The organism is Leifsonia sp. TF02-11, from assembly GCF_017565305.1.
GTDB lineage: Bacteria > Actinomycetota > Actinomycetes > Actinomycetales > Microbacteriaceae > Leifsonia.
In genome coordinates this window covers 110,250-221,140 of sequence record NZ_JAGEKP010000005.1, presented here as the reverse complement: position 1 = coordinate 221,140, position 110,891 = coordinate 110,250, and the positions used below count along the sequence as shown (strand labels likewise).

The 110,891-nt window shown below is 70.1% G+C and carries 117 protein-coding genes and 2 tRNA genes (1 of these 119 only partly in view); 61 read left to right on the top strand and 58 right to left on the bottom strand.

Annotated elements, in window-relative coordinates; translation table 11 throughout:
• The 4 genes from JNB50_RS09635 to JNB50_RS09620 all read left to right on the top strand — a co-directional run.
• On the top strand, window positions 1–756 hold the 3' portion of the coding sequence (locus JNB50_RS09635) for a hypothetical protein (protein ID WP_208039901.1). 645 nt of this gene lie to the left of the window's left edge; 756 of the gene's 1,401 nt are visible here — the last part of the coding sequence; its start codon lies beyond the left edge, outside the window; it ends in the stop codon at window positions 754–756.
• 108 nt (window positions 757–864) lie between these two features.
• Entirely contained in the window at window positions 865–2,184 is a 1,320-nt protein-coding gene (locus JNB50_RS09630; protein ID WP_208039900.1) for a peptidoglycan-binding protein, read from the top strand.
• A 44-nt stretch (window positions 2,185–2,228) separates the two neighbouring features.
• Window positions 2,229–2,921: an ABC transporter ATP-binding protein gene (locus JNB50_RS09625; RefSeq protein ID WP_243768264.1), complete on the top strand. Its 693-nt coding sequence runs from the start codon at window positions 2,229–2,231 to the stop codon at window positions 2,919–2,921.
• The gene (locus tag JNB50_RS09620) at window positions 2,905–4,155 is read left to right on the top strand and encodes an ABC transporter permease (RefSeq protein ID WP_208039898.1); all 1,251 of its coding nucleotides are present in this window, start codon (window positions 2,905–2,907) and stop codon (window positions 4,153–4,155) included. Before JNB50_RS09625 ends, JNB50_RS09620 begins: the two co-directional genes overlap by 17 nt.
• Before the next feature lie 25 nt (window positions 4,156–4,180).
• Here JNB50_RS09620 and JNB50_RS09615 read toward each other — a convergent pair whose 3' ends face one another.
• Window positions 4,181–4,561, bottom strand: coding sequence for a DUF3054 domain-containing protein (locus JNB50_RS09615; protein ID WP_208039897.1), 381 nt, complete (start codon window positions 4,559–4,561; stop codon window positions 4,181–4,183).
• A gap of 140 nt (window positions 4,562–4,701) precedes the next feature.
• Between JNB50_RS09615 and JNB50_RS09610 the strand changes: the two genes are divergently transcribed.
• From JNB50_RS09610 to JNB50_RS09595, 4 genes are all read left to right on the top strand, one after another.
• Window positions 4,702–7,581, top strand: coding sequence for an aminotransferase (locus JNB50_RS09610; RefSeq protein ID WP_208039896.1), 2,880 nt, complete (start codon window positions 4,702–4,704; stop codon window positions 7,579–7,581).
• 141 nt (window positions 7,582–7,722) lie between these two features.
• The gene (locus JNB50_RS09605; protein ID WP_208039895.1) at window positions 7,723–7,932 is read left to right on the top strand and encodes a heavy-metal-associated domain-containing protein; all 210 of its coding nucleotides are present in this window, start codon (window positions 7,723–7,725) and stop codon (window positions 7,930–7,932) included.
• A 58-nt stretch (window positions 7,933–7,990) separates the two neighbouring features.
• Window positions 7,991–10,297 (top strand): cation-translocating P-type ATPase, encoded by a 2,307-nt coding sequence (locus JNB50_RS09600; protein WP_208039894.1) that lies wholly within the window; start codon window positions 7,991–7,993, stop codon window positions 10,295–10,297.
• On the top strand, window positions 10,294–12,465 hold the full coding sequence (locus JNB50_RS09595; RefSeq protein WP_374222258.1) for a heavy metal translocating P-type ATPase: 2,172 nt from the start codon (window positions 10,294–10,296) through the stop codon (window positions 12,463–12,465). The genes JNB50_RS09600 and JNB50_RS09595 overlap by 4 nt, the downstream gene beginning before the upstream one ends.
• A gap of 94 nt (window positions 12,466–12,559) precedes the next feature.
• Here the strand turns inward: JNB50_RS09595 and JNB50_RS09590 are convergent, their stop codons facing one another.
• Window positions 12,560–13,450: a LysR family transcriptional regulator ArgP gene (locus JNB50_RS09590; protein WP_208039893.1), complete on the bottom strand. Its 891-nt coding sequence runs from the start codon at window positions 13,448–13,450 to the stop codon at window positions 12,560–12,562.
• Window positions 13,451–13,521: 71 nt separating this feature from the next.
• Between JNB50_RS09590 and JNB50_RS09585 the strand changes: the two genes are divergently transcribed.
• On the top strand, window positions 13,522–14,121 hold the full coding sequence (locus tag JNB50_RS09585; RefSeq protein WP_208039892.1) for a LysE/ArgO family amino acid transporter: 600 nt from the start codon (window positions 13,522–13,524) through the stop codon (window positions 14,119–14,121).
• A 25-nt stretch (window positions 14,122–14,146) separates the two neighbouring features.
• Here JNB50_RS09585 and JNB50_RS09580 read toward each other — a convergent pair whose 3' ends face one another.
• The 10 genes from JNB50_RS09580 to galU form a co-directional block, all read right to left on the bottom strand.
• A complete protein-coding gene (locus JNB50_RS09580) occupies window positions 14,147–15,124 on the bottom strand; it encodes a carbohydrate ABC transporter permease (protein ID WP_243768263.1) in 978 nt (325 codons plus the stop codon).
• On the bottom strand, window positions 15,121–16,071 hold the full coding sequence (locus JNB50_RS09575; protein ID WP_208039890.1) for a carbohydrate ABC transporter permease: 951 nt from the start codon (window positions 16,069–16,071) through the stop codon (window positions 15,121–15,123). Before JNB50_RS09575 ends, JNB50_RS09580 begins: the two co-directional genes overlap by 4 nt.
• An 85-nt stretch (window positions 16,072–16,156) precedes the next feature.
• Complete coding sequence (locus JNB50_RS09570) at window positions 16,157–17,551, bottom strand: extracellular solute-binding protein (RefSeq protein WP_307794668.1); 1,395 nt, start codon at window positions 17,549–17,551, stop codon at window positions 16,157–16,159.
• Window positions 17,552–17,603: 52 nt separating this feature from the next.
• Complete coding sequence (locus JNB50_RS09565) at window positions 17,604–19,370, bottom strand: glycoside hydrolase family 13 protein (protein WP_374222257.1); 1,767 nt, start codon at window positions 19,368–19,370, stop codon at window positions 17,604–17,606.
• Between the two features lie 273 nt (window positions 19,371–19,643).
• On the bottom strand, window positions 19,644–20,654 hold the full coding sequence (locus JNB50_RS09560; RefSeq protein ID WP_208039887.1) for a LacI family DNA-binding transcriptional regulator: 1,011 nt from the start codon (window positions 20,652–20,654) through the stop codon (window positions 19,644–19,646).
• Between the two features lie 121 nt (window positions 20,655–20,775).
• A complete protein-coding gene (locus JNB50_RS09555; RefSeq protein WP_208039886.1) occupies window positions 20,776–23,724 on the bottom strand; it encodes a BNR-4 repeat-containing protein in 2,949 nt (982 codons plus the stop codon).
• Between the two features lie 201 nt (window positions 23,725–23,925).
• Window positions 23,926–24,001: transfer RNA gene (locus JNB50_RS09550), tRNA-Ala, on the bottom strand.
• Window positions 24,002–24,058: 57 nt separating this feature from the next.
• Window positions 24,059–25,147 (bottom strand): hypothetical protein, encoded by a 1,089-nt coding sequence (locus JNB50_RS09545; protein WP_208039885.1) that lies wholly within the window; start codon window positions 25,145–25,147, stop codon window positions 24,059–24,061.
• Between the two features lie 91 nt (window positions 25,148–25,238).
• Window positions 25,239–25,901 (bottom strand): GNAT family N-acetyltransferase, encoded by a 663-nt coding sequence (locus tag JNB50_RS09540; protein WP_208039884.1) that lies wholly within the window; start codon window positions 25,899–25,901, stop codon window positions 25,239–25,241.
• 57 nt (window positions 25,902–25,958) lie between these two features.
• Window positions 25,959–26,906 carry a UTP--glucose-1-phosphate uridylyltransferase GalU gene (galU, locus tag JNB50_RS09535; RefSeq protein ID WP_208039883.1) on the bottom strand — a complete coding sequence of 316 codons (948 nt, stop codon included), beginning with the start codon at window positions 26,904–26,906 and terminating at the stop codon, window positions 25,959–25,961.
• A 58-nt stretch (window positions 26,907–26,964) separates the two neighbouring features.
• On the opposite strand from galU, the gene JNB50_RS09530 reads away from it, so the two are divergent.
• Genes JNB50_RS09530 through mscL form a run of 3 tightly spaced genes read left to right on the top strand, consistent with a single transcriptional unit; the run spans window position 26,965 to window position 28,421 of the window.
• Window positions 26,965–27,549: a 5-formyltetrahydrofolate cyclo-ligase gene (locus JNB50_RS09530; RefSeq protein WP_208039882.1), complete on the top strand. Its 585-nt coding sequence runs from the start codon at window positions 26,965–26,967 to the stop codon at window positions 27,547–27,549.
• A gap of 37 nt (window positions 27,550–27,586) precedes the next feature.
• Window positions 27,587–27,934, top strand: a complete 348-nt coding sequence (locus JNB50_RS09525) for an FmdB family zinc ribbon protein (protein ID WP_208039881.1) — start codon at window positions 27,587–27,589, stop codon at window positions 27,932–27,934.
• A 43-nt stretch (window positions 27,935–27,977) separates the two neighbouring features.
• Window positions 27,978–28,421, top strand: coding sequence for a large conductance mechanosensitive channel protein MscL (gene mscL, locus JNB50_RS09520; protein ID WP_208039880.1), 444 nt, complete (start codon window positions 27,978–27,980; stop codon window positions 28,419–28,421).
• Window positions 28,422–28,429: 8 nt separating this feature from the next.
• Here mscL and JNB50_RS09515 read toward each other — a convergent pair whose 3' ends face one another.
• The 6 genes from JNB50_RS09515 to JNB50_RS09490 all read right to left on the bottom strand — a co-directional run bounded on the left by JNB50_RS09515 (window position 28,430) and on the right by JNB50_RS09490 (window position 34,978).
• Complete coding sequence (locus JNB50_RS09515; RefSeq protein WP_208039949.1) at window positions 28,430–28,792, bottom strand: type II toxin-antitoxin system PemK/MazF family toxin; 363 nt, start codon at window positions 28,790–28,792, stop codon at window positions 28,430–28,432.
• A complete protein-coding gene (locus JNB50_RS09510; protein ID WP_208039879.1) occupies window positions 28,789–29,013 on the bottom strand; it encodes an antitoxin in 225 nt (74 codons plus the stop codon). The genes JNB50_RS09515 and JNB50_RS09510 overlap by 4 nt, the downstream gene beginning before the upstream one ends.
• A gap of 43 nt (window positions 29,014–29,056) precedes the next feature.
• Window positions 29,057–29,230, bottom strand: a complete 174-nt coding sequence (locus JNB50_RS09505; RefSeq protein WP_208039878.1) for a hypothetical protein — start codon at window positions 29,228–29,230, stop codon at window positions 29,057–29,059.
• 17 nt (window positions 29,231–29,247) lie between these two features.
• Complete coding sequence (locus JNB50_RS09500) at window positions 29,248–32,970, bottom strand: AAA family ATPase (protein WP_243768262.1); 3,723 nt, start codon at window positions 32,968–32,970, stop codon at window positions 29,248–29,250.
• Between the two features lie 92 nt (window positions 32,971–33,062).
• Complete coding sequence (locus JNB50_RS09495) at window positions 33,063–34,361, bottom strand: MFS transporter (protein ID WP_208039876.1); 1,299 nt, start codon at window positions 34,359–34,361, stop codon at window positions 33,063–33,065.
• The gene (locus tag JNB50_RS09490) at window positions 34,358–34,978 is read right to left on the bottom strand and encodes a winged helix-turn-helix domain-containing protein (RefSeq protein WP_208039875.1); all 621 of its coding nucleotides are present in this window, start codon (window positions 34,976–34,978) and stop codon (window positions 34,358–34,360) included. The genes JNB50_RS09495 and JNB50_RS09490 overlap by 4 nt, the downstream gene beginning before the upstream one ends.
• Window positions 34,979–35,071: 93 nt before the next feature.
• On the opposite strand from JNB50_RS09490, the gene JNB50_RS09485 reads away from it, so the two are divergent.
• The 5 genes from JNB50_RS09485 to JNB50_RS09465 all read left to right on the top strand — a co-directional run bounded on the left by JNB50_RS09485 (window position 35,072) and on the right by JNB50_RS09465 (window position 40,130).
• On the top strand, window positions 35,072–36,517 hold the full coding sequence (locus tag JNB50_RS09485; protein ID WP_208039874.1) for an MFS transporter: 1,446 nt from the start codon (window positions 35,072–35,074) through the stop codon (window positions 36,515–36,517).
• A 116-nt stretch (window positions 36,518–36,633) separates the two neighbouring features.
• The gene (locus tag JNB50_RS09480) at window positions 36,634–37,404 is read left to right on the top strand and encodes a FadR/GntR family transcriptional regulator (RefSeq protein ID WP_208039873.1); all 771 of its coding nucleotides are present in this window, start codon (window positions 36,634–36,636) and stop codon (window positions 37,402–37,404) included.
• A 10-nt stretch (window positions 37,405–37,414) separates the two neighbouring features.
• The gene (locus JNB50_RS09475) at window positions 37,415–38,674 is read left to right on the top strand and encodes an alpha-hydroxy acid oxidase (RefSeq protein ID WP_208039872.1); all 1,260 of its coding nucleotides are present in this window, start codon (window positions 37,415–37,417) and stop codon (window positions 38,672–38,674) included.
• 100 nt (window positions 38,675–38,774) lie between these two features.
• Complete coding sequence (locus JNB50_RS09470; protein WP_243768261.1) at window positions 38,775–39,683, top strand: thioredoxin domain-containing protein; 909 nt, start codon at window positions 38,775–38,777, stop codon at window positions 39,681–39,683.
• A gap of 120 nt (window positions 39,684–39,803) precedes the next feature.
• Complete coding sequence (locus JNB50_RS09465) at window positions 39,804–40,130, top strand: hypothetical protein (RefSeq protein WP_208039871.1); 327 nt, start codon at window positions 39,804–39,806, stop codon at window positions 40,128–40,130.
• Window positions 40,131–40,894: 764 nt separating this feature from the next.
• Here JNB50_RS09465 and JNB50_RS09460 read toward each other — a convergent pair.
• Window positions 40,895–41,485 (bottom strand): TetR/AcrR family transcriptional regulator, encoded by a 591-nt coding sequence (locus JNB50_RS09460; protein WP_208039870.1) that lies wholly within the window; start codon window positions 41,483–41,485, stop codon window positions 40,895–40,897.
• A gap of 155 nt (window positions 41,486–41,640) precedes the next feature.
• Between JNB50_RS09460 and JNB50_RS09455 the strand changes: the two genes are divergently transcribed.
• Genes JNB50_RS09455 through JNB50_RS09445 form a run of 3 tightly spaced genes read left to right on the top strand, consistent with a single transcriptional unit; the run spans window position 41,641 to window position 43,435 of the window.
• Window positions 41,641–42,237, top strand: a complete 597-nt coding sequence (locus JNB50_RS09455) for a DUF6230 family protein (protein WP_208039869.1) — start codon at window positions 41,641–41,643, stop codon at window positions 42,235–42,237.
• Window positions 42,228–42,710, top strand: coding sequence for a DUF6114 domain-containing protein (locus JNB50_RS09450; RefSeq protein ID WP_243768260.1), 483 nt, complete (start codon window positions 42,228–42,230; stop codon window positions 42,708–42,710). The genes JNB50_RS09455 and JNB50_RS09450 overlap by 10 nt, the downstream gene beginning before the upstream one ends.
• Window positions 42,707–43,435, top strand: a complete 729-nt coding sequence (locus tag JNB50_RS09445; protein ID WP_208039868.1) for a hypothetical protein — start codon at window positions 42,707–42,709, stop codon at window positions 43,433–43,435. Before JNB50_RS09450 ends, JNB50_RS09445 begins: the two co-directional genes overlap by 4 nt.
• 95 nt (window positions 43,436–43,530) lie before the next feature.
• Here JNB50_RS09445 and JNB50_RS09440 read toward each other — a convergent pair whose 3' ends face one another.
• Complete coding sequence (locus JNB50_RS09440; protein ID WP_208039867.1) at window positions 43,531–44,130, bottom strand: DUF1992 domain-containing protein; 600 nt, start codon at window positions 44,128–44,130, stop codon at window positions 43,531–43,533.
• A gap of 240 nt (window positions 44,131–44,370) precedes the next feature.
• On the bottom strand, window positions 44,371–44,577 hold the full coding sequence (locus JNB50_RS09435; protein ID WP_208039866.1) for a cold-shock protein: 207 nt from the start codon (window positions 44,575–44,577) through the stop codon (window positions 44,371–44,373).
• Window positions 44,578–44,663: 86 nt separating this feature from the next.
• Here JNB50_RS09435 and JNB50_RS09430 point away from each other — a divergent pair, with 86 nt between their 5' ends.
• Window positions 44,664–44,915, top strand: coding sequence for a helix-turn-helix domain-containing protein (locus tag JNB50_RS09430; protein WP_208039865.1), 252 nt, complete (start codon window positions 44,664–44,666; stop codon window positions 44,913–44,915).
• Between the two features lie 32 nt (window positions 44,916–44,947).
• On the opposite strand, the gene JNB50_RS25495 is transcribed toward JNB50_RS09430, so the two are convergent.
• On the bottom strand, window positions 44,948–45,079 hold the full coding sequence (locus tag JNB50_RS25495; RefSeq protein WP_279554123.1) for a hypothetical protein: 132 nt from the start codon (window positions 45,077–45,079) through the stop codon (window positions 44,948–44,950).
• A 278-nt stretch (window positions 45,080–45,357) separates the two neighbouring features.
• Between JNB50_RS25495 and JNB50_RS09425 the strand changes: the two genes are divergently transcribed.
• Window positions 45,358–45,750: a hypothetical protein gene (locus tag JNB50_RS09425; protein WP_208039864.1), complete on the top strand. Its 393-nt coding sequence runs from the start codon at window positions 45,358–45,360 to the stop codon at window positions 45,748–45,750.
• Between the two features lie 15 nt (window positions 45,751–45,765).
• Here JNB50_RS09425 and JNB50_RS09420 read toward each other — a convergent pair whose 3' ends face one another.
• The 3 genes from JNB50_RS09420 to JNB50_RS09410 form a co-directional block, all read right to left on the bottom strand.
• On the bottom strand, window positions 45,766–46,107 hold the full coding sequence (locus JNB50_RS09420) for a YciI family protein (RefSeq protein WP_208039863.1): 342 nt from the start codon (window positions 46,105–46,107) through the stop codon (window positions 45,766–45,768).
• A 121-nt stretch (window positions 46,108–46,228) separates the two neighbouring features.
• A complete protein-coding gene (locus JNB50_RS09415; protein WP_208039862.1) occupies window positions 46,229–46,954 on the bottom strand; it encodes an SDR family NAD(P)-dependent oxidoreductase in 726 nt (241 codons plus the stop codon).
• 78 nt (window positions 46,955–47,032) lie between these two features.
• Window positions 47,033–47,641 (bottom strand): hypothetical protein, encoded by a 609-nt coding sequence (locus JNB50_RS09410; RefSeq protein WP_208039861.1) that lies wholly within the window; start codon window positions 47,639–47,641, stop codon window positions 47,033–47,035.
• 229 nt (window positions 47,642–47,870) lie between these two features.
• Here JNB50_RS09410 and JNB50_RS09405 point away from each other — a divergent pair, with 229 nt between their 5' ends.
• Window positions 47,871–48,656, top strand: coding sequence for a hypothetical protein (locus JNB50_RS09405; protein ID WP_208039860.1), 786 nt, complete (start codon window positions 47,871–47,873; stop codon window positions 48,654–48,656).
• A gap of 21 nt (window positions 48,657–48,677) precedes the next feature.
• Here JNB50_RS09405 and JNB50_RS09400 read toward each other — a convergent pair whose 3' ends face one another.
• Both JNB50_RS09400 and JNB50_RS09395 read right to left on the bottom strand, forming a co-directional pair.
• Window positions 48,678–50,159, bottom strand: coding sequence for an FAD-dependent monooxygenase (locus JNB50_RS09400; protein WP_208039859.1), 1,482 nt, complete (start codon window positions 50,157–50,159; stop codon window positions 48,678–48,680).
• 317 nt (window positions 50,160–50,476) lie between these two features.
• On the bottom strand, window positions 50,477–51,637 hold the full coding sequence (locus JNB50_RS09395; RefSeq protein ID WP_208039858.1) for a S1C family serine protease: 1,161 nt from the start codon (window positions 51,635–51,637) through the stop codon (window positions 50,477–50,479).
• Window positions 51,638–51,795: 158 nt separating this feature from the next.
• Between JNB50_RS09395 and JNB50_RS09390 the strand changes: the two genes are divergently transcribed.
• From JNB50_RS09390 to JNB50_RS09375, 4 genes are all read left to right on the top strand, one after another.
• A complete protein-coding gene (locus JNB50_RS09390) occupies window positions 51,796–52,665 on the top strand; it encodes an alpha/beta fold hydrolase (protein ID WP_208039857.1) in 870 nt (289 codons plus the stop codon).
• A 113-nt stretch (window positions 52,666–52,778) separates the two neighbouring features.
• Complete coding sequence (dinB, locus tag JNB50_RS09385; RefSeq protein ID WP_208039856.1) at window positions 52,779–53,975, top strand: DNA polymerase IV; 1,197 nt, start codon at window positions 52,779–52,781, stop codon at window positions 53,973–53,975.
• Window positions 53,976–54,014: 39 nt separating this feature from the next.
• A complete protein-coding gene (locus JNB50_RS09380) occupies window positions 54,015–54,515 on the top strand; it encodes a histidine phosphatase family protein (RefSeq protein WP_208039855.1) in 501 nt (166 codons plus the stop codon).
• Window positions 54,516–54,547: 32 nt separating this feature from the next.
• A complete protein-coding gene (locus JNB50_RS09375) occupies window positions 54,548–54,886 on the top strand; it encodes a hypothetical protein (protein WP_208039854.1) in 339 nt (112 codons plus the stop codon).
• 9 nt (window positions 54,887–54,895) lie between these two features.
• Here the strand turns inward: JNB50_RS09375 and JNB50_RS09370 are convergent, their stop codons facing one another.
• Window positions 54,896–55,123 carry an RNA-binding S4 domain-containing protein gene (locus tag JNB50_RS09370; RefSeq protein WP_208039853.1) on the bottom strand — a complete coding sequence of 76 codons (228 nt, stop codon included), beginning with the start codon at window positions 55,121–55,123 and terminating at the stop codon, window positions 54,896–54,898.
• A gap of 59 nt (window positions 55,124–55,182) precedes the next feature.
• Here JNB50_RS09370 and JNB50_RS09365 point away from each other — a divergent pair, with 59 nt between their 5' ends.
• Window positions 55,183–55,770, top strand: a complete 588-nt coding sequence (locus JNB50_RS09365; RefSeq protein WP_208039852.1) for a dihydrofolate reductase family protein — start codon at window positions 55,183–55,185, stop codon at window positions 55,768–55,770.
• 17 nt (window positions 55,771–55,787) lie between these two features.
• Here the strand turns inward: JNB50_RS09365 and JNB50_RS09360 are convergent, their stop codons facing one another.
• Entirely contained in the window at window positions 55,788–56,402 is a 615-nt protein-coding gene (locus tag JNB50_RS09360) for a TetR/AcrR family transcriptional regulator (protein ID WP_208039851.1), read from the bottom strand.
• A gap of 80 nt (window positions 56,403–56,482) precedes the next feature.
• Between JNB50_RS09360 and JNB50_RS09355 the strand changes: the two genes are divergently transcribed.
• A complete protein-coding gene (locus JNB50_RS09355; protein ID WP_208039850.1) occupies window positions 56,483–56,935 on the top strand; it encodes an SRPBCC domain-containing protein in 453 nt (150 codons plus the stop codon).
• Window positions 56,936–56,949: 14 nt separating this feature from the next.
• Here the strand turns inward: JNB50_RS09355 and JNB50_RS09350 are convergent, their stop codons facing one another.
• On the bottom strand, window positions 56,950–57,624 hold the full coding sequence (locus tag JNB50_RS09350) for a winged helix-turn-helix transcriptional regulator (protein ID WP_208039849.1): 675 nt from the start codon (window positions 57,622–57,624) through the stop codon (window positions 56,950–56,952).
• 101 nt (window positions 57,625–57,725) lie between these two features.
• On the opposite strand from JNB50_RS09350, the gene JNB50_RS09345 reads away from it, so the two are divergent.
• The 3 genes from JNB50_RS09345 to JNB50_RS09335 all read left to right on the top strand — a co-directional run bounded on the left by JNB50_RS09345 (window position 57,726) and on the right by JNB50_RS09335 (window position 60,429).
• Window positions 57,726–59,246, top strand: coding sequence for a DHA2 family efflux MFS transporter permease subunit (locus JNB50_RS09345; protein ID WP_208039848.1), 1,521 nt, complete (start codon window positions 57,726–57,728; stop codon window positions 59,244–59,246).
• 31 nt (window positions 59,247–59,277) lie between these two features.
• Window positions 59,278–59,874, top strand: coding sequence for a dihydrofolate reductase family protein (locus JNB50_RS09340; protein ID WP_208039847.1), 597 nt, complete (start codon window positions 59,278–59,280; stop codon window positions 59,872–59,874).
• Window positions 59,875–59,946: 72 nt separating this feature from the next.
• Entirely contained in the window at window positions 59,947–60,429 is a 483-nt protein-coding gene (locus JNB50_RS09335) for a GNAT family N-acetyltransferase (RefSeq protein ID WP_208039846.1), read from the top strand.
• Between the two features lie 52 nt (window positions 60,430–60,481).
• Here JNB50_RS09335 and JNB50_RS09330 read toward each other — a convergent pair whose 3' ends face one another.
• From JNB50_RS09330 to JNB50_RS09320, 3 genes are read right to left on the bottom strand one after another with little or no spacing between them, the layout of a single operon-like run.
• Complete coding sequence (locus tag JNB50_RS09330; protein ID WP_208039845.1) at window positions 60,482–61,090, bottom strand: response regulator transcription factor; 609 nt, start codon at window positions 61,088–61,090, stop codon at window positions 60,482–60,484.
• The gene (locus JNB50_RS09325) at window positions 61,087–62,892 is read right to left on the bottom strand and encodes a sensor histidine kinase (RefSeq protein WP_208039844.1); all 1,806 of its coding nucleotides are present in this window, start codon (window positions 62,890–62,892) and stop codon (window positions 61,087–61,089) included. The genes JNB50_RS09330 and JNB50_RS09325 overlap by 4 nt, the downstream gene beginning before the upstream one ends.
• A 46-nt stretch (window positions 62,893–62,938) precedes the next feature.
• Window positions 62,939–63,652, bottom strand: a complete 714-nt coding sequence (locus JNB50_RS09320) for a hypothetical protein (RefSeq protein ID WP_208039843.1) — start codon at window positions 63,650–63,652, stop codon at window positions 62,939–62,941.
• 181 nt (window positions 63,653–63,833) lie between these two features.
• Here JNB50_RS09320 and JNB50_RS09315 point away from each other — a divergent pair, with 181 nt between their 5' ends.
• Window positions 63,834–65,321 carry an NAD(P)/FAD-dependent oxidoreductase gene (locus JNB50_RS09315; protein WP_208039842.1) on the top strand — a complete coding sequence of 496 codons (1,488 nt, stop codon included), beginning with the start codon at window positions 63,834–63,836 and terminating at the stop codon, window positions 65,319–65,321.
• Window positions 65,322–65,333: 12 nt separating this feature from the next.
• Window positions 65,334–66,269 (top strand): hypothetical protein, encoded by a 936-nt coding sequence (locus JNB50_RS09310; protein WP_208039841.1) that lies wholly within the window; start codon window positions 65,334–65,336, stop codon window positions 66,267–66,269.
• A 57-nt stretch (window positions 66,270–66,326) separates the two neighbouring features.
• Here JNB50_RS09310 and JNB50_RS09305 read toward each other — a convergent pair whose 3' ends face one another.
• Both JNB50_RS09305 and JNB50_RS09300 read right to left on the bottom strand, forming a co-directional pair.
• Window positions 66,327–66,947: a response regulator transcription factor gene (locus JNB50_RS09305; protein ID WP_208039840.1), complete on the bottom strand. Its 621-nt coding sequence runs from the start codon at window positions 66,945–66,947 to the stop codon at window positions 66,327–66,329.
• Window positions 66,948–66,949: 2 nt separating this feature from the next.
• Window positions 66,950–68,710, bottom strand: a complete 1,761-nt coding sequence (locus JNB50_RS09300; protein ID WP_208039839.1) for a sensor histidine kinase — start codon at window positions 68,708–68,710, stop codon at window positions 66,950–66,952.
• 325 nt (window positions 68,711–69,035) lie between these two features.
• On the opposite strand from JNB50_RS09300, the gene JNB50_RS09295 reads away from it, so the two are divergent.
• The 3 genes from JNB50_RS09295 to JNB50_RS09285 all read left to right on the top strand — a co-directional run bounded on the left by JNB50_RS09295 (window position 69,036) and on the right by JNB50_RS09285 (window position 70,970).
• A complete protein-coding gene (locus JNB50_RS09295; protein ID WP_208039838.1) occupies window positions 69,036–69,488 on the top strand; it encodes a hypothetical protein in 453 nt (150 codons plus the stop codon).
• Window positions 69,489–69,762: 274 nt separating this feature from the next.
• On the top strand, window positions 69,763–70,656 hold the full coding sequence (locus JNB50_RS09290) for a hypothetical protein (protein WP_208039837.1): 894 nt from the start codon (window positions 69,763–69,765) through the stop codon (window positions 70,654–70,656).
• A gap of 56 nt (window positions 70,657–70,712) precedes the next feature.
• The gene (locus tag JNB50_RS09285) at window positions 70,713–70,970 is read left to right on the top strand and encodes a hypothetical protein (RefSeq protein WP_208039836.1); all 258 of its coding nucleotides are present in this window, start codon (window positions 70,713–70,715) and stop codon (window positions 70,968–70,970) included.
• Window positions 70,971–71,041: 71 nt separating this feature from the next.
• On the opposite strand, the gene JNB50_RS09280 is transcribed toward JNB50_RS09285, so the two are convergent.
• A tRNA-Arg gene (locus JNB50_RS09280) sits at window positions 71,042–71,113 on the bottom strand.
• Window positions 71,114–71,155: 42 nt separating this feature from the next.
• Window positions 71,156–71,653, bottom strand: coding sequence for an HNH endonuclease (locus JNB50_RS09275; RefSeq protein WP_208039835.1), 498 nt, complete (start codon window positions 71,651–71,653; stop codon window positions 71,156–71,158).
• A 74-nt stretch (window positions 71,654–71,727) separates the two neighbouring features.
• Between JNB50_RS09275 and JNB50_RS09270 the strand changes: the two genes are divergently transcribed.
• Window positions 71,728–71,871, top strand: a complete 144-nt coding sequence (locus JNB50_RS09270) for a hypothetical protein (RefSeq protein WP_208039834.1) — start codon at window positions 71,728–71,730, stop codon at window positions 71,869–71,871.
• A gap of 155 nt (window positions 71,872–72,026) precedes the next feature.
• On the opposite strand, the gene JNB50_RS25490 is transcribed toward JNB50_RS09270, so the two are convergent.
• A complete protein-coding gene (locus JNB50_RS25490) occupies window positions 72,027–72,821 on the bottom strand; it encodes a C40 family peptidase (RefSeq protein WP_208039833.1) in 795 nt (264 codons plus the stop codon).
• Window positions 72,822–73,168: 347 nt separating this feature from the next.
• Window positions 73,169–73,858, bottom strand: a complete 690-nt coding sequence (locus tag JNB50_RS09260; RefSeq protein WP_208039832.1) for a metal-dependent transcriptional regulator — start codon at window positions 73,856–73,858, stop codon at window positions 73,169–73,171.
• A gap of 132 nt (window positions 73,859–73,990) precedes the next feature.
• Here JNB50_RS09260 and serC point away from each other — a divergent pair, with 132 nt between their 5' ends.
• Together serC and JNB50_RS09250 are read left to right on the top strand one after the other, a co-directional pair.
• Window positions 73,991–75,106, top strand: a complete 1,116-nt coding sequence (gene serC / locus JNB50_RS09255) for a phosphoserine transaminase (RefSeq protein ID WP_208039831.1) — start codon at window positions 73,991–73,993, stop codon at window positions 75,104–75,106.
• 13 nt (window positions 75,107–75,119) lie between these two features.
• Window positions 75,120–75,365: a DUF2530 domain-containing protein gene (locus JNB50_RS09250; RefSeq protein WP_208039830.1), complete on the top strand. Its 246-nt coding sequence runs from the start codon at window positions 75,120–75,122 to the stop codon at window positions 75,363–75,365.
• Here JNB50_RS09250 and JNB50_RS09245 read toward each other — a convergent pair.
• Both JNB50_RS09245 and JNB50_RS09240 read right to left on the bottom strand, forming a co-directional pair.
• Window positions 75,315–76,208, bottom strand: a complete 894-nt coding sequence (locus JNB50_RS09245; protein WP_208039829.1) for a DUF3027 domain-containing protein — start codon at window positions 76,206–76,208, stop codon at window positions 75,315–75,317. The genes JNB50_RS09250 and JNB50_RS09245 overlap by 51 nt on opposite strands.
• The gene (locus JNB50_RS09240) at window positions 76,201–76,581 is read right to left on the bottom strand and encodes a cold-shock protein (RefSeq protein ID WP_055914617.1); all 381 of its coding nucleotides are present in this window, start codon (window positions 76,579–76,581) and stop codon (window positions 76,201–76,203) included. Before JNB50_RS09240 ends, JNB50_RS09245 begins: the two co-directional genes overlap by 8 nt.
• A gap of 56 nt (window positions 76,582–76,637) precedes the next feature.
• Between JNB50_RS09240 and JNB50_RS09235 the strand changes: the two genes are divergently transcribed.
• From JNB50_RS09235 to JNB50_RS09225, 3 genes are read left to right on the top strand one after another with little or no spacing between them, the layout of a single operon-like run.
• Window positions 76,638–76,964, top strand: a complete 327-nt coding sequence (locus JNB50_RS09235) for a hypothetical protein (RefSeq protein ID WP_243768257.1) — start codon at window positions 76,638–76,640, stop codon at window positions 76,962–76,964.
• Between the two features lie 22 nt (window positions 76,965–76,986).
• Window positions 76,987–78,849 (top strand): helicase-associated domain-containing protein, encoded by a 1,863-nt coding sequence (locus JNB50_RS09230; RefSeq protein ID WP_208039828.1) that lies wholly within the window; start codon window positions 76,987–76,989, stop codon window positions 78,847–78,849.
• 6 nt (window positions 78,850–78,855) lie between these two features.
• Entirely contained in the window at window positions 78,856–80,499 is a 1,644-nt protein-coding gene (locus JNB50_RS09225; protein ID WP_208039827.1) for a DNA repair helicase XPB, read from the top strand.
• Between the two features lie 14 nt (window positions 80,500–80,513).
• Here JNB50_RS09225 and JNB50_RS09220 read toward each other — a convergent pair whose 3' ends face one another.
• From JNB50_RS09220 to JNB50_RS09205, 4 genes are read right to left on the bottom strand one after another with little or no spacing between them, the layout of a single operon-like run.
• Window positions 80,514–81,386, bottom strand: coding sequence for an aminoglycoside phosphotransferase family protein (locus JNB50_RS09220; protein ID WP_307794665.1), 873 nt, complete (start codon window positions 81,384–81,386; stop codon window positions 80,514–80,516).
• Window positions 81,383–82,138, bottom strand: a complete 756-nt coding sequence (locus JNB50_RS09215) for a pyrimidine reductase family protein (protein ID WP_208039826.1) — start codon at window positions 82,136–82,138, stop codon at window positions 81,383–81,385. Before JNB50_RS09215 ends, JNB50_RS09220 begins: the two co-directional genes overlap by 4 nt.
• Window positions 82,131–83,027 (bottom strand): dihydropteroate synthase, encoded by an 897-nt coding sequence (gene folP, locus JNB50_RS09210; protein ID WP_208039946.1) that lies wholly within the window; start codon window positions 83,025–83,027, stop codon window positions 82,131–82,133. The genes JNB50_RS09215 and folP overlap by 8 nt, the downstream gene beginning before the upstream one ends.
• Before the next feature lie 22 nt (window positions 83,028–83,049).
• Window positions 83,050–84,270 (bottom strand): NAD(P)/FAD-dependent oxidoreductase, encoded by a 1,221-nt coding sequence (locus JNB50_RS09205; RefSeq protein WP_208039825.1) that lies wholly within the window; start codon window positions 84,268–84,270, stop codon window positions 83,050–83,052.
• 145 nt (window positions 84,271–84,415) lie between these two features.
• Between JNB50_RS09205 and JNB50_RS09200 the strand changes: the two genes are divergently transcribed.
• Together JNB50_RS09200 and JNB50_RS09195 are read left to right on the top strand one after the other, a co-directional pair.
• Window positions 84,416–85,108, top strand: coding sequence for a response regulator transcription factor (locus JNB50_RS09200; protein ID WP_179605211.1), 693 nt, complete (start codon window positions 84,416–84,418; stop codon window positions 85,106–85,108).
• A 50-nt stretch (window positions 85,109–85,158) separates the two neighbouring features.
• Window positions 85,159–86,877 carry a HAMP domain-containing sensor histidine kinase gene (locus tag JNB50_RS09195; protein WP_208039824.1) on the top strand — a complete coding sequence of 573 codons (1,719 nt, stop codon included), beginning with the start codon at window positions 85,159–85,161 and terminating at the stop codon, window positions 86,875–86,877.
• A gap of 35 nt (window positions 86,878–86,912) precedes the next feature.
• On the opposite strand, the gene JNB50_RS09190 is transcribed toward JNB50_RS09195, so the two are convergent.
• From JNB50_RS09190 to JNB50_RS09165, 6 genes are all read right to left on the bottom strand, one after another.
• Window positions 86,913–87,662 (bottom strand): SDR family NAD(P)-dependent oxidoreductase, encoded by a 750-nt coding sequence (locus tag JNB50_RS09190; protein WP_208039823.1) that lies wholly within the window; start codon window positions 87,660–87,662, stop codon window positions 86,913–86,915.
• A 10-nt stretch (window positions 87,663–87,672) separates the two neighbouring features.
• On the bottom strand, window positions 87,673–88,809 hold the full coding sequence (locus JNB50_RS09185; protein WP_208039822.1) for a hypothetical protein: 1,137 nt from the start codon (window positions 88,807–88,809) through the stop codon (window positions 87,673–87,675).
• A gap of 89 nt (window positions 88,810–88,898) precedes the next feature.
• Window positions 88,899–90,518: a chaperonin GroEL gene (gene groL / locus JNB50_RS09180; RefSeq protein ID WP_208039821.1), complete on the bottom strand. Its 1,620-nt coding sequence runs from the start codon at window positions 90,516–90,518 to the stop codon at window positions 88,899–88,901.
• Between the two features lie 194 nt (window positions 90,519–90,712).
• Window positions 90,713–90,916, bottom strand: a complete 204-nt coding sequence (locus JNB50_RS09175) for a cold-shock protein (RefSeq protein ID WP_055914585.1) — start codon at window positions 90,914–90,916, stop codon at window positions 90,713–90,715.
• Window positions 90,917–91,096: 180 nt separating this feature from the next.
• Window positions 91,097–91,645 (bottom strand): LytR C-terminal domain-containing protein, encoded by a 549-nt coding sequence (locus JNB50_RS09170; RefSeq protein WP_208039820.1) that lies wholly within the window; start codon window positions 91,643–91,645, stop codon window positions 91,097–91,099.
• Window positions 91,646–91,668: 23 nt separating this feature from the next.
• Window positions 91,669–91,968 (bottom strand): DUF3263 domain-containing protein, encoded by a 300-nt coding sequence (locus JNB50_RS09165; RefSeq protein ID WP_208039819.1) that lies wholly within the window; start codon window positions 91,966–91,968, stop codon window positions 91,669–91,671.
• Window positions 91,969–92,139: 171 nt separating this feature from the next.
• On the opposite strand from JNB50_RS09165, the gene msrB reads away from it, so the two are divergent.
• Complete coding sequence (gene msrB / locus JNB50_RS09160; RefSeq protein ID WP_208039818.1) at window positions 92,140–92,574, top strand: peptide-methionine (R)-S-oxide reductase MsrB; 435 nt, start codon at window positions 92,140–92,142, stop codon at window positions 92,572–92,574.
• Window positions 92,571–93,152: a nitroreductase family protein gene (locus JNB50_RS09155; protein WP_208039817.1), complete on the top strand. Its 582-nt coding sequence runs from the start codon at window positions 92,571–92,573 to the stop codon at window positions 93,150–93,152. Before msrB ends, JNB50_RS09155 begins: the two co-directional genes overlap by 4 nt.
• A gap of 4 nt (window positions 93,153–93,156) precedes the next feature.
• Here JNB50_RS09155 and JNB50_RS25740 read toward each other — a convergent pair whose 3' ends face one another.
• The 5 genes from JNB50_RS25740 to pdhA form a co-directional block, all read right to left on the bottom strand.
• Window positions 93,157–94,107, bottom strand: a complete 951-nt coding sequence (locus JNB50_RS25740) for a DMT family transporter (protein WP_208039816.1) — start codon at window positions 94,105–94,107, stop codon at window positions 93,157–93,159.
• Window positions 94,108–94,168: 61 nt separating this feature from the next.
• Window positions 94,169–94,321 (bottom strand): hypothetical protein, encoded by a 153-nt coding sequence (locus JNB50_RS09145; protein WP_208039815.1) that lies wholly within the window; start codon window positions 94,319–94,321, stop codon window positions 94,169–94,171.
• Window positions 94,318–95,658 carry a dihydrolipoamide acetyltransferase family protein gene (locus JNB50_RS09140; RefSeq protein ID WP_208039814.1) on the bottom strand — a complete coding sequence of 447 codons (1,341 nt, stop codon included), beginning with the start codon at window positions 95,656–95,658 and terminating at the stop codon, window positions 94,318–94,320. Before JNB50_RS09140 ends, JNB50_RS09145 begins: the two co-directional genes overlap by 4 nt.
• The gene (locus tag JNB50_RS09135; RefSeq protein WP_208039945.1) at window positions 95,655–96,626 is read right to left on the bottom strand and encodes an alpha-ketoacid dehydrogenase subunit beta; all 972 of its coding nucleotides are present in this window, start codon (window positions 96,624–96,626) and stop codon (window positions 95,655–95,657) included. Before JNB50_RS09135 ends, JNB50_RS09140 begins: the two co-directional genes overlap by 4 nt.
• Before the next feature lie 146 nt (window positions 96,627–96,772).
• Window positions 96,773–97,897 carry a pyruvate dehydrogenase (acetyl-transferring) E1 component subunit alpha gene (pdhA, locus tag JNB50_RS09130; protein WP_208039813.1) on the bottom strand — a complete coding sequence of 375 codons (1,125 nt, stop codon included), beginning with the start codon at window positions 97,895–97,897 and terminating at the stop codon, window positions 96,773–96,775.
• 127 nt (window positions 97,898–98,024) lie between these two features.
• On the opposite strand from pdhA, the gene JNB50_RS09125 reads away from it, so the two are divergent.
• The 7 genes from JNB50_RS09125 (at window position 98,025) to JNB50_RS09100 (ending at window position 103,033) form a co-directional block, all read left to right on the top strand.
• On the top strand, window positions 98,025–98,453 hold the full coding sequence (locus JNB50_RS09125; RefSeq protein WP_208039812.1) for an Lrp/AsnC family transcriptional regulator: 429 nt from the start codon (window positions 98,025–98,027) through the stop codon (window positions 98,451–98,453).
• Between the two features lie 111 nt (window positions 98,454–98,564).
• Window positions 98,565–98,696, top strand: coding sequence for a hypothetical protein (locus JNB50_RS25475; RefSeq protein ID WP_279554093.1), 132 nt, complete (start codon window positions 98,565–98,567; stop codon window positions 98,694–98,696).
• On the top strand, window positions 98,693–98,932 hold the full coding sequence (locus tag JNB50_RS09120; protein ID WP_208039811.1) for a hypothetical protein: 240 nt from the start codon (window positions 98,693–98,695) through the stop codon (window positions 98,930–98,932). Before JNB50_RS25475 ends, JNB50_RS09120 begins: the two co-directional genes overlap by 4 nt.
• Complete coding sequence (locus JNB50_RS09115; RefSeq protein WP_208039810.1) at window positions 98,929–100,125, top strand: low temperature requirement protein A; 1,197 nt, start codon at window positions 98,929–98,931, stop codon at window positions 100,123–100,125. The genes JNB50_RS09120 and JNB50_RS09115 overlap by 4 nt, the downstream gene beginning before the upstream one ends.
• A 40-nt stretch (window positions 100,126–100,165) precedes the next feature.
• Window positions 100,166–101,350, top strand: coding sequence for an acetyl-CoA C-acyltransferase (locus JNB50_RS09110; RefSeq protein ID WP_208039809.1), 1,185 nt, complete (start codon window positions 100,166–100,168; stop codon window positions 101,348–101,350).
• 37 nt (window positions 101,351–101,387) lie between these two features.
• Entirely contained in the window at window positions 101,388–102,128 is a 741-nt protein-coding gene (locus JNB50_RS09105; RefSeq protein WP_208039808.1) for an enoyl-CoA hydratase/isomerase family protein, read from the top strand.
• Window positions 102,125–103,033, top strand: coding sequence for a 3-hydroxyacyl-CoA dehydrogenase family protein (locus JNB50_RS09100; protein WP_208039807.1), 909 nt, complete (start codon window positions 102,125–102,127; stop codon window positions 103,031–103,033). The genes JNB50_RS09105 and JNB50_RS09100 overlap by 4 nt, the downstream gene beginning before the upstream one ends.
• On the opposite strand, the gene JNB50_RS09095 is transcribed toward JNB50_RS09100, so the two are convergent.
• Complete coding sequence (locus tag JNB50_RS09095) at window positions 103,005–103,409, bottom strand: PaaI family thioesterase (RefSeq protein WP_208039806.1); 405 nt, start codon at window positions 103,407–103,409, stop codon at window positions 103,005–103,007. The genes JNB50_RS09100 and JNB50_RS09095 overlap by 29 nt on opposite strands.
• Window positions 103,410–103,457: 48 nt before the next feature.
• Between JNB50_RS09095 and paaZ the strand changes: the two genes are divergently transcribed.
• Entirely contained in the window at window positions 103,458–105,509 is a 2,052-nt protein-coding gene (gene paaZ / locus JNB50_RS09090) for a phenylacetic acid degradation bifunctional protein PaaZ (RefSeq protein WP_208039805.1), read from the top strand.
• 75 nt (window positions 105,510–105,584) lie between these two features.
• Here paaZ and JNB50_RS09085 read toward each other — a convergent pair whose 3' ends face one another.
• The gene (locus tag JNB50_RS09085) at window positions 105,585–106,187 is read right to left on the bottom strand and encodes a TetR/AcrR family transcriptional regulator (RefSeq protein WP_208039804.1); all 603 of its coding nucleotides are present in this window, start codon (window positions 106,185–106,187) and stop codon (window positions 105,585–105,587) included.
• An 80-nt stretch (window positions 106,188–106,267) separates the two neighbouring features.
• Here JNB50_RS09085 and paaA point away from each other — a divergent pair, with 80 nt between their 5' ends.
• From paaA to JNB50_RS09055, 6 genes are read left to right on the top strand one after another with little or no spacing between them, the layout of a single operon-like run.
• Window positions 106,268–107,245, top strand: a complete 978-nt coding sequence (gene paaA, locus JNB50_RS09080) for a 1,2-phenylacetyl-CoA epoxidase subunit PaaA (RefSeq protein WP_208039803.1) — start codon at window positions 106,268–106,270, stop codon at window positions 107,243–107,245.
• Window positions 107,242–107,535 (top strand): 1,2-phenylacetyl-CoA epoxidase subunit PaaB, encoded by a 294-nt coding sequence (gene paaB, locus JNB50_RS09075; protein WP_208039802.1) that lies wholly within the window; start codon window positions 107,242–107,244, stop codon window positions 107,533–107,535. Before paaA ends, paaB begins: the two co-directional genes overlap by 4 nt.
• A complete protein-coding gene (paaC, locus tag JNB50_RS09070; RefSeq protein WP_208039801.1) occupies window positions 107,532–108,401 on the top strand; it encodes a 1,2-phenylacetyl-CoA epoxidase subunit PaaC in 870 nt (289 codons plus the stop codon). Before paaB ends, paaC begins: the two co-directional genes overlap by 4 nt.
• Complete coding sequence (gene paaD, locus JNB50_RS09065; protein WP_208039944.1) at window positions 108,395–108,880, top strand: 1,2-phenylacetyl-CoA epoxidase subunit PaaD; 486 nt, start codon at window positions 108,395–108,397, stop codon at window positions 108,878–108,880. The genes paaC and paaD overlap by 7 nt, the downstream gene beginning before the upstream one ends.
• A gap of 10 nt (window positions 108,881–108,890) precedes the next feature.
• Window positions 108,891–109,979: a 1,2-phenylacetyl-CoA epoxidase subunit PaaE gene (gene paaE / locus JNB50_RS09060; RefSeq protein WP_208039800.1), complete on the top strand. Its 1,089-nt coding sequence runs from the start codon at window positions 108,891–108,893 to the stop codon at window positions 109,977–109,979.
• 9 nt (window positions 109,980–109,988) lie between these two features.
• A complete protein-coding gene (locus JNB50_RS09055; protein WP_208039799.1) occupies window positions 109,989–110,759 on the top strand; it encodes an enoyl-CoA hydratase/isomerase family protein in 771 nt (256 codons plus the stop codon).
• Window positions 110,760–110,891 lie beyond the last annotated feature (132 nt).

Genomic DNA, 110,891 nt, shown 5'->3' with positions numbered 1-110,891 from the left:
TCCGAGGTGATCGTGTCTGACGTCGCGACGTATGCGCGATTTGATCGCGTCCTGGCCTCCCTCGAGTACTATGCAGGGCTCATCAGCGCACGGGCAGCCACCGCGGACGGACTCGTCGCAGTACTTCTGACGGGCGCTTCGATCGGAGCCTGCTCCGTGGCGTATCGCATCCACGCACTCCGCAGGAATACTGCCGGCATCCTCGTCTGCGGCTTCGGGATGATCGCTCCGCTCGTGATCCTGGTCGGTTCCGTGCTGTTGGGAACCCAGGCGAGCAGATACCTGGCGGCTCTGTTCTTCGCGCCGGTGGCCGGTCTCATAGTGATCCTCCGCATGCGGCTGCGCAGCACCGGCGTCCATCGGTTGGTCCGAGCGTTGGGCGTACTCGCCGCGATCTCGGCGGCGTTCCTCGCCGCGTGCCGGCTCAACCACATCTCGAGAACGCTGGATCCTGATCTGCGGTGCGTTATTGACTGGATCGAATCTGCAGAAGGCACCGGAGCTGGACAGTTCTGGACGGTTCGCTCCGCCAAAGCCTATCTCGACGAGCCGAACCGATTACTTCAAGTGGACCAGACCATGAGTCCGTATCGATGGCTCATCAACCAAGCAGATTTCGAGGACCGGAAAGTGTCCTTCCTGATCACAGGGCCGAATGATGCGGGGTTCGAACCCGTCGACGAGCATGCGAGAAAGGAATGCGGTGCGTTCACCATCCACACAGGAGTATCCGCATCACTGCGCGGGAGCGGTTGAGTGAAGCGCACATCATGGGGCCGGGCCGGACGACGCGACGCGGCACCCGACGGCGAGGACGGACCCCTCGGAACCAGCGCGAGTCGGATGATCCGTCGCCAACGTATCATGCTCATCATTGCTGGTGGCGCAACATTACTTTCGATCTCAGGTCTGATCGGTTCGCTCGCGATCAAGTCTCCCGGGCAGGCAGCGGCCGATCGATCGTCGGTACCGCCATCCACTCTGACAACCACCGTGGAGAAGGACGTGCTCCAGAGCACCGTCACGATCCGTGGCCGCGTGCTGTCGATGAAGAGCGTTCCGGTTCGCCCAGCATTCCCGTCGTCCGGAGCGTCTGCGATCGTCACAGGATTGCCTCACGGTGTCGGTTCGGCAGTGTCATCCGGAGATGTCGTCGCGCAGGTCTCCGGGCGCCCGGTGATACTGCTCTCGGGCGACACACCCGCTTATCGAGACATGCTCCCCGGCGGCCGCGGAGACGATATCCGACAACTTCAATCGGCACTCGCCGCCATCGGGTATCTTCCGGTCGCTGCCGCGGATGGGGTCTTCGGTTTCCAGACCAAGACGGCCCTCGCAGCGCTCTACCGCGACCGCGGGTTCGAGGCCGCCACGACGGCGAACACGGATTCCGCCGGCCCGGATCCGCTCCAAGCAGCGAACGACGAGCTTGTTGCCGCGCAGCGACGGCTCGCGCAACACCAGCTCGCACTCGACGCTGCTCCCGCTGACTCGGCGCGCGCCGAGATCGTTCAACAGATCGAGTTCGACGCGGAGGACATCGCTCGGGCAACAGAGAAGCGCCGGAGCGTCGAGGAAACTACCGGTGTTCGACTCCCTCTGGGTGAAGTCATCTTCATTCCGGGCGGGCAGGGCGTCGTCAGCACCGTCTCGGCATCGATCGGTGACGATCTCGCCAGCACCGAAACCGTGCTCCTGACCATCGACATCGGCAATCTCGCGGTATATTCCACGGTTCCGCCGGGAAGCCATTCAGCCATCTCCCCAGGGCAGACCGTCACGATCTCAGACGACGTCCATCGGCTTTCAGCCTCCGGAGAGGTCACAGAACTCAAGCCATTCGCGAAAGGTGCGGACTCGGCTGCGACGTCCGCGGGCGACTCGGCAAACACGCCCGACGGGTACCCGATGACGGTGACGCCGGTCGAACCGCTGGATCCGAGTTGGTCAGGGCGAGCCGTCCGGGTCACCGTGATCACGGCTGCGACTCCCGCGCCTGTGTTGATCGTCCCCACCGCGGCGATTCGTTCCACGAGTCGCGGCGAGACGGTCGTGATCGTCGTGCGGGGCGGAAGACGCGTGGAAATCGCGGTCACGACGGGCGCTTCAGATGAGGGTCGACTCGAAGTTCGACCGAGAACCGACGGCACACTCGCTGAAGGAGACAAGGTCGTCACGGGATGATCGGGGAATCGTGCGGCCCCACGACCGCTCGTCCCATCGTGGACATGAACGGCGTCACCCGCACATTCGCCGGGCCTCCTCCCGAACGAGTCCTCTCAGAGATTTCTCTCCAGATCGCATCCGGCGACTACGTCGCCGTGCTTGGAAGCTCCGGCGCGGGAAAGTCAACCTTGCTCAATATCCTGGGGCTCTTGGATCGCCCGACAGCGGGGACGTACTGCTTCGAGGGGATCGAGACGACAGAACTCTCCGAGACGGCGCGGACCGCGCTCCGAGGCAGACACATCGGCTTTGTGTTTCAGGACTTCCACTTGCTCGCACAGCGCAGCGCAGCAGAGAATGTCGCCCTCGGGCGTCTCTACTCGGATCCGTCCGCGACGAGTCGCATGAGCGCAGCCCGCGACATGTTGGAGCGAGTCGGCCTCTCTCACCGTGCCGACTCGCTTCCCTCGACCATGTCCGGAGGCGAACGGCAACGTGTCGCGATCGCCCGAGCTTTGGTAGAACGCCCGCGACTTCTGCTCTGCGACGAACCGACCGGAAATCTCGACCCTTCGACAGCCGACCAGATCCTGTCACTCTTCGATGAACTGAACGAATGGGGAGTTGCGATCATGGTCATCACGCACGACTCCTCGACGGCAGCTCGGGCTCGACGACGCCTTCGCCTCAGCGACGGAAGACTCGACAACGGCCCTCGTGGCGCGGAGGGGATACGCGATGGCCGAAGCGCATGATTCCGCTCCAGAACCTCCAGCCCCCACCCGACCGACCCGAATCGCTTTTCCCGATCTGATACGCGAGGCGTTCGCGACGATGTCGGCCCGGCCGCGACGAACCATCACGAATTCGATCGGAACCGTGGTCGGCGTTGGCGCATTCGTCGCTGTGATCGGGCTCACGACGACCGCCTCCGGCCAGATCTCAGCCGTGTTCTCCGAGACCAAGGCATCGCAGGTCGTGATCAGCGATGCCGGTGCCACCTCGGCCAGCCCGACCGTCTATAGCTTCCCTCGTGATGCCGACGGGATCATCGACGCTCTCAACGGCGTCATCGCAGCAGGACGCACCTGGCCGATTCCGGGGGGAGACATCGCGATCGAGCCGAGCCTCGATCCCGGAGCAGTTTCGGTCGTCTCGCCGGTCCACGCGGCATCGGCAGGATATCTTCGGGCGCTCGAGCCGACCATGGAGGCGGGCGTTCTGACGGACGAATTTCACGATCTCCATGCGCAACGGGTAGCGGTTGTGGGAAAGGGGGCAGCCCGTGCCCTGGGAATCACCTCCGTCGCCGATTCACCGACGATCTACATCCGAGGCAGCGGCTACACAGTGATCGGAGTCCTCGGAGATGTTCGCCGTGACGCGGGCGCCCTGAATCGCGTGTTCGTTCCTGCTTCGACGGCACTCGACGCATACGGCGAGCCCGATGACCATTCGCCGGCGACGATGCTGATCAGGACGCACCTCGGATCTGCCGTTCAGGTCTCACGTGAAGCGCCACGTGCGCTCCGACCCGACCGACCGGAGGTCATGCGCGCCACCCCACCTCCCGAGGTGTTCACGATCGAATCCCACGTTTCCGACTCGTTGTCGTCTGTCTTCTTCGCGATCGCGGTCGTGATCCTCGTGATCAGCGGGATCGGCATCGCGAACACGACGTTGGTCGCTGTTTACGAAAGACTGCCGGAGCTGGGTCTCCGGCGTTCACTTGGCGCACGTCCCTTCGACATCGCCACACAGATCATGACGGAAACGGCCCTCCTCGGATCGATCGGCGGTCTCGTCGGCACCTCAGTCGGTGTGTCCATGACGATCGCCGTGGCACTTGCACAGTCGTGGACGGCCATCCTCGACCCGGCAGTGACACTACTGGCACCCCTCATCGGCACTGTCGTAGGCGCCGCTGCGGGGCTAGTACCTGCAATTCGAGCGGCCCGGATTCAACCGGTCGCAGCCCTGCGTCGCTGATACGTTGACGAGCCGCGGTGCGGACCTATGCCCGCCGCACCGCGCGCCGCCGCACGAACGGGATCGCGACGATCCGCCAGCCGACCAGGAACACTCCGAGCACCACGAAGGCCACGGCGATGAAAGCGGGCTCGACGGCCTGGTCGGCGGAGGTGCGGATCAGCATGCCGAGTGCGACGGTCATCAGCCACACCGGTACGCCCGGCCAGATCAGCGCGAGCGGGCGGCGCCACGCCCAGGTCACCAGCCAGCCGGCGACCAGGCCGATGAAGAACGGCCAGTAGGTGGTGAAGACGCCGGCGACCGTTGCGGCCTCACCGTGACTGCGCCGGCCGATCAGCACGAACACGAGGACGAGCACGGCGTCGATCACGAACGCCACGACCGCTGTCCTCCACGATTTCACCCGTCGATGCTACGGCGCTGCTGCCGTGCGTTCGCTGGATGCGAGCCCGGTGTCCGCTTCAATAGACTGGCGGCGTCCAGCCCACCGACGATTCGACGGCCGCCGACCAGCGCCGCGCGTCCGCACGCCGAGGAGCATCCGTGCCGAACTCCGACTTCCTCACCCAGCCTTCGCTGCCCCGTCCGGAGGTCGGTCCCGACGACGCGGCCGCCGTCGCCGAACAGGTGTTCGGGCTGTCGGGCCGCATCGCCGAGCTCGGCAGCAACCAGGATCGTAACTTCCTCATCGACACCGGCACCGAGAGGTTCGTCCTCAAGGTCGCGAACCCGGTCTTCTCGATCGACGAGCTCCACGCCCAGAACGCCGCGCTCGAACGTCTCGCCGGAATCGACGTGCGCATCCCCACCGTCGTCCCGGCGCTCGACGGCGCCGAAGTGGTGGCGGTCGAGGTGCGCGGTCGCACCCTGAACGCGCGCGTCCTCAGCTTCCTCGACGGCGACCCGCTGACCGAGGTCGCGCGTCCCAGCCGCGAGCAGCTGCGCACGCTCGGGCGCCTCTCCGGCCGCATCGCCGCCGGGCTGTCCGGGCTGCGCCACGCCGGCCTCACCCGAACGACCCAGTGGGACGCGCGGATCAGCGGCGACGTGGTCGAGCTGCTCGCCGACCACGTGCCGCAGCTGGCCAAGCGGCTCGCCGTGCAGCAGGCGGCGGAGCGCGCGCTCTCCGCGCTCGCGCCGCTGCGGAACCGGCTGCGCGTGCAGGCGGTGCACGGCGACGTCACCGACGACAACATCGTGCTCGGCGACGACGGTCCCGGCGTCATCGACTTCGGCGACGTCGCCGACGGCTGGCTCGTCGCCGAGCTGGCGGCGACCGTGGCGAGTGCGCTCCACCACGTTCCGGACGACCCGCTCGCCGTGCTCGACGTCATCGAGGCGTTCCATGAGGAGTCGCCGCTCGACGATGTGGACCTGGCCGCACTCTGGCCGCTCGTGGTGCTGCGCGGCGCAGTGCTCGTCGTGAGCGGGGAGCAGCAGGTCGCCCTCGACGGCGACAACGCGTACGCCGATGAGAACCGCGCCCACGAGTGGGTCGCCTTCGACGTCGCGCGCCGCCTCCCCGCGGCCGAGGTGGAGGCCGTCGTGCGGGCCCGACTCGCGACGGCCGGGCACCAGGAGGAGGCAGCGCCCGCGCTCGGTCGCCTGGTCGCGATCGACAGCGCCCACGAGAACCTGGCCGACCTGTCGGTGACGGGCCACGTTCTGGACGCCGGCCGCTGGACCCGTCCCGACGCCGAAGACGAGGTCCTCGGCGCGATCTGCCGGGCACACGGACACGCGCTCACCCGCTACGGCGAAGCGCGCCTCAGCCGCGCGGTGCTCGACCGTTCGGAGGCGTCGGCCACCATTGCTCTCGGCGTGACCCTCGACGCGCCGTCCGGTCTGGTCGTGCACGCGCCGTTCGCCGGCGAGCTGCGGCTCACCGACGGCTCCTGGCTGCTGCACGGCGACGGCATCGACCTCTGGCTCGGCGGCCTGTCCCGGCCGCTGACCACGGCCTCCGTCGAACGCGGGGAGGCGATCGGGAGCGCGGTGCGACTGAACGCCCAGCTGAGCCGGATCCCGGGGCGCCGGCCTCCCGCGCTCGTCACTCCGGCGCTGGCCGCCGCGGCCTGGGCGGAGGTCTCTCCCGACCCGTCGGCACTCTTCGGCATCGACCTCGCCGTGCAGGACCCGGACGCGGCCGCCGCCCTCTCGCGCCGTGACGCGTCGTTCGCCCGCGTGCAGGAGCACTACTTCGCCGAGCCTCCCCTCATCGAGCGCGGCTGGCGCCACCACCTGTTCGACACGCGCGCCCAGAGCTACCTCGACATGGTCAACAACGTGACCCAGATCGGGCACGCGCACCCCCGCCTCGTCGACGCCGTCCGCGACCAGTGGGCACGGCTGAACACGAACTCACGCTTCCACTACGAGGAGCTCTCGCGGTTCACCGAGCGGCTCGCGGAGGTCGCCCCGGACGGCCTGGACACAGTGTTCCTCGTCAACAGCGGCAGCGAGGCCGTCGACCTCGCGCTCCGGCTGGCGCAGGTCCACACGGCGCGGCGCACCATCCTCGCCGTGACGGAGGCCTACCACGGCTGGACCGCCGGCGCCGATGCGGTCTCGTCCTCGCTCGGCGACAACCCGCGCGCGCTCGAGACCCGGCCGGACTGGGTGGAGCTGATCGCCTCGCCCAACGTCTTCCACGGCCGCCACCGCGGTGCCGACTCCGCCCCGGCCTACCTCGCCGAGCTGGACGAGCAGCTCGCCCGCCTCGACGCCGCGGGCACCGGGATCGCCGGCTTCATCGCCGAGCCGGTCTTCGGCAACGCGGGAGGTCTCATGCTCCCCGACGGCTACCTGGCCGGCGTCTACGAGCGGGTGCGCGCCCGCGGCGGCGTGTGCATCGCCGACGAGGTGCAGGTCGGCTACGGGCGGCTGGGCCACTACTTCTGGGGATCGACGCAGCAGGGCGTCGTGCCCGACGTGATCACCATCGCCAAGGCGATGGGCAACGGGCACCCGCTCGGCGCGGTCATCACCCGGCGGGAGATCGCCGAGTCGTTCGCGGCGGAGGGCAGCTTCTTCTCGTCCGCCGGCGGCAGCCCGGTCAGCTCGGTCGTCGGTCTGACGGTGCTCGACGTGATGCGCGACGAGGGCCTCCAGCAGAACGCCGCGACGGTCGGCGACCATCTCGCAGCGCGACTCCGGGCGCTGGGCCAGCGGCATCCGCTCGTGGGAGCGGTGCACGGTCTCGGGCTCTACCTCGGGGTCGAGCTGGTCCGCGACCGCGAGACGCTGGAGCCGGCCACCGCGGAGGCGGCCCTGATCTGCGAGCGCATGCTGCAGGAGGGCGCCATCGTGCAGCCGACCGGCGACGGCAAGAACGTGCTGAAGATCAAACCGCCGCTGTGCATCACGCGGGAGAGCGCCGACCGGTTCGTCGATGCGCTCGACCTGGTGCTCGCGACGATCTGACCACGTCGTCGTCCGTGCGAGCCATCGCTCGCGCACTATCCGCACGGCTTGACTAGTACCCCTGGTGGGTATATCGTCGTAGCGTTCCTAATACCCCCTCTGGGTATGCGAACTCCCGATCGACAGCCGAAGGAGCGAGACATGACGACCACGACATTCCAGGTGGACGGGATGACCTGCGCGCACTGCGAGCGCGCTGTGACCGAAGAAGTGACCGCGATCGCCGGGGTGACCGGCATCGAGGTCTCAGCCGCCACCGGCGTGCTCACTATCGAGTCGGCCTCCGCGGTCGACGACGCACTCGTGCTCGCCGCGGTCGAAGAGGCCGGGTACAGCGCCGTCCGCGCCTGAACCGACCGCACCGGCGACGCCCACCACCGCCCGCACCGCCCCGACCGGAGGAGCCCCCATGTCCACGACCGACGCCGCACGCCCGCAGCCCCGCTTGGAGCTGGCGATCGGCGGGATGACGTGCGCCTCCTGCGCCGCCCGGGTGGAGAAGAAGCTCAACCGGCTGGAGGGTGTCGAGGCGACCGTGAACTACGCGACGGAGAAGGCCACGGTGTTCGCGCCGATCGGTTACGACCCCGCGCTCCTGGTCGCGCAGGTCGAGAGCGCGGGCTACACCGCCGAGCTGCCGACGCCGCCGACGCCGGGCCGCGCCGAGTCAGCCGGCGCCGGGCACACCGGCGACCACGAGCTCGCGGCGCTGCGCACCCGGTTGATCGTGAGCGCGGCCCTCGGCCTCCCCGTCGTGCTGCTGTCGATGATCCCCGCACTGCAGTTCCCCGGATGGCAGTGGGTCGCCCTGGTGCTGGCGACGCCCGTCGTCGCCTGGGGAGCCTGGCCGTTCCACCGGGCCGCCGCCGTCAACCTGCGGCACGGGGCCGCCACCATGGACACGCTGGTCTCGCTCGGAGTCTCTGCGGCATTCGTGTGGTCGGTCTACGCCCTGCTCTTCGGCGGCGCGGCGGCGCACGGGATGTCGGGCGCCGACCTGTATCTGGAGGTGGCCGCGGGCGTGACGGTGTTCGTCCTCGCCGGGCGGTACCTCGAGAAGCGGTCCAAGCGACAGGCCGGTGCCGCGTTGCGCGCGCTGCTCGAGTCCGGGGCGAAGGAGGCCTCCGTGCTTCGGCCCGCTCCCGGCTCCGACGACCTTCGCGAGGTGCGCATCCCCGTCGATCGGATGGTCGTCGGCGACGTGTTCGTCGTGCGACCCGGTGAGCGCATCGCCACCGACGGCATCGTGACCGAGGGCACGAGCGCGGTCGACGCCGCCATGCTGACCGGCGAGTCCGTCCCGGTGGAGGTCGCGCCCGGCGCCGCGGTCGCCGGCGGTACGATCAACGCCGGCGGCCGGCTCGTGGTGCGTGCGACGCGGGTCGGGGCCGAGACCACACTCGCGCAGATCGCCCGCCTGGTCGAGGACGCGCAGTCCGGCAAGGCCGCTGCCCAGCGACTCGCCGACCGCATCAGCGCCGTCTTCGTGCCGGTCGTCATCGGCATCGCCGTCGTGACGCTGATCGCCTGGCTGCTGCTCGGCTTCCCGGCAGAGGCGGCATTCACCGCCGCGGTGGCGGTCCTCATCATCGCCTGCCCGTGCGCGCTGGGGCTGGCGACGCCGACGGCTTTGCTGGTCGGCACCGGCCGGGGAGCGCAGCTCGGTATCCTCATCACTGGTCCGGAGGTGCTGGAGGCCACCCGGCGGGTGGACACCATCCTGCTGGACAAGACCGGGACGGTCACCACCGGTCGGATGGCCCTGGTCGGCATCACGGGCGACAGCGACGAACCCGGCGGAGACGACGAGACTGCGACCGCCGAGGCCCTGCGCCGCGCAGGCGCGGTGGAGGACGCCTCCGAGCACCCGATCGCCCGCGCGATCGCCGACGCCGCGAAGCGAGAGGGTGCGCTGCCCCCGGTCACCGGCTTCCGGTCGGACGGCGGACTGGGCGTCACGGGGACCGTCGACGGCGAGCGCGTCGTTGTCGGCCGCGCAGCATTCGTGACGGCGGCGGGGATGCCGCTCGGCGCAGGCCTCCAGCGGGCCGTCGCCGAGGCGGAGTCGTCGGGCAGGACGGCCGTCGTCGTCGGCTGGGGCGACCGTGCCCGTGCCGTGCTCGCGGTGGCCGACACGGTCGCGCCGCGCAGCGCGGAGGCCGTGAGGAGACTGCGCCGACTCGGGCTGGACCCGGTGCTCCTGACCGGCGACAACGAGACCGTCGCACGGCGGGTGGCGCAGGAGGTCGGCATCGACACGGCCATTGCCGGCGTGCTGCCGGAGGAGAAGGCGGAGGTCGTCCGCAGACTGCAGGCCGAAGGGCGCCGGGTGGCGATGGTCGGCGACGGGGTCAACGACGCGGCGGCGCTCGCCTCCGCCGATCTGGGCATCGCCATGGGCACGGGCACCGACGCCGCGATCCAGGCCGCCGACCTCACCCTGGTGCACGGCGATCTCACGGCCGCGGCCGACGCGATCCGGCTCTCCCGGCGTACGCTGGCGACCATCCACGGAAACCTGTTCTGGGCATTCGCCTACAACCTGGCGGCGCTGCCGCTGGCGGCGTTCGGGCTGTTGAACCCGATGATCGCCGGGGCCGCGATGGCGTTCTCCAGCGTCTTCGTCGTCAGCAATAGCCTCCGGCTGCGGTCGTTCCGGCCGCTCGCCGCCACGGGCAGCACCGCACACGCAACCGAGGAACGGAGGACGGCATGACCGGGCACACGGAGCACGGCGAGGTGTCGAGCACCGAGGTGGAAACCGCCGGGGCAGCCGCTGCCGGGCACGAGCACGACGGAATGCACGCTGCCGGGGGCGACGGCGATCCGCACGCCCGGCACGACAACAGCGGCCACGACCACGACCACGACGACCACAGCGCACACGGCGAAGGCCACAGCGGCCACGATCACAGCGGGCACGCCGGCCACGGCGACCACGTCGCCGCCTTCCGCCGGCTGTTCTGGATCATGCTCGTCGTCGCGGTCCCCGTCGTGCTCTTCTCCCCGATGTTCGCGATGATCCTCGGCTACCGGCTCCCGGATGCCGCGTGGCTGACGTGGGTCTCCCCCGTCCTCGGCACGGTGATGTTCGTGTGGGGCGGCCGGCCGTTCCTGACCGGAGCCGTCTCCGAGCTGCGCGCCCGCAAACCCGGGATGATGCTGCTGATCGCGCTGGCGATCACCGTGGCGTTCGTCGCCTCGTGGGGCGCCACCCTCGGCCTGCTCGACCACCAGCTCGACTTCTGGTGGGAGCTCGCCCTCCTGATCGTCATCATGCTGCTCGGCCATTGGATCGAGATGCGGTCGCTGGCACAGACCACGTCCGCCCTCGACTCCCTCGCCGCGCTTCTGCCCGACGAGGCGGAGAAAGTGGACGGCGAGGGCACCGTCACGGTCTCCCCCGCCGAGCTGGCGGTCGGCGACATCGTCCTGGTGCGGCCGGGCGGTCGTGTCCCCGCCGACGGACGGGTCGTCTCCGGCAGTGCGCACGTGGACGAGTCGATGATCACCGGCGAGTCGCGGCCGGTGCGCCGCTCCGACGGCGACCCCGTCGTCGCGGGGACCGTCGCCACCGACTCCGCCCTGCGCGTGCAGGTGACCGCCGTGGGCGACGACACCGCCCTCGCCGGGATCCGTCGCCTGGTGGCCGACGCTCAGAACTCGTCGTCCCGCGCGCAGCGGATCGCCGACCGCGCGGCCGGCTGGCTGTTCTGGTTCGCGCTCGGCTCCGCCGCCGTCACCGCGGTGGTCTGGACGGCCGTCGGTCACCCGGACGACGCCGTCGTCCGCGCTATCACCGTGCTCGTGATCGCCTGCCCGCATGCGCTCGGGCTCGCCATCCCGCTCGTCGTCTCGATCGCGACCGAGCGCGCCGCCCGCGGGGGCGTCCTGGTGAAGGACCGGCTCGCGCTGGAGACCATGCGCACCGTGGACACCGTGCTGTTCGACAAGACCGGGACGCTCACCAAGGGTGAGCCCACCGTCACCGCGGTGGACGCGGACGGCGACGACGATCGCGTCCTCGCGCTCGCAGCGGCGGCCGAGGCGGACTCCGAGCACCCCCTCGCTCGGGCGATCGTCGCGAGCGCCGCCACCCGCTCGCTTCCCGTTCCCGCAGCCACCGACTTCACGTCGTCTCCGGCCGTCGGGGTCGCCGCGACCGTCGACGGACACCGGGTGGAGGTCGGCGGCCCCGGGCTCCTCGCGTCGCACGGCGTGCCGGAGCGCGCGATTGCAGACACCTGGCGTGCCGAGGGCGCCATCATCCTGCACGTGCTCGTCGACGGAAAGGCCGTCGGAGCCCTCCGCCTCGCCGACGACGTCCGCGAGGAATCCCGCCAGGCGGTCTCCGCGCTCCAGCACCTCGGCATCCAGGTCGTCATGATCACCGGCGACGCGGAGGCCGTGGCCGCCGATGTCGCGGCTCAGCTCGGGATCAAACGCTTCTACGCCGGCGTGCGCCCGGAGGACAAGGCGGCGTCCGTCGCCGAGCTCCAGTCGGAGGGCCGGACGGTCGCGATGGTCGGCGACGGCGTCAACGACGCTCCCGCCCTCGCCCGCGCGAACGTCGGGATCGCGATCGGTGCGGGAACGGACGTGGCGATCGCCTCCGCCGGCGTCATCCTGGCCAGCGACGACCCGCGCTCGGTGCTCTCGGTCATCCGGCTCTCGCGGGCGAGCTACCGCAAGATGAAGCAGAACCTGTGGTGGGCGGCCGGCTACAACCTGCTGTCGGTGCCGCTGGCGGCCGGCGTGCTCGCACCGATCGGGTTCGTGCTGCCGATGTCCGTCGGAGCCATCCTGATGTCGCTCTCGACCATCGTGGTCGCCCTCAACGCGCAGCTCCTGCGCCGCCTCGACCTCCGCCCCGAGACCCTCTGAGAACCGCCGAGGGGCGCGTTGTTGTCCCTTTCGCGGCGCGAAAGGGACAACAACGTGCCCCTCGGGCGTCTCGCGCGGGATGGAGGTGTGCGGGTCAGGCGGGGCGGAGGGCTGTGGCCGCGGCGCGCGCGATGGCGGCGGCGACCGCGCCCAGCGCCGCCGACTGCAGCGACCACTGCTGCCAGTAGAGCGGCACGTCCACCGCACCGCCTTCGTCGAGGACGACCAACCGGCCGTCGTCGAGGAGCGGGCGCGCCTGGAGGTCGGGGATCATGCCCCAGCCGAGCCCCAGCGCCGCGGCACCGAGGAACTCGGTCGACGCGGGCACGTACTGGCGCGGCGGCCGCGCGCCGGGAGCGAAGCGGTCGAGGTAGCGGTCCTGGAGGGCGTCCTTGCGGTCGTAGACGAGCATCGGCGCCACGGCGGCGACACGTGCGTCCCAGCCGTCCGCGCACCAGCGCCGGACGAACGCCGGGCTCGCCAGCGGCCGGTAGCGCATCAATCCGAGCGCCGACACCGTGCAGCCCTGCACCGGTTCGTGGTCCGAGCCGATCGCCGCCATCGCCGTCCCGTCGCGCAGCCGGCCGATGGTGTGCTCCTGATCGTCGAGAGTGATGTCGAAGACCGAGTCCGGAAGGGTCGCCAGCGCCGGCAGCACCCACGTCGCGAGAGAGTCGGCGTTGACGACGAGCGGGATGGATGTCGGCGCGGCGACGCCCGCGCCGTCGTCGCCCTCCAGTTCGGCCGCCGCTTCGGCCTCCAGCAGGGCGACCTGCCGCGCGAGGCGTACGAGCACGGCGCCCGCGGCCGTCGCCTGGATCGGCTTGCTGCGCCGCACGAGCACCCGGCCGCTCAGCTCCTCCAGCGATTTGATGCGCTGGCTCACCGCCGACGGCGTCAGGTGCAGCGCGGCGGCTGCCCGGTCGAACGTCCCGTGTTCCACCACGGCGGCGAGGGTGCGCAGCTGATCGCTCGAAGCCTCCATGTTCAGCAATGCTAATGGTTCTTAAGAAACATGAGCTGTACTGAACACAAACCGTTCCCTATCGTCGAAGAGTGCTCGCGATCTTCCTCACCGGCCTCGGCTCCGCCGCCGCTCTCATCGTCGCCATCGGCGCGCAGAACGCCTTTGTGCTCCGCCAGGGGCTCCGCCGGGAGCACGTGCTCGCCGTCGTCGCGATCTGCGTCGCGAGCGACGCCGTGCTGATCGCGGCAGGAGTGGCCGGTATCGGCACCCTCGTGAAGGCCGCGCCGCTCGCACTCCTGATCGTGCGCTGGGCCGGATTCGCCTTCCTGGTCGGCTACGCCGTCTTCGCCGCGATCCGGGCCGTGCGACCCAGCACGCTCACGGCGGCGACCTCCGGCGGCGGGTCGCTCGCCGCGGCGATCGGCACCTGTCTCGCGATCACCTGGCTCAATCCGCACGTCTACCTCGACACCGTGCTGCTTCTCGGCTCGCTGTCCGCGACGCACGGCGACCCGGGGCGGTGGGTGTTCGGCGCCGGCGCGGCGACCGCGAGCCTGCTGTGGTTCCTCCTCCTCGGCTTCGGGGCACGGCTGGCTGCGCCGGTCTTCGCGCGTCCCATCGCGTGGCGCGTGCTCGACGCCGGCATCGCGGTGCTGATGCTCGTGCTCGCGGTGATGCTGGTGGTGTGAGCGTGACCGCTCAGCCCTTGACCGCTCAGCCCTTGACCGCTCCGCCCAATCCCCCGCCACGCAGGAACGTCCGCTGGAAGACCAGGAAGATCACCACCGGGATCAGCGTCGCGATGCTCAGTGCGGCCAGATACACGCCGAGGTCCGTGCTCGACTGGATCTGCGGCAGCCGCACCGACAGCGGTTGGATGTGGATGTCGGCCAGCACCAGGTTGGGCCACAGGAAGTCGGCCCAGGCCGCGTTGATCGCGAACACCGAGACCACGCCGAGGATCGGCTTCGACATCGGGAGCACGATCGACCAGAACAGCCGGAAGGTCCCGGCCCCGTCGGTTCGCGCCGCCTCGAAGATCTCGCGCGGGAGGCTGTCGAAGAACCGCATCACCAGCAGCACGTTGAAGGCGCTCGCGCCGGCAGGCAGCCAGACGGCCCAGAACGTGTTGATCAGGGAGTGCCCGATCAGCGGAGGGTGCAGGATCGTCAGGTAGAGCGGCACCAGCAGCACGACCGCGGGAACGAACAGTGTCGCGAGCACCAGGCCGGCGAGGTACCGGCCGTACTTCGGGCGGAGCACCGACAGCGCGAAGCCGGCGGTGGTGGCGACGATCAGCTGCACCGCCCACTCGCCGGCGGCCATCGCGATCGTGTTGAAGAAGAAGTCGCCGATGTGGACGTCGTTCCACGCCTTGACGACGTTGTCCCACGCGATCCCGTGCGGGAACAGCGCGAGCGGGTTCGTGAGCGTGTCCTGGGTCGGCGTGACGCCCGACTTGAACAGCCAGAGCAGCGGGAAGAGGCCGACCAGCACCAGCAGGATCAGCAGGATGATGTGGAGGGCGTTCGTCGTGATCCGGATCCGCGGGCGGCGCCAGTCGGCGGCCGAGAGGATGTGCCGGTCCTCGGCCTCCACGCTGCGCCGACGACGCGGTCGCCGGCCCGGCACCCCCGCATCGGGCAGCGGCTCGGAGACTTGGACTTCTTGGGCCGGGACTGTGGTGGTCAATTGTCGCTCCATCGTGCGGTGAGTCGGAAGTAGACGATCGAGAGCACAGCGAGGAAGATCGCGAGCATCAGGCTCAGCGCCGTCGCCTGGCCGTAGGCCCCGCCGAGACTGTTCGTGAAGGCGTACTGGTAGATCAGGAGCAGGATCGTCGTGGTCGAGTTCGCCGGGCCGCCGCCGGTGAAGAGGTAGGGCTGCAGGAACACCTGAGCCGTCGCGATGATCTGCAGGATGAACGTGATGAAGAGGATCCCGCGCAGCTGCGGGAGCGTGACGTGCCAGATCTTGCCCCAGAGGGAGGCGCCGTCGACCTCGGCCGCGTCGTAGAGCTCGGGGGCGACGGAGGTCATCGCCGCGAGGTAGATGATGATCGTTCCGCCCGCTCCCGCCCAGGTCGCCTGCAGGACGAGGGACGGCATGGCCGTCGTCGCGTCCTGGATCCAGGGCTGCGGCGGGATGTGGAACCAGCCCAGGATCGTGTTGAACACCCCGGTCGGGCTCGCGTCGTAGAAGATCTTCCACAACAGCACCGAGACGACGGGCAGGATGACGACGGGCAGGTAGGCGAGGACGCTGAACAGCCCCTTGAACCGCCGCACCTCGCTCATCAGCACGGCCACGATCAGCGGGACGGGATACCCGATGAGGACGGCGAGGAAGGCGAAGTAGGCGGTGTTGCGCACGGCGATCCAGAACAGCGGATCATTGAACACCGCCACGAAGTTGTCCCAGCCGACGAAGGTCGGCGGCGTGACAAGGTTGGTCTTCTGGAAGCTCATGACGACCGCCTGCACGATCGGCGACCACGAGAAGACCCCGAAGATGATCAGGAGCGGGAGGAGGAACAGCAGGGTGGTGAGCCCGCCGCGCTGAACCCAGGTGATGGGGTTGTGCCGGCGCTTCTGGCGCTCTCGAGCGGGTGCGGCGCGCAGGTCGGTGGATGTCGTCATGTCGATGGCTTTCCGTGGGCCGAGGCCGCCGGGCCGCCGTGCGCTCAGGGCGCCGGCGGCCCGACGGCCGCGGGGGTGCTCTCTGCTACTTCTTGGCGTCGGCGTCGATGATCGCCTGGATCTTCGTGTCGACTCCCTTGAGGAGAGTGTCGACGTCGGCGTTCTTGTCGGTCAGCACCGCCTGCACGACGGCGTCGAGCGCTGCGTACAGGTCTTGCGAGTGCGCCGGCGGCTCCGGGACGATCGTCTGGCTGAAGATCCCGTCGTTGAACGGCTTGATGTTGTCGGCCGGGATGTTCGCGTACGGCTTGATCCAGGTCTGGTACTGCTGCCAGGTCGCCTTGTCGAACAGTGGAAGGGTGGGGGCGTTGACGGCCTGGTTGCCTGCCTTGTTCGACTTGGCCAGGGTGACCGCGTCGCTCTCGTTGACCTGCGGCTGCGTGCGGTAGAAGTCGATCCACTTGACCGCCGCGGCGATCTGCTCCGGGGTGTCCTTCACGTTGACCACATCGACGTTGCCGCCGGAGAGGATGCCGGCCTTGCTGTTCGAGGTGTCGATCGGGTAGGTGGTCACTCCGTACTTGGAGGGGTCGAAGCCGTTCGCCTGCATCAGCGAGCCGATGACGTCGGACCCACTCATGTACATCGCGATCTTGCCGGAGGCGAAGCCCTGGTTGATGCCGCTCCAGTCCCACAGGAAGTTGCTGCCCATGGAGTTGTCGTCCCAGCGCAGCTTCTTGAGCCACGCGAGCGCCTGCTTGGTCTGGTCGTTGTCGGTCTTCACGGTCACCTTGCCGTCGGAACCGGTGGACTCCAGCCGGCCGCCGAGACCGTAGGTGCTCGTCGCGAGGTTCCAGCCTCCCGTGCCGTCCTTCGTCATCTGCATGTAGCCGGCGACGCCGGGGACCTTCTCGGAGATGGTCTTCGCGTCGGCCTGGATCTCATCGAGGGTCGTCGGCGGCTTGTCGGGGTCGAGGCCGGCCTGCTTGAAGATGTCGCGGTTGTACGAGAGCGCCATCGCGTACGGTCCCCACGGGATGCCGTAGACCTTGCCGTTGTCGCCGGTGGCAACGTTCAGCACGTTCTTGTTCCACTTGTCGGCCGTGGAGGTCTGCTTGAACGGCGTGGTGATGTCGGCGAGCTGCCCGTTGTTCGCCAGCGTCTTCGAGTCGGTGAACGGCACGTTGAACACGTCGGGCAGAGTTCCGCCCGCGAGCTCGGCGGCGAAGGTGCTCGCCGTCCACTGGTACTCGATGGCCTTGACGTGGATGTCGGGGTTCTTCTTCTCGAACTCCTTGACGCGCGTCGCGAGCGTCTTGAGGGCGTCTTCGGTGGCGCCGGGCAGGACCGGCGCGACGACGAGGTTCACCTGGCCGTTGCTGCTGCCGCCATCGGACGAGCAGGCGCTCAGCATGGCGACGCTCGCGGCGGTCACGAGACCGATCGCGACGACCTTGCTGCCGAGTCGTCGTGGTTTCACGGACTTCATTGTCTGGTTCCTTTCGGTGTGCGGTGTGGTGCAGTCGGGTGCGTCATCGGGTCGATCGGACGCGGTTCTCCGGCGAGGCGTGCTGTGTTCGGAGCCATGCCGTGGAGTCGGTGGGAAGAAGTCCGTCCTGCAGCGGGGCGCTGCTGAGGAGGACGCTCTCGTGGGGCGGGAGCGGCACGGCCGCGCCCGACAGGTTGGTGACGTTGACGAAGCGGTCGCCGCGCGTGAAGGCGAGCACGCCGTCCCCGCTCGGAAGCCAGGCGAAGTCTCCGTCGCCGAGGCCGGCCTCCTCGCGGCGGAGCCGGAGTGCCTTCGTGTACAGCGAGAGCATCGAGTCCGGGTCGCGGCGCTGCGCCTCGACGGTCAGCGCGCTCCACGACGCCGGCTGCGGCAGCCAGGGCTCGGCCGCCGAGTCTGCCGGGCTGAAGCCGAACGGCGCGCGGTCGCCGCTCCACGGGAGCGGGACCCGGCAGCCGTCGCGGCCGGGGTCGACACCGCCGGAGCGGAAGTGCATCGGATCCTCCAGCCGGTCGGCCGGGATGTCCTCGACCTCCGGGAGCCCGAGTTCGTCGCCCTGGTAGATGTAGAGCGAACCGGGCAGGGCGGCGACCAGGAGGGCCGCGGCGCGGGCGCGACGCGTTCCGACCACGAGGTCGGTGGGTGTGCCGACGCGCTTCTTCGCGAAGGCGAAGGACGAGTCGGTGCGTCCCAGCCGGGTGACGGGCCGCGTGACGTCGTGGTTCGACAGCAGCCAGGTCGATGGCGCCTCGACGGGAGCGTGTGCGGCCAGCGTCGAGTCGATCGACGCCCGCAGTTCGTCCGCGTCCCACGGCCGAGCCAGGAAGTCGAAGTTGAAAGCCGTGTGCAGCTCATCGCGGCGCAGGTACTTGGCGAACCGCTCGATGTCGGGGAGCCAGATCTCGCCGACCAGCACGCGCGTCCCCGGGTAGGAGTCGGCGATGGCCCGCCAGTCGCGGTAGATGTCGTGCAGCTGATCCCTGTCGGTGTTGGGGTGCTCGCCGGGCGCCGGGTGCTCCGGCACCTCCGGCAGCTCAGGGTCTTTGACCAGCAGGGCCGCGGAGTCGATCCGCACTCCGCCGACGCCGCGATCGAACCAGAAGCGCAGGATCTCCTCGTGCTCGCGGAGGACGTCGGGGTGGTTCCAGTTGAGATCCGGCTGCTCCGGGGTGAACAGGTGGAGGTACCACTCCCCCGGAGTCCCGTCGGGGTCGACCGTGCGCGTCCAGGTGTCGCCCGAGAAGTTGGAGACCCAGTGGTTCGGCATCTCGGCTCCGTCGATGCCGCGGCCCGGTCGGAACCAGAAGCGCTCGCGCTCGGGGGAACCGGGACCGGCGGCCAGGGCCGCCTGGAACCAGCGGTGACGGTCCGAGACGTGGTTGGGGACGATGTCGATGATGGTGCGGATGCCGAGCTCCAGGGCTTCGGCGATGAGGGCCTCCGCCTCCTCGAGTGTTCCGAACGCGGGATCGATCGTGCGGTAGTCGGCGACGTCGTAGCCGCCGTCGGCGAGCGGAGACAGGTACCAGGGCGTGAACCAGATGGCGTCGACGCCCAGGTCCTTGAGGTACCCCAGGTGCCGGCGCACGCCGGCCAGGTCGCCGATCCCGTCGCCGTTCGCGTCGGCGAAGCTCCGCGGGTAGATCTGGTAGATGACCGCACTCCGCCACCAGAGGGGGTCCGCGGTGGACGGGGTCGGACGCGCGGTCGTCGCCGCGGTCGACGGGGCTGCTGGGGCCGGGGCAGCTGAAGTCGGTACTGCTGAGCCTTCAGCGAGCAGGGGCAGGTCCACGCGGAGCCTTTCTGTGCGGGCCGGACTGCCGCTGGCGTCGGCGCCGGTTGGAGCTGTGATCAGAACGTGTGCGACGGACATCGAAGCGTGCCCGTTTCCGTCAGAGTCAACGTAGGGTTCTCGACAAAATGATGCAAGAACTAAAATGACTGCAAGCTGCTTGCGAACTCTTGCGTGCGTTTGCAGTCACGAGGTATCGAAACCTGGACACTCAGAGCACGCAAAAGGGCTCGTCACGGGTGGATACCGTGACGAGCCCGACGATGTGCGGCGCTAGTCCGTTGGCGCCGGTCCGGTCGAGGACCGCACCACGAGCTCCGGCTCGAAGAGGAACTCCTCCGGCGGGATCGTGTCGCCGGCGAGCTGCTGCGTGAGCAGCTCCATCACCATCCGCCCCATCGGCTCGATCGGCTGACGCACCGTCGTGAGCGGAGGCTCGACGCAGCCCATCAGCGCGGAGTCGTCGTAGCCGACGACCGAGACGTCCTGAGGGACCCGCAGCCCCGCACGGCGGACGGCGCGGATCACGCCGAGCGCCAGCGGGTCGCTGGCGCAGACGATGCCGGTCACACCGGTCTGGAGGAGCCGGGTGGCCGCCGCCTGCCCCGACTCGAGCGAGTAGTGGGACCGCACGACCCTGCTCGGGTCGAACTCGAGCCCGGCACGCGCGAGCTCGCGTTCGGCCGCCTCGAACTTGCGGCGAGACGGCACGTGATCCTTGGGCCCGAGGACGAAGCCGATCTTCGTGTGGCCGAGCTGCACCAGGTGGCGGACGGCCAGCTGGGTGGCCACAGCGTCGTCGCACGACACCGCGGGGAAGCCCAGCCCGTCGACCGGCGCGCTGACGAGCACGGTGGGCAGTTTCACATCGCGCAGCTTCTCGTAGTGCTCGTGCGACCCCGCCTCCTGCGTGTAGAGCCCTCCGGCGAAGACCACACCGGAGACCTGCTGCTGCAGCAGGAGGTCGATGTAGTCGGCCTCGGAGATGCCGCCGGCCGTCTGGGTGCAGAGCACGGGCGTGTAACCGCTCTGGGCGAGAGCGCCTCCCACGACCTCGGCGAAGGCGGGGAAGATCGGGTTGGAGAGTTCCGGAAGCACCAGCCCGACCAACCGGGGGCGTTCGCCGCGCAGCTTCGACGGACGCTCGTAGCCGAGCACGTCGAGGGCTGTCAGCACCGCCCTCCTGGTCGGCTCAGAGACACCCGGCTTGTCATTGAGGACACGACTCACTGTCGCTTCACTGACCCCGACCTTGCGGGCCACCTCTGCTAGACGCCTCGACACGGGAACACGATAGCGCAGGTGGCGCTCGGGGCGTGGAAATTCGATGACGAGATCGTGCAAGAATTTGCGCAAGCGGCGGTGCCGGCGGAGGTACCGCCGGCAGCGCCGCGAACGACGGCGCTTACGGCCGCGTCAGCTGCACCCACATGTCACTGGGGTGATACGACTCCTTCGAGACATAACGGGGAAGGGCCTCCATCTTCTTGAGTCCTGCCAGGTCGCAATTCGGCGCGAACGCGGTGAGCGGCTTGTCGCAGTAGGCGTCACCACCGTCCTGGTTCTTCGGGTTGTCGTTCTGGACGGCCGGCCAGCTCGGCCAGAACAGCACCGCAAGCGATCCGTCCGCCCTCCGTCCACCGAGATCCTGAGCGGAGTTCGCGACCTCGTCGCCCGACACCCTGGGGCTGGTCCCTGTGGTGCCCGGGAGATCGGCGACGATCTCACCGGTGGAAGTGTCGATGATCACACGCCCGAAGCCAGTCACATACACGTAGCCCATGTACATCCAGGTCGGCTGTTTCGCGCCGTACGGTCGCGCCGCCCAGATGGCCTGCAGATTCCACGGCGCTCGCGAGTCGGACACATTGTCGGGAATGATGTTCTGGTCACCGCGGGTGACCTGGGTGACTTTCCAGGTCCCGTCCGCGCTTCCCTGGGCGCCGGGACGGAACGACGTCGCGAACGCCTGCATCGTGGGGTTCGCACCCGTCGTCGCCCTCGTGTAGGTGACCACTGGGTACCCCAGGCCGTTCAGCCCGAGCGAGGGTTCTGTGATTCCTTGTTTGAGTCCCGCATCGGGGTCGATGGACAGGCCGGGAACCGTCGTCGTCTGCTCGTACGTCAGAGGTGTCGAGAGCGGCGTCCCGTTTGCCGTCGTCCAGTTCTTCAGGTCGGTGCTCTGGGCGTACGAGAACGTCGAGCGACTGCCGAATCCTCGCTCGCCCACCTTTCCGTTCTCATCCAGGAAGCCGTCCCACGACCATGCCATTCCGTAGGTGGTCTTGCCGTTGACGGTCTGTGCAACGAAGTCGGTCGGGTAGGCCCGGCGCGTGTCGTCGGTCGCGAACAGCGGCTTGCTTCCACCTAGCAGCGAGACCCATCCCTTGGTGGCATTGTCGTACTGCGCCAGGTAGGTCTCCTTGTCCTGACGGAACCGGAGGATGAGCTTGTCGTCGACCCTGGTGAACGAGGGGTACGTCATCCGAGTGTTGTCGATACCGGGCACCGTGAAGGGCAAGGCGCTCAGGGTCGAGACATCGCCGGCCTTCGAGGTCCGCAGGTACGCACCCTGCTCTCCGAGGGCCTTGCTCGGGAGTTCCCCTTTGTCGTTCGGGGTGACCTTCTGCTCGGCCACGATCGTGCCGACCATCAGGTTGCCCATGACGTGGAGCTGTCCCTGACCATCGAGTTGCATCGTGACGTAGTTGTGCTGGTCGTCGTTCACCCGATGGCCGGAACGGAAGATACACCAGCCACTCGTGAGCGTGCCCGCGGCGCAGGCAGGCGCGGAGCCGCTGAGCGTGCGCGAAGCGACCGAGAGGTAGCGCTGCGTGTCGTAGAAGGCGACGTACTGGGTGTTGCCGCTGGTCAACACCGACTGGCCGGTGGGCGTGTGACCGAGGGTTTTCACGGGCAGGAGCGTGCTGGCTACGACCTCCGGAGCACCCAGGCTGTGAGCGGAGACGAGTGAGACGTTGTCGTACTCGCCTGTGCCCGCGAAGCTGTACAGCGCGCCCATACCGCCGCGGAGCGGGGCGGGGTCGGTCCAGGTCGTCGTCGGCACCGGTGTCCCCGGGAACGTGGTGACCTGCTTGCCGGTGTCCCCATCGATGACGTTGACGTCGAACTTCCCGGGCGTGGGCGAATCCACGCGCACAGTGTAAGAATTGCTCTTCGATGTGACGAAGTAGCCACTGATGGCGGCTTTGTCGGGTCTGTCATCGACGACCTTTTGGAGGACCCACTGACCCATTCCTGAGCGGAACGGGCTGATCATGAGGCGATACATCTGTAAATGCCCACCGTCAGCGTTCGCCGGAGGAACGGATTCGTGGAATGCGAGTCCGCTCCACAGCATTTCGTTACCCGTGTAGGCAGGGATCGTCACATCAGCAGCGAACGAGAAGCTCGACCCGCTGAGGTCCACGTGCTGCTGCTCGAGAACGTACTCACTGGCACCTGCCTCAGCTTCGGGGACGACCGTGCCGGCAGGCGTGGACTTCCAACCCTTGGTGCCGACACGCTTCCAAGTACTGCTGAGGTCCGTTCCCGGATCGAACCGGTCGGTCAGACCGGACGGGGTGTCGGGCGTCGTCCGCAACGAGAAGTCGCGGAAGGTCGCCGCGCCGACATTGGACAAGAGGCCGGCGTAGTCGCCGACGCGCGGTTGCGATGATGCCGGCAGCCCCGAGTGGGCGTACGGCATCGTGATCGAGTCACCGCCGATGACGAGGTTGGCGCCCGGGTTCGCCTTCGTGGCGAAGCTCACCGATGCGGAGCTCAGGCTCCGGTCGACGCTCATGAGGTACGACTCCCCCTTGACGAGAGCGGTCTTCAGCTTTCCCGTGGCGACGATGTCCGGCCCCGGCTCGCCGAGCGTTCGCCGGAGGATCATCCAGTCCTTCGCCGGGCCGGTGGTCACCCGGAAGTCGTAGCGATCTGTCGCGTCGGAGCTCGCATTGAAGACCAGGCCGGCCCAGCGTCCGTTCACGTCCGTCGACGCGGTGACCTCGGCGCTCACCACGAACGAGCTGCCGAGCTCGACGCTGTGGTTGATCGCCATCGCGTCGCGACCCTCGGGGTCGGGCACCGCGGAGTTGCCCTTGAGTTCCCAGTTCGCCAGCACCGTTTTCCAGGGCGACCCGAGCGATGCGGCGTCCGCACGGTCAAAGCTGTCGAAAGCGGTTGCCGAGAGCTTCGGATCGGTGAACTCCGGGCTCGACGCTCCGGTAGCCCCGTTGGGGACCGCCTGCGCGGGCCCAGCCGGCTGGCCGAGTCCCGCGATGAGCGCCAGGACACCGAGCGCGCCGACCAACGGTCGAAGGGCGCGTGGGCGCGATTTTCTCAACACGTGTGTTGCCTCTCAATAACAATCAACCCTGCGCGCGTTCGCGCATGTAACATTTCAACCTTAGATTAGGCCCGATTGTTGAGAGGTGAGTGAGCGTGCTCGCATCCGGTGGGCGCACCGCGCTCAGGGTGAGCGGCGAGGTGCTGACCGACGAAAAAAGGCCGCCATATCTGGCGGCCTTCTCTACGATCTTCTGTTACCTGGTGGAGCTAAGGAGATTCGAACTCCTGACCTCTTCGATGCGAACGAAGCGCGCTACCAACTGCGCCATAGCCCCGGGAACTGCTCAGCTAGCCTAGCACCCTCGCCGCGCCGATTCGAAATCGAGGCGGGTTCAGCTGGCCGCGCGACGGCGACGGAGGACGGCATCCAGGTCGAGCGCCCCGTCGTCGACGGAACCCACGATCCCCATCCCCGCGTAGACGCTCGGCACGGCCTCCTCGACGGCGACGGGGCGGGCAGGCGCAGGGGCAGTCGCGACCGTCGGTGCGGGAGCCGCGACCGGGCGGAGACGGACGGGCGCGGGGACAGCAGGGGCCGCCTCCGCGACCGCCGTGGCCTTGCGCTCGAAGTCGGCGCGGGCGGACGCACGGCGCAGCTCGGCCGCGGCGTCCACCGAGGCCATCGCCGCGGCGGCGACGGTGCCGGGTGACAGGTGCAGCGGCTTGGGCAGCGGGCGCGGCGTCCAGCTCTGGCGCAGCGCCTCCTGCACAGGGAGGTCGTGCTGCGCGTCGTCGTAGAGATCGGGGGACGCGGGAGCGGCCGGCACGAACGGGACGGGCGCGACGGTGGCGCGAGCCGACCGCGACAGCCGGCCGAGCATTCCGAGCGCCGCCACGGCGACGACCACCGAGACCACGGGGAGCAGCCAGGCTCCGGAGGCCAGCAGCAGCGCGGCGCCGACGGCGACGCCGACCAGGCTCGCCACCAGCAGCAGCGTGCAGAGCGCTCGCGAGCGGCGGAGGCGCCGGCGGCGCTGGGGGGACAATTGCGGGCGTGCAGTAGCGACGGCGAGCGCGCTCGCTCGCTGGGCCGCTGCCGCGCGGGACGCGCGCTCCAGCGCGATGGCCTGCGCGGCTGCGCGCTCGGCCTCCTCGGCCGCGTGCCTGCGCTCCTCGGCGATGGCCTGCTCGCGGCGCGCGTGCGCGGCCGCTTCGGCTCGTGCGGTCGCGAGCCTGCGCTCCTCCGCCTTGCGGAGGATCCTCTGCTGCTCGGCGACTGTCTTCGCGGTGGCCTCCATGCGGACCGCGTCCGGAAGCTCACTCGTCTCGGCCAGGATCCGCAGCGTCTGCTGCAGCCGAACGGCGTTGCGCTCCGTCGCCAGGTACTCCCGGCGGCGCAGCCACACCGGGACGAGATAGGCCAGCCAGAGGGCAGCCGCAATGGCGACGACCACCCCACCGCCCATCACATCCCCAGTCATGCCTCTACGGTAGGGGTCGACGGCGCGGCGCCCCGGTCAGCGCCCGGGTGTGTCACCGATGGACCCGGGTGTGTCACCGATGGAGGGACTCTCAGTGTCTCCGGGCGATCGGCAGCGGGATCGCGGCCGCGGCGCGGTCCTCCGCCGTCACGGCCGCGGCCTCGGTCGGCGCCTCGCCGTCGAGCCAGCGCCGCAGCACCCCCTGCTCCAGCTCCTCGGACACCAGCCCGAAGCAGTAGTGGTCGCGCCAGTCGCCGTTGATGTGGATGTACCGGCGCCGCAGACCCTCGTACCGGAAGCCGAGCTTCTCGACGACGCGGAGGCTCGGGCCGTTCTCCGGTCGGATGCAGATCTCCATGCGGTGCAGCCCGAGCTGGTAGAAGCAGTAGTCCGTCGCGAGCGCCACGGCGGTCGGCGTGATGTTGCGCCCGGCGAACTCCTCGGCGATCCAGTACCCGATGGTCGCGCTCGACAGTGAGCCGTAGGTCACCGACGAGACGTTCAGCTGCCCGGCCAGGCGACCGTCGTACTCGACGATGAACGGGAGGCCGTGGCCGGCGCGCGCATTCGCGAGCAGGGAGCGGATACTCGCCCGCGTGTCGAACGCCCCCGGCGCATACGGGCTGGTCGCCTCCCATTGCCGCAACCAGGTGCGGTTGTCGAGCAGCGACCGCTCGAGCGCGCGAGCGTCCCTCAGGCGGATCGGCCGCAGCCCGATACGCCCCTCGCTCAGCGTGGGGATGACGAACGCCACGGCGTCCTCCTTCTGCGACGACCGTTCGCCGCAGATACGACCGTAGCGGTAAACGGTCTAGATCGCGTCAGTCGTGTCCGCCGGCATCTCGGCGAGGACCTCGCGCGGCTCGTCGGCGAGCCCGTCGGCGAACTCGCGCAGCCACGGACGCAGTTCCGGGCCGAGGTCTTCGCGGTCAACCGCCAGCTGCACGATCGCCTTGATGTAGTCGAGGCGGTCGCCGGTGTCGTAACGGCGGCCGCGGAAGACGACGCCGTAGACGCCGCCGGTCCAGTCCGGGGCTTCGGCCATCGACTGCAGTGCGTCGGTGAGCTGGATCTCGCCTCCACGGCCCGGCTCGGTGCGCTCGAGCACGTCGAACACCTCCGGACGCAGGACGTAGCGGCCGATGATGGCGTAGTTGGACGGCGCGTGCTCGGCGTCGGGCTTCTCGACGAGGCCCGTGATGCGCACCACGTCGTCGTCGCCGGTCTCTTCGATGGCCGCGGCGCCGTACAAGTGGATGGACTCGCTGGGGACCTCCATCAGCGCGACCACGGTGGCGTTGTACTTCTGCTGGACCTCGAGCATGTGCTGGAGCAGATCGTCGCGGGAGTCGATGATGTCGTCGCCCAGGAGGACGGCGAAGGGCTCGCGGCCGACGTGCATCTTGGCCCGCAGCACCGCGTGCCCGAGACCCTTGGGGTCGCCCTGGCGCACATAGTGGAGGTCGGCGAGCGACGTGGAGTAGTTGACCTTCTCGAGACGGTCGGTGTCGCCCTTCCTTTCGAGCGTGTCTTCGAGCTCGGCGTTGCGGTCGAAGTGGTTCTCGAGCGCGTTCTTGTTGCGCCCCGTGACCATCAGGACGTCGTTGAGGCCGGCGCTCACCGCCTCTTCGACGACGTACTGGATGGCCGGCTTGTCGACGACCGGCAGCATCTCCTTCGGCATCGCCTTGGTGGCCGGGAGGAACCGGGTGCCGAGACCTGCTGCCGGGATCACTGCTTTCGTCACATTGGTAGCCATGCCGCTACAGTATCCGCATTTGCCCGGCCCTCCAGGCTGGATCTTCTAGGATTGACCCATGGACACGGACACTGCCGCCCATCGCAAGCGCGCACTGCGCGCCGAGCTGCGCGAGCGACGGCAGAACCTCACCAGCACGGAACGGCAGGCCGCGACCGCGGGAATCACCCGCAACTTGATCGACCTCGCGACGGACCTCTCCGCGCGCTCGATCGCCTGCTACCTCTCCACGACGATCGAGCCGGACACGCGCCCGTTCGTCAACTGGGCGGTCGGCCAGAACATCCGCGTGCTGCTCCCGGTCTCACGCGAAGACGGCCTCCTCGACTGGACCACCGGCGACGGCGAGACCGAGACCGAGGGGCTCTTCGGCATGCCGGAGGCCGTCGGCGAACTGCTCGGGCCGATCGCGATCAACGATGTCGACCTCATCCTGGTCCCCGCCGCAGCTGTCGACGAGACCGGCATGCGCATGGGCTGGGGACGCGGCTATTTCGACAAGACGCTCGGCAGCATGGAAAAATGTCCCCCGGTGTACGCCGTCGTCTTCGACGGCGAGCTGGTGAGCGAAGTCCCCCGGGAACGACACGACCAGCCCGTCGACGGCGCGGTCACGCCCACCCGCATCGTCCAGTTCTCCTGAACGGCACCGCGGACCACCCCGAACGACACGGAAGACCATGCCCACCTACTCCTACTCGTGCCGCGACTGCGGCCACGCCTTCGACATCCACCAGGCGTTCACCGACGACGCGCTGACGGTCTGCCCGAACTGCGGCGGAACGCTGCGGAAGGTGTTCGGCGCTGTCGGCGTGACGTTCAACGGCTCCGGGTTCTACCGGACCGACTCGCGCGGTGGTACGAAGTCAGGGGGAGGTTCGTCGTCGGGGTCGAGCTCGGCGTCTTCGGGGTCGGGGTCGTCGTCGTCCGGATCGTCTTCCTCGTCGTCCTCGGGATCGTCGTCCTCCGGGTCGTCGTCCTCCTCGGGGTCGTCATCGTCCTCTTCCTCCTCGGGCTCCGCAGCCTGACACCAGCACCACCAGTTCCACCCACCTGGCGAAAGGACCGGTCATGCTCAAAGGCTTCAGAGAGTTCATCCTCCGCGGGAACGTGATCGACCTGGCGGTCGCCGTGGTCATCGGCGCCGCGTTCACGGCGGTCGTCACGTCGATCGTGACGAACCTGTTCAACCCGCTGATCAGCTCGTTCTTCACGGCGAACTCGCTCGACAAGGCGATGATCGTGACGTTGAACGGCTCGGACATCAAGTTCGGCGCTGTGCTGGGCTCGATCATCAGCTTCCTGATCGTGGCTGTCGTCGTCTACTTCGTGTTCGTCTTCCCGATCAACAAGCTCAAGGAGCGCACAGAGCGCCTCCGCAAGAAGGGCGTCGTCGAACCCGACGCGCCCGTCACCGAGCTCGACCTGCTCACCGAGATCCGCGACCTCCTGCAGGCGCAGCAGTCGCCGCCCTCCGGCGCGGGAACCGGCAGGCACGCCGACCCGCTGCCGTAGCGGGGCCGCTACAGCGACAGGTGGAACCTGAGCGCATCGTCCAGCTGGTGCATGATCCAGCCGGGGGTCGTGCCGAGCGTGCGTGCGATGCGGGGAAACCCGACCGCCCGAACTTGCTCGGCTTGAATCTTCGAGCGAATCCGCAGGCCCATCCGGGAGAGATCGTCCGGATCGGCGACCTCGACCTGGAAGTCGCCGTGGACGCTCGAGACGTTCGACGTCACAGGCACGCATGTCACGACGCCCCGCGAGCGCTTCGTGACCGCCGCATTCACTCCCGCAGAGCTGACGACGATGCAGGGGCGCAGCTTTCCGGCCTCCCCTTCGACGACCGGATCCAGCAGGACCTCGACAACGTCACCACGCTTCACTCGGAAAGCCCGTCGCGCGCTGTAGCGTCCCAGATCGCGTTCTCGCCCGAGCTCTCCCACTCGTCGAATGCCTGCGCGTACGCGTCCTCGGCATCCAGTTCGCGCTGAACGCGGAGAAGCCGGTGGATGGCTGCAGACCGGTTGCCTCGCATATCGGCCGCGATCTTGTCCAGGTACACGAGATCGTCGTCGGAGAGACTCACACTCAGTTTTACGGTCATACTCTGATGCTACCAGGGTGCTACTCCGCTGGCCCTCAGCCCATCACCAGTGCGGCGGCACGTCCCGCCGCAGCTGCTCGTCGTTCGACGACCACGATCCGTCTTCGCGGTCGCGTTCGGGCAGGCGCGGCGTCGGGTCCGCGCCGGGCGCGCCCTCGCGCCGCACTCGGCGCGACTTGCGCGCCGGCCGTTCGCCGTCCGGTTGCTGCTGACCCACCCTTCCAGGGTAAGTGCTCAAAGCTCCGGCAGCGTGATCGGCGCCGTCTCGGCGTTGGCCTCCGAGATGCCGATGAGGCGCGCGATCCGTCCTGCAACCGCGTCCGGGTCCGCGAACAGCTCGAAGCTGTGTACGCGGAGGTAGTGCCAGCCGAGGCGGCGGAGCACGTCGGGGCGGAGGCGGAGCGACTCGCGGAGGCTGCCCGTGTTCACGTCGTCGTCGGTCTCGACGACCACCGCTCGGCCCTCGTTCGAGGCGACCAGCGTCAGCTTGCCTCGATAGCCGACCTGCACGTCCAGACCGCGGCGGGCGAGGCGCTTGGCGAGGTCGAGGATCATCGGGTCCGCGTCGGGGCTGAGGTACTCGGGCACGGCGGCCTGCAGCTGGTCGGCCTCCCCCAGCACCTGGGCCAGCGCGGCTATGCCGTGCCGCATGCGCGACTCGTCGATGTCGTCGGGGCGGAAGCACGAGACGATGTCCATGCCGCGGCGGGCGCGCGTCATGCCGACGGCGAGGAGGCGGTCGCCTCCCGGCTCGGCCAACGCTCCGAAGTTCGACAGCAGCCGGCCGTGCGGGGTGCGCCCGTAGCCGATGGAGAAGACGACGCGGTCGCGGCTCTGGCCGACGGACTGCTCCAGCGTCACGACCGTGAACGGCTCAGGGCGGTCGCCGAGGATGAAATCGGCGAGCTCTGTGCGCTTCGCGAACGCCGCAAGGACGGCCTGGTTGACGCGCACCGCGTGGCGCTCGCTGGCGGTGATCACCATGAGCGATTCGCGCGGCCGCTCGGTGGCGTGGCGCACGACGAGCTCGACCACCTTCGCCACCTCGGCGTCCGTGCTCTCGACGGCCCCGGTGTCGCTGTCGGGCATGCCCTGACCGCCGGTCACGTAGTGGAGGGCGAGACTGCCGTGTCCGAGGTACGTGCCCGCCCACGGCAGGGAGTCGATCTTGCCGCCGTAGAAGCGGCGGTTGACGAGCTCGGCGAGGTCTTCGCCGCCCGCGCGGTAGCTGCGCGACAGCGTGTAGACGGGGAGCAACTCGGACAGACGGGCGAGCGCGGAGTCGGCGTGCAGTGCGTCGACGTCCGCGGCCTCCACCGTCGTTCCGTACTCGTGCACGCCGGTGTCGAAGCGGGACGGCGTCTGCGTCACCGGGTCGCCGAAGGCCACCACCTGGCGCGCGCGCCGCAGCACGGGGACGTTCTCGGCCAGGCTCGAGGCGCCGGCGTCGATCAGGACGACCGCGTCGAAGGCGACCTCTGGGTCGATCGCGGGCACCTCGTAGGGCGAGACCAGCCAGACCGGGGCCAGCGGACGTGCCAGGTGCGGCGCGGCCGCGTTCAGCGACGCCGCGGTCGGCGAGGTCGTCGTCAGCAGCTTCTTGAGCGCCTTCGCTTCGTCCGGCCAGTCGACGATGCCGATCTTCCAGGTCTCGGCGAGCATCCAGGCGAGCTGCTTGCCCGTCGCGGACGCGTGAGCCTCGTCGACGAGCCGGAAGTCGGCCTCCAGCCGGTCGAGCACACTCGTGTTGGCGCTCAGCAGTGCGCGGTCGCCGGCGAGCAGGGCCTCCAACACCGACTGCCACCAGGCGAGCTCGAGCTCGGCGCTGACCTGCGTCTCGGGCACGTGGCGCACCGACAGGTCGGACAGCAGCGGATCGAGGCCGCGCTCGCGCAGCTGCCCGAGCAGGGCGGTGCGCTCCTGGAGATTGGCGAGCACCTCCGACTCGGCGGCGAGGCCGGCGACCTGGCGGGTCAGCTCCTCGATCGGCAGCGCGGCGAGCGACTGCGGCGTCCCCGTGCGGCGCAGCGGGATGTCGAGGCGGGCAAGATCCTCAGCGACGCGCTGGTACGCGACCTGGACGTCCGCGATGCCGACCGGCACCTCCGGGACGACACCCGCGACCGCGAAGCGGTTCCAGAGGATGCGCTGCTGCTGGATGCGCCGCAGGCTCTCGTTGAGGTCGGTGACATGCACACCGGGGCGCACGTACTCCAGGGCGAGCTTGCGCAGCCGGCGCCGGTTGGTACCGGACATCGTGGGAGACTCGCGGCGCGACGAGGTGGCGGCGATCAGCTCCGAGATCGAGCGGTCGAACACGGCGGGCGTGAAGCGGTCGAGCGTCTCCCGCACGTCGAGCAGCAGGCGCAGGTAGACGCCGAGCTCGGCGATGGACTCGAACGGTCGCATCCTGGTCTGGCCGATGAGCGCCCTGGCCCGCTCGATGAGTCGTGGCAGCTCGGCACGGCTGAGCTTCTTGGCGAGGTCGTGCGCGGCCTTGCCCTCCTCCGTCGTCGCGAACGATGCGCCGTACCAGGGCGAGTCGCTCGGGCCGTAGCGGAACTCGCCGAGGCGGGCGGCCCGGATCAGGGCGTCGGCGGCGGCATCCCGACCGGAGGCGAGCGCCTCGATGGAGGCCCGGCTGAGGCGTGCGGTGGTCGCCGGCGGAGTCGGCAGCAGGGCGAGGCGGGAGAGCTCGCGCAGCGCGTCGAGCACGGAGACGTGCAGCACGGGATCGCGGCGCGCGAGTGCCGCGCGGTAGTCGAGCAGCACCTTGCGGAGCCGCACCAGCGCGTCGTCGACGTCGGTGACGCGCGGCTGCTCGGCCTTCTCGTTGCGCCCGATGGACTGGATGAGGTCGCGACGGAGGCTGCGCGGCGTGACCGCGACGCCGGGCAGCCCGACCTTCGCGAACCGCTGGGCGATGTCCTCCAGGCTGGAGCGTCGCGGTCCCACGACGAGCACGCGCTTGTGTTGCGCGACCAGCGCGCCGACGGCGTTGACGACCGTCTGCGTGCCGCCGGTTCCCGGGAGGGTCTTCACGACGATCGAGTTGCCCGCCGCGATCTGCGCGACGACGTTCTCCTGCTCCTCGTCGGCGTCGAGCAGCAGGGAGTCGGTGGCCGGCGGACGTTCATCCTGACGGACCGGGTCGGCCGGGCTGAAGGCGCTCTCGATCGTGGTGCGCGCCGTCGGGTTGCCCGCCAGCGCGTCGAGCAGCGGCGTGTCCAGGTCGTCGGCCTCGGCCCGCAGCGCTGGTGCGACGTCGACGAACGACGAGACCACCAGACGCGGCTGCACGTTGAACCACGGAAGATGCGAGGTGAGTCCGCGCAGCCGGTCGATCACCGGCTGCGGCTTGAACGCGCCGTTGTCGAGCGCGAGCGCCACGAACGCGTCGGCGTCGAGGGTGATCTGGAACTGCTCGGACAGCGCCCGGGCCAGCTCGGGGTTCAGGAACGGCTGGCCTTTGAGCTTCAGCTCGAAGTCGCGGCCGTAGCGCCGGATGGCCAACGGGCGCAGCAGGATCGGCGCGAGGAACTCGTCGGAACCGTGACGCCACTGCGCCAGCCCGATCGCCAGGTGCACGGACTCGATGCCGCGCACGGAACGCAGCTCGATGCCCTTGGCGGTGATGGCGTTCGCCGCCGCGCGGGCGGTGCGCAACGCGAGTTCGTCGCGGATCAGGCTGGAGAGCAGTGTGCTCTGCCCGGTGATGAACTGCGGGAGGCCGCCGGGGTGCGTGGTGCTGAGCTCGATGCGGGTGCGCGGGCTGTCCTCGAAGTGCAGCAGCGGCGACTCCCCGCCGATCGCCGCGATCTCCTCACGCCAGCGCGCCCATACGTGCTCGGCGATGTTGCCGGCGACGAGGCCGGGGTCGCCGAGGCTCAGGGTGTGCGGGGCGGTCGTGTTGGACGCCGGGCGCAGCGCATCGCCCTCTGGCACGTCGGACGTCATCTCGTCGTCCTCGCTCTTCCTATCCAGTCGCCACACACCGACACCCTACGTGCCTCTCGGCGAAACGCCTGGCAATCTGGGCGGGTTTCGCGTCAACTCGCGGGTCGGCCGACATCGGCGGCCGAATCGGTCACCCCGTCGTTCGCGCCCTCCCCGGCCTCCCGCGCCCCCGCTTTCGCCGCCCCGAGGAACACCAGCGCGAGCACCCCGCACAGCAGGTAGAGCGACGCCTGGGCGTCGAGCACGCGCACCGTGCCGACCGACTCGGCGATGAGCCCGGCGACCAGGAGGCCGACGCCCTGCGCGGCGCCGGACAGCGTGGTCACGGCGGCGATCACCCTCCCGAGCGTCGCTCGCGGGGTGAGCGTCTGGACGAGGGTGATCTCTCCGGTCGCGGTCGCGACGGCGGGGAGCCCCATCGCGATGAACAGGCCGGCGTAGACCCACACCGCGGTCGTGACCGGTGCCAGGTTCCAGGTCAGCAACGAGAGCGCTCCGAACACCAGGTAGCCGCCGCCGATCAGCCAGCGCGGAGCGAACCGGCGGATCAGCACCCCGGTGAGGAGACCCCCGAGCACTCCGCCGATCGCCTGGACCCCGCGCAGGAGGCCGACCTCCGTGTCGTTCGCTCCGAGGTCTTGCGTGACGTACACGATGAACAGGACGAGGAACACGCCCTGGGCGACGCTGCCCAGCACCGCGATCACCGCGATCGTGCGGAGCTCGCGGCTCCGGACGATCGTGGCGATGCCCTCCACCCACTCGCGCAGCAGGCGCCGCTCGACGGCGGGCGCGGACTCGGCGCCCTGCGCAGGGGCGACCGCAGGAAGCGGGCGCGTGAAGGCGACGAGCAGGGCCGTCACGCCGAAGCTCACCGCGTCCACGATCACCACGCCGGGCAGACCGCCGACCGCGAACGCGAGGCCGCCGAGCGGGGAGCCGACCAGCCGCGCGAGGTTGTCGGCGATGGCGAGGAGGGCGTTGCCCCTGCCGAGCTCGTCGCGCTGGAGGAGGCGCGGCACCATCGACTGCCTCGCCGGGTTGATCATGGCACCGAGACACGCCTGAACAGCGGCCACGGCGTAGACGATGCCCATGCGGTCAGGGCTGGCGGCCAGCAGCGGCAGGAGCGCGACCCCCTGGATCAGAGCGACGACGATCATCGTGCGCCGCGGGTCCCAGCGGTCGACCAGCACCCCGAGGAACGTCCCGGCGAGCAGCATCGGGATGAGCTCGGCCAGGAACACGGCGGAGGCGCCCAGCGCCGAGCCGGTCGCCGAGAACGCGAACAGCGGGAGCGCGATCATGAGCAGCCAGTCGCCGGTGTCGGAGACCAGGCCGGCCGTCCAGATCAGCGCATAGTCGCGCCGGAAGAGCGGGGAACGGCTCATGATCCGCTCCCCTCCTGCGGCGGCACCGCGTCCGGGTGGAGGAACGCACTGAGGTTGAGCGCGACGACGGCGCTGTCGCTCGGGGCGTCGTCGCGGGTGAGCCCGATGTACGGGCGGATCAGCGCGTCCAGGCGCTCGCCCAGTTCACGCAGCTCCTCCGGGGTGATCCGCAGGGCGTAGCCCGCGAGGATGCTCGCCTCGCGCCAGGCCGGCGGCACGCTGTCGCGCTGGGCGATCGCGCGGTGCAACCGGGCGGCCTCCTCGTCGATCTGGCGGTCGGCGAAGAAGCGCTCGACGGTGTCCTCTCCGAGCCGGACGCCGGGGTCGTCCGCGCGGCCGAGTTGGAGGCCCGTGGCCGTCGACTGCCACGGTCGCTCCCGCCCGTCCTCGGCGTCCACCCGCTCGACCAGGCCGAAGCGCGCGAGCGCGCGCAGGTGGTAGCTGCAGTTGGAGGGCGTCGAGCCGACGGCTTCCGCGCACTCGCTGGCGGTGCGCGCCCCGAACGACAAGAGGTGGTCGAGCAGCGCGAGCCGCAGCGGATGGGCCAGGGCGCGCAGCGCGCGTGGATCGGTGACCGTCCGCCGGTCCTCCGGCCGTCCGCTTGATGTGAAAGACATGTTTCAGAGTTTGCGCCACACTGTCTTTCACGTCAAGCGGACTCGTTCACCCCGAACGGGAATGATCCGGCCCCGCTCCGGTTGTTGACAGGGATGAACGAAATCTCCCGAGCCAGCGTGGGCTTCCGCTCCGAGCGCGGCCCCATCCTGATCGCACTGATGCTGACCACCGGGCTCGTCGCGATCGATGCGACGATCCTCGCGACGGCGGTGCCGTCCATCGTCAGCGACCTCGGCGGATTCGCGCAGTTCCCGTGGCTCTTCTCGATCTACCTGCTCGCCCAGGCGGTCTCCGTCCCCGTCTACGCCAAGCTGTCCGACACGGTCGGCCGCAAACCAATCGTCCTGGCCGGCATCGGCCTGTTCTTCGTCGGCTCGATCCTGTGCGGCTTCGCCTGGTCGATGCCTGCGCTGATCGCCTTCCGCGCACTGCAGGGCCTCGGCGCCGGCGCCATCCAGCCGATGTCGATGACGATCGCGGGCGACATCTACACGGTCGCCGAGCGCGCGAAGACGCAGGGCTACCTCGCGAGCGTGTGGGCGATCTCCTCGGTGGTCGGGCCGACGCTTGGCGGGCTGTTCTCGCAGTTCCTGTCGTGGCGGTGGATCTTCTTCGTCAACGTGCCGCTGTGCATCCTGGCCGCGTGGATGCTGATCCGCGCGTTCCACGAGAACATCGAGCGCAAACCCCACCGCATCGACTACGCCGGCTCTGCGCTGCTCACGGCCGGGATGTCGCTGCTCATCCTCGCGGTGCTCGAGGGCGGCCAGGCCTGGGCCTGGAACTCGGTCTGGAGCATCGGCGCCTTCGCGCTCGGCGGCCTCCTGCTCGTCGCCTTCGCGCTCGTGGAGCGGAGGGCGGCAGAGCCGGTGCTGCCGCTGTGGGTCTTCTCGAGGCGGCTGCTGGTCACGACGACTCTGGTCTCGCTGGGCATCGGCGCCATCCTGATCGGCCTCACCTCCTACGTGCCGACCTACCTGGAGTCGACGATCGGAGTTCCTCCCCTCGTCTCGGGGCTCGCGGTCGCCGCGCTGACCCTCGGCTGGCCCCTCGCGGCGAGCGTGTCCGGACGCTTCTACCTGCGGATCGGCTTCCGCAACACCGCCCTGCTCGGCACGGGCATCGCCATCCTCGGCACGACCGTCCTCGCGGCCACCAGCGTCGCGCCGAGCGTGCTGTACGTGGCGGTGAGCTGCTTCATCGTCGGTCTCGGGATGGGACTCGTCGCCACGCCCACGCTGATCGCCGCCCAGTCGAGCGTCTCGTGGAGCGAGCGGGGCGTCGTCACCGGAACCAACATGTTCGCCCGCTCCATCGGCAGCGCGGTCGGCGTCGCGGTGTTCGGCGCGATCGCCAACGCCATCATCCTGTCGACCTCCGGCGGTCCGCACTCCCCCGCCGCCGTACAGAGCGCGTCGACCGCCGTGTTCGTCTCCGTCGCGGTGGTCGCCGTGCTCACGATCGTGGCGGGCCTGGTCATGCCGCGCTCGCGCGTGGAGGACGTGGAGCTCGGTCGCGCCGCTTCCGTCGCCGACTGACTCCTTCCTCTCCCCAGCTGCTGGTCGCAACCGTGGAGGATGATGGTATCGTGTGGTCGGACCACATGGTCTGACCACACGGTCCGACCACAGGAGACGACGCGCGAGGAGACGGCGTGGACACCGAGCCGAAGGCGTGGGAGAGCGTGCTCGCCCGCATCGAGGAACGCCTCGTCGACGGCCGGCTGCGACCGGGCGACCATCTGCCCCCCGAGCGCGCGCTCGCGGCCGAGTTCGGCGTCGCACGCTCCAGCGTGCGCGAGGCGGTTCGCGTGCTGGAGGCCATGGGCCTGATCCGCACGCAGACCGGATCGGGGCCGAGCTCCGGCGCCATCATCGTCGCCCGGCCGCTCGGCGGGATGCAGTCGCTGATGCGCCTCCAGGTCGCCGCGAGCGGCTTCCCCGTCGCCGACGTGGTGAGCACGCGACTGCTGCTGGAGACGTCCGTCGCCGGCGAACTGGCCGAACGCGCGCCGCACGTCGAGCTCGCCGATGCGCGTCACCTCCTCGACGCGATGGACGACCCGGCCTTGACGGCCGCGGAGTTCCTGGCGCTCGACGCGCAGTTCCACCTCTCGCTCGCCGAAGCGGCCGGCAACACCGTCGTCGCGACCACGATGGCGGGCCTCCGCAGCTCGATCGAGGGTTACGTGCTCGCCGGCGCAGCACGCCTTCCCGACTGGGAGGCCATGGCCGCGCGGCTGCGCGCCGAGCACCGCGGCCTGATCGACGCGATCGACGCCGGCGACCCTGCGGCGGCGCGCGCCCGTGTCCGCGACCACATCAGCGACTACTACCGCGACGCCGCGCCGGATGCGCCCGGCGCCGCGGCACCCTCCCGCACGACCTCGTCCCACCCCCTGTCCCGGTCCACCGACGCACGTTAGGCACACGAACATGGTCACCCGCCAACTCCCCAAGCCCGCCGAGCTCCTCGAGCTCATGTCGTTCAAGAAGCCGGAGCTCGACGCGAAAAAGCGCCGGCTGAGCGCCGCCCTCACCATCGAAGACCTGCGCACCATCGCGAAGCGCCGCACGCCGAAGGCCGCGTTCGACTACACGGAGGGCGCGGCGGAGGGCGAGCTCTCGCTCGCCCGCGCCCGCCAGGCGTTCCAGGACATCGAGTTCCATCCGTCGATCCTGCGCGACGTCTCCACGGTCGACACCTCGTGCGAGATCTGGGGAGGCCCCTCGGCGATGCCGTTCGGGATCGCGCCCACCGGCTTCACCCGACTGATGCAGACGGAGGGCGAAGTGGCCGGCGCGGGCGCGGCCGGCGCCGCGGGCATCCCGTTCACGCTGTCGACGCTGGGCACGACCTCGATCGAGGGCGTCAAGGCCGCCAACCCGACGGGTCGCAACTGGTTTCAGCTGTACGTGATGCGCGACCGGGAGATCTCCTACGAGCTCGTCCGCCGTGCCGCCGCGAACGGTTTCGACACACTCTTCTTCACGGTCGACACCCCGGTCGCCGGCGCACGGCTGCGCGACAAGCGCAACGGGTTCTCCATCCCTCCGCAGCTCACGCTCGGCACGGTGCTCAACGCGATCCCCCGGCCGTGGTGGTGGTACGACTTCCTCACGACGCCCAAGCTGGAGTTCGCGTCGCTGTCGTCGACCGGCGGAACCGTCGGCGAGCTGCTCGACGCGGCGATGGACCCGTCGATCAGCTTCGCCGACCTCGACATCATCCGGAGCATGTGGCCGGGCAAGATCGTCGTCAAGGGCGTCCAGAACGTCGAGGACTCCCGGAAACTCGTCGACCTCGGCGTCGACGGCATCGTCCTCTCCAACCACGGCGGCCGCCAGCTCGACCGGGCGCCGATCCCCTTCCACCTGCTGCCCAAGGTCGTCGAGGCCGTCGGCGACCGCACGGAGGTCGCGATCGACACCGGCATCATGAACGGCGCGGACATCGTCGCCGCGTACGCGCTCGGCGCGAAGTTCACGCTGATCGGCCGCGCCTACCTCTACGGCCTGATGGCGGGCGGCCGAGCGGGCGTCGACCGCACCATCCAGATCCTCGGCGACCAGGTCGTGCGCACCATGAAGCTGCTGGAGGTTCCCCGGCTGGCCGACCTCACGCCGGCGCACGTGACGCAGCTGCAGCGGCTCGTCCCCGTGGGGGATGCCGTGGGGGCGGCAGTTCGCGGGTGAGATGCGGGCGCGTTACGCAGCCGCGCCACAGCGCATCCAAAGGAAAAGACCCATACGCTTGTCCCGGAGACCTGACCACCTCGGAAACGGAATGACCTGAATGGCTGCTACAGGCAGAGGCGCTACCACCCCCACCAAGAACGACCGCCGCGCCGAGGCGCGCGAGACGGCGCGGAAGATGCGCGAGGAGGCCGCCAAGAAGGCCAAGCGTCGCAAGGTCATCGTGCAGAGCTCGGTGATCGTCGGCATCATCGCCGTCCTCACGATCGTGGGCGTCGTGATCTTCACCAGCGTGAGCGCGTCCAACAACGTCGCCAACCCCAAGAACATGCTCAGCGGCGGAATCCTGCTCACCCAGTCGGACAAGGCCGTCACCACTCCCGCGATCGCGCAGGGCGCCAAGCCCACGCCGACGACGCAGACCCTCGACGGCAAGACTGCGCACATCCAGATCTGGCTCGACTACCAGTGCCCCTTCTGCGACCAGTTCGAGACCACGAACTCCGCCCAGATGAAGCAGTGGATGTCGGAGGGCACCGCGACGCTCGAGATCCACCCCGTCGCCATCCTCGACTCCCCGACGAACAACCAGTACTCGACCCGCGCCGGCGCGGCGGCATCGTGCGTGGCCAACTACGAACCGGACAAGTTCTTCGACGTCAACAGCGCACTGTTCGCCAACCAGCCGGACGAGAAGACCGGCTCGGGACTCACGAACGCCAAGATGCTGGAGCTGTTCAAGGGCGCAGGTGTCAGCTCGTCGGCGATCACGACGTGCGTCAACGACCAGACCTTCGCCAAGTTCGTCACCAACCGGACCACCGAGGCCGTGTCGAACTCGCAGCTCAAGGACCCGCGGAACGGCGGCTTCGGCACCCCGACGGTGTTCGTCAACGGCGAGCGTTACCAGGGCACCTTCACCAACGCCGACCAGTTCGCCGCGTTCGTCCAGGCGGCCGTGAAGGACGCCGGCTCGAGCGGCAGCTACACCTTCCCGAAGGCGAGCTGACCCGCCGACCTTCCCGACCGGGAGGCGTCGCCGCGATCGTTCGCGGCGGCGCCTCCCGTCTTCTGCGGCGGCGGCCTGCGGGTGTACGTTCGGCGCGAACGCGCAGGTGAGGAGACGAGCATGGACCGCATCCCCGAAGACGGCTCCGACGACCCGGCCATCGGCGACTCCGACGCGGGAGACACCGCCGGCTGGATCGACCCCGGAGACGGCGAGGTCGACTACGCACTGGACGACCCGATCGCGGAGGCCGACTTCGCCGACGAGCTGGTCACCACGGACGGCGTCGCCGGTGAGACCGTGTGGGACGGCCCCGGCGACGGCAACGACGGCCCGACCGCGGGCAACCAGCGCGAAGCCGAGCCCGACTACGACGAGCACGACCCGGAAGGCGACCCCGACGACGGCATCCTGACCCAGGACGACCTCGACGAAGAGGGGATCTGAGGCTCAGGCCCGCCCGCGCACGCCGTCCGTCGGCTCCCCAGGAAGCCGGCGAAACGTGCCAACGGGAGCGCCCTCGCGACCAGCACGTCCTCCGCGAAGGCGATCCACGAGTGCAGGCCGATCTGCACACGGCCTTCTTTCTTGATCAAGACGGCATCTCATATTTACCACCCTACGCGCTAGCTTTAACATTCATGCGGCTGACGGGGCCAGATGCGTAAAGGTACGGCAGGGGTGTCGCGAGGCTCACATTAGACTGTAACCATGCACAATCAGACGCAATACATACTGTCGACGCTTCTGGGCTTTGGGGTTGCGTCCGCGTCATTCGGATGCATGATGTGGATCAACGGAAGCTTCTCGCTGCCTGTCGCAATCGCGGTTTCGTTGGCGCTTGGAGCGGCGGTCGCTGCCTCTACGGCCGCACGCATCTCACGACAGGCAAACAGAGCTCACTCAACGAAAAGGCATCGGTGAATTCGCCTGCGGCGACTTGAGCGGGTTCGGGGATTTGAGTCGTCCGATGGCTTGCGGGACGACGTTGCTGGCGCTCGCCAGGCGTGGAGGTTCGGGCCGGACCTTCACCGATTGGTTTCGGTAGAGGGCACCCTCTATGGCCACACGTGGTTCGAGCACCTCGACTTTGCGCGATGGTCCGCACGGGAAGGCGACCGGCATTTTCGGTGTCTGACCCCTTTGAGCGAGCTCCGCCTCGCGAAGTTCCTCGACTCGCTCGCGCGTTCACAGCCCGTCGAGGAGGGCAGCTAGCGCGGCACGGCGGCGACGACACCGTCCGCGCTGCGCTCGAGGAAGTCGACGATGCTCTCCGACGGCAGATCGGTACCGATCGCGCTCGCGACCAGCACGTCCTCCGCGAACGCGATCCAGGAGCGCAGACCGATGCGCAGCAGCGGAACGTCGGCCGCGCCGAGCTCGAGGAAGACCGCGATGATGCGCTCCGCCTGCTCCGCCCTGGCCTCCTCGACAACGGCCCTGACCTCCGTGTCGCCGCTCGCGACGCCGCGGACCAGCGAGTAGAACGTGCCGCTGTGGTCGCGGACGAACGTGACGATGCGTTCCAGCGTGTCGTGCAGGCGCTCGCGTGGCGGCAGTTCGGGGATCGGTTCGGTCGCGTGCAGCATGCTGTCGCGCGCGGTGCGCACCACCTCCGTGTGCAGCCCCTGCTTGGAGCCGAAGTAGTGGAACAGCAGCGCTCGCGAGACCCCCGCCTGGGCCGACAGCTCTTCGATGGTCAGCGAGTCGAGGGGGTGGTCGGCGAGGTGTTCGACGCCCAGCGCCACCAGCTGCGCCCGGCGCTCGTCCGGGGTCAGTCGGGTGCGCCGGTCGGTGTCCATGCATCGAGCGTACTAGCGCGCGGCCCCGCAGCCGTGTGGTCGGAACGGTCGGCCCGTCCTCCATTCGGCCGACTATTGACAACTCGTCAATAGCGTCTACTCTCTCAGTGGGAACGACCGCACCGTCGCTGTCAAGCCCCCGAACAGGAGGATCGATGAAGTTCCGCAAGCTCGCCGGCTCGCACGCCGGACGAATCATGCTCGCCGCCGTGCCCGTCGCCGTGGTGTCCGCCCTGCTCATGACCGGAGTCGCCCAGGGTGCCGTGCCCGTCTCGTTCGCGGTTTCCGGCAGCCAGTTCCAGATCAGCGCCTCCAAACTCGACGGCACAGGCTTCTCGCAGTACGCGGGCGTCGCGCCCGACACCGCGGGCAAGCAGCACCAGGTCGCGATCGCGAACATCAAGTCCGCGACGCTCGCCGACCTCTGCCAGTCCGTCGTCACCGACACCCCGCTCGGCAAGGTCGGCATGCTGATCACCGCCGGCGGCGGCGGCAACCCCGCCAGCGCCTCCGACCTGCAGATCGGGATGACCGACCTGGCCGGCGACTCCGAGTTCCACAACATCCGGATCGGCGTCGACGCCTCGACCGTGAACACCGCGGCGAAGGGCGCACCCGGCGACTTCGCCCAGGACGCCGACACCGTGACGATCACGCACCTGCAGCAGACCGCGTGGAGCACGCAGGCCTCGGTCTTCACGCTCACCGGCATGCACGTGCAGCTGACGGACGGATCGAAGGGATGCTTCTGAGTCGCCCGGCCGCGCACGCGGCGACGGCAGACACTCCGTCGCCCACGCGGCGGCAGCGGTTCCGCGCCTGGCGTCGGCAACGCCCGTTCGTCGGCGGACTGCTGACGGCGCTCGGAGGCGTCGAGATGTTCTTCTCGGGTCAGCTCGACCTGGGCCGCATCCACGTGCAGCTCGGCATCGAGGGCCTGCAGGCGACGATCATCCCCGTGCTGCTGGTGCTGCTCGGCGTGCTCGCGATCGCGATGCCGGCGCATCGGATCTTCTACGGCGTGATCGCACTCGCGGTCGCGGTGTATTCGCTCATCGGCGTCAACCTCGGCGGCTTCTTCATCGGGATGCTGCTGAGCTCGATCGGCGGAGTGCTCACCGTGGCGTGGATGCCGCGCGCGAAGACGGCGGCGCAGGCGCTGGAGGCAGAGCCGGCGCGGGCGACAGAGCCAGAGGCGGAATCGGAATCGGAGCGGAACGCATGAGGCGTGGCGGCAGGGCTGCGGGTGGAGTGCTCGCCGCGAGCCTGGTGCTCGCGGGCGCGCTCTCCGGCATCGGCGCGGTCCCTGCGCCCGCGGCGGCCGCCCGAACGACGAGGGCGCCCGCTTCGCTCTGCATCCCGCTCTTCATGTCGTGCGCTTCGCCGACCCCCACCCCGACTCCCTCGTCTTCGCCGTCGTCTGGCACTCCGCTGCCCGGGCTGCCCGCGCCCGGCGTTCCCGCGCCGACGCCGACCGCACCCGGCGCCGGCTCCACGCCCTCCCCCGCGCCGACCCCTGCCACCCCGGACGGTTCGGCGCCGGTCTTCACCCAGCCGCCCGCCCAGCTCGGCAGCCGGTCGCTGTCATTCACCGGACTCCAGGGCATCAGCGTCGTGACGGTACCGCTCGCCGACGGCAGCCGGATCCCCGTGCTCAAGATCTCGGCGGACTCGATCACGATCCAGGGGTTCAGCCTCACCGTGCGCAAGCAGACCGGGCCGTCGCTGGCGACGACCGCAGACACGATGACGCTCAGCGGCCACGTGCAGGTCTACCTCGACTCGGTGACGGCGACCGGTCCGGACGGCACGCCACTGACGCTCGGGGCGGCGACCCCACCCCCGAACGACGGGCTGCCGACGCAGCTGCTGCGGGTGACGCTCGGCCTCGTCGGCACGACCGCCGACTCGATCACCTACTCGAACACCAAGCAGCACCTCTCCGAGTGACGCCGAGGGGCACGTTGTTGTCGCTTTCGAGCGCCGAAAGGGACAACGACGTGCCCCTCGCGCGTTCGGGATGCGGTGGGTGGGTGCGTGCGGCGCTAGCGGGAGCGGCGGAGGCGACGGCGCTCGCGGCGGGTGAGGGCGGCCAGCGCTTCTGCCTCGGCGCGGCGAGCGGCCTCGGCCTCGCGAGCGCGGGTCTCACGGCGGTCGGCCCAGCGTGCGACCTCCTCGTCGATGTCGCGGGTCGGGGTCACGACGGGCGGGCCGCCCTGGAGCTGCCGGCGGGCGTCGACGATGCGCCGGTTGTAGTCGGCGAGGTGGTCGCGCACGGCGCGTTCGGAGCCGAGTCGGTCGAGCGTCGCGTCGAGCTCGGAGTGCTCGGTGCGCAGCGTGAGCGCCGGCGGACCCAGGCCGGTGAGCTTCTCGCGCTCGATCTTGCGGCGGATCCACCAGTCCGGGTCGTGCGTGCCCGTCAGGCCCGGCAGCGGCTTGCCCGCTCCGGGGAGGTCGTCGAACTCGCCGCGGCGGATCGCCTGCTGGATCGCATTCTCGATCACGTGGGCGCGCTGGTCCATCGTCGGCCGGCCGGTGCTCGCCTCCGGGACCTCCTCGCCACGGGCGCGCGCGTCCCGGTCGACGCGATAGCGCGCAGCCTCGACCCGCGCGTCCGGTTCGGGTCGCGAGCGCTCTTCGGCCATGCCGCCAGCGTACGCCGTGCGTCCGGCGGCGCCGATCCTCAGGCGGTTACGTCATCCGTGGGCGAACCACCCCGTTGACAAATGCCATCACCCGAATACCGTGAGCATCAGGCAACCGGATGGCAGGCCGGACCGCATGGGGGCGGACGGCAGTACTGCGTTCCCGGTGGGTGGTGCCCGGCTCCTCAGGTGAGTCGGGCGCCGCCCGGCTTGCACCGTGACGACGCCCGACCCCCGCTCTCAGAGGGTGCGGATGTTGGAGGCCTGCATCCCCTTCGGACCCTGAGTCAGGTCGTATTCGACCTTCTGGTTCTCGTCGAGGGAGCGGTAGCCGCCCTGCGACTGGATCTCGCTGAAGTGGGCGAAGACGTCGGCGCTGCCGTCATCCGGGGCGATGAACCCGTACCCCTTCTCTGCGTTGAACCATTTGACGGTGCCTGTAGCCATCGTGTCTTCCTTCGTTGTCTTCACCGGTCGCTTGGAACGGCCGGCACAGCCAGGCTACTCTCTGACGGCTTGTTAGCATTCATCGCGTGCAGAACCTGAGCAATGCGATCGCCGCCCGGATCGGGGAGAACATCCGCGAACGCCGCGAGCGACTGGCGTTCGCCCTCGACGAGCTGGCCGTGCGCGCCGGGCTGGAGGAGCACACTCTGTGGCGGATCGAACGCGGCACGATGACGCCGTCGGTGCTCGCGCTGGTGCAGCTCGCGGACCCGCTGGAATGCCGCCCGGGCGACCTGCTGCAGGGGGTCTCGACGGCGCTCGGCGAGGACGCGGGCTAGGTCGGCGCGCCCGCGACGGACGCCGTCCCGGCTCAGTCGTAGCCGAGGATCACCACGTCGGCATCGTTCCGGAATCCGCCGGAGAGGCCGCCGAGCACACCGATCGTCGCTCCCTCTGCGGGAGCGGTGAGAGTCCGGTCTTCCTCGACGACGATGGCGGCCATGTCAGGATGGTAGGCGCGTCGACGGCCCGCGCGTATGTACATCGTGTCCAATCCGCGACGATCGATCGACACGGCGTCCAGCTCGCGTCCCCGGCTCACATCCCACTCTGGGAGAACCGAGAGCAGACGCCGATGCCGCAGCGTCAGAGTTTGCTGATATTCGCGAGTGACCCCTTCCTGGGGGTAGCCGAGTCGTGCCAGAATCACGGAACCCGCTGCACAACGGCGGGCAGCTGGGCCCGAACCGCGCTGACGACGACGCAACGAAGGAGAGCCCCATGACGGAGATCATCGCCCCTGCCGCTGTTCGTGCCGCTCTGGAGCATGCGGTCACCGCCGCGGGGGAACGCCACCGCTACGCCTTCCCCGCCGACGGTCTCGTCCGCTTCACCTGGGATGCCGAGGGGCCGGGGCACGGCGACCTGATCGGGGAGGCGATCCGCGAGCTCGCTCCGGACGTCCACGCGCACCTCGTCACCGTCGAGACGGCGGACTCCGGACAGCCGGTGGAGTCGGTGCTCGACCTCGCCGCACACGGGTTGACGGTGCCGTTCGCGACGATGGCCGCACTCGACGAGGCGCGCGCCATCGAGGATGCGGGCGGCACGTGGGGCGAGGCCCTCGCCTGCTTCGACGAGCTGTACTTCGAGTCGCCTGCTCTCGCCGGCTGAGGGCTCGCGGACCGCTCAGGCCTCCGGGTCGTACTGGAACTCGCGCAGCTCCTGGTCGCAGCGGCAGGCGGTCGCGATCTTCGCCGCCCACTCGAGTGCCGCGTCGCGGGTAGGCAGGTCGAGGACCGTGAAGCCGCCGTCCATCAGCCGCGTCTCCGGGTAAGTGCCGGACGTGACCGTGCCGTCGCCCGACACGAGAACGGTTCCGGCGCTCTCGTTCACGCCGCCCCCGAACACGTAGACGCCGGCCTCCTGCGCCTCCCGGATCACGGAGTGCGCCGCCTTGGACACGGCGGGGAGCTCCTCCTCCGTCACGTGCATCGCGGAACCAGGGAACGAGATCATGTACTTCGTCATCGCGTGACTCCCTCACTGTCGACGATCGTCACGTCGCAGACCCTACCGAGGAGCGAGACCCGCAACCAGCCCCCTCACATCGTCGGCCGCATGCCCCCGTCGATCACGACATCCGATCCGGTCAGGTTGCCGAGCACCGGACTGGCCAGCATCGCGACCAGGGCACCGACCTCCTCCGGGGTGGTGAGCGTCCGGTGACCATCGCCTGCTCTGCGCCGTGCCGCACCTCCTCCGGGGTGCCGCCCCCGGCAGCGGAGACGGTCTCGGCGACGCCGCCCGTGCCCAGCCAGAGCGCCGTCGCGACCGGTCCCGGGCTGATGGAGTTGACGCGGATGCCGCGTGGCCCGAGCTCCTTGGAGAGCGACTTGGTGAAGCTGAGGGCCGCCGCCTTCGCCGCGCTGTAGTCCATCACCAGCGGGTCGGCCAGGATCGCGTTCTCGCTGACCACGTTGACGATCGCGCCGCCGTAGCGCATCGCCCCGAGCAGCGACCGGGTGACCCGCACCGCGGCGAGCGCGTTGAGCTCGTACGTGCGCAGCCAGTCGTCGTCGGTGATGGAGGCGAAGCCGCCCGGCCGCGGAGGCGCAGAGCCGACGTTGTTCACCAGCACGTCCACGACTCCCCCGACCGCGTCACGCAAGCCCGCGGCGGAATCGGGGTCAGCGAGATCGGCGGCGAGGAACCGGAAGCCCTCCCCGGCCTCCAGCCCACGCGTCTCGTCCGTCGCCGAGCGGGCGATGCCGACGACGGCCGCGCCCTCGGCGAGGAGCGCGCGCACGGCGGCCAGCCCGATTCCACGGCTCGCACCCGTCACCACAGCGCGAGCGCCGGTCAGTCGAAGGTCCACGGCGCGACAGTAGCGGGTGCGCGGCCAGCGCCGCTAGTGCTCACGTCCGCCCGATCCCACCGGTCGCGGCCTCCCCGGTCACGCCCGCGACTCGCGCGACACCCTCCGCAACGTGGTGAAGCAGCCGAGGAAGGCGAAGACGAGCGCGATCAGCACCTGCGGCAGGTAGGCCTGCCACATCTCGCCGTTGCTCAGAAGGTTGTCCACGAAGAGCCCCCAGACCTTCGGGTCGGTGATCGCGTCCTGCAACGGGACCTGGATCGCCGACACCAGGTCGGTGAACATGCCGGCGAGCAGGCTGAGGACGACGGTCACCACGACGATCGCGATGATCCCCCCGGCCGCCGCTGGCGTGACCCGCGCCTTCGATCCCCGCCGGTACAGCCAGATCGCGGCGATCGCGACGCCCCACGAGACGATGGAGGCGATGAAGCCGATCTGCCAGAGCAGGGTCCAGACCACGACGCCGACGGGGATGACCAGCAGCGCCAGCGCGATGCCGCGACCGACCCGCTCCCCCTCGCTGTACGGAGCCATCGTCGCAGTCCCCGGCATCGCAGCGGCCGGAGGCGGAACCTCAGCCGGGGCTTCCGTCGCGGCTGCACCGTCGGCGCCTCCGGGCAGAGGTGGCGCTTCCGGCAGGTCGTCTCGTGCGGGCTCGACGCGGTCGTCGGTGGCATCGGTCATCGTGGTTCCCCCCTCGGGCGCAAGCCCTGACATCGCGCGGCGCCCACTGTGACGGCGCGGTGGACATCCTGGCACACCGGCACCGGCCGCATCCCCGTGTGCGGCCACCCCACTTCGGGGTGCCAGGCCAGGTGCTGCGGATCTGCGCGCCGACGGCCAAGATGATGGTGGACACCGCCGAACGGACGACCACCGCCGACGACACAGCACCGCCGAACGCAGGGGGACCATGCCCACGCAACTCGCACGCCTCGCCCAGGCCGCCGCCTCCTCCCTGGCTGTCGCAGGGCTGGTCGTCGCCGGCCTCGCCGCATGCACGGCCGTCTCGGACGCGCACACCCCGTCGCCGACACCGAGCGTGTCGACGGCGGACTGGCCGACGGCCCAGGTGTATCAGGAGGGTCGAACGACCGAGACGCTCCCGCTCCCGAGCGGCGCGCGCACCCTCCACGTCGACTTCACCTGCACGTACGGCCTCTACTCCGTCTCCGTCGACATCGGCATCAACACCCGCTCGGGATCGTGCGGCGGTGCGCAGTCGTTCGACTTCGACGTCAGCACGGCGACTCCCGGGACGCGTGTGCACGTCGACCTGGTCGTCCCCGACGGTACCCGGCTCGCCGCCGGACTGCGTTTCAGCACGCACCGGTTCGCTCCCGACCCCGCGACCAAACGCCAGTGCGCCGCTTTCGCACCGATCGTCGAGGCCTACTTCAACGCCGACCAGGGCTACGATCACGGCGACGTCGACGAGGCCGCGTGGACGCAGAAGACCGTGACCGCGAAAGCCGACCTGACCTCGCTCGCGGCGCGCGCGACCGCGAACGGTGCTGCCTCCGGCCTGCTCGGCACGGTCCTCCCCCCGATCGCCGCCTGGCTCACGGGAGCGGGCGACCACCCCGGCGGCTTCCTGCACCCTCCGCAGGGAGACTTCACGGCCGCGAACGACCTCGCCAGTCAGATCTGCAACGCCAACGGCACCCCGATGGTGATCCGCTCGGACTACGGCGGCTGAGCACCGACGGCGCCTCGGCCGCTACCTCGGCGCCCCGAAGGTGCCGACCAGCTGGGTCTCGAGGCCGTGCTGATCGTCGCCGGCCCACGCCACGTAGCCGTCCGGTCTCAGCAGCACCGCCGGGGTGGGGAGGTCGGCGTCGGGCGCGACGACCGCATCCACGCGTCCCTCCCACCCTGCGGCGCTGAGCCGCCCGGTGCGGTCCAGCAACAAGCCACGGCCATCGCGCAGCAGCTCGTAGAGTCTCCCCTCCGTGAGCGGGAGGTCGCGCAGCCGCCGGCCGACCAGGTCGGGGCCCGGTTCGCCCCCGAGGTCGTAGCGGATGCCGGTGCCGCTGATCCGCTCCGCGAGGTACCGGCTCACGTCGTCGAACGCCATCAGTTCGGTCACCAGCCGGCGCACCGCCTGCGGTCCCGGCTCCGGCGCGATCAGGACGCTCTGCGCGCGGGTGAGCGTCAGGACGTCGTCGGCGACCGGTCGACGCTCGGCCTCGTAGCTGTCGAGCAGCCCGTCCGGGGCCCAGCCGCGCACGTCGGCCGCCAGCTTCCAGCCCAGGTTGAACGCGTCCTGGATGCCCAGATTGAGGCCTTGGCCGCCGAGCGGCGGGTGCACATGTGCCGCGTCGCCGGCGAGGAAGACGCGCCCGGAGCGGTATCGCTCCGCGAGTCGGGTGGCGTCGGTGAAGCGTGAGAGCGCGCGCGGGGAGTGCGCGCCGAAGTCGGTGCCGGCATACCGGCGCAACTGCGTGCGGAACTCCTCCAGCGTCGGCGGCACGCCGCGGTCCTCCGCGACGCTCGCCGCGGGCACGACGGCCCGGTACGCGTCGCCGGCGCCCGGGCCGATGCCGAACCCGCGGTGCGTCTTCCTGACCTCCGCCGAGATCGCCGCGATTTCCTCCGCCGCCGCGGTGACCTCCACCTCGCCGAGGAGCCATTCGGTGGTCGCCGCCTCGCCGGCGAAGTCGATTCCCAGTCGCCGCCGCACGAGACTGCGGCCGCCGTCGCAGCCGACCAGCCAGCGCGACCGGAGGCGCGTGCCGTCGACGAGCTCGACGCTCACTCCGTCGTCGTCCTGCTCGAAATCGGCGACCTCGGCGCCGCGACGCAGCCGCGCACCGAGCTCGACGACGCGCTCCTCCAGGAGCCGGTCGGTGATGGTCTGCGGGATGCCGAGGACGTACGCGTGCGCGGAGTCCAGGTCGACGGGACGGGGTGCGGCGATCCCGGCGAACGTACCCACCTGGGGATAGCGCGTTCCGAGCGCCAGGAAACGGTCGAGCAGGCCGCGCTGATCGAGGATCTCGATGCTGCGCGGGTGCAGGCCGAGCGACCGGGCGAGCGGGCTCGGCTGCTCGTCGCGCTCCAGCACGAGGACGTCGACGCCGTGCAGTCGCAGCTCGGCCGCCAGCATGCACCCGGTCGGGCCGCCTCCACTGATGATCACGTCGAACGTGGTCGCTTCGAATGCGGCCGCTTCGAACGTGTCGGGCTCAGGGGATTCCATCCAGCACTCTCCTCCTCGGCCGGGCTGCGAAGCTCGTGATTGCGGCCGCGACCGGCTATTCTCGCCCACTCAGGGGGCCTTGCGGCAAGCCCCAGGGCGGCCGGTATCCTGGAAATGCAGGCGATGTCGCGGCGTCGACCGTTGACCGCCGACCGTGAGAAGACCGCCGCTTCTACTCCCCCGGGTGTCGACCGCCGGGCTACCCTGTGCGCGAAGGTCCCGAGGGGACCGAAACTGCACGCGGCGGCCCGACCGCGACGAGCCGTGACCTGGCGAAGGGGTCACGGCTCGCTCTCGAGGACGCGAGTGACGCGGGATCAGGACGGCGGGTTCTGCAGCGTCACCGTCGCCGTGGCGGTCTGGCCGTCGCGCACGTACGTGACGCGGACAGTCTCCCCCGCCTTGGTCGTCATCACGGTCTGGGCGAGGGTGTCGGCGTTGGCCGCCGGCTTGCCGTCGATCTCCGTGATCACGTCGCCCTGCTGCAGCCCGGCCTGGGCGGACGGGCCGCCGGGGACGACCGAGACGACGTAGAGACCGTCGGTCACCTTGAGCCGCTGGGCCGCTGCCGGCGGGATCGGCGCAACCGAGAGGCCGAAGTACGGGTAGGTCACGTGCCCGTTCTTGATGAGCTGGTCGACGATAGTGTGGGCGAAGTCGGAGGGGATGGCGAAGCCGATCCCGACGCTGCCGCCGCCCGCCTGGCCCGCGGCGTTCGGCACGGTCGCGATCGCGGAGTTGATCCCGATCAGGTCGCCGGAGCAGTTCACGAGCGCACCTCCCGAGTTGCCGGGGTTGATCGAGGCATCGGTTTGGATGGAGTTGGCGAGGATCGCGGTCTGACCGTCGTCGCCCGGCACGGGGACGGTGCGGCCGAGCGCGCTGACGATGCCGGAGGTGACCGTTCCGGACAGGCCGAGCGGAGCCCCCAGCGCGACGACCGGCTGGCCCACCACGACCTTCGCCGAGTCGCCCCAGGGCACCGTCGGCAGGTTCGACCCGGAGATCTTCAGCACCGCGAGGTCGGACCTCGGGTCGCGCCCGACGAGCTGCGCCGGCGACTCGACGCCGCCGGACGACACGACGGAGATCGTCCCCCCGTCGACCGCGCCGGAGATCACGTGGTTGTTCGTCACGATGTAGCCGTCGCCGGTGATGAGCTCACCGGTCCCGGTGCCCCCGCCGGCCGAGCCGATGGCGGAGACGGTCACGATCGCCGGGAGGACGTCGTTCGACACCGTGATCGCGTCGCACGCGCTCACCTGCTGGCCGGACGTCGACGACACCGCCGCCGTCGTCGCGGCCCCCGACCTCCCGACGCCCCAGCCGACGAGGCCGCCGACCACGAGGGCGATCACGACGGCGAGGACACCCCACAGCCAGCCGGCGCGCCGCGGGCGATTCCGCGCGGGCGCAGGCGGCACGGCCGGAGGGGATCCAGCGGTGTGCTGGACAGGTGTCGGTTCGCTCTCAGACATGTTCCACCCCCACGTCGAAGGGTCTGGGCATCACAACGTGCTCGGTCTACACCCGGGGTGCACGCAGTGGCAACGGCCTCGGGAGCGCCTGAGGATTCCCACAGCCCATGGCGTACCATCCTGAGCGGGAATCGATCACCGAGGGAGACACGACCGACATGGATACGCGCACTCTGAGCACCGACGGCGCCGAGATCGTCTACGACGTCGCAGAAGCGGCCGACGGCTCGGGAGGGCATCCGCCGCTCGTCATGATCGGCCAGCCGATGGACGCGAGCGGCTTCCGAGCACTGGCGTCGTACCTGCCCGACCGCGTCGTGGTCACCTACGATCCCCGCGGCTTGGGCCGGAGCACCCGGAGCGACGGCGAGGTGACGAACGTCCCCGCCGTGCAGGCAGAGGACGTCCACGCGGTCATCGCGGCGCTCGGCGGCGGCCCGGTCGACCTGTTCGCGAGCAGCGGCGGAGCGGTGACCGCCCTGGCCCTGGTCGCCGCCCACCCCGAGGACGTGCGCGTCCTCGTCGCGCACGAGCCGCCGCTGCCGGGAGTCCTCCCGGATGCCGCCGACGCCGAGCGCGCTCTCGAGGCTGTGCACGCGACGTACGACGCACACGGTTTCGGACCGGGCATGGCAGCGTTCATCGCGATGACCTCCTGGCGCGGGGAGTTCACCGACGACTACTTCGCCCTGCCTGCGCCGGATCCCGCGATGTTCGGGATGCCGACGGGCGATGACGGTTCCCGCGACGACCCGCTGCTCTCTGCGCGCTCCGTCGCGGTGACCGGGTACCGGCCGGACGTCGCCGCGCTCACCGCTGTGCCCACGCGCATCGTCATCGGAGTCGGGGAAGAGTCGGAGGGCGTCTTCACCGGGCGCACGTCCGTCGCCGTCGCCGAGCTGCTGGGCGCCGAGCTCGTCGTCTTCCCGAGTCACCACGGCGGATTCGCCGCGGAGGACTCCGGCTATCCCGGCAAACCGGAGGCGTTCGCCCGCCGGCTGCGCGAGGTGCTCGACGACGATGCCTGAGACGAGCCCGCGCTGAGCCACCCGCGGTGTCCGCGGTCGGTGCGACCATTCTCCTGACACGCGGATCTCGTGCGGCGCGGATCTCGTGCGGCGCGGAGCGATCGGAGGACGGCATGCGGGGCGAGGCGACCGTGCTGCACGCCGACCTCGACGCCTTCTACGCCTCGGTCGAACAGCGCGACGACCCCGCCCTGCGCGGGCGGCCCGTCATCGTGGGCGGCGGTGTCGTGCTGGCGGCGAGCTACGAGGCGAAGGCCCGGGGAGTACGCACCGCGATGGGCGGTCGCCAAGCCCGCGACCTGTGCCCGGAGGCCAGGGTCGTCCCGCCGCGCATGGACGCGTACTCGGCCGCCAGCAAAGACGTGTTCGCGATCTTCCGCGACACGACCCCTGTCGTCGAGGGGCTGTCGATCGACGAGGCGTTCCTGGAGGTCGGCGGGCTCCGGCGCATCGCGGGCACGCCCGAGCAGATCGCCACACGCCTGCGGGAACGGGTTCGGGACGAAGTCGGCCTTCCGATCTCCGTCGGGATCGCGCGCACCAAGTTCCTGGCCAAAGTCGCCAGTGCGGTGAGCAAGCCCGACGGGCTCCTCGTGGTCGAACCCGAGCGGGAGCAGGAGTTCCTGCTCCCGCTCCCGGTGGAGCGGCTGTGGGGTGTCGGCGCCGTCACGGCGGAGAAGCTGCACAGGCTCGGCATCCGCACCGTCGGCCAGCTCGCCGAGCTCGAGGAGGCGACGGCGGAGCGGCTGCTCGGCAGAGCGGCGGGCGCACACCTGCACGCGCTGGCGCGGCTGCGTGATCCGCGTCCTGTCGACGCCACCAAGCGGCGCGGGTCCATCGGCTCGCAGCGTGCGCTCGGCAGCCGCCCGCGCACTCCCGAAGAACTCGACCTCATCCTCACCCAGATCATCGACCGACTCGCCCGGCGGCTTCGTGACGGCGACCGCACCTGCCGCTCGGTCGTGTTGCGGCTGCGCTTCGGCGATTTCGCGAAGGCCACCCGCTCTCGTACCCTCGCGTTCCCGACAGATCGAACGTCGACGCTGCTCACCCTCGCCAGAGCCCTGCTCGTCGCTGCCGGACCGGAGATCACCGAACGCGGCATCACCCTCATCGGCGTCTCGCTGTCGCACCTGGGACGCGCCGACAGCTTCCAGCCCGAGCTGCCGATCGACTGGGAGGACGGCGCCCGCCTCGACACCGTGCTCGATGCCGTCCGCGACCGGTTCGGCGCCGCCTCCGTCGCACGCGCCGCACAGCTGGGCCGCGATCCCGGCTGGTCGACGCCGCTGCTCCCCGAACACGAGTGACGGATGCCCGGCAGGCCGCTCGTGCGGCACACTGGCAGCGTGACGACGACCGAGCGCACCCTGATCCTGCTCCGCCACGCCAAGTCGGATTGGTCCGGTTCCGAGGCGGACATCGACCGGCCGCTGGCCGAGCGCGGCCGCACGCAGGCCCCGCTGGCCGGCCGTTGGCTCGCCGACCACGCCGGGCGCATCGACCTCGCCGTCGTGTCGCCGGCGCAGCGCGCCCGCGAGACGTGGGAGCTGGTGTCCGCACAGTTCGCGGAGGCACCTCGCTTCCGCGTCGAAGACCGGGTGTATGCGGCGTCCGCGGAGCGGCTCCTCCACGTCGTCTGGGAGCTGCCGGACGACATCCGAACGGTGGTCCTGGTCGGTCACAACCCCGGTATGGAGGCGCTGGCCTCGTATCTGGCCGGCGCGGAGGTGATCATGCGGACCTCGGGCATCGCCGAGCTCGGCGTCTCCAGACAGTGGTCCGATGCCGACACCGCCTCGGCAGGGCTGCGCTGGGCGGGGAGGCCGGACGGGGAGGAACGGGGCTGATCGCCTAGTCGCGACGCACGCTACCGTGGATCATGACGTCTGTTCGCGAACGCTTCGACGACATCGTGGCCGCCCTCGCCGGCCTCCCGGGAGTCACCCCGCCGGCGTCCGGCGGGTCGCGCCGGTTCGGTTCCGATGCCCTGCGCGTCAACGGCTCCATCTTCTGCATGATCGCCAGCGGGGAACGTTTCGTGGTCAAACTGCCGGCCCCGCGGGTGGACGAACTCCTCGCGACCTCCACCGGCGAACCGTTCCGCACGGGCACGAAGAGCGCGATGCGTGACTGGCTGGTGGTGACGGATTCCGCTCCGGGGCTCTGGGAGTCCCTTGCGCGGGAGGCGTACGCGTTCGTGAGCGGCGCGGGCGGCTAGCCCGGGCCCTCACGGGGATACCCGGACCCTGCGCCCTTCGAAAGCGACGACGTCGCCGAGTTGCAGCTGCCGTCCGCGGCGACGGTCGACCTCGCCGTTCACGGTGACGTAGCCGTCGATGATGGCTTCTTTCACGTTGCCGCCGGAGTCGAGCAGGCCGGCGAATTTCAGGAACTGCCCGAGGCGGATGCCGTCACCGCCGATCGGGACGTCCTCGATCGGAGCTGAGTCGGTCATGCGGAAATGGTAGTACCGTCCCGGGTGAACACTCCGCGCGAACCGAGGGAGAGCCGGCGATGAGACCGCTTCGATACGCCATCAACGTCACGCTCGACGGCTGCGTCCATCACGAGGCGGGCCTCCCGCCTGACGAGGAGTCGATGCGGTTCTGGACCGCCGAGATGGAGCAGGCCGACGCCCTGGTCTTCGGCCGGGTCACTTACGGGATGATGGAGTCGGCGTGGCGCCGACCGGCGACGGGCGCATGGCCCGAGTGGATGGACGAGTCGCAGGTCCCGTTCGCCGAGGCCATCGACACCGCGAAGAAGCACGTCGTTTCGAACACGCTGAGCATCGTCGACTGGAACGCCGAACTAGTGCGCGGCGACGTGGGGCAGGCGGTCGAGCGGCTCAAGCAGCAGCCGGGTGAACACGTGTATGTCGGTGGCGTCGCGCTGCCGCTGGCGTTGGCGGACCGGGGACTGATCGACGAGTACGTGTTCGTCGTGCACCCGGTGGTCGCCGGGCACGGTCCCACTCTGCTCTCCGGCCTGCGCGAGCGCATCCGCCTCGAGCTGGTGGATCGGCAGGACTTCCGGTCAGGGGTGAGCGCTCTGCGGTTCCGGCCCGGCGAAACCGGGGTGGGAGGCGCGCCGGCGCTGTAGCGTGCTCCGACCCGTCCTCATCGCCCTGCGGTTCCGGAGAGCAGCTCGCTGGTGATGGTCCGCGCCGCGCGTCGAGCGGCGGCGATGACCGCTTCGTCCGGCGCGTCCGTCGAGGCCGCCGCCTGCACTGCCGCGTTGATGGACAGCAGCGCCATGCGGAGGAGGACGACGGCCTCCTCGGTGCGCTCAGGCAACAGTTCGCTCAGGTCTTCTGCGAGCTGAGACAGTCCGGCGCCGACGCGGGGCTTCTCGTCTCCCCGGGCCAGGCCTGCCATCAGAAGCGGGTTCGCGGCGAGGAACCGGATGCCCTGCAGCTTCTCCGCGGTGAACGAATCGACCCACCGGAGCACAGCTTCCCTCAGCAGGTCCGACGATGCAGGCTGCTCCCTGACCCAGGCGAGCAGATCCTCCGCCTCGTTCCCCCGCTCGTCGAGCAAGGACTGCACGATCGCTTCCTTGCCGTCGAAGTAGTAGTACAGCGACGCCTTGTTGATGCCCAGCTCGTCCGCGATCTGGCGGAGTGTCGTGGCCTCGTATCCCTGCTCCGTGAACAGCCGCAACGCGACCCGCTGCGCCGCCTGACGGGTCCGGGCTCCACGCCCGCGCACGCCGACTCCCTGGGTCTCGCTCACCCGACCATCCTACCTACCACGCGGTAGACAATCTACCTACCGATAGGTAGGCTACAGGCGTGAGACGAAAGGCGAAAAGGATGACTGAATACACCATCGTCCGCGAGTACCCGTACCCGATCGAAGACGTGTGGGCGGTTCTCACCGAGCCCGAGCAGGTCGCCCAATGGACCACGACCGGTCAGGGAGGCCGCCCGGAGGCATTCGCCGCCGTGCCGGGAACGGAGTTCCGGTTCGTGGGAAAGCCGACGATGGGGTGGGCCGGCGTGGTGGACTGCGAGGTCGTCTCCGTCGACGCTCCCCGCTCGCTGCACTACACGTGGAAGGGCGACAAGGAGACCGATGAAGTCACCGACGTCACATACCTCCTCGAAGAGACACGCGACGGCACTCGGTTCACCTGGCAGCACACCGGGTTCACCGGTATTGGAGGGTTCGCGATGTCGAGGCTGCTCGGCACCGTGCGGAAGAAGATGCTCACCGAGGGCGTGCCGCCGGTGCTCGAGGCGTACCACCGGGCGCGACAGGGGTAGCGATCCGCGCCGCCTCAGACGATGGGCGGCACGTTGACGCTGAACGGGACCCGCAGCGTGTCGGCGAAGCGCTGGAAGAGCGCGGGGTCGCCCTTCAGCTGCACGGCGCCCGTGGCGATGGCGGTCTGCGCGTCGAGCTCGCCCGCCAGCACACCGCGGATCTGAGGGCCGGCGGTGATGACCACCGCCGGGTTCTCGATCGGCCCTGATCCGACCGCGATGGCGGCGTCGCGCATGATCACGTGCGCGACGACGTCGCCGACGTGCACTTCGTACGTCGTGTTCCACTCCTCGGGCACGACGCCGCCTCCGGCGGCCACCTGGAGCGCCGCCGTGATGGATGCCGTGGTCACGATCTCGCCTTCCCGCGGCGCGCGCATGCCGCCCGCACCCCACCGGGACAACGCGTCGAGCGCCGGGCGCAGCTCCTCGCCGCGCGGCGTGAGCGCGTACACGATGGAGCGCTCGCCACCCCTGGGTGCCAGCCGCTCGACGATCCCCTCGTCCTCGAGCTCCTTGAGCCGGGAGGCCAGGGTGCCCGTCGGAATGCCGGGGAGGCCGGCGACCAGCTCCGAGTAGCGCCGCGGACCCACGCTCAGATCGCGCAGGACCAGCAGCGTCCACCGCTGGCCGACGATCTCGGCCGCACGCGCCAGCCCGCAGAACTGGCCGTAGTGCTGGTTCGTCATGGATCACAGAATAGCACTTGACTTCATTAATTGCAGTGTGCTTTATTTTGTGAAGTACACAAGCTTCATTTTTTGCAGCGACTCCGACGAAGGAGAAGGACATGACCGACACCATCGCACCGGACGCGGCCGGCTCCCCGGCCGACACTGAGCCGGCGAACACGCAGAACGCGCCGAGCCAGGTCGACCCGCCAGCCCCCGCGCTCGCATCTCGTAATCGCACCGCCCTCCGCCTCCTGCTCGCCGCCGTCTTCGTCGTCTTCCTGAACGAGACGATGATGGCCGTCGCGTTGCCGCGCATCCAGGAGTCCCTGCACATCGATGCGACGAAGGGGCAATGGCTGACGACGGCGTTCGCGCTCACGATGGCGGTCGTCATCCCGACCACCGGATGGCTGATGCAGCGACTGCGGACCCGTACCGTCTTCACGGTCGCGATGTCGAGCTTCGTGACCGGCACGCTGATCGCAGCGCTGTCGCCGGTGTTCGAGATGCTCGTCGTCGGACGCGTCGTCCAGGCTGTCGGCACCGCAATCATGATGCCGCTCATGATGACGACGGTGATGACGATCGTGCCGATGGAGGAGCGCGGGCGGGTGATGGGACGGGTCTCCATCGTCATGTCGGTGGCCCCCGCTGTCGGTCCCATCGTCTCGGGCGCGCTCATCCAGGTGCTGCCCTGGCAGGGGCTCTTCTGGGTGATGCTGCCGATCGGCCTCACGATGCTCGTCGTCGGGATGCGACGGGTGCCGAACGTCTCCGAGACCCGGTCGATCCCCCTGGACACGCTGTCCGTCGTCCTTTCCGCGTTCGCATTCTCGGCTCTCGTGTTCGGGTTCAGCCAGATCGGCGCTGCTGCCGTCGGCGAGGCCTCCGTCCAGCCGTGGATCCCGGTGGCAATCGGGCTCGCGACGCTCGCCCTCTTCGTCTGGCGGCAGCTCGTCCTGCAGCGAACCGACGCGGCACTCCTCGACCTGCGGACCTTCCTCTCTCGGGACTTCGCGGTCTCCGTCGCGATGATGACGATGGCGATGGTCGCTCTGTTCGGCACGTTCATCGTGCTCCCCCAGTTCGCCCGCTACACGCTGGGCCTCGAGCCGCTCTGGGTCGGCGCGCTCCTGCTGCCGGGCGGCCTGCTCATGGGGCTGGCCGGGCCGACCGTCGGCCGGCTGTTCGATCGCTTCGGCCCCCGTCCGCTGGTCGTACCCGGCTCGATCGGTCTGGCGGTGGCGCTGTGGACCATGGCGCTGGGCGTCGGCGAGAACTCGTCGTGGGTGGTGCTGCTCGCCGCTCACATCCTGCTGATGCTGTCGCTCGCTTTCCTCTTCACCCCCGCGTTCAGCGCCTCGCTCGGCGCGCTGCCCCAGCGCCTGTATTCGCACGGGAGCGCCACCATTGCCACACTGCAACAGGTCGCCGGGGCTGCAGGCACGGCGATCTTCATCGCCCTGTACGCGACGGGGGTCGCATCGACCGGCGCAGCGCCCGACCTCCCATCGGCTGCCGCCGCGGCGGCGGGGGCTCACCTCGCGTTCGTCGCCGGGGGCATTCTGTCACTGGCGGTGATCGTTCTCGCCCTGTTCGTCAGGAAGCCCGCGGCTCCCGCTGAGTCGGCACGCTGAACACACCGAACGACCGGACAAAGGAAGCGCCATGAAACTCACCGTCAGCCTACAGATCACCCTCGACGGCGTCGCCCAGGCCAACGGAGGCAACAATGAGGAGCTGGACCCCGGCTTCACCCGCGGCGGCTGGGCGATCGGCGTCGGCGACGCCGAAGCCGCCGGCTACATCCTCGACACCTGGCGCCGGGCCGACGCCTTCCTGCTCGGGCGCAAGACGTACGACCTGTTCGAAACGTACTGGGGCGCACGCAGCGACGACGGCGGATTCGGAGAGGCGATCAGCTCGAAGCCCAAGTACGTCGTCTCGAACACCCTGAGCCGACCCGACTGGGAACACTCGACGGTGATCTCCGGAGAGCTCACACCGGAGCTCCGTGCGCTGAAGGCGGGCTCGGACGGAGAACTCCTCCTCGTGGGCAGCGTCGCCCTCGCCCGCTGGCTTCTCGAGAACGAGCTGGTGGACGAGCTGAACGTGATCCAGTTTCCGGTCATCGTGGGCCAGGGCGAGTCGTTCCTGCCCCGCACGGGCCGCGACTTCGCGCTGGACCTCACCGAATCCCGCGTCTTCCCCTCCGGGATCGTGGCGCTGACCTACCGCGTAGGCGGGCGCCCGCGATACGCGTGAATCAGCGATCATCACGGCCGACCACCGCCAGATGATGGATCCGCGACCCGAGCAGGTGCGACCATGAGGACCATGACCGAGCAGACCACCCCGACCATCGCCGCCGCGACCGACGCCGACGCCGCCGAGCTCTCGGTGCTCACCCGAGCCTGCTGGGTGCAGGAGGCGATCGCCAACGAGACGTTCGACATCCCTGCCCTGAGCGAACCGCTCGATCAGGTCCGCAGCGACATCGCGAGCTGGGACACGTACGTCGTGCGCGAGGGTCCGCGCCTGGTGGCCTCGGTGCGTGGACGTCTGGTCACCGGATCTGAGGGCGAGGGGGTCTGGGAGATCGGCAGACTCATGGTCGCACCCGACCGGCAGGGCGCGGGCCTCGGCCGCCGGCTGCTGGAACACATCCAGGCGGCCGCCCCGGCCGAAGCCCGCTCGTTCGCGCTCTTCACCGGCGTCCGCAGCCACCGAAACCAGGAGATCTACCAGGCCGCCGGCTTCGCGCTCCGCCCGGAACTTCCCGCGCCTCCTGCGGCGGTCATGCTCACCAAGGCGCGGTGAGGTCCGTGCGCGCCCCCTGGCGGAACCTGGAAGCCGCTCGGCGGTGTCGCATTCAGGGTTGACCGGCCCGCAGGATGCGGGCCGCGTCCGCGCGGTCGACGGCGCCGAGCTTGAGCATGACGATGGAGACGTAGTTCGCAACCGTCTTCGTCGACAGCTGCAGACGCTCAGCGATGACGGGATTGGGGAGCCCGCGCCGGATGAGGTCTGCCACAGCTCTCTCGCGAGGGGTGAGGCCGGGGATCTCTGTGGCCGCGGGGGGCGATCCCGGCCGTGGCACGCCCGCGCCGATGAGCAGCGCACCAGACTCTGCGGCCGAGATGGCCGCGAGGATCTGCGCCGGGTCCGCTTGCTTCGTCACATAGGCGCTCGCGCCCGCCTCGAGTGCCCGCCGGACGGTGGCCTCGTCGTCGAACATGGTGATCACCACGACCCGCAGGGCCGGCAGTTCTGCCACGAGGCGCTCCGTCGCTTCGACACCGCCGAGCTCGGGCATCGAGACATCCATGAGAACGACATCCGGGCGTTCGTCTTGCACGATGGCGATCGCCTGATGGCCGTTCTCCGCCTCACCGACGACGTCGATATCGCTCGCCCGCAGCAGTGCGACAAGCCCCTTGCGGAAGATGGGGTGATCGTCGACGACGACAGCACGCATCATCTCGCCCTCTCGTCGGCCAGCGCGTCGATGGGCAGCCAGACGCTCACGAGCGTGCCGCCGCCGCGCGGGCGGGACACGCGGGTGCGGCCGCCCAGCTCGGCTGCTCGTTCGCGGATCGACCGAAGGCCGATGCCTGCCGTCGCCGCCTGTGACATCCCGACGCCGTCGTCGGCGACCTCGATGTGGAGGCCGTCGGCATCCCTTTCCACCCCGACACGGCACAGGGACGCCTCGGCATGCCGGCGCACGTTCGCAACGGCCTCCTGCACGATTCGCAGCGCGGCGATATCGACGGCAGCGGGCAGCTGACCGAGATGTCCCACGTCGAACACCACATCGCCCGCGGAGCCCAGGCGCGACCGCAGCGCGGCTTCAAGACCATGGTCGTCGAGGATGGGCGGACGCAGTCCGTGCGAGATCTCTCGCGAGCGGGCGGCCGCGTCGTTGATGTCGGTCTGAAGCTCGTGGGCTGATCGAGCGATCCCATCGTCGATCCCGTCGGCGCGCTTCGCCAACGCTGCGGCGGCGAGTGCTAACCCTGACAATGCCGGGCCGAGGTCGTCGTGCAGTTCGCGTCGGAGTCGTCGCCGCTCCTCTTCCCGGGCGGAGACCAGAGCGGCCTGCGCTGTCGTCGCCTCGCGCAGCGCCCGAGCTCCGTGCAGCGCGGGAGCCGCATGATGGGCGACGGCGACGAGCACCTCACGGTCACGCACGCTCAGCTCCGACTCACCGTGTCGCGGCGCTGCGCTCAACGTCGCCAGCAGTTCGCCACGGAAGGTGACGGGAAAGGTCGCAAGCGACGCGGCGAGGGATGCGCCGGATTGCGCGGTGAATACGGCCTCGTCGGCACGGGATGCCGGTGCGAGCACAACGGTCGGTGAGGCGGTGGCCTCGGCCACTACATCCACCACGCGCTGCGCCGCGGGGCGCGCCTCGTCGGCGTCGAGCACATGTGCGAGCCGGGAAACAGCCTCGTCTGGGGTGATCCGGTCACGATAGACGAGCCACGTAGCGGCGCGTACGGCGCCGCGGACGACTGGGTACGCGACCACAGCCATGGCGAAGGCACCCCAACTCGCGGCAGCGGCCGCGGATTGTGACGCCGACATGGCGACCCAACGGGCCACTCCGAAGGCACCGTCGAGTGCGAATCCCGCGAAGATCACGACGAGAACAGCGCGGAACACACCATCCACGTTCCACAGCCGGGGCCAGGCCAGGCCGATCACGAGTCCGAGCATCAGCGGGATCGCCGCCGCATTCGAGAGCGCCGCGTTGAGCGCCCCGCCATCGCCGATCCTGCCGCCTGCGATGGACACGAGCAGAAACGACGTCAATGTCATGATCAGCCCGAGAAGCACCCAGCGCACACTTTCACGCTCAGAGGTCGTCGCGCTGCGGCGGTAGCGGTAAGCGATGAAACCGGCCGCGAGCAGTACCTGCCCCACAGGGAACAGCCACCACCCGGCACTCCCTCGAAGCCGGTCGCCGAGCACGGCATCCGTCAGCAGCACCACGCCCGAGGCGACGACGAGTCCCCACGACCATCTCGGCACGAACCTCCCGTCCGGGAAGGTCGCGGCGAGCAGCGGGAAGCCGATCGCCCACGTCGCGAGCGCGAGAAGCTGCGCGGCAGGCGGCGGCGTACCCGCACTTTCGACGGCGAACAGGAGCAGGATCGCCACCGTCGCGACGGCCGGGATCCACGCGCGCGGAACGCGTCGACGCGTGGCGGAGACGATCACCGCAAGCGCTCCGCCGACGCCGGTCACGAAGAGGGCGAGACGGCTCACAGTCAACACGACCTCCTCCATGGGGCCCGATTATGGCAGTGGACGGATGCCGCGGCTATGCTCTGCGGGCTTTCACGAGGAGCACGATCCCGAGGACGAACAGGCAGGCCAGGCCGCTCATCCCGCCGATCGGCGGCGAGAACGGTATGAGGACTGGCAGCACAGTGAGTGCGGCCCCGGCGAACATCACGCACGCAGACGGCCACCCGAAGATGCGTCTGCGGCGGCCGATCACTCCGAAGACGACGAGCCACGCGGCGCTCGTCAGGGCATACGCCATGAGCATCCCGGTGATCATCACCGCCCAGGACTCGAACACCGCGTTCTGATCGGCCGGCGCCGGGATGATGCGATTCACTGCGTCGCCGACCGAGGTATAGGGGACGAGCGTGATACCCGCGGTGAGCACCCAGGTGGTCCCCGCGACCAATCCGCACCACGTGCCGAGTCGCGACCACACCGACACGTCGCGGCCGGCGGTGTGCGCGAGCCGGTCGAGCGCGAGCACGCAGGTCAGCACCCCGAACCCGACGCCGCAGAAGGTGATGGCCTCGTAGACGCCGTTGAACCGATAGTCGTGGAAGTACTGCCAGGTCGGCTGCCCCACCTTGTCGCCGACGATGACGAACACGATGACCGGCTGGAGGACCCAGAACAGGAGAGCCGAGACGCCGCCGATTCCCGCGGTGCGGTACAGCCGGGGTCGAGTAGCCGATGCCGCGTTGCCGTCATCTGCCGCGACATCCGTCGCGGGGTTCGTTCGAGACATGAGCGTTCCTTCTGTGTCAGGCCGCCGGGCTGCGACCGGTGCAGGGTCCCGTGGAGCGTTCCCGGGAGGGCAGAGAGAATCGATCACGAATCACCGGGGACCAGTCGCCGGGAATACCTCCCGGCACTTCGGGACACTCGTCCCTGGTCTCCCGGGAACCTTCCGCGGCACAATGTCCGACATGGACCACGTCGATGTGCTGATCATCGGCGCGGGTCTGTCCGGAATCGGCGCGGCCCACTACCTGCAGGAGCGTCTGCCGGGGAAGACCTACGCGATCTTCGAGGCGCGTGCGGCGCTCGGCGGCACGTGGGATCTGTTCCGGTATCCCGGGGTGCGGTCCGACTCCGACCTCAGCACCTTCAGCTACGAGTTCCGTCCGTGGCGGCACACCGCTTCGATCGCACCCGCGCACCTGATCCTCGACTACCTCAGAGAGACGGCCTCCGAAGAGGGGATCGAGCAGCACATCCACTATTCGCACCGCGTCACGAACCTCGCGTGGTCCACGGCGGAGGGATGCTGGACGGCGACGCTCGAACGCGGCCCCGACGGAGAGGCGGCCAGCGTGCACGCCTCGTGGGTGTTCTGCGCGAGCGGGTATTACCGCTACGACGAAGGCTATTCCCCCGATTTCCCCGGCGCGGGCGACTTCCACGGTCGGATCGTCCACCCGCAGGCGTGGCCCGAGGACCTCGACTACGTGGACAAGAACGTCGTCGTGATCGGCAGCGGCGCCACAGCCATGACCATCGTTCCGGCGATCGCCGGCACGGCGCGGCACGTGACCTTGCTGCAGCGCACCCCGACCTACGTCCTGCGGCTGCCTTCGGTCGACGACTACGCGGTGCGGATGCGGGCTCGGCACGGAGATCAGCGGGGGCACGAGCTGGCGCGCCGTCGCAGTATCCGCCGCCAGCGGATCATCTGGACGATGTCGCAGCGGTATCCCGGGGTGATGCGGCGGTTCATCCGCCGGGTGAACCGGAGGTCGCTGCCGGCCGACTACCCGGTCGACGTCCACTTCAACCCGCCGTACAACCCGTGGGATCAGCGACTGTGCCTCGCCCCCGACGGCGATCTGTTCCACGCGCTGCGCGACGGCGCCGCATCCATGGCGACCGACCGCATCCGCACGTTCACCGAGACGGGAGTGCTCCTCGAGTCCGGTCGCGAGCTCCCCGCCGACATCGTCATCACAGCGACCGGACTCAACATCCAGCTCTTCGGCGGGATCCGCATGACCGTGGACGGTGAGCCCGTGGTTCCGCGAGACCACGTCGTGTACCGCGGAATGATGCTCGATGACGTACCGAACTTCGCGTTCGCGATCGGCTACACCAACGCGACCTGGACGCTGAAGATCGGGCTGCTCTGTGAGTACTTCACCCGACTGCTGGACCACATGGACGAGAACGGGTGGACCGTCTGCCGGCCGGAACTGCCCGCCGGCGGCGTGACGAGGCGGCCTCTGCTCGACTTCGGCGCCGGCTACGTGCAGCGCTCGCTCGATTCGCTTCCACGCCAAGGCGACCGGGATCCCTGGATCACCTCGCTGAACTACTACGACGACGTGAAACGGTTCCGGAAGGCACCCGTGCAGGACGGATCCCTGCGCTTCGCACGCACGCACAGCCCTGAAACACGAGGTCACGCATCGGCCAGCTGAGGAGACGCGGTCATGGTTGCATCCCCATCGCCACCGCCATCGGGCCTGAGCCCCGAGGCACCGGACCCGACTGCCTTCCGAACCCCCTGGTCGCTGACGAGGCCGGGCCGTTTCGTGTGGATGATGCAGTGGTGGGCGCCGGTCATCCTGCCCTTCTGGGTGCTCCTCGGTCGCGGATTCGTCGGCGCCGGACTCGGCTTCGTGGGCATCTTCGGATTCGTGGCCATCGGGGTCCCGAGTCTCATCGTGCTCTACATCCCCGCACTCATCACACTCGGCGACAACGACGTTCGGATCGCGCGGAAGACGAGGTTCGCGTACAGCATCGGCGCGTGTCTCCTGTGGGGCATCCTGCTGGTCACCGGTCTGTTCGTCCCCGACTCCAGCGACGGCGGACCGATGCCCAGCGCGGTCATGACCTGGACGAGTGGAGGGATTGCGATCGACCAGTCGCTCATCATCATGACGGTAGGGATCGGGGTCGCCGCCGCAGCCGACGTCGCAGTGATCGGACTCGCCGTTGCCGGCTGCAGCCGCCCCCAGCTCCTCACGCTCGAGGACTCATCGCAGTCGGAGATCCGACGAGGAGCGGTTCTGACGGGCTTCTGGATCTGGTGGGCGGCCATCGCCGTCGAACTCGTGTCCATCGTGCATCTCATCGTGTATGCAGCGGAGGACTCCTGGGATCCGGGCTACTTCGACGACGGTTGGCTCGTGCTGGAAGTCATCGTCGTTCTGGCCGCTCCGTTCTTCGTGCTGCGGCTGCGCTCACGCTCCCGGGTCGCGCGCGCCGTGCTTGCCGTGCTCGCGGCCGGCGTTCTGATCGGCGTCATGGTGCTGACGACTACCGAGGGGTTCCCCTCGCCCCTCGACTCCTTCGTCGCGATTCTGCTCGTCGTCGGAACTGTGCCCCTGTTCGTGCCGTCGTCCAACCGCTATTTCTCCTAACCCCCGACCGCGACGACAGCAGAATAGGGCGCCCCGACAGCACGTTCGTGATCGACCTCAATATGTTTCGCGCTGGTTGGCGCGCGCGATGAGCACGGCTTCGGATCTTGAGCTCGCGCCGATCTTCGCATAGAGGGCGCTGGTGTAATTCCGGACGGTCTTTTCGCTCAGATGGAGGCGTCGGGCCATCTCGGCTGTGCTCGCTCCGACGGCGAGGAGGTCCAGCAATTGTTGCTCACGGGGCGACCACCGAGAGTCGGCGTTGTAGAGGTCGCCGCTCCGAAGTGCGTCTGCGACGACCGTGTCGACGAGTGTCTGTCCCGATGCGACCGTGTGTATTCCCCGGACGATCACTTCGAGCGGCGAAGTCTTCACGAGGTAACCGCGCGCCCCTGCCCGCAGGGCGGCTGACGCCGTTGCGACCTCGTGGATGCTGGACAGGATCAGAATCGCCATGTCCGGGAGGCGTCGCGTCAGTGACTCGGTGACGGAGACTCCGTTGCGATCGGGCAACCGCACGTCGAGGAGGACGACATCGGGGCGGTGTCGCTCGGCGCTGGCGATGGCCTCGGCACCGGTTCCGACGTCATCGACGACCTCGATACCGTCGCGGTCGTGAAGGACGGCCCTCAAGCTCTCCCGGAAGACGGCATGGTCGTCGACGATGACGACGGACACGCTCATCGTCCCGATCCCAGCGGAAGACGGCAGTCCAGGCGCAGGCCACGCGGGCGGTTGTCAGTGATTCGCAGCCGACCACCCAGCTCCGTGACTCTCTCCCGGATGCTGACCAGCCCGACTCCCCACGTCAACCCGTCCGCTCCACCGATACCGTCGTCGGTGATCACGAGCCGGACCGAGTCGGGTGATGCGGTGAGATCGACCTCGGCCGACGTGGCGTGCGCATGGCGTTCGGCGTTGAGGAGTGCTTCGACGGTTATTCGGTACACGGTGGTCTCCACACTCCCCGGCAGCTCCTCCCCCTGTCCGGTGACCGCGACCGGTATCGACATTCGCGCCGCGAAGAGCCGGAGCGCCGGAACCAGTCCGAGCGAATCGAGCTCGGGTGGTCGCATCGTTCTCGCCAAGCTCCGAAGCGCGTCGACGGTGTCGTCGATCGATCGAATCGCGGCGGCGAGGTGGCCGGCCCGGCTGGCTTCCGGGGCGTCGGCGGCAGCGGTGATCCTGTGCCTCGTCGCCGCCAAGGACGGGACGACGTCATCGTGCAATTGGCGACGCAGCTCTCGACGTTCCTTCTCCCGAGTGACTGCGAGTCTCTGTCGTGACAGGCGGAGGTCCTCTGTGCGTGCATCCAGGAGGGCTGCGGCGACCAGTGGATCGGCCGCCGCAGCCAGCGCGCGCCGGGTCCGTCGGGTGAGCGTGGTCCCGCGGACCGGTCGGGCCCAGATCGTGTGCGGCACCCCCGCGACGACAGCATCCACGACGCCGACTCCTGGCGGCGGCGTCTCGCCTTCGGGAGGATCCAGCTGCGCTTCCTCCAGGCGGAGCTTTTCGCAGGTGAGGCTCAGCAGCGCAGGAAGCGCGGGATCCTCCGAGTCGGCGGAGGCCAGGCGTGCACTCAGCATCCCCACGACGATCTCGGGGTCCTCGTCGTCGCCGTATGTGAGGCTCTCCACCTGCCGGGTGATCGGCCGCGCGAGCGCCGCGAACAGAACCGCCGAGCCGAACGCCGCCGCCGCGGTGGGCACTGCGCCTCCGACGAGGAGTCCGACTGAGACCACGACCAGCGCATAACACGAGAAGAAGATTCCTGAGAGCAGTGCCCCGACGACCGCTCGGTTGACGATGATTCCCAGCGCACCCTCGCGGGCGACTGCCCACGCGACGCAGGACGCGGCGATCAAGAGCAGCAGCCCGGACCATTCGAAGGCGATGGCGGCCGGCACCGAGCCGGTACCCCAGGAGGGATTCGCGGCAGTGCCACCGATCCAGGCGATCCCGGTCAGTATCAATGCGGCGAGGACGAGAAGAAGGAGCTGAAGCTGCCTCCTTTCGGTGTCGGTGCCCGTCACGAACCGGACGACCTGCGCAGCAAGGATGCCGAGCAAGGCGAGTGCGAAGACGAGACCTTCGAGCCACGACCATGGCTCGTCCGATGAGCCGTGCGAGACGACAGCGATCACGATCGACCACATGACTGCGATCGCGACTGGTGCGGCGACCCACCGCGGACGGAACGTGAGCGTCGGGTAGACCGCGAGAAGCCAGAAGAGGCCGCCTGTTCCCACGAGCCAGATGATCGCGGCAGCGCCGTCTCTCGGCCCGGCCGAAACCGATGACGCGGCGAGCGTCACCAACACGGCGGCGGCGGCGATGCCCGACACCGTACGCGACCGAACGCCGACGATCAGTGCGAGTGCGAGGAATGCGATCACCACCACCGACGCAAACGCGACGATGACGACGGCATACGCCGTCAAGGAGAAAGGGGCGCTGCTCAGACGCGGCGGAGGACAGTCCGGACGAGCACACGGAGTGGACACGTCCTGGTACAGGTGAGCGAGCCCGAGAATCGAATAGATCGCGCAGACGACCGCCCACGAGCCGGCCGCAGCCAATGCAACCACTACGCGACGCGACAGCATGTCCACACAGTAGGGCCAACGCGCGCGTCCGAACCAGTGACACCTCTCACCGAAAATCGGCGACACCTGCCCATTCGATGCAAGCACCACACCCTATTCGCGGGGATGACCGGCGCGGTTGGCTCGAGGTCGACCGAATTCTCGACCACAGGAGATCACCATGACGAGATGGCTCGTTGCGACCTGGCTCGCAGTACTTGTGCCGTTCGGCCTCGCGGCCGCCACAGGCGGACCCGAGGGACCGTTCGGCCATATCGGTTTTCACCTTGCCTACGTCACCTTCGCGGTCGCCGCGATCGTGTTCGTCCTCCTTCTTCGGCGAACTTCACGCAGCCGGGCCACCAGGATCGCCGCACTCGTCGTCGCTGGGGCCCAGACGCTCTTCATCGTCGGCCAGGCGGCCGAGTTGGTCGTCGTGTTCGGGGAGCCGGGCCCCGACATCGGAGAGCAGGCACTCCACGACCCCGCCCATGACCTGGCATCCGTCACACTGACCGCACCCGGCCTGCTCCTCACCGCGGCAGCCCTCATCGCACTGACCGTCATCTTCAGCCGCACGTCGAAACGATCCACCGCTGTCGATGCGCGAGTCGGCCTCTCGGGGAAACGCTGAGTCCCTCGCTTTTCGGGAGATTCTTCCCTGGTGTCCCGGGAACCGCGCACGGCATGATGTCGCGCAAGGATCCCATCGAACCCGGGCCTCGCCTTTCGATGTCCAGGGCCTGGCGATCGTGTTGACCGCGATCGCGCGTGCCGCTCTCGGTAGCGACACCCGACGAAGCTGGGACGGAGCCAGTATGTCCAGAACGCGAGCAGTCTCGATTGCGGTTCTCGTTGCGTCGGCGGCAGTGCTGTTGACTGCATGCGCAGGGATCGCGCCATCGTCGGTGTCTCATCCCTCCCGGTCACCGCACCCCACGCCCAGCGTCACCCCGCTGCCCCTGCCGACGCCCACTTCTGTCGCCGTTCCCGCGAGTCAGGACGACGCCTACACCGGCGCGAAGCTCACCGTGATCCGCTATGACGCGGTCGCCGACGACGCGTCTGCGGGAAAAGCGAGCAACGCCCTGATCGGGCTCGTCGCGACCGGCGCTGCCGCGCGGGACCTCCATCGGGAGAACGGTCACCCCACGGTCACCAGCAGCGGACACTCCGCGTTCACGTTCGTCGACTGGACCGTCGACTCGCTGACCACGTCGGGAGCTTCGTCGGTTGCCTGGGGAAAGGTCACGCTCACCGGTTGCGTCGACACGGCCTACGCCGGAACAGTCACCGAGAAGCGGCTGGAGATCGACTACTCCCGCACCGCACAGCGGTGGCTCGTCTCCTCTGCCACAACGCTGCCGGGGGCCGACTGCGTGACCTCCGACGTCACCAGCGAGGTCGATGACGTCACCCGCACCGCCACGGAGTTCAGCAAGGCAGAGACCAGCATCGGAAACGGCGCGGACCCGCAGACGCAGGCCGCGACGATCGCGAAAGGTCACGCCGCCGATTTCCTCCAGCATGAGTTCCCGGGCGGGCTCGCCGCTGCCGGCTCGAGCGGGTTCGAGGTCCGATTCATCGCCCACTACCCGCCCGAGGGGACGATCCCGAACGTCGACGACGCGATGGACGTCTTCGGATGCCTCGGCCAGCCGTCGACGATCTACTTCGACGGTTCCGGGAGCATGTGGCCCCCCGGCGACTTCGGCTACCTCGACATCTCACACGTCACAACAGACGACCAGCTGTACGTCACCGGCGTGGATTACACGAGCGACGACGTGTGCCGATACTGATGATGTCGGGCCATGTCTGAATCGACACAGCCGCGGCACCCCGCCCGGAACTGATCATGGCTGTCGCGCTGATCGCGCTGGTCGTGGCCATCACGACAGGTGTGTGGGCGTCGGTCGACGGCGGCGAGGCGGGGCTGTCCGACACCTTCATCGGCGCGATACCGACGACGATCCTCGCGATTGCATCCATCGCGACCAGTGCCACCGCTCTCGTGAGAGACGTGCGCCCGCGGTGGGTGGCCGTGACGACGTTCTTCACCAGCGCGGTGCTTGTGTTGTTCTTCGGGGTACCGCTGCTGATGATATTGCTGTAGGTCGGACTCGGAGCCATCACGGTGAACCTGGCGCGCTGAGATCGTTGCGGAGCGCGACGAGGCTTCTGAGGTGCCCCTGGAGGGACTCGAACCCCCAACCTTCTCCTTAGGACGGAGCAGCTCTTCCATTGAGCTACAGAGGCCAGTCCTCCCAGCCTAGCGGAGGCCGGGCGTGGGCCGTGCCCTCAGGCGGCCACGCCCAGGTAGTCGCGCCACTCCTCCTGGCCGCCTTCCACTCCCCTGACCACCCAGGAGGTGTCGTGCGGGGCGCGCGGGGTCAGCTTCAGCGTCCAGCCCATCTCGGCCGGGGTGCGGTCGCCTTTGACGTTGTTGCAGCGCAGGCAGCAGGCGACGAGGTTCTCCCAGCTGTCCGCCCCTCCTCGGGAGCGCGGGAGGACGTGGTCGATGGTCGTGGCCGTCTTGCCGCAGTAGCCGCAGCGGTGGCTGTCGCGCCGCAGCACACCGCGTCGGGAGACCGGCACCGCCCGGCCGTGCGGGATGCGCACGTAGCGGGTGAGGAGGATCACCGACGGGCGGTCGTAGCGTCCGGTGATGCTCCAGACGGGGTGATCCGCATCGCTCGCGAGCACAGTGGCCTTCTGATTCATGACGAGCACGATTGCGCGCTTGAAGGAGACGACCGCGAGTGGCTCGTAGCCGGCGTTGAGGACCAGTGTCTTCATCTGCGACCTTTCGGGTGTGCGAGGCAAACAAAAAGGGCACTGTCCGAACGGACAGCGCCCTGGAAGACGGCGGCATGGTGGCGGCACACCACATGGTGGCGGTGGCAGGCCTCGACGTGGTGGCGGCAGGCGAGGAAGTCGCGGCGCGGCGACAGCAGGCGGGCTCCCCTGCCCTCCGTGCGGAGGCCGCGCTCGTCCCCGGTGGCCACCTGCGGTGACCGCACTCGGGTCGACTCGGCCATCGGATGCTCCGATCTGCACGGCTGCCTGGCACTGCGCCAGGGCATCAGAGTAACGCAGAAATGGCGCGCCACCTATTCGTGGCGCGCCATTCCGCGAGCGTGATCCGCAGTGTTCACCGCGGGTTCGGTCGTCAGATACCCAAGCGGACGATGTAGAAGTCGCTCGTCCAGATCGGCCGGATCGAGATGGAGCGGCCGGAGTCCGGAGCATCCATGATGTTGCCGTTGCCCGCGTAGAAACCGTCGTGGCCCGGCATGATGACGATGTCGCCTGGCTGTGCGTCCTGGATGGAGATGCGCTTGCCTCGCGCCGCCTGACCCGACACGGAGTGCGGGAGCGAGATGCCGAACTGGGCGTACACGTACATGACGTAGCCCGAGCAGTCGAACCCGGCCGGCGTCGAGCCGCCGTAGACGTACGGAGTGCCGATGTACTGCTGCGCCACGGAGAACACCTGCGAGAGGCTGAAACTCGGATACGGCGGGTTGGCGAGGAAGTCGGAGACGCTCGGGCCGCTGTACGACGCGTAGCTCGCGAACGACACGGCCGCGCGCTGACGGGCGGCCTCTGCGGCGGCTGCCGCCTTCTGCGCGTCGAGCTGCTGCTGGCTGGTCGCCGTGGCCACGTCGCGGCTCACGGCGGAGGCGGCGACGCCCCCCGCGACCTCGACGGACTGCGCCTGCGCCTTCTTCATGGCGTCTTCTGCGCTCGGACCGAAGGCGGCGGACTGGCCGCCCTCCTGGAGTGCGAACGCCGGGATCGACATGGTGGCGATGATTCCCGTCGCCACGGTCATGACCGCGACGTTGAGTGCCCAACCGCCCTTGCGCTTCTTCGCGGCGGGCGTGGACTGCGCGGTCGACGCGGCGACAGGGGCCGCGGTCGTCGGCTTCGGTGCGCGCGGCGCGGAAGACGGGGTCTTCACGGTGCGCAGCGACCGTCGCGAGACGAGATCGGGGGACGTGGACGCGGTGGACGGTGTCGAAGAGGTGATGTCCGGGTCCTGAGGGGCTCGGTCCTTGGCAGGACCGGGCGTACCAGAGTGTGCCAAAGTGCATCCTCCTGCGCTCCGGCAGCACTAGGGAGCTGCCCCGTCCGATGCAATCGCTTTCGGCTTCACCGGCCGGGAGACGGGTCTCAGGGGGGTTGGAGCGTCCCGGTCGGGGTCCTGATGGGCCGGCTTCTGACCCGTTCGGACTCGTTAGAGACTACGGGACGACCCGCGATTTGTCACATTGTTTAACGCGCTTTTTAACAAATCGGTAACGGCGATCACGCGTCGACGAAGATGTGGGCGGCGAGCTCGTTGGGCAGCTCCAGCCCGTTCTCGAAGCCGTCGATCTGCACGGCGACGTAGGATCCCGCCGCGGCGAAAGTGCCGGTGGAGCCCGGAAAGACGCCCGCCTGCTTGAGCTGGAGGAGCAGCTCGGGGTCGACCTGGGCCGGCTCGCCGAGACGACGGATCCTGGCAGTCACCTCGGAATCGCCGCCGCGCACCACGTCGACGAGATTGATCAGGTTCTCGGTGGAGGCCGCGTCGGGCGCGCCCAGCTCGCCGAGCCCCGGGATGGGGTTGCCGTAGGGCGACTCTGTCGGGTGGCCGAGCATGGTCAGCAGCTTGCGCTCCACCTGCTCGCTCATCACGTGCTCCCAGCGGCAGGCCTCCTCGTGCACGTACTCCCACTCGAGCTCGATCACGTCGCTGAGCAGCCGCTCGGCGAGGCGGTGCTTGCGCATGACGTGCACGGCCTTCCTGCGACCGTCGTCGGTGAGCTCGAGGTGGCGGTCGCCGGAGACGACGACGAGGCCGTCGCGCTCCATGCGCCCCACCGTCTGGGAGACGGTCGGGCCGGAGTGCCCCAGCCGCTCGGAGATGCGCGCGCGCAGCGGGACGATGTTGTCCTCCTCCAGCTCCAGGATGGTGCGAAGGTACATCTCGGTCGTGTCGATCAGGTCGGTCATGAACCCCTCCACGTGCGGGCGCGCGAATATCGCGTACGAGCCTACTTGCTGCAGGTGACAGCGAGGTGACGGCGCCCCGCACACCGCTGACAGCGGACCGTCTGGAGTTCCAACAGCCAATACACTTCAGTTATGCCGGACGTGACGATTCCCACCGACCTCCTGCCCGCCGACGGACGATTCGGCTGCGGCCCGTCCAAGGTCCGCCCCGAGCAGGTCGCGTATCTCGCCGGCGCCGGCGCGGAGCTGCTCGGCACCTCGCACCGGCAGGCGCCGGTCAAGAACCTGGTGGGCCGGGTGCGCTCGGGCCTCTCCGACCTGTTCCGCCTGCCCGACGGCTACGAGGTGGTCATCGGCAACGGCGGCTCGACCGCGTTCTGGGACGCCGCGGCGTTCTCGCTCATCGACCAGCGCAGCGAGAACCTCGTCTTCGGCGAGTTCGGCGGCAAGTTCGCCGCGGCGGCGAAGGCCCCATGGCTCCAGGCCCCGCGCGTCATCGAGGCGGCGGCCGGCTCCCGCGCCGAGCCAGAGGTGGAGGCCGGCGTCGACGTCTACGCCTGGCCGCACAACGAGACCTCCACGGGCGTGATGGCGCCCGTCACGCGCGTGAACGGCGACCAGGGAGCCCTCACCGTGATCGACGCGACGAGCGCGGCAGGCGGCGTGGACTTCGACGTGACGCAGACCGACGTCTACTACTTCGCGCCGCAGAAGAACTTCGCATCGGACGGCGGACTCTGGCTCGCCCTGTTCTCCCCCGCAGCGATCGAGCGGGTGGAGCGCATCGCCGCGAGCGACCGCTACATCCCCGAGTTCCTCAGCATCAAGAACGCGATCGACAACTCGCGGCTCGACCAGACACTGAACACGCCCGCGGTGGCCACCCTCGTGCTGCTCGAGAACCAGCTCGAGTGGATGAACGCCAACGGCGGGCTCGCCTGGGCCGACGCCCGCACGAAGGAGTCGTCCGGCGCCCTCTACTCCTGGGCGGAATCCGTCGACTATGCGACGCCGTTCGTCGCCGACCCCGCGCACCGCTCGCAGGTCGTCGTCACCATCGACTTCGACGACGCGATCGACGCTGCGGCCGTCGCCAAGACGCTGCGCGCCAACGGCATCGTCGACACCGAGCCCTACCGCAAGCTCGGCCGCAACCAGCTCCGCATCGCCACCTTCACGGCCATCGAGCCCGCGGACGTCCGCGCGCTGATCGGTTGCGTCGAGTACGTGGTCGAGCGGCTGGGCTGAGCGGGAGCCGACCGTGCGCCTGTGGCTGCGTGACGACGAGCGCCGGCCCGATCCGGTCCCCGTTCCGACGGATGACCGGCGGGCCGTGCTCGTCGGCCTCGGCCTGTGGGTCCTCGCGCTGATCCCGACGCTCGTCTTCGCCGGCCCCATCTCCGCCGCCGGTGGCGGATGGTGGATCTGGACGGTGATCGTCGGGATCGCGCTCGGTCTACTCGGCTTCGCCTACCTCAGCATCACGCGCGCTCGGCGCCACCGCTGAGTCGTCGGCGTCTGCGCCGACCTCATCGCTGACTTCCTCGTCGGCCGGGTCTGCGATCTCGTCGGCGCCGTCTTCGTCGGAGAGCGCAGCGGCCTCCTCCGAGGCCAGGTCGAGCTCCGAGTCCACGTCGGTGTCCTCGTCGTACGCGACGTCGACCGAGTCGATGTCGACGCCGTCGAGGTCGTCGTCACCGTGGAGGTCGTGGATGTCGTGATCGTCGTCGGAGTCCTCGGACTCGTCGTCGTCCTCATCCTCGTCGTCGTAGTCGTCCTCGTCGTCCTCGTCGTCGGAGTCGCCGCCGTCCTCGTCGGCGTCGCCCTCGGCTCCGGCCTCCTCGGCCTCGGCGGCGAGCGCCTCCTGGGCCGCCTGGTACTCGGCGAGACGCTCGGACCACGGCACCCAGTCGGGTGCGAGGAGCGCGTCGTCGCCGGGCATCAGCTCGGCTTCGAGCACTGTCGGCTGCGCGTCGTCGTCGGCGCGGCCGACGGTGACGGTCCAGTGCCATCCCGGGTAGCCGGCGAGGTTCGACGCGAACAGCAGGGAGACGGCGCCTGCGGCCTCCACGACGTGCCCCAGGGGCTCGCCGATGGTGGACTCCGGCGTGATCTCCGCCAGGGCAGCCCGCGCGAGCGGGAGGGCCGCGATGAGATCGCTCACGTCGCCGATCGGAGCGTCGGCAGCCGGCGCGTCGCCGCCCTGGGCGTCGTCGCTCTTCACGTCGTCGCTCTGCACATCGTCGCCGTGCACGTCGCCATGCGTGTCGCCGGCGAGGGAGGCGTCGACGTCGACATCGACCGCCTCCTCGCCGCTCACATCCTCGGGCACCCCGGCGACGTCAGGCATCCAGGTCGTCCGCAACCCGGCGCAGCACCGCCGCGATCTTGGCGCCGTGCGCCTTGTCCGGGTACTTGCCGCGGCGCAGGTTGGCACCGATGCCGTCGAGGAGCTTCACGAGGTCTTCGACGATGATCGCCATGTCGTCGGCCGACTTGCGCTTCATCTTCACCAGGCTCGGCGGCGCCTCGAGCACGCGCACGGAGAGCGCCTGCGCGCCGCGCTTGCCGTCGGCGATGCCGAACTCGAGTCGGGATCCCGCCTTCACCACCGCGCCCGCGGGCAGCGCCGAGGCGTGCAAGAAGACCTCCTGGCCGTCATCGGAGCTGATGAAGCCGAAGCCTTTCTCGTCGTCGTAGAACTTGACCTTGCCGGTCGGCATGGGAACCTCACTTCACATGGGGGATCGAATGACCAACCTCAATTATCCTTGATTTCGTGACCCAGCAGACCCCGCCTCCCGTTTCCCGAGCCCAGCGGACCCTCGCGTACATCGCGGCGGCCCTGGTCGTGGTCTCCCTGGTCTGCATCGCGGCCATGCTCATCGGCGGCGCTGCGGGTGCGATGCCGCAGCAGGGCTCCGGTGTCGGGCTCTGGCCGGCAGTCATCGTGTTCCCGCTCGTCGCCTTCCCCATCGCCTTCGTTCTGATCATCGTCGTGATCATCCTCAGTGCGCGGCAACGCCGAACGGCAGCCAAAGCCGAGGCGGAGGCCGCAGCGCTCGCCGCCGCGAAACCGAAGTCCAGGCCGAAGGGCCGGCGCTGACGCGGCACGCCGGACCGGCGCGATGACGACGACGCTCGCTCTGGCAGCGCGGCTCCGCGCCCTGCCGGACGACGAGCTCGTCGCCGCCTTGCACGCCCGGCCGGTGCGCCGATCGGGCATCTCCGACTTCTTCGACCTCGCCGAGGCGCTCCTCGACCCGGACGGTCTCGTGCGCGCCCTCGCTCCCCTCGACCGCCTTCAGCTCGCGGCGCTCATCGTCCTCGGCCGCGAGGGCGCCGCGCTGTCCGCCGACCGCCTCGCCGAGCGGCTCTCCGAACACCCGGCCACGGCCGGAACCGACGCGCGCCGCGCGGCCGCGACGATCGACGCCCTCAGCCGACTCCTGCTCGTGCACCCCGCGGACGGGGATGCCGCCGGCGGCGCGGCCCCCTACGAGGCCGTCACCGCCGTGCTCGACTCCGGTCCGCAGCGCGGCCTCCCCCGCCCCGACACCGTGCTCGCCGCCGCCCCTCCCCCCGTTCCGCTCGCGACGACGGAGACCGACCGGCCCGCCACCGACCGGCTGTCGGCCGAACGGGCGTTCGAAGCGGTCGCGAGCGTCTCGGAGCTGCTCGCGGAGCTCGGCCGCGAGGGCGCCCGCGAGTTGCAGAAGGGCGGTCTCGCCCTCCCCGCGGCCAAGCGGCTGTCTGAGGCCCTCGCCGTCGACTCCGGTGCGGTGCCGGCGATCCTCGCGGTGGCCGACCGTGCCGGACTGGCGGCGGTGGCCGACGGCGTGTGGCTGCCGACGGCGGAGGCCGCAGCCTGGCAGCACGCCACGACCCCCGACCGCTGGCGGGCGCTCGCGTCCGCCTGGCTCGGCGGTCTCCCCAGCGATCTGTCGACCCTCTTCGCGGCGAGGAGCAGGTCCCCGTGGGATGACGGCCTGCGCGCGCACATCGCCTGGCTCTACCCCGCGTCGGCCGCGGAAGCACAGGAGCGCGTCGCCGAGCGCGTCACCGAGGCCGAGCTCCTCGGGATCACCGCTCGCCGGCTCCCGAGCAGCGCGGGCACGGCCCTGTTGGAGTCCGGGCCGGAAGCCGCCACCGAGGCGATGATCACGCACTTCCCCGCGGAGGTCTCGAAGGTCTACCTGCAGCACGACCTGACGGTGATCTCCCCCGGCCCGCTCGCTCCGGAGATCGAGTCGCGGCTGCGCACGATGGCGGACCTGGAGAGCCGAGCGCTCGCCTCCACGTTCCGGTTCTCGGCGGCCTCCGTCGACCGCGCGGTGACAGCGGGTGAGACGGCGGAGAGCATCCACACGTTCCTCGCGGCCGTCTCGCTCACCGGCGTGCCCCAGCCGCTCGACTATCTCATCGCCGAGGCGGTCGCGCGGCACGGCCGGGTGCGCGTCCGGGCGGCGGAGGACGGGCACGCACTGGTGCGCTCCGACGACGCGATGCTGCTCGGCACGATCGCCGTCGACCAGTCGCTGTCGTCCCTGCGTCTCCTGCGCGTCGACGACACGACGCTGTCGAGCCGCTTTCCCCGCGACGTGGTGTTCTGGGCGCTGAGCGACGCACGCTATCCCGTGGTCGCCGAGAACGCTGCCGGCACGGTCGTGACGCCGCAGCGCCGCATCATCGCCGAGCGTGCTGTCGTGGAGTCACGCGACCCCGCGGCCGAGCTGGTCGCCCGGCTGCGGCAGGAGGACGCCGCCGACGAAGACACCGCGGAGCAATGGCTCGCCCGCCAGCTCGACCAGGCCGTGCGGGCGCGGCAGACCGTGATCGTCCAGGTGGCGATGCCCGACGGACGGCTGGTCGACTATCTGCTCGAACCCACCGGGATCGGCGGAGGGCGGCTCCGCGGCCGCGACCGGGCCGCCGACATCGAGCGGACCCTCCCCCTCTCCAGCGTCAAAGGTCTGCGCAGCGTAGACTGAACGGTCATGTCCGATGGCCCCCTGATCGTCCAGAGCGACCGCACCGTCCTGCTCGAGGTCGCGCATCCCGCGGCCGAGGACGCCCGTCACGACCTCGCCGTCTTCGCGGAGCTGGAGCGCGCGCCCGAGCACATCCACACCTACCGCATCACGCGGCTGGGACTGTGGAACGCGCGCGCGGCGGGCCACACCGCAGAGGACATGCTCGGCACGCTCGAGAAGTACTCGAAGTTCCCGATCCCGCAGACGGTCACGGTCGATGTCTCCGAGACGGTGGCCCGCTACGGCCGGCTGGTGATCGAACGCGACGACGAGGGAACGCTGCTGCTGCGCTCCGCCGACCGGGCTGTGCTGCTGGAGGTCGCGACCGCGAAGCGGATCGCACCGCTGCTGGTCGAGCGCCGCGACGAGACGACCTTCACGGTGGAGGCCTGGGCGCGCGGACAGCTCAAGCAGGAGCTCGTGAAGCTCGGCTGGCCCGCGGAGGATCTCGCCGGCTACACCCCAGGCACCCCGCACCCGATCGACCTCGACGAGAGCGGCTGGGCGCTGCGCGACTACCAGCGCAAGGCGGTCTCCAACTTCTTCGACGGCGGTTCGGGCGTCGTCGTGCTGCCGTGCGGCGCAGGCAAGACCCTGGTCGGCGCCGGTGCGATGGCGACGGCCAAGACAACGACGCTCATCCTCGTGACCAACACGGTGTCGGCCCGGCAGTGGCGCGACGAGCTGCTCAAGCGCACGTCGCTCACCGCGGACGAGATCGGCGAGTACTCGGGACAGGTCAAGGAGGTCAAGCCGGTCACGATCGCGACCTACCAGATCCTCACGGCGAAACGGAAGGGCGAGTACGCCCACCTCGCGCTGCTCGACGCGCTGGACTGGGGCCTGGTGGTCTACGACGAGGTGCATCTGCTGCCCGCGCCGGTGTTCAAGCTCACGGCGGAGCTGCAGGCGCGCCGCCGCCTCGGCCTGACGGCCACCCTCGTGCGCGAGGACGGCCGCGAGGGCGACGTGTTCAGCCTGATCGGCCCGAAGCGCTTCGATGCGCCGTGGAAGGAGATCGAGTCGCAGGGCTTCATCTCCCCCGCGGCGTGCTTCGAGGTGCGCATCGACCTCCCCGCCTCCGACCGGCTCAGCTACGCGGCGGCGGCGGACGACGAACGGTACCGGCTGGCCGCGACCGCACCGGCCAAGCTGGAGGTCGTGCAGCAGCTCGTCGACCGGCACGCGGGCGAGCGCATCCTGGTGATCGGCCAGTATCTCGACCAGATCGACGAGCTCGCCGAGGCCCTCGGCGCGCCACAGCTCACCGGCGCGACCCCCGTGGACGAACGCGAGCGGCTCTACCAGGAGTTCCGCGACGGGACCACACCGGTGCTGGTGGTGAGCAAGGTCGCCAACTTCTCGGTCGACCTCCCCGAGGCGACGGTCGCGATCCAGGTCTCAGGATCGTACGGCTCGCGCCAGGAGGAGGCCCAGCGCCTGGGCCGGCTGCTGCGGCCCAAGCAGTCGGGGCTGTCGGCGAACTTCTACACGCTGGTCTCCCGCGACACCGTCGACCAGGACTTCGCGCAGAACCGGCAACGGTTCCTCGCCGAGCAGGGCTACTCGTACACGATCCTCGACGCGCACGCGCTGGCCGCGGCGTAACCCGCCCGCCGACGTCAGAGACCGGGGTCGGCGGCGAGGCGCGCGAGCGTGCGGCGCGCGAGGGCGTCGTCGGGCCTGTCCCGCACGGTGATGAGCGCCTTCCACAGCGCCCAGCCGCGAGCACGCGCCCAGGTCGCGTCGTCGAGCGCGACGGCGTCGCGGAACGCCCGCCGGGCGCTGTCGTCGAACATCGTCCACGCCGGCACCAGGTCGCACGCGGGATCCCCGACGCCCGAGGTCCCGAAGTCGATCACGGCCGAGAGACACCCGTCGCGCACGAGGAGGTTGCCGGGGGCCGCATCCCCGTGGAACCACACCGCGGGAGCGTCCCAGCGCGAGCCCTCCGCGGCGTCCCAGATCCGCCTGGCGGCACGCGGATCGATATTCGGAGCGCCCGCGGCCATCGCAGCGATCGCCTCGTCGCGGTAGACGCCGGGCGGATCGCCGCGGAAGAAGCTGTGGCTGCCGGGCGGCGGCCCGCCGGTGGCGTCCACCTGCCGCAGCGCGGTGAGGAAGTGGCCCAGGTCAGTCGCGAGCGCCACCCCGTCCACCTCCCCCGCCAGCGCCAGCGGCGTGCCGGGCAGCCACCGGTAGACCGACCAGGGGAACGGATACCCGGCGTCCGGCTCGCCCTGGGCGACCGGCGCGGGGATCGGCAGCGGAAGCAGTGGCGCGAGGCGCGGAAGCCACTCGTGCTCCTTCGCCACCTGCCCGAGGTAGCCGCGTGCGCTCGGGAGGCGGACGCTCAGGTCGTCCCCGAGCCGGAAGGTCCGGTTGTCCCAGCCGTCCAGCTCGACGGGCCGCACGGGCAGCCCGCGGTACTCGGGGAACTGCGTGTCGACCAGCCGGCGGACGAGCGCGACGTCGATGACGGGGCGCTCGTTCACCCACGCCTCAGGTACCGCAGCAGAAGGGTGTCGCCGGACCGGAGCACGTGGGCGAGCCGCATGCCGACCGGGAGGATCGGCGCCGCGCCCGCGGAGATGCGCGACGCGACGCCGCCCTCCAGGGTCGGGCCGATCGTCAGGCAGAGCTCGTCGGCCGCGTCCGCCGCGATGAAGTCGCCGAACAGGTGCGGGCCGCCCTCGCAGTGGATGCGGGTCAGCCCGCGCGCGACCAGGGTCTCCACCAGCCGGCGCGGCTCCACGCGCTCCTCGCCGCAGACGACCACGTCGGCCACCTCCGCGAGTGCCTCCCTGGCGTCCGCACGGGACAGCCCGGTCGTGACCACGATCGGGCGCTCCGGCGCCTCCCGGAAGATCGGGCTCGAGACGTCGAGGTCGAGGCCGGCCGAGACGATCGCGAAGACGGGGTGCGCGGTCATTCCGGCCGACCGCCTGGCGCGCTGGGAGACCTCGTCGACACGCATGGCCCCGTAGCCCTCCGCGCGCACTGTTCCCGCGCCGACGAGCACGACGTCGCACAGGCGGCGCAGGATGTCGAAGACCCGGTGGTCCGCGTCGTTCGAGAGGCCGCCGGAGAGCCCTTGGCGGGTGGCGGCGCCGTCGATGCTGGAGACGAAGTTCACGCGCACCCAGGTCGACTCGGCCCCCGCGGAGTACAGCTCGGCGATCCTGGCGTCGCCGATGCCCTCCTCGGCCGGGAGCGGGAAGACCGCGTCGATCGCGGCCTCAGTCATTCGCGTCGCCCATGTTGTGCTTGAGATACGCCGGCTCGCGGAGCCCGAGGATGGCCTCCGTCATCCGCGCAGCGGCGACCGAACCCGCCACGTCGTGCATGCGGATGATGCGGGCACCGTTGACGATCGCGACGACGGCTGCGGCGATCGAGCCGTCCCTGCGCTCGCTGCGAGGCGCATCGAGCGTCTCCCCGATGAAGTCCTTGTTGGAGACGGCGGCGAGAGTGGGATAGCCGAGGTCGGCGATCTCGGAGAGGCGGCGGGTCAGCTCCAGCGATTGGAGGGTGTTCTTGTTCAGGTCGTGGCCCGGGTCGAGGATGATCCGCTCCTCCGGGACCCCGGCGGCGTTCGCACGCTCCACCCGTTCGAGCAGGAAGGCGGCGATCTCGCCGGCGATGTCGTCGTACGCGGGTCGCGGGTAGAACGTGCGCGGGGTCGCGAGACTGTGCGTGAGCACGAGGGTCGCGTCGCTGTCGGCGACCACGCGCGCCAGCTCGGGGTCGCTGAGTCCGGTGGTGTCGTTGATGACGGTCGCTCCGGCCGCGATCGCCTCCCGGGCGACGGCCGCGTGGAAGGTGTCCACCGAGATGACCACGTCGGAGCCGGCGCGCAGCTGCGCGACGACGGGCACGACGCGGTCGGCCTCCTCGCGCGCAGGGATCGGAGCGCCGGGAGCGAAGGGCGCACCGCCGATGTCCACCCAGTCGGCTCCGGCCTCGACCGCGTCGAAGCACGCGGCCACGGCGGCGTCGAGCGCGAAGGTGCGTCCCTGGTCGAAGAAGGAGTCCGGCGTGCGGTTCACCACCGCCATCACGGCGACCTGCCGCGAGAAGTCGAAGGTGCGCGCACCGATCGTGCGCACGGGGATGCGGAGCGGGGGGAGGTACATCGCGATGTCGGTCTCGTGGAGCTCAGAGGGCGGCAAGGTCGACGCTCTCGTCGGCGAGCCGCTGCCTGTCCACCGGCTTCCCACCGCGGACCAGGCGCTGGATCTGCTCCTGCACGTCCCACACGTTGACGTTCATTCCGGCGACCACCCGGTCGTCGCGCAGCCAGAACGCGATGAATTCGCGCGCCTCCACATCACCGCGGAACACGACGTCCGCTCCGGTCGCCAGCGGCGCGTAGCCCGAATACTCCATGCCCAGATCGTATTGGTCGGAGTAGAAGTACGGGATGTCGTCGTAGCTCGCGTCCTCACCGAGGATCGCGCGCGCGGCGACCGTGCCGCCGGCGATGGCGTTGGCCCAGTGCTCGTTGCGCAGCCTGCGGCCGATCGCGCGGAGCAGCGGGTTCGCGACGTCGCCGACCGCGTAGACGTCCTCGACGCTCGTGCGCATCCCCTGGTCGGTGGGCACGCCGTCGTCGAGAGCGAGACCCGAGCGCTCGGCGACGATCGTGTTCGGCGACGCGCCGACGCCCGCGACGACCACATCGGCCGGGATGCGCTCTCCCGATGCCAGCACGACGGCCTGCTCGTCTCCGCCTTCGACGGCGACCACGTGCGCACCGTTGCGGAGGTCGACCCCGTTGTCGCGGTGCAGCGTCTCGAACACGCGCCCCAGCTCCGGTCCGATCGCGGAGGCGAGCGGTACGGCGCCCCTGCCGACCACGGTGACCTCGTTGCCGTAGCCGCGTGCCGCCGCGGCGACCTCCATGCCGATCCAGCCGGTGCCGACGATCACCACCCGGCGGCCTCCTACCTCCAGGGCTGAGCGCAGCCACTGCGAATCCTCGATTGTTCTCAGGGAGAAGACGGCGCCGTGACCGCTGCCCGGAACACCGAGCGGTCGCGGCGACGCGCCGGTGGCCAGCACCAGGCTGTCGTAAGTGATCCTGGCGCCGCCGGAGACGAACAGCTCGTGCGCGGCGGGGTCGAAGGAGCCGGCCTCCTCTTCGGGCAGGAACTCCACCTGGTTGTCGGCGTACCAGCCGTCCGGCTTCACCGCGGCGTCCTCGAAGGGCGCCTCGCCCTTCAGGAACTCCTTGGAGAGCGGCGGCCGGATGTACGGGTGGTGGGGCTCGGCCCCCAGCAGCAGGATGCGGCCGGCGAACCCTCGCTCGCGCAGCTCGACAGCGGTCGTGGCGCCGGCGAGGCCGGCTCCGGCGATGACCACGGTGGGATGGGACATGGGTGCTCCGATCGCTGGTTCCTTCAGCATCCACTGTTCACACTGCCCGCGCCAGCCCCTCGCACTCGCTGCGCACCGTCGGCACACGCATCGCGCACCGTCGGCTCACAGGCAGAATTCAGCAGACGCGCAGATACTGATTCGCATGAACGCAGGACCCCGCATTCTCATCGTCGACGACGAGCCGAACATCCGCGATCTCCTCACCACCAGCCTCCGCTTCGCCGGCTTCGCCGTGCGCGCGGTCGGCAACGGCGCACAGGCGATCTCCGCGGTCCTCGAAGAGGAGCCAGACCTCATCATCCTCGACGTCATGCTCCCGGACATGAACGGGTTCGGCGTCACCAAGCGACTCCGCGGCGCGGGCTACACCGCGCCGATCCTGTTCCTCACCGCCAAGGACGACACCGAGGACAAGATCACCGGCCTGACGGTCGGCGGCGACGACTACGTCACCAAGCCGTTCAGCCTCGACGAGATCGTCGCCCGCATCAAAGCCATCCTGCGTCGCACGATGCAGGCCGACGAAGACGCCGTGATCCGTGCCGGCGAGCTCACGATGGACCAGGACACCCACGAGGTCTACGTGGGCGACACCCCCATCGAGCTCAGCCCGACCGAGTTCAAGCTGCTGCGCTACCTGATGCTCAACCCCAACCGGGTGCTGTCCAAGGCGCAGATCCTCGACCACGTGTGGGAGTACGACTTCAACGGCGACGCCGGCATCGTGGAGTCCTACATCTCGTACCTGCGCCGCAAGGTGGATGCGCACTCCAGCGAGCCGCTCATCCAGACCAAGCGCGGGTTCGGCTACATGCTCAAGGCCGCGAAGGCGTGACCGCCGCGCACATCCGCGGCACAGCTACCCCTGCATAGACTGACGGCCTGATGCACTCACGCCTGCTCGACCGCTGGAACGCGATCTCCCTGCGCACGAAGATCACCGGGGTGACCGTGCTCATGCTGACGCTCGGGCTGCTCGTGACCGGCATCGGCACCATGGCGATGCTGAAGCCCGTGCTGCTCGAGCAGCTGGACGCACAGCTCTCGGCGGCGTCGGGTGCCAACTACGTCAACGCCTACCTGTACCCGTCCCCGTCGGACAAGGACAAGATCGCGACCGACGCGAGCCCGTCCGACTACTTCGCAGCGCTGTACGACTCCAACGGCAAGCTCGTGAAGACGAACTGGACGAACATCCCCGTCTCCCACCGACCGGCCGTGCCGCAGTCGCTCACCCTGACGGAAGCGAAGGCCATGCCGTCCGGCGGGTACTCGCTGTCCAGCAACGACGGCCGGACGTCGTACCGCGCCCTGGTCACGACGCAGACGTTCGCCGGCACCGGCGAGCTCGCGACCGTGATCGTCGCCACGACGACCAGCCAGATCGACACCGTGATGGCGGCGTTCCTCGCGATCTTCCTCCTGTTCGGCGTCATCGTGATCATCGTCGGAGCCGGTCTCACCCGGATGCTGGTGACGACGACGTTCGCACCGCTGCGCGAAGTGGAGCAGACGGCGGCAGCGATCGCGGACGGCGACTTCAGCCAGCGCCTCGGCGGCGCGACGCCGAACACCGAGGTCGGCCGGCTCAACCGCTCGCTCAACACGATGCTGAACCGCATCGACCGCGCGTTCAACGACCGCGCCCGCACCATCGACCAGATGCGCCGGTTCGTCGGCGACGCCTCCCATGAGCTGCGAACACCGCTGGTGTCGGTGCGCGGCTACGCCGAGCTGTACCGGATGGGCGCGCTGCAGACTCCCGAAGACGTCGCGCAGGCGATGGACCGCATCGAGAAGGAGGCCATCCGCATGGGCCTCCTGGTCGAGGACCTGCTCGAGCTGGCGCGCCTCGATGAGACCAAGCCGCTCGACCTGCACCCGGTCGATCTGGTGCGGATCGCACGCGACGCCGCGATGGACGCGATGGCCGGCTCCCCCGGCCGCGTGGTCACTGTGCTCACGCCGGCGCCGATGCCCGCACCGGCGCCGGCGGTGGCCGCGGAACCCGAGGAGCCCGGCGTCGACACCGTGCCGTACACGATCCCCGACGAGGCCCGGACGTCCAACGCCACCGGTCCGATCGCGTTCGCCGGGTCGGCCCTGGCACGGCTCCGCCGCGGCAGCCGCGGTCGCCGTGGTTCCACCGGCCCGATCCCGGTGGCGACGACCGAGCGGGTCGCGCTCGCCGCGCCCCCGGCCGAGCCCGCGATCGTCATGGCGGAGGAGAACAAGCTCCGCCAGGTCGTCACCAACCTGATGGGCAACGCGCTGCGGTACACCCCGGAGGACAGCCCGATCGAGATCGCGGTGCAGGTCGACCACCGCACCGGCCGCGCGTACCTGGAGGTCCGCGACCACGGCGAGGGCATCCCGCCGCAGATCCGCGACAAGATCTTCCAGCGCTTCTGGCGCGCCGACACCTCCCGAGCCCGCGAGACCGGCGGCAGCGGCCTGGGCCTCGCGATCGTGTCGTCGATCGTCGCGGCCCACCACGGCACCGTGGAGGTCTCGGAGACCGACGGCGGCGGCGCGACCTTCCGGGTGTCACTGCCCCTGGCGGATCCCGCTCGGGTGACGGAGGCTGCTCGCGCCGACGCGTGACGTGTGACACCGACGCGTAACGCGCAGCCCCGGCCTCAGCGGCCTCCCGCGACCCGCAGGGTCGTCGCGGTGACGTAGCTCGCGTCCGGGCCGAGCAGCCATTCCACGGCCGCTGCGATCTCGTCCGGGTCCGCGGCCCGCCGCAGCGGGATCCCGGGCGCCATCCGCTCGACTCGGCCCTCGTCGCCGGTCGTCGAGTGCAGGTCGGTGTCGACCAGGCCAGGCGCGACGCCGACGACCCGGATGCCCTGCGGCCCGACCTCTTTGCCGAGCCCCATCGTGAAGGCGTCCAGTCCGGCCTTCGCGGCGGCGTAGTGCGTGTACTCCCCCGGGCTGCCGAGCGTCGCCGCCCCTGACGTGATGTTGACGATCACGCCCGCGGTGCCGGTGCGCAGGAACTCCTGGACCGCAAGCCGCGCTCCGAGGACAGCGGCGACGAAGTCCACCTCGATGGTCTGCCGGACCTCGTCGGCGGGGGTGTCGGCCAGGGGCGCGTAACGCGTGCTGACGCCGGCGTTGTTGACGAGCGCGTCCAGCCGCCCGAACCGTTCAGCGGCGATGTCGAAAGGCGCCTGGATGCCGCGGTCGGTCGCGAGATCGGCCCGAACCGGCTCCACCCGCGCGCCCGTGTCCGCGACGGACGCCGCCACCCGTTCCGCGGCGGCCGCGTCCGACCGGAAGGTGACGACCAGGTCGTATCCCGCGCGGGCCAGCCGCCGGACGATGGCCGCGCCGATCCCCCGCGAACCACCTGTGACGATCGCGACGGGGCGCTGGCTCTCCATGCCCATCAGCCTAGAGTCGCCCGGCCACCCATTCCACGACCGAGGACGCCTCGTCGGCGGAGCCCGACACCGCAGCGAACTGGATCCAGGCGTCCCCGACCAGCGCGTCGACCACCGTCTCAGCCGGAGTCGACCCGACGGCATCCGTGTGCCGGACGAGCGCGGCGACCTCGGTGCCGCCGACCTGCAGCGTGCTGCCGCTGGCGTCCGCGTCCCGATCCACGACCAGGCCGCGGTAGGTCGCGTACGCCGTCGCGGCATCGCGGACCACCGAGACCGTGCCGATCAGCGAGGACCCCGCGTCGCCGCTCGCACGATACGCGCAGACCGCCGCGCCGGGGACGTCGAGGAGCGCGCTCTGCACGCCGAACGACTGCGCCGTGTCCAGGGTGGCGACCGACGGCGGGCCGTAGACTCCGGCGACGGCCTTCAGCCAGGCGGGGTCGCCGCAGGAGAGCGTCTTCGCGGGCGCGGGCGTCGCCATCGCCGAGCGGGCGTCGATGGTGGCGACGGTCGGGACGAACGACTGGACGAGGGCGTGGAACGCCGTCTCGTCGATGGTGGAGGTCGTGCTGACGGCGTCCACCGCCAGCCAGGAGCCGCCGACCAGGACGTTCGTGTGGCAGGAGCTCCCCGCGCCGGATGCCGCGTGCCCGCAGTCCCCGCCGCGCGACTCGCCGCCGTCGTAGTGGGCGCCGTTCGCGGCCGTCTCGGGATACTGCTGGGCCAGCCGCTGCCAGCTCGCGGTCGCGCGCGGCAGCACCTGCACGGACAGCAGGTGCACCGGCGCCGGGGTGGCGTTCGCGGGAGCGGCCGCCGACGCGGCCGGGTCGTCGCCCCAGCGGCACCAGCCGCCGCCAGCGGCCTGGGCGCCGAAGGGCCCGCGCGCCGCCGGCGTCGCAAGCGCATCCGCCGGAGTCGAGGCCAACGGCGCGCTGCCGCCGAGCAGAGCCTCCACTGCGGGTGTGGCCGTGAAAGCCGCGCAATCGAGGGGCGGTGCGACGTCCACCCCGGGTTCCGCGGTGGCTCGCGGAGTCGTCGGCCCTGCGCCGGGCAGCCCCAGCAGCTGACATCCCGACATGCAGAGCAGCGCGGCCGCCAGCGCACCTGTCAGCGCTGCCGCTCCCGACCACCGTCTCGCCGTCATGCTCCCCCCTCGATCGTGACGACGATAACAGCGCAGAGGGCGCCTCCCGCGAACGGGAGACGCCCTCTGCTACTGCGTGTCGGAAGGACTCAGAAGTCCATGCCGGCGCCCGGGTCGCCGACCGGCGCCGGGTTCTTCTCGGGCTTGTCGGCGACGACGGCCTCGGTGGTGAGGAACAGGCCGGCGATCGACGCAGCGTTCTGCAGCGCCGAGCGGGTGACCTTCACCGGGTCGTTGATGCCGGAGGCCAGCATGTCGACGTACTCGCCGGTGGCGGCGTTGAGGCCGTGACCCACGGGGAGCTCGCGCACCTTGGCGACCACGACGCCGGCCTCGAGGCCCGCGTTGACCGCGATCTGCTTCAGCGGCGCCTCGATGGCGACCTTGACGATGTTCGCACCGGTCGCCTCGTCGCCCTCGAGCGACAGCTTCTCGAACGCGGTCTTGCCGGCCTGGATGAGGGCGACGCCACCACCGGCGACGATGCCCTCCTCGACGGCGGCCTTCGCGTTGCGGACGGCGTCCTCGATGCGGTGCTTGCGCTCCTTGAGCTCGACCTCGGTGGCCGCGCCCGCCTTGATGACGGCGACGCCGCCCGCGAGCTTGGCGAGGCGCTCCTGGAGCTTCTCGCGGTCGTAGTCCGAGTCGGTGTTCTCGATCTCGCCACGGATCTGGGCCACGCGACCGGCGATGGCCTCGGGGTCGCCCGCGCCCTCGACGATGGTGGTCTCGTCCTTGGTGATGACGACCTTGCGGGCCTGGCCGAGCAGGTCGAGGGTGACGTTCTCGAGCTTGAGGCCGACCTCCTCGGAGATGACCTGGCCGCCGGTGAGGATCGCGATGTCCTGCAGCATGGCCTTGCGGCGGTCGCCGAAGCCCGGGGCCTTGACGGCGACGGACTTGAAGATGCCGCGGATCTTGTTGACGATCAGGGTGGCCAGGGCCTCCCCGTCGACGTCCTCGGCGATGATGAGGAGCTGCTTGTTGGCCTGGATCACCTTGTCGACGATCGGGAGCAGGTCCTTGATCGAGGAGATCTTCTGGTTGGCGATCAGGATGTACGGGTCCTCGAACACCGCCTCCTGGCGGTCCTGGTCGGTGACGAAGTACTGCGACAGGAAGCCCTTGTCGAAGCGCATGCCCTCGGTCAGCTCGAGCTCGGTGCCGAAGGTGTTCGACTCCTCGACGGTGACGACGCCCTCCTTGCCGACCTTGTCGATCGCCTCGGCGATGATCTCGCCGATGGTGGTGTCGCCGGCGGAGATGGACGCGGTCGCAGCGATCTCGGCCTTGGTCTCGACCTCCTTGGCGGAGTCGACGAGCTCGGCAGTGACGGCGGCGACGGCCTTCTCGATGCCGCGCTTCAGGGTGATCGGGTCGGCGCCGGCGGCCACGTTGCGGAGGCCCTCCTTGACGAGCGCCTGAGCCAGAACGGTCGCGGTGGTGGTGCCGTCGCCCGCGACGTCGTCGGTCTTCTTCGCGACCTCCTTGACGAGCTCCGCGCCGATCTTCTCGTACGGGTCGTCGAGCTCGATCTCCTTCGCGATGGAGACACCGTCGTTCGTGATGGTGGGGGCGCCCCACTTCTTCTCGAGGACGACGTTGCGACCGCGCGGGCCCAGCGTCACCTTGACCGTGTCGGCCAGGATGTTGAGGCCGCGCTCGAGGCCGCGACGGGCGTCCTCGTCGAAAGCAATGATCTTTGCCATGTGTTTCTCGTCCCTCCCGGACGTCTGCGAAAGATTCCGTTTATTAGCACTCGATCAGATGGAGTGCTAAAGCGATTCTGGCACTCGCGCCCCAGGAGTGCAAGGCGACGGGTGCGAATACGGGAGGAACGAAAGAAGAGCGCCGCCCCTCAGGGCGACGCTCTCCTCTATATGGTCTTGCCGATCGCTGCGTACTACAGCGGACGCACCGACTCGGCCTGCGGGCCCTTGTTGCCCGAGCCGACCTCGAACTGCACCTGCTGGCCCTCTTCGAGGACCTTGTAGCCGTTCATGTCGATTGCGGAGTAGTGAACGAAAACGTCCTGTCCCCCACCTTCGACGGTGATGAATCCGTAGCCCTTTTCAGCGTTGAACCACTTCACGGTCCCGTTCGCCATGCATTACTCCCATTGCTGTGTCGCTCGCCCGGTCCAGCGCCTGGCGTTGACTCCCGATCCTAATGCTTGTAATGCCAGGTAACGCCAGTCTTTTGGCCATTCCGTTACCAAATACGCCGAAACTTAAACACGCGTGAAACACAGGGATCACGCCTCCTACAGCTGCAGGATGACGCGGGGTCAGCCGGTGTAGTCACTCCCGACGACGACCGTCAGGTCCGCTCCGGTGTCGGCGAAGGCCTGGGAAGCCTCGATGGTCGCGCCGGGAAGCGAACCGGCGAGCCCCAGCGCTGCAGCCTCGTTCTTCGGGTCGGAGTAGTACACGATCGTCTTCGTGAGGTTCTGCTGGTCGGCGTTGGCGACGGCTCCGACCTTCCACCCTGCTTTGGTCAGGACATCCTTCACCTTGGTGCCGAGTCCCTCGGTCGTCGTCCCGTTCAGCACGTTCACGGACAGGGCCGGGTCGACCGTCGGGACGATCGTCGGCGTGGGTGTCGACGTCGGCGTCGGCGTTCCCGACGCACCGTTCAGCGTTCCGTGGAAGGAGATGGAACCGCTCACCAGCGAGAGACCGAAGATACCGGCGCCGACGAGGACGACCACGGCGAGCGCGCCCCAGGCCACGGCGATCCAGCCGCGGCCCTTCGGACGCGGAGCCCGGTGCGCGCCGACGCGCTGGAGGCCGTCGGGGATGTCGTCGAACCGGTCTCTCGGGTACTTCTCTGCCATCTAGGGGTGGTTTCCTCGCGGTGTCAGTCGCCGGACCGAAGTGTCCGGGATCGCCGTGCTGCCAGCCTGGTCTCGCGCAGCCGGAGCAGTCGCTTGACCAGCATGGGGTCGTGCCTGAGCGCCTCCGGGCGGTCGATCAGGGCTCCGAGGAGCTGATAGTACCGCGCCGCGGAGAGACCGAACTCTTCGCGGATCGCCTGTTCCTTGGCGCCGGCATGCCGCCACCATTGACGCTCGAACGCGAGGATGGCGGCCTCACGGTCGGTCAGGCCGTCCGCGTCGGGCGGTGGGATCCGGTGGTCAGCGGCTTCCGCCACACGCACCGCCTCCCCTCGCCGTCTTCGAGTCAGCCCGTCCCCGCGCTCGCGAGTCATCCTAGGGGCGCGGTCCTGTGTGTTCCCCGTTTGGACGCGGCACGTCGCGAGCCGAAACACGGAACAACGGGCCGGGCGGCGCCGTTTAGGCTGGGGAACGCCACGACGAAAGGACGCACGATGGGCGCACCGCAGGACGACGCAGCACAGCAGACGTACGGGGTCAGCAAGACCGACGACGAGTGGCGCCGGGAGCTCAGCCCCGAGCAGTACTCCGTGCTGCGCGAGGCGGGGACCGAGCGGCCGTGGACGGGCGAACTGCTCGACGAGGGTCGGGCGGGCCTCTACACCTGTGCGGCGTGCGGCGCAGAGCTGTTCAAGTCGGGCACCAAGTTCGACAGCGGCTGCGGCTGGCCGAGCTTCTACGAGTCGATCCGCCCGGAGGCCGTGCAGCTGCTCGAGGACGACAGCCTGGGCATGGTCCGCACCGAGGTGCGCTGCGCCACCTGCGGCTCGCACCTCGGGCATGTGTTCCCTGACGGCTTCGGCACGCCGACCGGCGACCGCTACTGCATGAACTCGATCTCCCTCAACTTCGCACCGGACGCCGGATGACGGACGCTCCGGCGAGCGGACGCGCCGCCACCGACCTGGCCGACCGGGTCGCCGCGCGGCGGTCGTACTCGCGCGTGACCCCCGCGACGCCCAGCCACGAAGAGCTGCTGCCGCTCGTCGCGGCGGCCGGGCGCGTCGCCGACCACTCCGCCCTGCACCCCTGGCGCGTCATCGAGCTGCGCGGAGACGCGCGGGTGCGGCTCGGCCGGGCGTTCGTCGCGGACGCCAAGGTCACGGGCGAAGCCGCCGACAAGCTGGCCGCCAAGCCGCTCAGGTCCTCCCTGCTGCTCGCGATCGTCTCAGTGCGCACGAAGAGCGAGAAGGTTCCGGGCTGGGAGCAGGATGCCGTCGCCTCGGGTGTGGCGCACATCCTGAGCCTGCTGCTCCACGACGCCGGGTGGGGCGTGATCTGGCGCACCGGCCACCAGACGCGCTCGAAGGCCGTGCACGCGATGCACGGTCTGGCGAAGAACGAGCGGCTGCTCGGCTGGCTCTACGTCGGCGGAGTGCCGGAGGACAGCAAGGAGGGGCACCGCAAGACGATCGACCCCGAGCGGTTCCTCAGCGTCCTCGACTGATCCGTCAGCCGCGCGCGGCGCGGCGCCCCCAGCGCACACTCGCGACAGCGACAGCGACGAGCGCCAGCAGCGTGCCCCCGATCGTCGAGAAGGCGACCGGCTGCGTCGAGGTCGGCGCGAAGACGTCCAGGAGCAGAGCGGTGACCAGCTGTCCGGCGACGGTCGCCAGGCCCAGCAGCAGAACGCCGGTCACGCGCACCAGCAGGGCGGCCGTGGCGATGAAGACGCAGCCGATCGCCCCACCCGCGTAGAGCCACGGCTCCGCCGGCAGCGGGTTCGGGAGGCCGCGGATGCTCCAGTCGACCGCCATCAGCACCAGCAGCACGGTCGTCCCGACCGCGAAGTTGATGAAGGTCGCCGTGAGCGCACTCTCGGCGACCACGCGCACCTGACCGTTGACAGCCTGCTGCCAGCCCAGTCCCAGTCCAGCGATCAGCGGCAGCAGCATGAGCCACACCGGCACTCCCCCGCCGAACTGCGACGACACGGCCCAGGTGACGGCGGCGAGTGCGATGATCGCCCCGGCCAGTCGGGCCGGAGTGATCGGGCGCCGGCCGCCGGGACCCAGTCCGACGCGATCGAGCACCAGCCCGCTGACAGTCTGACCGGCGACGACCGAGACCGTGAACAGCGCGACCCCGAGCACCGCGGCGGCGACGCCCTGCGAGAGCACGAGGAAGGCGCCCGCGGCTCCGCCGACCGCGTACCACCAGGGCAGCTCCCGGCTACGGAGAGCCGTCGTCACGCGCGCCAGCCCACGGCGGCCGGCCGGCGCGATCGCCATCGCGACGATCAGGATGAGCAGCCCGGAGCCAAACGAGATGACGGCGGCGGTGACCCCGTCGCCGAGGCGGCTGCCGAGCTCGCCGTTGATCCGCGACTGGAGGGCGATGCCCGCCCCGCAGAGCATGGCGAAGACGAGCGCGAGCCAGAGGGGGAACGAACGGGAGGTCACTCCTCCTAGCCTACGGCTCGGCGGCGCGGGTCACCGGGGGTGCGGGTTGCGCCGACCAGGATCAGGGCGCAGGCGCCTCGCCGTCGCTGGGCTCCGGGTGCGGGAGCCAGGGGATGTTCTCCTCGGGCGCGAGCTCCTTCTCGAAGTCGAGATCGTAGTCGTCGTCCTTCTTGTCAGTTCCGCTTCGGTCGTCGTCGGGCTGCTTGTCGCTCATGACCTCACCGTACCCGGCGCCTCGCCGGCGAGGAAGGAGATCGGCGACTCGATCGCGTCCGCGATCTCGCGGAGGAAGCGCGCGGCGACGCCGCCGTCGGTGACCCGGTGGTCGAACACCAGGCTGAGCTGCACCACGCGCCGCGCGATGATGGCGCCGTCGACCACCCACGGCCGCTCGATGACGCGTCCGATGCCGAGGATGGCGACCTCCGGATGGTTGATGATCGCCGCGCTGCCGTCGACGCCGAGGCTGCCGTAGTTGTTCACGGTGAACGTCGAACCGGTGAGGTCGGCGGGAGGCAGTGCACCCTCCCGCGCGGCGGCGGCCAGCCTGCCGAGTTCGGCGTCGAGCTCGCGGACGCTCAGCGCGCCGGCGCCCCGGATCACGGGGACGAGGAGACCGCGCGGGGTGTCGGCGGCGAAGCCCAGGTTGACGCCGTCGAAGGTCTCGATGCCGTCGCCCGCGGCAGTCACGCGACCGGCCAGCTCGGGATGCCGGGCGAGGGCGCTCAGCGCGAAGCGCGCGACGAAGGCGAGCATCGACGGCGGCCTCCCCTCGCGGCCCAGCGCTCGCCTGGCCTCCCACAGCTCGGTGGCGTCGACGTCGACCCACACGGTCGCCTCCGGGATCTCGGAGCGGCTGCGCGTCATCGTCTCGGCCACGGTGCGGCGGAGCCGGGAGAACGGCGTGACCGCCGCGACGCGGAGGCCGGTGCGGGGGTCGAGGTCGTGCGCTGCAGGGGTCGGCACGGGTTGCGGCGGGGCGACCGGCGGGACCGGGGGCGCGGTGGGGGCTGTGGCCTTCGCCGCGGCGAGCGCGGCCTCCACGTCGCGTCGGGTCACGACGCCGCCGGCGCCAGTCGGTGTCAGCGATGCCAGGTCGATGCCGTGCGTGTGGGCAAGCGCACGCACCACCGGCGAGACGACGGGGACGACGCGGCTCGGAGCGCCGGCGGGAGCCCCGCTGCGCAGGGGGGCTCGTCCGCGCCGACGCGCCGTGGCGTGATCGGTCGTGCCGTAGCCGACGAGCACCTGGCCGGACCCGGCGGCGACGGGCTCGGGAGCACGCACGTCCGATTCCTCCGCCTCCTCCGATTCGTCCGCCTCCTCCACCTCGAGCAGCGGCGAACCGACCAGGATGGTCTCGCCCTCCTGGCCGTGGCAGGCCGCCACGACGCCCGCGAACGGCGACGGCACCTCCACGACCGACTTGGCGGTCTCCACTTCGGCGATCGGCTGGTCGACGGCGATGGTGTCGCCGACCGCGACCAGCCAGCGGACGAGCTCGGCGTCCGTCAGGCCCTCGCCGAGGTCGGGCAGCGCGAAGACGTTCACGCGTCCTCCCACTGCAGGTCGTCGACGGCGTCGAGCACCCGGTCGACACCCGGCAGATAGAAGCGCTCCAGCTTCGGAGGCGCGAACGGGGTGTCGAAGCCGGTCACCCGGCGCACGGGCGCCTCCAGATAGTGGAAACAGCGCTCGGAGACGCGGGCGGCGATCTCGGCGGCGACGCTGGCGAAGCCGGGGGCCTCCGCGACGACGACCGCGCGGCCGGTCGCCCGCACCGCGGCGCAGACGGTTTCGTCATCGAAAGGCGTGAGCGTTCGCACGTCCACAACGGCGAGACTGCGGCCCTCCTCGGCCGCGGCCTCCGCTGCGGCGACCGCGACCGGCACGGTCGGCCCGTACGCGATCAGCGTCGCGTCGGTCCCCTCGCGGGCGATGCGGGCGCTGCCGATGCGCGGCAGCGGCGCTTCGACATCGACCTCGCCGGTCGACCAGTACAGCTTCTTCGGCTCGAGGAAGACGACAGGGTCGGGGTGCGCGATCGCCGCGCGCAGCAGGCCGTAGGCGTCCTGCGGGGTGGACGGCGTGACGACCGTGAGCCCTGGCGTGTGCACGTAGTAGGCCTCGGACGAGTCGGAGTGGTGCTCGACGCCGCCGATCCCGCCCGCGTACGGGATGCGGATGACCAGCGGCAGCCGCACGGCACCGCGAGTGCGGTTGCCCATCTTGGCCACGTGGTCGACGATCTGCTCGAACGCCGGGTACGCGAACGCGTCGAACTGCATCTCCACGACCGGGCGGAGGCCGTTCATCGCCATGCCGACCGCCGTGCCGACGATTCCGGATTCGGCCAGCGGGGTGTCGAAGCAGCGCTGCTCGCCGAACCGCGCCGCGAGGCCGTCGGTGATTCGGAACACACCGCCGAGGGTGCCGACATCCTCGCCGAAGATGAGCACGGCCGGATCGTCCGCGAGGGAGTCGGCGAGCGCGCGGTTGAGGGCCTGCGCCATGGTCATGGTGGTCACGGCCGGCGCGGCCTCCGGTCGGCCGACCTCGGCGCGGTGATCGGTGCTGGGGCCGCCGCCATGGTCGGCGCTGTGGTCGGCGCTGTGGTCGGCGCTGTGGTCGGCCCCGTGGTCGGCTGGAGCGTCGTGCATGAGCGTCATCGGGCGACCTCCTCGGCGCGGGCGGTGGATGCGGTCCGGGCTGCGGCCTCGGCGGCGAGCTCTGCGGCCAGCAGCTCCTCCTGCTCGCGCAGCTGGGGAGTCTGCTCGGCGTACACGAAGGCGAACAGATCGAGCGGCCGCGGCTCGGCGTCGGCCATGATGCGCGTCCGCAGGTCGAGGGCGACGCGTTCGGCGTCGGCGCGGAACGCGGCCTCGGTCTCCTCGGTGAGAGCGCCCTCCGCCTGCAGCCAGGTGCGCAGCCGGAGCAGCGGGTCGCGCGCGATCCACGCCTCGACCTCCGCCGAGCTGCGATAGCGGGAGGCGTCGTCGGCGTTCGTGTGCGACTTCATGCGGTAGGTGATCGCCTCGACCAGCGTCGGGCCGCCGCCCTCCCGCGCTTCGGTCACCGCCTCCCCCAGCACGGCGAGCAGCGCCGCCAGGTCGTTGCCGTCGACCAGTCGCCCGCGCATCCCGTAGCCGACGCCCTTGTGCGCGAGGCTCGGCGCGGCCGTCTGTCGGCTGAGCGGCACCGAGATGGCGTAGCCGTTGTTCTGGACCAGGAAGACGACGGGGAGGTGGAAGACCGCCGCGAAGTTGAGCGCCTCGTGGAAGTCGCCCTCGCTGGTCGCGCCGTCGCCGCACATCGCGACGACCACGGTGTCCTCGCCGCGCAGCCGGGCCGCGTGGGCGAATCCGACGGCGTGCAACAGCTGGGTCGCGAGGGGCGTCGCCTGCGGCGCGACCCGGTACCGCTTCGGGTCGTACCCGGAATGCCAGTCGCCGCGCAGCAGCAGGAACGCCTCGAACGGGTCCACGCCGCGGCTGACCACGGCGACCGAGTCGCGGTAGGTGGGGAACAGCCAGTCGCGCTCGTCGAGCACCAGGGCGGCGGCGACCTCGCAGGCCTCCTGACCGTGCGACGACGGGTACACCGCCAGTCTCCCCTGCCGCACCAGCGCATCGGCCTGGTCGTTGAGGCGCCGGCCGAGCACGAGCCGGCCGTAGCCGTCGAGGAGCACCTCGGTGGACGGGAACGCGTAGTGCTCGTGCGGGTGGCCCGAGCCCTGCTCGTCGATGAGCCGGAGCGGGGTGTCGCCCGGCAGCAGGTCGTCGGCGTGCATCTGTTCTCCTTCGAAAGACGTCGCTGATCATCAGGATGACTTCGCTGGACCCGCTTTGCCACCGGTTGCCCGGTTTCGAGACGAACAGATGCGCACGCGCTGTTTCGGTGTCAAACTGTCTCCCACCATGGACGACATCGACTCCCGGATCGTCGAGGCCCTGCGGGCGGACGGCCGGGCCTCCATCACCGCCGTCGCAGAAGCGGCGCACGTCTCCCGCGCCAACGCCTACGCGCGCGTCTCCCGCCTGGTCGACGAGGGCGTCATCACGGGCTTCACGGCCAAGGTCGACCCGCGCCGATCGGGGCGCGCGTCCTCCGCGTACGTGACGATGCGCGTCGAGCAGGCCGACTGGCACGACCTGCGCGAACGGCTGCGCGGCATCCCGGAGGTCGAGCACTTCGCCCTGGTCGGCGGCGACTTCGATGTGATCCTTCTGGTCCGCGCACGCGACAACGAGGACCTCCGCCGCGTCGTCTTGGAAGAGCTCACCAGCATCCCATCGGTCCGCGACACGAAAACGTCCCTGGTCTTCGAAGACCACGACCTGCGGTGAGGACCTGGACACATTCGTGACGAATCACGAGATTCGTGCCACGAAAGTCGAGATTCGTGACGAATGTCGAGGCGTGGTGCGCGCGGGGGCAGCGCTCGGTACGCTCGCGCTATGGCGAACGCAGGCGCGGGCACGCTCACGGCAGAACTCACGATCGCCGATCTGATGGCGCTCGCGCGGCTGGACGACCACGCGGCGGTCAAGGGGCGGCAGACTCCTGCCCAGACGGCAGAGACGCCATGAGCAGCGCCATCGTCGTCATCCTCGCCTCGTTCGTAGTCGTCCTGGCCCTCGGGCTCGCCCTCGGCGCCGTCATCGTGCGCACCCCCTGGCTGCAGGGCGACCGGGCGCGCGCCGCCGCGCTCGGAAGTCCCAGCGCCTGGAGCGCACTCGCGGGCATCACGCTCTCCGGCTATGGCGACGACGAACGGGTGCGCGGCGCCGTCGACGGCTTCCTCGCGGCCGGTCGCCCGCGATGACCCCGCTCTCCCTTCCCCACCCTCCCGTCGCCGGCGATCGCGATCCGTCGCGGGCGCACTGGATGGAGCTGTTCTTCGATCTCGTGTTCGTCGCGCTCGTCGGGCAGTTGGCGCACGGCCTCCACATGCATCCGTCGTTCGCCACGCTCGCGATCTTCGTCGCCCTGTTCGCATCGGTGTGGTGGTCGTGGGTCAACCTGACCTTCGTCGTGGACGTCTCGCCGCAGTTGAGCGCCCGACGGTTGTCGATCATCATGCTGATCGCGATGTTCGCCGTCGGCGCGCTCGCGGTCGCGGCTCCGGAGGCGGTGGGCGACCGGGCCTGGCTCTTCGCGGCGGGCAACGCCCTGCTGCGCGTGCTGCTGCTCGTGCTCTGGATGCGGATGTCGTGGGCGAACGGCACGGCGTCCCGAGTGCGGATCCTCGCCTACAACGGCGCGACCGCGGTGATCTGGCTGGTCTCGATCGCGCTCCCCGCACCGGCGATCTACGTGCTGTGGGCGCTGGCCATCGTGATCGAGGTGGTCCTCCTCACGGTGACCTCGGGAGCATGGTCGTCGCTGGCCCTCGACAGGATGAACGTCGAGCACCTCTCCGAACGGTTCGGCCTGCTCGTCATCATCGTGCTGGGCGAGTCGGTGCTGAGCATCGTCGCGGCGGTGAGCGACGCGTGGACGGTCTCCGCCGGGCTCGTCGGAGTGCTGGGACTGCTGCTGACGACAGGCCTCGCGTGGTCGTTCTTCCTCTATGGGGTGGAGGCCATGACCAGCGGTCTCGAGAAGCTGCTGGCGGCGGGCGACGCACGCGGGATCCGCGACACCGTCGGCTTCCTCCCCTTCCTCCTGCTGGCGGGCGTCACGGCGATCTCGGGGGCGCTGGCCGAGGCCATCGCCCACCCGGGGGAACCGCTGCCCGCCGCGCTGGCCGCGTCGCTCGGCGGCGGCATCGCCCTCTTCTACCTGACGAACGCGATCATCGCGCGCCGCTACGGCGACCCGTGGCGGAGGGTGCTGCGCTGGGCGGTTCCGGCCGTCGCCCTGCCCGCGCTGCTGACGGTGGTCGCGCTCTGGCTGCCCGCTGCGGCCTCCGTGGGCTGCGGGGTGGCCATCCTGGCGCTGGTCGTCACGTCCTCCGAGCTCGCGTCGCGTCCGCGTCGCTTGCCCGACCGGCGGGGTTCTGCGACTATTTACTAGCTGAACGTTCGTTCGGTAATTCGCATTCGAAGGAGCTGCGATGCCTGAGGCCTACCTGGTGGGCGGTGTCCGCACGGCGGTCGGTCGCTACGGGGGCGCACTCGCGGGCATCCGGCCGGACGACCTCGCCGCACTCGTGGTCGCGGAGGCCGTCCGACGCGCCGGGGTGGACGGCGCCGCCCTCGACGACGTGATCCTCGGGGCCGCGAACCAGGCAGGCGAGGACAACCGCAACGTCGCCCGGATGGCCGTGCTGCTCGCCGGCCTCCCCGACAGCGTGCCCGGTGTGACGGTCAACCGCCTGTGCGCGTCCGGCCTGAGCGCCGTCACGCTCGCCGGGCAGGCGATCCGCTCCGGGGACGCCGACCTGATCGTCGCGGGCGGCGTCGAGTCGATGACACGGGCGCCGTGGGTGCAGGCAAAACCCGAGAAGCCGTGGGCCAAGCCGGGACCGCAGTTCGACACCTCCATCGGCTGGCGCTTCGCCAACCCGCGGCTGCTCGAACGAGACAAGGCCACCTTCACGATGCCGGAGACCGCCGAGGAGGTCGCCCGCGTCGACGGGATCACCCGTGAGGAGGCCGACGCGTTCGCGCTGCGCAGCCACCGCCGGGCGGCCGCCGCGACCGACGCCGGGCGGTTCGCCGACGAGATCGTGCCGGTCGCGACGCCGCGCGGCGAGGTGGTCGCCGACGAGAGCATCCGCCGCGACACCGACGCCGCCGCGCTGGCCGCGCTGCGTCCCGTCGTCGCCGGCGGCTCGATCGTCACAGCCGGCAACTCGTCGCCTCTGAACGACGGCGCATCCGCCATCGTGGTGGCCAGCGGGGACGCCGTACACCGCTACGGCCTCCAGCCGCGCGCCAGGATCGTCGCCTCCGCCAGCGCAGGGGTCGCCCCCGAGGTGATGGGTCTCGGGCCGGTGCCTGCGACGCAGAAGGCGCTGGAGCGGGCCGGGCTGGAGGTCGGCGATCTCGGCAGCGTCGAGCTCAACGAGGCCTTCGCCTCCCAGGCGCTGGCCTGCGTGCGGAGGCTCGGGCTCGACGAGGAGCGCGTCAACGCCGACGGCGGCGCCATCGCCCTCGGGCACGCGCTCGGGTCGAGCGGCACCCGGATCCTCGTCACCCTGCTCGGCCGGATGGAGCGCGAGAGATCGCGCTACGGTCTGGCGACGATGTGCGTCGGCGTCGGCCAGGGGGCCGCGCTGATCGTGGAGGCCGTGTGAGCGCGACCGCCGCACCCCGGACGGAGACGGAGACCCTGTGACCACCGAGACCCTGCTCGTCACCGAGCTCGCCGACCGTCTGGTCGTCACGCTCGACCGTCCGGAGCGGCGCAACGCGATCGATCAGCGGATGGTCGACGACCTCCACGCGGTCTGCGAGCGCCTCGAACGCGAGCCGCGCCTGCTCATCCTCACCGGTGCGGACGGGATCTTCGCCTCCGGCGCGGACATCGCCGAGCTGCGGGAGCGCACGGCGGACGACGCCCGCCGCGCCATCAACGCCACGGTGTTCACCCGCATCGCCGAGCTGCCCATGCCCGTCATCGCGGCGCTCGACGGCTACGCGCTGGGCGGAGGAGCCGAGCTCGCCTACGCCGCGGACTTCCGGATCGGCACGGCGCGCCTCCGCATCGGCAACCCGGAGACCTCGCTCGGGATCATCGCCGCGGCGGGGGCTCTCTGGCGCCTCCCCCAGCTGGTCGGCCACCCGCTCGCAGCGGAGATGACGATGGCCGGCCGCGTGCTCACCGGCGAGGAGGCGCTGGCCGCCGGCCTGGTCGGCGACCTGTTCGAGCCGGAGGAGCTCCTGGCGGGGGCGCACGCACTGGCCGACCGGATCGCCGCCAACGACCCGCTCGCGACGCAGTACACCAAGCGCGTGCTGCGCGCGCCGCTCGCGGAGCATCCCGCGGCTGAGCAGGAGGCGCAGGCCGTGCTCTTCGAGTCGGACGAGAAGCACAGGCGCATGACCGAGTTCCTGGAACGGAGGCGGCGATGAGCGCGGCCCTGCCCGACCGGGTCGGGGTGATCGGCGGCGGCCGGATGGGCGCGGGGATCGCGCACGCCTTCCTGATGGCCGGCGCTCCTGTCGTCGTCGTCGAGCGCGACACCGACTCGGCCTCGGTCGCCCGCGACCGCGTGCTGGCCACGATCGAGGGCAGCGTGCGCCGCGGCGCGACGCCGCCGGAGCCCGACAACCTCATCACGACGGTCGCCTGGAGCGCCCTGCGCGGCTGCGGCCTCGTCGTGGAGGCCGTCCCCGAGCTCCCCGACCTCAAGAGGGAAGCGCTGCGCCGCGCGGAGGAGCTGCTCGAGCCGCTCGCCGTGCTGGCCAGCAACACGTCGTCGCTGTCCATCGACGGGCTCGCGGCCGGGCTGCGACGGCCGGGGGCGTTCCTCGGCATGCACTTCTTCAACCCGGTGCCCGCCTCCGCCCTCGTGGAGGTCGTGGCCGGGTCGGCGACCGCTCCCAGCGCGCTCGATCTGGCGGCCGGGTGGGTCGCCGCGCTCGGCAAGACCGCGGTCGTCGTGCGCGACTCCCCCGGGTTCGCGTCGTCGCGGCTCGGCGTGCTGCTGGGCCTGGAGGCCGTGCGGATGGTGGAGGAGGGCGTCGCCTCGCCCGAGGACATCGACGCGGCGATGACGCTCGGCTACAAGCATCCCGTCGGCCCGCTGCGGCTGACCGACATCGTCGGGCTGGATGTTCGCCTCGACATCGCCGAGTACCTCGCGGGTGAGCTCGGGCCGCGGTTCGAGCCTCCCGCGTTGCTGCGGCGGATGGTGGCCGACGGCCTGCTCGGCCGCAAGTCGGGGCGCGGGTTCTACGACTGGAGCGACGAGACCGGTGGAGGCGAGCCCGGCGGCGGCAGCGACGTCAGCCGCGCTCCGGAGCGTCCACGATGAGGTTCGTGATGCGCGCCGTGCAGAGCCGGTTGCCGTCCTCGTCGGTCAGCACGACCTCGTGCGAGGCGACCGTCCTGCCGAGGCGGATCGCCGTCGCGACGCCGGTCACGAGCCCGCTGCGCGCCGACCTGTGGTGCGTGGCGTTGATGTCCAGCCCCACCGCACTGCGGCCGGGTCCCGCGTGGATGACGGCCGCCCACGAGCCGAGCGCCTCCGCGAACGCCACGGAGGCTCCGCCGTGCAGCAGCCCGAACGACTGGCGGTTGCCCTCCACCGGCATCGTCGCCACGACGCGCTGCGCCGACTGCTCCAGGATGCGCACGCCCATCTTCTCGTCGAGCTCACCGAGCTCGATCGTCCAGTCTCCATCGGCCACGGCACCAGCCTACGTGCCACCGGCCCCTGTCCTCCCGGGAGGTACCGAATGAGTCTGCCCAGCTACCTGCGCGATCAATGGTGGAGCCCAGCCGACGACGCGGGCGCCGCCGAGGTGCGCGACGCCTCCACCGGTGAGCTGGTCGCCCGCGTGAGCGCGGAGGGCGCCGATCTGGCCGGTGCCCTCGAGTACGCGCGCACCGTCGGCCAGGCCTCCCTCGGGGCGCTGACCTTCCACCAGCGGGCTGTGCTGCTGAAGCGGATGGCGCAGGTGCTGACCGAGCGCAAGCAGGAGCTGTACGACCTCTCGGCGCGGGCCGGCGCGACGAGAGCCGACGCGTGGATCGACGTCGACGGCGGCATCGGCGCCCTGTTCACGTACTCCTCGAAGGGTCGGCGCGAACTGCCCAACGCCCAGGTCGTCATCGACGGCGCGCCGGAGCCGCTGGCGAAGGACGGCTCCTTCCTCGGCGAGCACATCTTCAGCCGGCTGCCGGGTGTCGCCGTGCAGATCAACGCCTTCAACTTCCCGGTCTGGGGGCTGCTGGAGAAGTTCGCGCCGTCGTTCCTGGCCGGCATGCCGACGCTCGCAAAGCCGGCGACGCCGACCGCGTACGTCGCGGAAGCGATGGTGCGCATCCTGGTCGAGTCCGGTCTCCTGCCCGCCGGTACCCTGCAGCTGGTGTGCGGGGGCGTCCCCGGGCTGTTCGACCACCTGCGGCTGGGCGACCTGGTCGCCTTCACCGGGTCGGCCTCCACCGCCGAACGGCTGCGCGCGCACGACTCCGTGCAGACCGGCGGCGTGCGGTTCACCAGCGAGACCGACTCGATCAACGCCTCGGTGCTCGGCCCCGACGCGCTCGCCGGCACACCGGAGTTCGACGCGTACGTGAAGCAGCTCGTCGTCGAGCTGACCGCGAAGGCCGGCCAGAAGTGCACCGCCATCCGCCGCGCGATCGTGCCCGCTGCGGCCGTCGACGATGTGCTCGCGGCGGTCCGGTCGCGGATCTCCGACCGGGTGGTCGTCGGCGATCCGCGCGCCGAGGGCGTGACCATGGGTCCGCTCGCCTCGCGGGAGCAGCGCGCGGAGGTGCTGCGCCAGGTCGCGCGCCTCGTGGCGGCCGGCGGCGAGCTGGCGATCGGCGGCCTCGACCAGCCGAGCGTGCGCCGGGCCGACGGCAGCTTCGGCGCGGAACCCGAGGGAGCGTTCGTCGCGCCCATCGTGCTGCGCTTCGCCGACGCCCGCACGCCGGAGGCGCACACGGTCGAGGCGTTCGGCCCGGTCGCGGCCGTGCTGCCGTACGCGACGGCGGCGGAGGCCGCCGAGCTCGTCGCCCTCGGCGGCGGCTCGCTCGTCACCAGTGCCGCCACGCACGACCCGGAGTTCGCGCGCGAGCTCGTGCTCGGAACGGCGGCCTACAACGGCCGCATCCTCCTGCTCGACCGCGACGACGCCCGCACCTCGACCGGACACGGCTCGCCGATGCCGCACCTGGTGCACGGCGGACCGGGCCGCGCGGGCGGCGGTGAGGAGCTCGGCGGCATCCGTGCGGTGCAGAACCACATGCAACGCACGGCCATCCAGGGCTCGCCCGACCTCCTGACCGCCGTCACCGGGGTGTGGCACGCCGGGGCCGCCGCGGCAGCCGGCGGCCCACACCCGTTCCGCAAGTCGCTCGCGACGCTCCACATCGGCGACCAGGTGCTCTCCGGCGCCCGCCGCGTCACGCTCGACGACATCGAGACGTTCGCGACCTTCACCGGAGACACCTTCTACGCGCACATGGACGAGGAGGCGGCCGCCGCCAACCCGTTCTTCCCCGGCCGCGTCGCGCACGGCTATCTGCTAGTGTCCTGGGCCGCTGGCCTGTTCGTGGACCCCGCTCCCGGACCGGTGCTCGCGAACTACGGGCTGGAGAACCTGCGGTTCCTGACGCCGGTGTCGCCGGGCGACAGCATCCGCGTCGCCCTGACCGCCAAGCAGATCACCCCCAGGGAGACCGACGACTACGGCGAGGTGCGCTGGGACGCCCGCATCACCAACCAGCGCGACGAGCTCGTCGCCTCCTACGACGTGCTCACCCTCGTCGCCAAGGAGTAGCCGGCCATCGCTTCCTCACTTTCTCCCGCCTCCTGCCGGCGAGTCGCGGGAGAAAGTGAGGAAGCGATGGCTGCGCTAGGGGGAGGTGCGCAGCGCCAGCGCGAGGATGGTGTCGGCGAGTTCGTCGGGGGTCAGCGCGCCGGCGGGGTCGTACCACTCGGTGAGGGAGTTGATCATCCCGAACAGCAGACGGGCGACCACCGCCGGGTCGGCGTCCGCGCGCAGCGCACCCTCGTCGCGCGCCTCGGCCACGAGCCCCGCGACGGCGTGGTCGAACGCCCTCCGTCGCTGCAGCGCGGCCCGCTCGACCACGGTGTTGCCGCGCACGCGCAGCAGCAGGGTGACGTACGGGAGGCGGTCGGCCAGCACGAGCACGGCTTCGCGCAGTACGAGCGCGAGGCGGTCGGCAGCCGTTCCCGGAACCTCCTCGGCTGCCCGCAGCGCACCCTCCAGCCCGTCGAGGGCCTCGTCGAGCGCGAGGGCGAGCAGCTCGTCCTTGGAGGCGACGTGGTGGTAGATCGCCGACTTCGACAGCCCGAGGCGCTCCGCGAGCATCCCGATGGAGGTCGCGTCGTAACCGTGCTCGTTGAACGCGGCCACCGCGACCTCGAGGATGCCGCGCTGGTCGTAGCCGGGCCGGCCCCGGCGCAGGGGCTCGGCCGTCCGGGTGTCGGTCACCTGCACAGTGTGGCATGAACCGCGCCGTCGCGCATATACTGAACGAACGATCAGTCAGTAATGAGTGGAGTGCCGGTTCGATGACGAACACCACGGAAAGCACGACGACGCCCGAGACCGACCCGGGCGAAGCCCTGTTCGAGCAGCTCATCGCCTCCGACTCGCGCATCGAGCCCCGCGACTGGATGCCCGACGCCTATCGCCGCACCCTCATCCGGCAGATGTCGCAGCACGCGCACTCCGAGATCATCGGGATGCAGCCGGAGGCCAACTGGATCAGCCGCGCCCCGAGCCTGAAGCGCAAGGCCATCCTGATGGCCAAGGTCCAGGACGAAGCCGGCCACGGCCTCTACCTCTACTCGGCGACGCAGACCCTCGGCATCACGCGCGACGAGATGACCGAGCAGCTCATCAGCGGCGCCGCCAAGTACTCCTCCATCTTCAACTACCCGACCCTGAGCTGGGCCGACATCGGCGCGATCGGCTGGCTCGTCGACGGCGCCGCGATCTGCAACCAGGTGCCGCTGTGCCGCTGCTCCTACGCGCCGTACGGCCGCGCGATGGTGCGCATCTGCAAGGAGGAGTCGTTCCACCAGCGCCAGGGCTTCGAGATCCTGCTCACGCTGATGCGCGGGACGCCGGAACAGCAACAGATGGCGCAGGACGCCGTGAACCGCTGGTACTGGCCGTCCCTGATGATGTTCGGGCCCCCCGACGCCGACTCCCCCAACTCCGCGCGCTCGATGGCGTGGAAGATCAAGCGGTTCTCGAACGACGAGCTGCGCCAGCGGTTCGTCGGGATGCTCGTGCCGCAGGCCGAGGTGCTCGGCGTGACCTTCCCCGACCCCGACCTGCGCTGGAACGAGGAGCGCCAGGCCTACGACCTCGGCCCGATCGACTGGAGCGAGCTGCAGCGCGTGATCGCCGGCGAGGGCCCGTGCAACGCACAGCGTCTGCAGCGCCGCCGCGAGGCGCACGAGGACGGCGCCTGGGTGCGCGAGGCCGCTGCGGCGTACGCCGCCAAGCGGGCGGCGCGCACACAGGAGGTCGCGGCATGACCGACCGCACGGAAGTCTGGCCGCTCTGGGAGGTCTTCGTCCGCGCCTCCCGCGGCCTCAGTCACGTGCACGTCGGCTCGCTGCACGCCCCCGACGAGGAGCTCGCCGTGCGCAACGCGCGCGACCTCTACACCCGGCGCGGCGAGGGCGTCTCGATCTGGGTGGTCCGCTCCGACGCGATCACGGCCAGCGATCCGGACGCCAAGGACGCCTTCTTCACGTCTCCGGAGGGCAAGAACTTCCGCCACGCCACGTACTACACCGAGAGCGAGGGGGTGAAGCACCTGTGACCGACGCCACCCCGACGCCGGCGACGCCACCCACGCCGACGGCCGACGACGAATTCGCCCAGCACGGCCACGTCGAGCTCAGCGCTGTGACACTCTCGGCCGAGTTCGTCGCCAGCGAGGCCGCGGCCTCCCCCGACGTGGCCGAGTACGCGCTCTGGCTGGGCGACGACTCGCTGATCCTCGCGCAGCGGCTCGGCTGGTGGATCTCGCGGGCGCCCGAGCTGGAGGAGGACGTCGCGCTGGCCAACATCGCGCTCGACCTGCTCGGCCACGCGCGGTCGCTGCTGCGCTACGCGGGCACGGCCTCCGGACGCACCGAGGACGACCTCGCGTACTGGCGCGACGAGCAGGACTTCCGCTCCGCGCACCTCTTCGAGCAGCCAAACGGCGATTTCGCGCACACGATCGTGCGGCAGTTCGCGGCCTCCCACTATCTCTTCGAGCTCTATGAGCGGCTGCGCGCTTCGGCGGACCCGGTGCTCGCCGCGGTGGCGGCGAAGGCGGTCAAAGAGATCGCCTACCACTGCGACCACGCCGACCAGTGGGTGCTCCGGCTGGCGCTCGGCACGGACGAGTCGCGCCGCCGCACGCTCACCGCGTTCGACGACCTCTGGCCGTACGTCGGCGAGCTGTTCCGCGACGAGCCGCTGAACGACCACCTCGAGGGCATCGCTCCTCGGCCGTCGACGCTGCGGGAGTCGTTCGACGCGGCGATCGCCCCCGTCGTCGCGGAGACCGGCATCGACCTTCCGAGCACGTTCACCGCCGCAGGTGGAGGACGTGACGGACGGCACTCCGAGTACCTGGCCCCGCTGCTGGCCGAGATGCAGGTCTTGACCCGCGCCCACCCCGGAGCGACCTGGTGACCGGCCACGCCGCGGAGGCTAGACGAGCCTGGGCGGCCGCCGCCGCGGTGCTCGACCCGGAGGTCCCCGTGCTGACGATCGACGACCTGGGCGTGTTGCGGGCCGTTACAGTCACCGACAGCGGGGTGGAGGTCGTGCTCACGCCCACCTACTCGGGCTGCCCGGCGATGGACACCATCCGGGAGGACGTCGTGCGCGCTCTCGCGGCAGAGGGCTTCGGAGACGTGCGGGTGAGCCTCGCGCTCGCGCCTGCCTGGACGACCGACTGGATCAGCGACCACGGCCGCGCGGCGTTGCGCGACTACGGCATCGCTCCGCCTCCCGGCACCGGGCCGGTCCGGCTCACGCTGGGCGTCAAGTGCCCGCACTGCGACTCGCTGAAGACGCACGAGGTCTCGCACTTCGGGTCGACCGCGTGCAAGGCGCTCTTCGTGTGCGACGCGTGCGGAGAGCCCTTCGACCACTTCAAGCCGCTGTGAGGTCCCGCTGATGGCGCGTGCGCGCTTCCACACGCTCGCGGTCGCCGAGGTGCGGCCGCTGACCGCGGCCAGCGTCGAGGTGACCTTCGCGGTGCCCGAGAGCCTCCGTGGCGAGTACGACTACCTGCCGGGTCAGCACGTCGCCCTGCGCGCGACCGTGGACGGCCGCGAACTCCGGCGCAGCTACTCGATCTGCCGGCCGCCGACGCCCGGCCGGATCAGCGTGGCGATCAAGCGCGACCTGGGCGGTGCATTCTCGACCTGGGCGACCAGCGAGCTGCGCGCGGGCGACCGGATCGACGTGATGAGCCCGCAGGGCACGTTCACGATCGACCTCGGCGCGCTCGACCGCAAGCACATCGCCGGCATCGCCGCCGGCTCTGGTATCACGCCCCTGATGGCGCTCGCCTCGAGCGTGCTGGCGGCCTCCCCGACCAGCACGTTCACGCTGGTGTACACGAACCGCACGGCCATCGACGTGATGTTCCTGGAGGAACTGGCCGATCTGAAGGACCGCTACCCCTCACGGCTCGCGTTACACCACGTGCTGTCGCGCGAGCAGCGCACCGCTCCCCTGCTGTCCGGGCGGATCGACGAACAGCGACTGCACACGATCCTGGAGGCGCTGCTGCCGCCGCGCACGGTCGACGAGTGGTTCCTGTGCGGGCCGTTCGAGCTCGTGCAGCTCTGCCGCGACGTGCTGGAGACCTACGACGTGCCGCGCTCGCGCATCCATTTCGAGCTGTTCACCACCGGTGAGCCGGGCGAGGTGCGCGGCGACGTCGGCCACCCGGTGGTCGTGCACGACGGCGAGAAGACGGCGGAGATCGAGTTCACACTGGACGGCCAGACGTCGACGGTGACCACACCCGTCGACGCCAACGAGTCGGTGCTGAACGCGGCCCTGCGGGTGCGGCCGGACGTGCCGTTCGCCTGCACCGGCGGCGTCTGCGGCACCTGCCGGGCGCGGCTGCTTTCCGGCGACGTACGGATGACCGAGAACTACGCACTGGAGCCGGAGGAGCTGGAGGCCGGTTACGTGCTCACCTGCCAGTCGCATCCGCTGACGGACAGGGTGGCGGTGGACTATGACGTCTGAGGGGGAACCGTGATCGACCTGAGCATCCACGACGGCATCGCGCGCGTCACGCTGAATGCGCCGGAGCGCCTCAACGCGCTCGGCCCTGACGACCTCCGCGCCCTCGACGCGGCCTATGCGGAGGCCGAGGCCGCCGGCGTGCGTGCGCTCGTGCTGCGCGGCGAGGGCCGGTCGTTCTGCGCGGGCCGCGACATCGCCGGCATCGACCCGGCCACCGACGACGTCTCCGGCTACCTCGACGGGCTGGTGACGCCGCTGCTGCGGCGGATGAGCGCGTTCCCGGCGCCCACCTTCGCCGCTGCGCAGGGAGCCGCCCTGGGCGTCGGCCTGGGCCTCCTCGTCGCCACCGATGTCGTCTTCGTGGCCGAAGACGCGAAGGTGGGCTCACCGTTCGCCGCGCTCGGCGCCGCGCTCGACTCGGGAGGCCACTGGCTGCTGGTCTCGCGCCTCGGCCCGCACCGCGCGCTCGACCTCATCTACTCGGGGCGGCTGATCTCGGGCGCGGAGGCGGTGGCGGGCGGCCTGTTCAGCCGGGCGCTTCCCGCCGGCGAGCTGGAGGCCGCGGTGTCGGAGGCGGCGGCCGCCGCCGCCAACGGTGCGACGCAGGCGTTCCTGGCGAGCAAGCACATCGTCGCGGGCCTCCGCGACGGCGACCTCGACTTCTGGTCGTCCGTCGCCGCGGAGACCGAGGCGCAGACCGCCCTCCGCGACACGGCCGACTACCGCGAGGGCTTCGCCGCCTTCCAACAGAAGCGCCCCCCGGTCTTCCGCGGCCGCTGACTCCTTCGCCTCCTCGAGCCCCCGGCGGCCTTCCGCGTCAGCTGTCGCCATCGTTTCCTCACTTTCTCTCGCGACATGCCGGATGGAGGCGGGAGAAAGTGAGGAAGCGACGGCTGGGAAGGGGGCGTTACG

Coding starts and splice junctions, on each gene's coding strand:
- JNB50_RS09120 (WP_208039811.1), top strand. CDS start 98,693: ATGAGCAGCGCCATCGTCGTCATCCTCGCCTCGTTCGTAGTCGTCCTG.
- JNB50_RS09545 (WP_208039885.1), bottom strand. CDS start 25,147: ATGACTGGGGATGTGATGGGCGGTGGGGTGGTCGTCGCCATTGCGGCT.
- JNB50_RS09195 (WP_208039824.1), top strand. CDS start 85,159: ATGCACTCACGCCTGCTCGACCGCTGGAACGCGATCTCCCTGCGCACG.
- paaE (WP_208039800.1), top strand. CDS start 108,891: ATGGCGCGTGCGCGCTTCCACACGCTCGCGGTCGCCGAGGTGCGGCCG.
- JNB50_RS09500 (WP_243768262.1), bottom strand. CDS start 32,970: ATGACGTCCGACGTGCCAGAGGGCGATGCGCTGCGCCCGGCGTCCAAC.
- JNB50_RS09455 (WP_208039869.1), top strand. CDS start 41,641: ATGAAGTTCCGCAAGCTCGCCGGCTCGCACGCCGGACGAATCATGCTC.
- JNB50_RS09495 (WP_208039876.1), bottom strand. CDS start 34,361: ATGAGCCGTTCCCCGCTCTTCCGGCGCGACTATGCGCTGATCTGGACG.
- JNB50_RS09340 (WP_208039847.1), top strand. CDS start 59,278: ATGAAACTCACCGTCAGCCTACAGATCACCCTCGACGGCGTCGCCCAG.
- JNB50_RS09465 (WP_208039871.1), top strand. CDS start 39,804: ATGGACCGCATCCCCGAAGACGGCTCCGACGACCCGGCCATCGGCGAC.
- JNB50_RS09315 (WP_208039842.1), top strand. CDS start 63,834: ATGGACCACGTCGATGTGCTGATCATCGGCGCGGGTCTGTCCGGAATC.
- JNB50_RS09440 (WP_208039867.1), bottom strand. CDS start 44,130: ATGGCCGAAGAGCGCTCGCGACCCGAACCGGACGCGCGGGTCGAGGCT.
- JNB50_RS09400 (WP_208039859.1), bottom strand. CDS start 50,159: ATGGAATCCCCTGAGCCCGACACGTTCGAAGCGGCCGCATTCGAAGCG.
- JNB50_RS09600 (WP_208039894.1), top strand. CDS start 7,991: ATGTCCACGACCGACGCCGCACGCCCGCAGCCCCGCTTGGAGCTGGCG.
- JNB50_RS09525 (WP_208039881.1), top strand. CDS start 27,587: ATGCCCACCTACTCCTACTCGTGCCGCGACTGCGGCCACGCCTTCGAC.
- JNB50_RS09470 (WP_243768261.1), top strand. CDS start 38,775: ATGGCTGCTACAGGCAGAGGCGCTACCACCCCCACCAAGAACGACCGC.
- JNB50_RS09225 (WP_208039827.1), top strand. CDS start 78,856: ATGTCCGATGGCCCCCTGATCGTCCAGAGCGACCGCACCGTCCTGCTC.
- JNB50_RS09460 (WP_208039870.1), bottom strand. CDS start 41,485: ATGGACACCGACCGGCGCACCCGACTGACCCCGGACGAGCGCCGGGCG.
- JNB50_RS09490 (WP_208039875.1), bottom strand. CDS start 34,978: ATGTCTTTCACATCAAGCGGACGGCCGGAGGACCGGCGGACGGTCACC.
- JNB50_RS09115 (WP_208039810.1), top strand. CDS start 98,929: ATGACCCCGCTCTCCCTTCCCCACCCTCCCGTCGCCGGCGATCGCGAT.
- JNB50_RS09145 (WP_208039815.1), bottom strand. CDS start 94,321: ATGAGCGACAAGCAGCCCGACGACGACCGAAGCGGAACTGACAAGAAG.
- JNB50_RS09240 (WP_055914617.1), bottom strand. CDS start 76,581: ATGCCGACCGGCAAGGTCAAGTTCTACGACGACGAGAAAGGCTTCGGC.
- JNB50_RS09205 (WP_208039825.1), bottom strand. CDS start 84,270: ATGTCCCATCCCACCGTGGTCATCGCCGGAGCCGGCCTCGCCGGCGCC.
- JNB50_RS09390 (WP_208039857.1), top strand. CDS start 51,796: ATGGATACGCGCACTCTGAGCACCGACGGCGCCGAGATCGTCTACGAC.
- JNB50_RS25495 (WP_279554123.1), bottom strand. CDS start 45,079: ATGGCCGCCATCGTCGTCGAGGAAGACCGGACTCTCACCGCTCCCGCA.
- JNB50_RS09295 (WP_208039838.1), top strand. CDS start 69,036: ATGACGAGATGGCTCGTTGCGACCTGGCTCGCAGTACTTGTGCCGTTC.
- mscL (WP_208039880.1), top strand. CDS start 27,978: ATGCTCAAAGGCTTCAGAGAGTTCATCCTCCGCGGGAACGTGATCGAC.
- JNB50_RS09530 (WP_208039882.1), top strand. CDS start 26,965: ATGGACACGGACACTGCCGCCCATCGCAAGCGCGCACTGCGCGCCGAG.
- JNB50_RS25475 (WP_279554093.1), top strand. CDS start 98,565: ATGGCGAACGCAGGCGCGGGCACGCTCACGGCAGAACTCACGATCGCC.
- JNB50_RS09275 (WP_208039835.1), bottom strand. CDS start 71,653: ATGAAGACACTGGTCCTCAACGCCGGCTACGAGCCACTCGCGGTCGTC.
- JNB50_RS09190 (WP_208039823.1), bottom strand. CDS start 87,662: ATGGAGAGCCAGCGCCCCGTCGCGATCGTCACAGGTGGTTCGCGGGGG.
- JNB50_RS09185 (WP_208039822.1), bottom strand. CDS start 88,809: ATGACGGCGAGACGGTGGTCGGGAGCGGCAGCGCTGACAGGTGCGCTG.
- JNB50_RS09285 (WP_208039836.1), top strand. CDS start 70,713: ATGGCTGTCGCGCTGATCGCGCTGGTCGTGGCCATCACGACAGGTGTG.
- JNB50_RS09485 (WP_208039874.1), top strand. CDS start 35,072: ATGAACGAAATCTCCCGAGCCAGCGTGGGCTTCCGCTCCGAGCGCGGC.
- msrB (WP_208039818.1), top strand. CDS start 92,140: ATGGGCGCACCGCAGGACGACGCAGCACAGCAGACGTACGGGGTCAGC.
- dinB (WP_208039856.1), top strand. CDS start 52,779: ATGCGGGGCGAGGCGACCGTGCTGCACGCCGACCTCGACGCCTTCTAC.
- JNB50_RS09590 (WP_208039893.1), bottom strand. CDS start 13,450: ATGGAGGCTTCGAGCGATCAGCTGCGCACCCTCGCCGCCGTGGTGGAA.
- JNB50_RS09230 (WP_208039828.1), top strand. CDS start 76,987: ATGACGACGACGCTCGCTCTGGCAGCGCGGCTCCGCGCCCTGCCGGAC.
- JNB50_RS09405 (WP_208039860.1), top strand. CDS start 47,871: ATGCCCACGCAACTCGCACGCCTCGCCCAGGCCGCCGCCTCCTCCCTG.
- JNB50_RS09310 (WP_208039841.1), top strand. CDS start 65,334: ATGGTTGCATCCCCATCGCCACCGCCATCGGGCCTGAGCCCCGAGGCA.
- JNB50_RS09620 (WP_208039898.1), top strand. CDS start 2,905: ATGGCCGAAGCGCATGATTCCGCTCCAGAACCTCCAGCCCCCACCCGA.
- JNB50_RS09125 (WP_208039812.1), top strand. CDS start 98,025: ATGGACGACATCGACTCCCGGATCGTCGAGGCCCTGCGGGCGGACGGC.
- JNB50_RS09215 (WP_208039826.1), bottom strand. CDS start 82,138: ATGACTGAGGCCGCGATCGACGCGGTCTTCCCGCTCCCGGCCGAGGAG.
- JNB50_RS09375 (WP_208039854.1), top strand. CDS start 54,548: ATGACGTCTGTTCGCGAACGCTTCGACGACATCGTGGCCGCCCTCGCC.
- paaA (WP_208039803.1), top strand. CDS start 106,268: ATGACGAACACCACGGAAAGCACGACGACGCCCGAGACCGACCCGGGC.
- JNB50_RS09245 (WP_208039829.1), bottom strand. CDS start 76,208: ATGCCTGACGTCGCCGGGGTGCCCGAGGATGTGAGCGGCGAGGAGGCG.
- JNB50_RS09270 (WP_208039834.1), top strand. CDS start 71,728: ATGGTGGCGGCACACCACATGGTGGCGGTGGCAGGCCTCGACGTGGTG.
- JNB50_RS09100 (WP_208039807.1), top strand. CDS start 102,125: ATGAGCGCGGCCCTGCCCGACCGGGTCGGGGTGATCGGCGGCGGCCGG.
- JNB50_RS09260 (WP_208039832.1), bottom strand. CDS start 73,858: ATGACCGACCTGATCGACACGACCGAGATGTACCTTCGCACCATCCTG.
- JNB50_RS09175 (WP_055914585.1), bottom strand. CDS start 90,916: ATGGCGAACGGGACCGTGAAGTGGTTCAACGCTGAAAAGGGCTACGGA.
- JNB50_RS09110 (WP_208039809.1), top strand. CDS start 100,166: ATGCCTGAGGCCTACCTGGTGGGCGGTGTCCGCACGGCGGTCGGTCGC.
- JNB50_RS09450 (WP_243768260.1), top strand. CDS start 42,228: ATGCTTCTGAGTCGCCCGGCCGCGCACGCGGCGACGGCAGACACTCCG.
- JNB50_RS09630 (WP_208039900.1), top strand. CDS start 865: ATGCTCATCATTGCTGGTGGCGCAACATTACTTTCGATCTCAGGTCTG.
- JNB50_RS09605 (WP_208039895.1), top strand. CDS start 7,723: ATGACGACCACGACATTCCAGGTGGACGGGATGACCTGCGCGCACTGC.
- JNB50_RS09335 (WP_208039846.1), top strand. CDS start 59,947: ATGACCGAGCAGACCACCCCGACCATCGCCGCCGCGACCGACGCCGAC.
- groL (WP_208039821.1), bottom strand. CDS start 90,518: ATGGCAAAGATCATTGCTTTCGACGAGGACGCCCGTCGCGGCCTCGAG.
- JNB50_RS09395 (WP_208039858.1), bottom strand. CDS start 51,637: ATGTCTGAGAGCGAACCGACACCTGTCCAGCACACCGCTGGATCCCCT.
- folP (WP_208039946.1), bottom strand. CDS start 83,027: ATGTACCTCCCCCCGCTCCGCATCCCCGTGCGCACGATCGGTGCGCGC.
- galU (WP_208039883.1), bottom strand. CDS start 26,906: ATGGCTACCAATGTGACGAAAGCAGTGATCCCGGCAGCAGGTCTCGGC.
- JNB50_RS09155 (WP_208039817.1), top strand. CDS start 92,571: ATGACGGACGCTCCGGCGAGCGGACGCGCCGCCACCGACCTGGCCGAC.
- JNB50_RS09425 (WP_208039864.1), top strand. CDS start 45,358: ATGACGGAGATCATCGCCCCTGCCGCTGTTCGTGCCGCTCTGGAGCAT.
- JNB50_RS09355 (WP_208039850.1), top strand. CDS start 56,483: ATGACTGAATACACCATCGTCCGCGAGTACCCGTACCCGATCGAAGAC.
- serC (WP_208039831.1), top strand. CDS start 73,991: ATGCCGGACGTGACGATTCCCACCGACCTCCTGCCCGCCGACGGACGA.
- JNB50_RS09200 (WP_179605211.1), top strand. CDS start 84,416: ATGAACGCAGGACCCCGCATTCTCATCGTCGACGACGAGCCGAACATC.
- JNB50_RS09445 (WP_208039868.1), top strand. CDS start 42,707: ATGAGGCGTGGCGGCAGGGCTGCGGGTGGAGTGCTCGCCGCGAGCCTG.
- JNB50_RS09170 (WP_208039820.1), bottom strand. CDS start 91,645: ATGGCAGAGAAGTACCCGAGAGACCGGTTCGACGACATCCCCGACGGC.
- JNB50_RS09435 (WP_208039866.1), bottom strand. CDS start 44,577: ATGGCTACAGGCACCGTCAAATGGTTCAACGCAGAGAAGGGGTACGGG.
- JNB50_RS09475 (WP_208039872.1), top strand. CDS start 37,415: ATGGTCACCCGCCAACTCCCCAAGCCCGCCGAGCTCCTCGAGCTCATG.
- JNB50_RS09510 (WP_208039879.1), bottom strand. CDS start 29,013: ATGACCGTAAAACTGAGTGTGAGTCTCTCCGACGACGATCTCGTGTAC.
- paaB (WP_208039802.1), top strand. CDS start 107,242: ATGACCGACCGCACGGAAGTCTGGCCGCTCTGGGAGGTCTTCGTCCGC.
- JNB50_RS09350 (WP_208039849.1), bottom strand. CDS start 57,624: ATGACGAACCAGCACTACGGCCAGTTCTGCGGGCTGGCGCGTGCGGCC.
- JNB50_RS09575 (WP_208039890.1), bottom strand. CDS start 16,071: ATGACGACATCCACCGACCTGCGCGCCGCACCCGCTCGAGAGCGCCAG.
- JNB50_RS09330 (WP_208039845.1), bottom strand. CDS start 61,090: ATGATGCGTGCTGTCGTCGTCGACGATCACCCCATCTTCCGCAAGGGG.
- JNB50_RS09595 (WP_374222258.1), top strand. CDS start 10,294: ATGACCGGGCACACGGAGCACGGCGAGGTGTCGAGCACCGAGGTGGAA.
- pdhA (WP_208039813.1), bottom strand. CDS start 97,897: ATGCACGCCGACGACCTGCTGCCGGGCGACACCCCGCTCCGGCTCATC.
- JNB50_RS09370 (WP_208039853.1), bottom strand. CDS start 55,123: ATGACCGACTCAGCTCCGATCGAGGACGTCCCGATCGGCGGTGACGGC.
- JNB50_RS09420 (WP_208039863.1), bottom strand. CDS start 46,107: ATGACGAAGTACATGATCTCGTTCCCTGGTTCCGCGATGCACGTGACG.
- JNB50_RS09365 (WP_208039852.1), top strand. CDS start 55,183: ATGAGACCGCTTCGATACGCCATCAACGTCACGCTCGACGGCTGCGTC.
- JNB50_RS09345 (WP_208039848.1), top strand. CDS start 57,726: ATGACCGACACCATCGCACCGGACGCGGCCGGCTCCCCGGCCGACACT.
- JNB50_RS09625 (WP_243768264.1), top strand. CDS start 2,229: ATGAACGGCGTCACCCGCACATTCGCCGGGCCTCCTCCCGAACGAGTC.
- JNB50_RS09410 (WP_208039861.1), bottom strand. CDS start 47,641: ATGACCGATGCCACCGACGACCGCGTCGAGCCCGCACGAGACGACCTG.
- JNB50_RS09135 (WP_208039945.1), bottom strand. CDS start 96,626: ATGACCATGGCGCAGGCCCTCAACCGCGCGCTCGCCGACTCCCTCGCG.
- JNB50_RS09320 (WP_208039843.1), bottom strand. CDS start 63,652: ATGTCTCGAACGAACCCCGCGACGGATGTCGCGGCAGATGACGGCAAC.
- paaZ (WP_208039805.1), top strand. CDS start 103,458: ATGAGTCTGCCCAGCTACCTGCGCGATCAATGGTGGAGCCCAGCCGAC.